The organism is Flavobacterium sp., assembly GCF_043780635.1.
In the GTDB taxonomy this organism is placed as follows: domain Bacteria; phylum Bacteroidota; class Bacteroidia; order Flavobacteriales; family Flavobacteriaceae; genus Flavobacterium.
Map to the genome: position 1 here is coordinate 1 of NZ_JAYWCK010000121.1, position 93225 is coordinate 93225.

Annotated in this window: 62 protein-coding genes; 40 read left to right on the forward strand and 22 right to left on the reverse strand. The window is 34.0% G+C overall.

Annotated elements, in window-relative coordinates; translation table 11 throughout:
• Nucleotides 1–85: 85 nt before the first annotated feature.
• Complete coding sequence (locus ACH2BV_RS10590) at nucleotides 86–1435, forward strand: DEAD/DEAH box helicase (protein WP_395050756.1); 1350 nt, start codon at nucleotides 86–88, stop codon at nucleotides 1433–1435.
• 58 nt (nucleotides 1436–1493) lie between these two features.
• Here ACH2BV_RS10590 and ACH2BV_RS10595 read toward each other — a convergent pair whose 3' ends face one another.
• Nucleotides 1494–2603 (reverse strand): lactonase family protein, encoded by a 1110-nt coding sequence (locus ACH2BV_RS10595; protein WP_395050696.1) that lies wholly within the window; start codon nucleotides 2601–2603, stop codon nucleotides 1494–1496.
• 145 nt (nucleotides 2604–2748) lie between these two features.
• Between ACH2BV_RS10595 and ACH2BV_RS10600 the strand changes: the two genes are divergently transcribed.
• Genes ACH2BV_RS10600 through ACH2BV_RS10615 form a run of 4 tightly spaced genes read left to right on the forward strand, consistent with a single transcriptional unit; the run spans nucleotide 2749 to nucleotide 6978 of the window.
• Nucleotides 2749–4677, forward strand: a complete 1929-nt coding sequence (locus ACH2BV_RS10600; RefSeq protein ID WP_395050697.1) for a BatA domain-containing protein — start codon at nucleotides 2749–2751, stop codon at nucleotides 4675–4677.
• A gap of 29 nt (nucleotides 4678–4706) precedes the next feature.
• Nucleotides 4707–5960 carry a dihydroorotase family protein gene (locus tag ACH2BV_RS10605; RefSeq protein ID WP_395050698.1) on the forward strand — a complete coding sequence of 418 codons (1254 nt, stop codon included), beginning with the start codon at nucleotides 4707–4709 and terminating at the stop codon, nucleotides 5958–5960.
• 45 nt (nucleotides 5961–6005) lie between these two features.
• The gene (locus ACH2BV_RS10610; protein ID WP_194311289.1) at nucleotides 6006–6332 is read left to right on the forward strand and encodes a hypothetical protein; all 327 of its coding nucleotides are present in this window, start codon (nucleotides 6006–6008) and stop codon (nucleotides 6330–6332) included.
• Nucleotides 6333–6336: 4 nt separating this feature from the next.
• Nucleotides 6337–6978 carry an alpha/beta hydrolase gene (locus tag ACH2BV_RS10615; RefSeq protein WP_395050699.1) on the forward strand — a complete coding sequence of 214 codons (642 nt, stop codon included), beginning with the start codon at nucleotides 6337–6339 and terminating at the stop codon, nucleotides 6976–6978.
• A gap of 102 nt (nucleotides 6979–7080) precedes the next feature.
• On the opposite strand, the gene ACH2BV_RS10620 is transcribed toward ACH2BV_RS10615, so the two are convergent.
• Together ACH2BV_RS10620 and ACH2BV_RS10625 are read right to left on the reverse strand one after the other, a co-directional pair.
• Nucleotides 7081–7581, reverse strand: a complete 501-nt coding sequence (locus ACH2BV_RS10620; RefSeq protein ID WP_395050700.1) for a hypothetical protein — start codon at nucleotides 7579–7581, stop codon at nucleotides 7081–7083.
• Between the two features lie 12 nt (nucleotides 7582–7593).
• Nucleotides 7594–8358, reverse strand: a complete 765-nt coding sequence (locus tag ACH2BV_RS10625) for an MBL fold metallo-hydrolase (RefSeq protein ID WP_395050701.1) — start codon at nucleotides 8356–8358, stop codon at nucleotides 7594–7596.
• A gap of 98 nt (nucleotides 8359–8456) precedes the next feature.
• Between ACH2BV_RS10625 and ACH2BV_RS10630 the strand changes: the two genes are divergently transcribed.
• Complete coding sequence (locus ACH2BV_RS10630; RefSeq protein ID WP_395050702.1) at nucleotides 8457–9923, forward strand: TonB-dependent receptor; 1467 nt, start codon at nucleotides 8457–8459, stop codon at nucleotides 9921–9923.
• 106 nt (nucleotides 9924–10029) lie between these two features.
• On the opposite strand, the gene ACH2BV_RS10635 is transcribed toward ACH2BV_RS10630, so the two are convergent.
• The 3 genes from ACH2BV_RS10635 to ACH2BV_RS10645 form a co-directional block, all read right to left on the reverse strand.
• Nucleotides 10030–11148: a GTP cyclohydrolase gene (locus ACH2BV_RS10635; RefSeq protein ID WP_395050703.1), complete on the reverse strand. Its 1119-nt coding sequence runs from the start codon at nucleotides 11146–11148 to the stop codon at nucleotides 10030–10032.
• A 210-nt stretch (nucleotides 11149–11358) separates the two neighbouring features.
• Entirely contained in the window at nucleotides 11359–11808 is a 450-nt protein-coding gene (locus tag ACH2BV_RS10640; protein WP_395050704.1) for a hypothetical protein, read from the reverse strand.
• A 128-nt stretch (nucleotides 11809–11936) separates the two neighbouring features.
• A complete protein-coding gene (locus ACH2BV_RS10645; RefSeq protein ID WP_395050705.1) occupies nucleotides 11937–12872 on the reverse strand; it encodes a transporter in 936 nt (311 codons plus the stop codon).
• Nucleotides 12873–12995: 123 nt separating this feature from the next.
• On the opposite strand from ACH2BV_RS10645, the gene ACH2BV_RS10650 reads away from it, so the two are divergent.
• From ACH2BV_RS10650 to ACH2BV_RS10670, 5 genes are all read left to right on the forward strand, one after another.
• A complete protein-coding gene (locus ACH2BV_RS10650; protein WP_395050706.1) occupies nucleotides 12996–13277 on the forward strand; it encodes a DUF4834 family protein in 282 nt (93 codons plus the stop codon).
• 32 nt (nucleotides 13278–13309) lie between these two features.
• Nucleotides 13310–15742 carry a YfhO family protein gene (locus tag ACH2BV_RS10655; RefSeq protein ID WP_395050707.1) on the forward strand — a complete coding sequence of 811 codons (2433 nt, stop codon included), beginning with the start codon at nucleotides 13310–13312 and terminating at the stop codon, nucleotides 15740–15742.
• Between the two features lie 2 nt (nucleotides 15743–15744).
• Nucleotides 15745–17037 (forward strand): glycosyltransferase family 4 protein, encoded by a 1293-nt coding sequence (locus ACH2BV_RS10660; protein WP_395050708.1) that lies wholly within the window; start codon nucleotides 15745–15747, stop codon nucleotides 17035–17037.
• Between the two features lie 175 nt (nucleotides 17038–17212).
• The gene (locus tag ACH2BV_RS10665; protein WP_395050709.1) at nucleotides 17213–17647 is read left to right on the forward strand and encodes a hypothetical protein; all 435 of its coding nucleotides are present in this window, start codon (nucleotides 17213–17215) and stop codon (nucleotides 17645–17647) included.
• Between the two features lie 51 nt (nucleotides 17648–17698).
• Nucleotides 17699–19168: a lipopolysaccharide biosynthesis protein gene (locus ACH2BV_RS10670; protein WP_395050710.1), complete on the forward strand. Its 1470-nt coding sequence runs from the start codon at nucleotides 17699–17701 to the stop codon at nucleotides 19166–19168.
• Between the two features lie 83 nt (nucleotides 19169–19251).
• Here ACH2BV_RS10670 and ACH2BV_RS10675 read toward each other — a convergent pair whose 3' ends face one another.
• The 5 genes from ACH2BV_RS10675 to uvrA (ACH2BV_RS10695) form a co-directional block, all read right to left on the reverse strand.
• Entirely contained in the window at nucleotides 19252–21660 is a 2409-nt protein-coding gene (locus ACH2BV_RS10675) for a thiamine pyrophosphate-dependent enzyme (RefSeq protein ID WP_395050711.1), read from the reverse strand.
• Between the two features lie 195 nt (nucleotides 21661–21855).
• Nucleotides 21856–24684, reverse strand: coding sequence for an aminopeptidase (locus ACH2BV_RS10680; RefSeq protein ID WP_395050712.1), 2829 nt, complete (start codon nucleotides 24682–24684; stop codon nucleotides 21856–21858).
• 43 nt (nucleotides 24685–24727) lie between these two features.
• On the reverse strand, nucleotides 24728–25456 hold the full coding sequence (locus ACH2BV_RS10685) for a TIGR00730 family Rossman fold protein (protein ID WP_395050713.1): 729 nt from the start codon (nucleotides 25454–25456) through the stop codon (nucleotides 24728–24730).
• A 14-nt stretch (nucleotides 25457–25470) separates the two neighbouring features.
• Nucleotides 25471–25932: a hypothetical protein gene (locus tag ACH2BV_RS10690; RefSeq protein WP_395050714.1), complete on the reverse strand. Its 462-nt coding sequence runs from the start codon at nucleotides 25930–25932 to the stop codon at nucleotides 25471–25473.
• Nucleotides 25933–25961: 29 nt separating this feature from the next.
• Nucleotides 25962–28793, reverse strand: coding sequence for an excinuclease ABC subunit UvrA (gene uvrA / locus ACH2BV_RS10695; RefSeq protein ID WP_395050715.1), 2832 nt, complete (start codon nucleotides 28791–28793; stop codon nucleotides 25962–25964).
• Between the two features lie 194 nt (nucleotides 28794–28987).
• On the opposite strand from uvrA (ACH2BV_RS10695), the gene ACH2BV_RS10700 reads away from it, so the two are divergent.
• From ACH2BV_RS10700 to ACH2BV_RS10715, 4 genes are all read left to right on the forward strand, one after another.
• Entirely contained in the window at nucleotides 28988–29650 is a 663-nt protein-coding gene (locus ACH2BV_RS10700) for a hypothetical protein (RefSeq protein ID WP_395050716.1), read from the forward strand.
• 115 nt (nucleotides 29651–29765) lie between these two features.
• Nucleotides 29766–30506: a tetratricopeptide repeat protein gene (locus tag ACH2BV_RS10705; protein WP_395050717.1), complete on the forward strand. Its 741-nt coding sequence runs from the start codon at nucleotides 29766–29768 to the stop codon at nucleotides 30504–30506.
• A gap of 134 nt (nucleotides 30507–30640) precedes the next feature.
• Nucleotides 30641–31654 (forward strand): virulence RhuM family protein, encoded by a 1014-nt coding sequence (locus tag ACH2BV_RS10710; RefSeq protein WP_395050718.1) that lies wholly within the window; start codon nucleotides 30641–30643, stop codon nucleotides 31652–31654.
• Between the two features lie 106 nt (nucleotides 31655–31760).
• Nucleotides 31761–32282 (forward strand): hypothetical protein, encoded by a 522-nt coding sequence (locus tag ACH2BV_RS10715; RefSeq protein WP_395050719.1) that lies wholly within the window; start codon nucleotides 31761–31763, stop codon nucleotides 32280–32282.
• A gap of 75 nt (nucleotides 32283–32357) precedes the next feature.
• Here ACH2BV_RS10715 and ACH2BV_RS10720 read toward each other — a convergent pair whose 3' ends face one another.
• The 3 genes from ACH2BV_RS10720 to ACH2BV_RS10730 all read right to left on the reverse strand — a co-directional run bounded on the left by ACH2BV_RS10720 (nucleotide 32358) and on the right by ACH2BV_RS10730 (nucleotide 40598).
• Nucleotides 32358–34652, reverse strand: a complete 2295-nt coding sequence (locus ACH2BV_RS10720; protein WP_395050720.1) for a BamA/TamA family outer membrane protein — start codon at nucleotides 34650–34652, stop codon at nucleotides 32358–32360.
• 4 nt (nucleotides 34653–34656) lie between these two features.
• Complete coding sequence (locus ACH2BV_RS10725; RefSeq protein WP_395050721.1) at nucleotides 34657–39744, reverse strand: translocation/assembly module TamB domain-containing protein; 5088 nt, start codon at nucleotides 39742–39744, stop codon at nucleotides 34657–34659.
• A gap of 311 nt (nucleotides 39745–40055) precedes the next feature.
• The gene (locus ACH2BV_RS10730) at nucleotides 40056–40598 is read right to left on the reverse strand and encodes a hypothetical protein (protein ID WP_395050722.1); all 543 of its coding nucleotides are present in this window, start codon (nucleotides 40596–40598) and stop codon (nucleotides 40056–40058) included.
• 565 nt (nucleotides 40599–41163) lie between these two features.
• On the opposite strand from ACH2BV_RS10730, the gene ACH2BV_RS10735 reads away from it, so the two are divergent.
• Entirely contained in the window at nucleotides 41164–42891 is a 1728-nt protein-coding gene (locus ACH2BV_RS10735; protein WP_395050723.1) for a tetratricopeptide repeat protein, read from the forward strand.
• A gap of 11 nt (nucleotides 42892–42902) precedes the next feature.
• On the opposite strand, the gene uvrA (ACH2BV_RS10740) is transcribed toward ACH2BV_RS10735, so the two are convergent.
• The 3 genes from uvrA (ACH2BV_RS10740) to ACH2BV_RS10750 form a co-directional block, all read right to left on the reverse strand.
• Nucleotides 42903–45710: an excinuclease ABC subunit UvrA gene (gene uvrA, locus ACH2BV_RS10740; protein WP_395050724.1), complete on the reverse strand. Its 2808-nt coding sequence runs from the start codon at nucleotides 45708–45710 to the stop codon at nucleotides 42903–42905.
• A 147-nt stretch (nucleotides 45711–45857) separates the two neighbouring features.
• Nucleotides 45858–47156, reverse strand: a complete 1299-nt coding sequence (locus tag ACH2BV_RS10745; RefSeq protein ID WP_395050725.1) for a T9SS type A sorting domain-containing protein — start codon at nucleotides 47154–47156, stop codon at nucleotides 45858–45860.
• A 180-nt stretch (nucleotides 47157–47336) separates the two neighbouring features.
• The gene (locus ACH2BV_RS10750; RefSeq protein WP_395050726.1) at nucleotides 47337–52109 is read right to left on the reverse strand and encodes a glycosyl hydrolase; all 4773 of its coding nucleotides are present in this window, start codon (nucleotides 52107–52109) and stop codon (nucleotides 47337–47339) included.
• Nucleotides 52110–52880: 771 nt separating this feature from the next.
• On the opposite strand from ACH2BV_RS10750, the gene ACH2BV_RS10755 reads away from it, so the two are divergent.
• The 16 genes from ACH2BV_RS10755 to ACH2BV_RS10830 all read left to right on the forward strand — a co-directional run bounded on the left by ACH2BV_RS10755 (nucleotide 52881) and on the right by ACH2BV_RS10830 (nucleotide 79368).
• On the forward strand, nucleotides 52881–54404 hold the full coding sequence (locus ACH2BV_RS10755; protein WP_395050727.1) for a T9SS type A sorting domain-containing protein: 1524 nt from the start codon (nucleotides 52881–52883) through the stop codon (nucleotides 54402–54404).
• Between the two features lie 130 nt (nucleotides 54405–54534).
• Complete coding sequence (locus tag ACH2BV_RS10760) at nucleotides 54535–57351, forward strand: triple tyrosine motif-containing protein (protein ID WP_395050728.1); 2817 nt, start codon at nucleotides 54535–54537, stop codon at nucleotides 57349–57351.
• A 236-nt stretch (nucleotides 57352–57587) separates the two neighbouring features.
• Nucleotides 57588–60710, forward strand: coding sequence for a SusC/RagA family TonB-linked outer membrane protein (locus tag ACH2BV_RS10765; RefSeq protein ID WP_395050729.1), 3123 nt, complete (start codon nucleotides 57588–57590; stop codon nucleotides 60708–60710).
• Nucleotides 60711–60721: 11 nt separating this feature from the next.
• Nucleotides 60722–62245, forward strand: coding sequence for a RagB/SusD family nutrient uptake outer membrane protein (locus tag ACH2BV_RS10770; RefSeq protein WP_395050730.1), 1524 nt, complete (start codon nucleotides 60722–60724; stop codon nucleotides 62243–62245).
• 13 nt (nucleotides 62246–62258) lie between these two features.
• Complete coding sequence (locus tag ACH2BV_RS10775; RefSeq protein ID WP_395050731.1) at nucleotides 62259–63353, forward strand: hypothetical protein; 1095 nt, start codon at nucleotides 62259–62261, stop codon at nucleotides 63351–63353.
• Nucleotides 63354–63363: 10 nt separating this feature from the next.
• Nucleotides 63364–63774 (forward strand): hypothetical protein, encoded by a 411-nt coding sequence (locus ACH2BV_RS10780; protein ID WP_395050732.1) that lies wholly within the window; start codon nucleotides 63364–63366, stop codon nucleotides 63772–63774.
• A 201-nt stretch (nucleotides 63775–63975) separates the two neighbouring features.
• Nucleotides 63976–65073: a glycoside hydrolase family 16 protein gene (locus tag ACH2BV_RS10785; RefSeq protein ID WP_395050733.1), complete on the forward strand. Its 1098-nt coding sequence runs from the start codon at nucleotides 63976–63978 to the stop codon at nucleotides 65071–65073.
• A gap of 268 nt (nucleotides 65074–65341) precedes the next feature.
• A complete protein-coding gene (locus ACH2BV_RS10790; protein ID WP_395050734.1) occupies nucleotides 65342–67468 on the forward strand; it encodes a family 16 glycosylhydrolase in 2127 nt (708 codons plus the stop codon).
• 102 nt (nucleotides 67469–67570) lie between these two features.
• Nucleotides 67571–69133, forward strand: coding sequence for a sugar porter family MFS transporter (locus ACH2BV_RS10795; RefSeq protein WP_395050735.1), 1563 nt, complete (start codon nucleotides 67571–67573; stop codon nucleotides 69131–69133).
• Between the two features lie 17 nt (nucleotides 69134–69150).
• A complete protein-coding gene (locus tag ACH2BV_RS10800; protein WP_395050736.1) occupies nucleotides 69151–70488 on the forward strand; it encodes a hypothetical protein in 1338 nt (445 codons plus the stop codon).
• Between the two features lie 51 nt (nucleotides 70489–70539).
• Complete coding sequence (locus tag ACH2BV_RS10805; RefSeq protein ID WP_395050737.1) at nucleotides 70540–73938, forward strand: hypothetical protein; 3399 nt, start codon at nucleotides 70540–70542, stop codon at nucleotides 73936–73938.
• 4 nt (nucleotides 73939–73942) lie between these two features.
• Entirely contained in the window at nucleotides 73943–75199 is a 1257-nt protein-coding gene (locus ACH2BV_RS10810) for a glycosyl hydrolase family 17 protein (protein WP_395050738.1), read from the forward strand.
• Nucleotides 75200–75265: 66 nt separating this feature from the next.
• On the forward strand, nucleotides 75266–76723 hold the full coding sequence (locus ACH2BV_RS10815) for a glycoside hydrolase family 30 beta sandwich domain-containing protein (protein ID WP_395050739.1): 1458 nt from the start codon (nucleotides 75266–75268) through the stop codon (nucleotides 76721–76723).
• A gap of 35 nt (nucleotides 76724–76758) precedes the next feature.
• A complete protein-coding gene (locus ACH2BV_RS10820; protein ID WP_395050740.1) occupies nucleotides 76759–78201 on the forward strand; it encodes an MFS transporter in 1443 nt (480 codons plus the stop codon).
• Nucleotides 78202–78586: 385 nt separating this feature from the next.
• Nucleotides 78587–79171 carry an RNA polymerase sigma factor gene (locus ACH2BV_RS10825; protein ID WP_395050741.1) on the forward strand — a complete coding sequence of 195 codons (585 nt, stop codon included), beginning with the start codon at nucleotides 78587–78589 and terminating at the stop codon, nucleotides 79169–79171.
• A gap of 53 nt (nucleotides 79172–79224) precedes the next feature.
• On the forward strand, nucleotides 79225–79368 hold the full coding sequence (locus ACH2BV_RS10830; RefSeq protein WP_395050742.1) for a hypothetical protein: 144 nt from the start codon (nucleotides 79225–79227) through the stop codon (nucleotides 79366–79368).
• 16 nt (nucleotides 79369–79384) lie between these two features.
• Here ACH2BV_RS10830 and nth read toward each other — a convergent pair whose 3' ends face one another.
• Nucleotides 79385–80044: an endonuclease III domain-containing protein gene (gene nth, locus ACH2BV_RS10835; RefSeq protein ID WP_395050743.1), complete on the reverse strand. Its 660-nt coding sequence runs from the start codon at nucleotides 80042–80044 to the stop codon at nucleotides 79385–79387.
• Between the two features lie 205 nt (nucleotides 80045–80249).
• On the opposite strand from nth, the gene bcp reads away from it, so the two are divergent.
• Entirely contained in the window at nucleotides 80250–80702 is a 453-nt protein-coding gene (gene bcp / locus ACH2BV_RS10840; protein WP_395050744.1) for a thioredoxin-dependent thiol peroxidase, read from the forward strand.
• An 86-nt stretch (nucleotides 80703–80788) separates the two neighbouring features.
• On the opposite strand, the gene ACH2BV_RS10845 is transcribed toward bcp, so the two are convergent.
• Nucleotides 80789–82048, reverse strand: a complete 1260-nt coding sequence (locus tag ACH2BV_RS10845; RefSeq protein ID WP_395050745.1) for an aminotransferase class I/II-fold pyridoxal phosphate-dependent enzyme — start codon at nucleotides 82046–82048, stop codon at nucleotides 80789–80791.
• Nucleotides 82049–82261: 213 nt separating this feature from the next.
• Here ACH2BV_RS10845 and ACH2BV_RS10850 point away from each other — a divergent pair, with 213 nt between their 5' ends.
• Entirely contained in the window at nucleotides 82262–83065 is an 804-nt protein-coding gene (locus ACH2BV_RS10850) for an NYN domain-containing protein (RefSeq protein WP_395050746.1), read from the forward strand.
• A 932-nt stretch (nucleotides 83066–83997) separates the two neighbouring features.
• On the opposite strand, the gene ACH2BV_RS10855 is transcribed toward ACH2BV_RS10850, so the two are convergent.
• A complete protein-coding gene (locus ACH2BV_RS10855; RefSeq protein ID WP_395050747.1) occupies nucleotides 83998–84441 on the reverse strand; it encodes a lipocalin family protein in 444 nt (147 codons plus the stop codon).
• 265 nt (nucleotides 84442–84706) lie between these two features.
• Here ACH2BV_RS10855 and ACH2BV_RS10860 point away from each other — a divergent pair, with 265 nt between their 5' ends.
• From ACH2BV_RS10860 to ACH2BV_RS10875, 4 genes are all read left to right on the forward strand, one after another.
• Nucleotides 84707–85279 (forward strand): non-canonical purine NTP diphosphatase, encoded by a 573-nt coding sequence (locus tag ACH2BV_RS10860; RefSeq protein ID WP_395050748.1) that lies wholly within the window; start codon nucleotides 84707–84709, stop codon nucleotides 85277–85279.
• Nucleotides 85280–85379: 100 nt separating this feature from the next.
• On the forward strand, nucleotides 85380–87341 hold the full coding sequence (locus ACH2BV_RS10865) for a DEAD/DEAH box helicase (RefSeq protein ID WP_395050749.1): 1962 nt from the start codon (nucleotides 85380–85382) through the stop codon (nucleotides 87339–87341).
• 86 nt (nucleotides 87342–87427) lie between these two features.
• Nucleotides 87428–88195 carry a carboxypeptidase-like regulatory domain-containing protein gene (locus ACH2BV_RS10870; protein ID WP_395050750.1) on the forward strand — a complete coding sequence of 256 codons (768 nt, stop codon included), beginning with the start codon at nucleotides 87428–87430 and terminating at the stop codon, nucleotides 88193–88195.
• A gap of 268 nt (nucleotides 88196–88463) precedes the next feature.
• Entirely contained in the window at nucleotides 88464–89651 is a 1188-nt protein-coding gene (locus ACH2BV_RS10875) for an ATP-binding protein (RefSeq protein ID WP_395050751.1), read from the forward strand.
• A 70-nt stretch (nucleotides 89652–89721) separates the two neighbouring features.
• On the opposite strand, the gene ACH2BV_RS10880 is transcribed toward ACH2BV_RS10875, so the two are convergent.
• Entirely contained in the window at nucleotides 89722–90108 is a 387-nt protein-coding gene (locus tag ACH2BV_RS10880; protein WP_395050752.1) for a hypothetical protein, read from the reverse strand.
• A gap of 144 nt (nucleotides 90109–90252) precedes the next feature.
• On the reverse strand, nucleotides 90253–90909 hold the full coding sequence (locus ACH2BV_RS10885; protein ID WP_395050753.1) for a TrmH family RNA methyltransferase: 657 nt from the start codon (nucleotides 90907–90909) through the stop codon (nucleotides 90253–90255).
• 84 nt (nucleotides 90910–90993) lie between these two features.
• Here ACH2BV_RS10885 and ACH2BV_RS10890 point away from each other — a divergent pair, with 84 nt between their 5' ends.
• Both ACH2BV_RS10890 and purB read left to right on the forward strand, forming a co-directional pair.
• A complete protein-coding gene (locus ACH2BV_RS10890; RefSeq protein WP_395050754.1) occupies nucleotides 90994–91686 on the forward strand; it encodes an NAD-dependent deacetylase in 693 nt (230 codons plus the stop codon).
• Between the two features lie 193 nt (nucleotides 91687–91879).
• A partial coding sequence (gene purB / locus ACH2BV_RS10895) for an adenylosuccinate lyase (RefSeq protein WP_395050755.1) occupies nucleotides 91880–93225 on the forward strand: 1346 nt, incomplete at its 3' end.

Sequence of the window (93225 nt, forward strand, 5' to 3'; positions counted from 1 at the left end):
AATTAAAATTCAAATAAAATATCAAAAAAACAAGAAAAGCTTACATCCTTATAAAAAACGTACCTTTGCACAAAAATTACGTTTTATGACCACTTTCGAACAATTCAATCTTCCAAAATCTGTACAAAAAGCAATCGACGATTTAGGATTTGTCACACCAACTCCCATTCAGGAAAAAACTTTTTCCGTGATTATGTCTGGTCGCGATATGATGGGAATTGCACAAACCGGAACGGGTAAAACATTCGCTTATCTTTTGCCATTGTTGAAATTATATAAGTTCACGCCTACTCATACTCCAAAAATTGTCATTCTTGTACCTACTCGAGAATTAGTCGTTCAAGTGGTAGAAGAAGTAGAGAAATTGACTAAATATATGTCGGTGAGAACTATTGGAATTTTTGGTGGTGTAAACATCAATACCCAAAAAACAGCTGTTTATCAAGGAACCGATATTTTAGTAGGAACACCAGGAAGAACTATGGATTTGGCACTTGACAACGTCGTTCGTTTTGATGAAACCCAAAAATTAGTCATTGACGAATTCGACGAAATGCTGAATTTAGGATTTCGTACCCAATTGACTGCCTTGTTAGCGATGATGAAAACCAAACGTCAAAACATCCTTTTTTCAGCAACAATGACAGACGAAGTCGATGCTGTTCTGAATGACTTTTTCGATTATCCAGAAGAAGTTACGCTTTCCGCTTCGGGAACTCCATTAGAAAATATTACACAAATCACTTATAATGTTGCCAATTTCAACACGAAAGTCAATCTATTGAAATACTTGTTACAATCAGAAGAAAGTATGAGCCGTGTTTTAGTTTTTGTGAACAACAAGAAGATTTCGGATATGCTTCATGAACGAATTGAAGAGGATTTTGATGGGCAATTTGGCGTAATCCACTCGAATAAATCACAAAATTATCGTTTGAGCACCATGGCTTCTTTTCAGGAAGGTAATCTTCGTGGATTAATCACCACTGATATTATGGCGAGAGGTTTGGATATATCCAATATAACGCACGTAATCAACTTTGAAGTTCCTGAATTACCTGAATTATATATGCACCGTATTGGCCGAACCGGTCGTGCCGATGCCACAGGAACAGCTATCAGTTTTATCACTCCACGTGAAGAAGAATTCAAAATTGCAGTGGAATTATTAATGAATATGGAATTAGAAATCCAAGATTTCCCTACAGAAGTCGAAATTTCATCCAAACTAATCGAACCCGAAAAAGACCGACAACCGATTAAGTTTTTAATGAAAAAACAAAAATTAGATGGTGATGGGGCTTTTCACGAGAAAACTAAAAAGAATAAAAAAGTCAATTTGGGTGGTCCTGGCGTAACCAAGAAAAAAACGCACGGTTCTGTCAATAGAAATATGCTTAAAAACCAAGCCAAGAAACGAAAAGATAAGAAATAGTGTTAAGTTGCAGTTTTCAGTACTCACTGAGACTGAAAACTGCAATTTATTACAAAAATTAAATCTTCGTAAAAACTAAACAAACCGGAGAACACAAGGTAATTCTTTTCCCAGTATCTGTAAGATTTCCAGTTGTTTTATCTCTTTTAAAAATCACAATTTCATTTGTATATTGATGGCCAACCAAAAGGAAATTTCCAGTTGGATCAATGGCAAAGTTTCGAGGTCCTTTTCCCAAAGTACTTGTTCTTTGCACGAATTCCAATTTTCCGTTTTTCAATATCTTAAATACTGAAATATCATTAGCCGTTCCTCTATTGGTTGCATACAGAAATTTCCCGTCAGGCGAAATGTGAATATCAGCAGCTCCAATATCTCCTTTAAAATCTGAGGCAACAACAGTCGTTTCGCTTACTTTGGCTAATATACCTTTTGCATAACTAAATGAAGATATCGTTCCATTTAATTCTTGTAAAACATAAACAAATTTTCCGTCATTACTAAAGATTAAATGTCTAGGTCCACCACCTGGATTAACAGAAACACTACTTTTTAATTTTAAAACCTCATTACCTCCATTTGGATTGTATTGATACACATAAACCTTATCTGTTCCTAAATCATTGGCCAAAACATATTTTTTATCAGGAGAAAAATACACCATATGAGCGTGAGGTGCTTCCTGCCTCTTTTCATTAATTCCCTTACCTGAATGTTGTACCACCTGAGTAACTTCTCCAATACTACCATCACTATTTTTAACAAAAACCGAAATACTACCACTAGAATAATTGGCCGTAATTACATTTTTATCATCATTAATAATGTAACAACAATTTTGTCCTTTAGATAACTCTGAATTGATTAAATCTAGTTTTCCGTCTTTCGAATCAAATTTAAAAGCACTTACGGCACTTTGTTTATCATTTTCACTCACAGAATAGACGAATTTATTATCCTTTGAAACGGTCAAATAACTGGGATTTATGATGTTTTCAGTGCTGTTTTTAAAAGTGAAATCTGATGTTTGAGAATCAAATTCATAAACATAAATTCCTTTGCTGTCGCAGCTTTTAGTATAAGTTCCAATTAATAAATTGAACTTGTTTTCTTGTGCTTGCAATGTAGTTAAAGCGAAAAAGGAAAGTAGAAATAATACGTTTTTCATATTTTTTTAAGTATCGAATTGAAAAACAAAAATAAGTGTTTTGTTTCGGATTTATTACTAAAGTCAATGATTAATAAACAAAAATATGACAATATGAACTTACAATTATCTACAAATTTGTATTTTTGACAAACCCAACGAAAGAATGCAATTCAAAAACCCAGAAATCCTCTATTTTCTTTTCTTATTGGTTATCCCAATTCTGGTTCATTTGTTTCAATTGCGACGTTTCAAAAAGGAATATTTCACGAATGTTCGTTTTCTGAAAGAGCTTTCCATTCAGACCAGAAAGAGTTCTAAAATCAAAAAATGGCTGCTTTTAGCAACGCGATTATTATTGTTAACGTGCATTATTATTGCATTTGCCCAACCTTTTTTTAAAGCTAAAGACAGCAAAAACAGTTCTAACGAAATGTATATCGTTTTGGACAATTCCTTTTCGATGCAAGCCAAAGGTCAAAAAGGAGAATTACTAAAAAGAGCTGTTCAGGAATTACTCGAAAACACGCCTGAAAACGAAAATTTTTCCCTGATTACTAATTCCGAAACGTTCTGGAATACCGATATCAAATCCATTCGTACAGAATTACAAAACCTAAAATACAGTGCCTTGCCATTCCAACTGGAAAGTGCGATGGCAAAAATAAAATCTCGAAAATCGGCTTTCAACAAAGATGTTGTCGTGATTACTGATGCTGTAGGTTTGGAACCAAAGCAATTGAAAAGTATCGACAAAGATTTCAACACCTATTTCATTATTCCCAAATCGGAACGTGAAAACAATGTTTCGATTGACAGTGTTTTTATTCATCAAACGTTGGACGATTTTTATGAAATTGGATTAAAATTATCCGCCTTTGGAGAAAACGATAAGGAGATTCCGGTCGCTTTGTACAACCAAAACAAACTTATTGCAAAGACTTTGACTAAATTGGAAGCCAAGGAAAAAACAATCTTTTTCACCATTCCAAAAAATGATTTTCACGGCTATGCCTCCATCATTGACAACGGATTGGAATACGACAATACTTTGTTTTTCAGTATTTCAAAACCCGAAAAAAATAATGTAATCAGTATTGGCCAACCTGAAAAAGCAAACTTTCTATCCAGAATTTACACTAATGACGAATTCAATTTCAATAATTTTGCGATTGGTTCTTTAGATTATAATTCCATCGACAAACAAGATGCCATCGTCCTAAACGAAGTCGATGAAATCCCACAAGCCTTGCAAACTACCTTGAAATCTTTTGTTGAAAAAGGTGGAAACCTCGTTCTTATCCCATCGGCTAAAGCTTCAATAGGAAATTTGAATATGTTTCTTAGAAATTTTGCTAACATCCAATTCAAATCTTTGGACAACAAAGAAAAATTAGTCACTAAAATAAACTTCAGCCATCCTTTATTTAGTGGCGTTTTCGAAAATAAGATCGATAATTTTCAGTATCCAAAAACAAAAAGTTCCTTTGGAATAGTTGGCTCTAATCCGGCAGCTTTGTATTATGAAGATCAAACTTCATTTTTGACTTCCATCAACAACCCTATTTCTTCGGTTTATATTTTTGCTGCTCCAATTAATCTGGAGAATTCAAATTTTCAACAATCACCGTTGATTGTGCCTACCTTTTACAAGATGGCATTAAACAATCAAAACACTGGTGTGAATGCAATTACAATTGGCAACAACAATTCATTTTTGGTTGATGTTAATTTATCAAAAGACGCTATTTTGGATGTCAAAAACGAGACCGAGACATTTATTCCCATTCAACAAATTTTGAACGATAAAGTAAAATTAACTTTCAACGATTTTCCAGACCAAGCTGGGAATTATGGAATTTACAACCAAAAAGAACTTTTACAAAACATCAGTTTCAACTATAACAGAACCGAAAGTGATTTGGCTCAAGCCAATGAAAATGTACTTTCAGAATATAAAATAATCGATTCCATCTCGACAGTTTTCGACACCTTACAAACAGACAGAACTGACAATCAAATTTGGAAATGGTTTATTATCTTTGCATTGCTTTTGCTGGTGACAGAAATGGCAATTATACGATTCGTAAAGTAAAACGAAAGTCAAATAATTAAATAAATACTATGAAAATAATCATCAGGGAGGCAAAAATTATCGACTCCGAAAGTCCTTTTCACAATAAGACTGCAGATATTTTAATTGTTGATGGTATTATCAAAAAAATAGGCACATCGCTTCCCAATTCAGAAAATGCTGATGAAATAAAACTAGATAATTTACACCTTTCACAAGGATGGTTTGACAGCAGCGTTTCTCTTGGCGAACCTGGTTTTGAAGACAGGGAAACCATTGCAAACGGCCTGATTGTCGCCGCAAAAAGCGGATTCACAGCAATTGCTTTACAACCCAACTCCTACCCGATTATCGACAACCAATCCCAAATTAATTTTGTAAAAAGTAAAGCCAATGGTTTTGTCACGCAACTTTTCCCTATTGGCGCTTTGACCAAAGGAAGTGAAGGCAAGGATATGACCGAATTATTCGATATGAAAAATGCCGGTGCAGTCGCGTTTGGAGATTATAACAAGAGTTTGGATAATGCCAATTTGCTAAAAATAGCCTTGCAATATGTACAGGATTTTGATGGATTAGTGATTGCTTTCGCCCAAGATTCAAATATCAAAGGAAACGGAGTTGCCAATGAAGGCATAACTTCCACTCGATTAGGTTTGAAAGGAATTCCGAATCTTGCCGAAGAATTGCAAATCGCCAGAAACTTATTTCTTCTCGAATATTCCGGTGGAAAACTGCACATTCCGACGATTTCAACAGCAAAATCGGTGCAATTAATCAAGGAAGCCAAATCCAAAGGGCTGAAAGTAACTTGCAGTGTTGCCGTACATCATTTGGTTTTAACCGATTCAACATTGGAAGGTTTTGACACCAGATATAAAATTTTACCTCCACTAAGAACGGAAATCGACAGAAAAGCATTGATTGCGGGAATTCTCGACAATACAATTGATATGATTACGTCTGACCATAATCCGATTGACATTGAGCATAAAAAAATGGAATTTGATTTGGCCAAGGACGGAACAATTGGTTTAGAAAGTGCTTTTGGCGCCTTGTTAACCGCATTGCCTTTGGAAAAAGTAATCGAGAAATTAACTGTCGGAAAAACTACTTTCGGAATTGAAAAACAAAGTATTGACGAAGGTCAAAAAGCCAATATTACTTTATACAATCCTGAAGGGAAAAGCATTTTTACCAAAGAAAACATCTTGTCAAAATCAAAAAACTCAGCTTTTCTGGGAGTAGAAATGAAGGGAAAAGTATATGGAGTTTATAATCAAGGAAAACTAATTTTAAACTAAAATAAACCTGATAGGTTATAAAAAACAGTGAGGAAAAATCAATTTATGAACAACAGCATCGAAAAAGGAAAAACAGCCGCAATTACAAGCTATATTTTAATTATTGGAGTTTTCATCGCTATGTCTATGAATTCTGAAAACAAGAATTCGTTTGCTTCTTTTCACATTCGACAAGCATTGGGTTTATCAATTACTTTTATATCCTTGGGACTAATCATCAGCAATTTTGACAGTCCTATGATTTCCATTTCTATGTGGGTTTTTCTGTCTGTTTTATGGACTTATGGAATCTTTAGCGCCATTAATGGAGAAACAAAACCAATTCCATTGCTAGGGAATTATTTCCAAAAATGGTTTTCAAATATATCTTAGAAAAATGAAATTATCCTTAGAATATCTAGTTAGAGAACCCAAAATAAAACTTGACAAAAATCCGCTTTTACTATTACTTCACGGTTATGGCAGCAACGAAGAGGATTTGTTCTCGTTTGCAGCAGAACTTACTGATGAATATTATATTGTTTCGGCTCGTGCGCCCTACAATTTACAATATGGAAGTTATGCTTGGTACGCTATCAACTTTGATGCAGACCAAAACAAATTTTCCGACAATGATCAGGCAAGAATTTCGAGAGATTTAATAGCTCAGTTTATAGACGAATTAACTGTAAATTATCCAATTGATACCACTAATGTGACTTTAATTGGCTTTAGCCAAGGCACAATTTTGAGTTATGCTGTGGCACTTTCACATCCTGAAAAAGTGCAAAGAGTGGTCGCCATGAGCGGTTATATCAATACCGAAATTCTGGAAGAAAATTATTTAAAAAATTCGTTTAGTAATCTCAAAATATTTGCTTCTCACGGCACCGTTGACCAAGTAATTCCTGTGGAATGGGGACGAAAAGCAAAACCTTTATTAGAGAATTTAGGAATACCTATAACTTACAAGGAATACCCTATTGGACACGGAGTTTCTCCACAAAATTTTTATGATTTCAAGAATTGGCTACTTTAAGGAAGTAGGCAGTATTAAGAGTTCAGTCATCAGTGCGCAACTTTATTGAAAAGTGTTCATTGATTATTAAAAATCTGAACACTGAATATTGAAAACTGGACACTATTTTTGGTATAACAAAGATTGAAATGTCTCGAAAGAAACTGTTTCATCATCATTTATAAAATACTTTATTAAGACTTCACCCCAATATTCTCCATCGCTAAAATCAGCGATAATCCAACGATGATTTAGTATTCTTACTTTATTAATGATAAATTTATTGGCTCCAATCTGATCTTGGCCCACATAAGGATTTCCCTTAGGATTAGCATTCAAATCCATTAATTTTTCGGTTACAAAAGGGATTAGCTTTTCGATTTGAATTGTTTTTGTGGCTGTATCAGGATTGAAATAATTCTGAGCATTTTCATTATTTTCCAAAGAAAAATAATTGGCATCCGTCAGTTTATTAGTGATGGAATTAAAATTAGCCATCATTTTTTTCTCTTTATTTGTAAACTGATTTTGTTCAAAAGCCAGCTCCTTTTTGAAATACATATAGGTAAAGACATTTAAAAGCAGCACAAGAATAAAAAGATAAAGCAGTAAGGATTTTTTCATTTGTAAGAAATTTTAAATGGTAATTTCCAAGTTATCATAAGCCAAATAAACGTTTTTTGGAAGTTTTTGTTGTACCTCTTCATGGAAACCCATAATATGACTAATGTGAGTTAGATATGCCTTTTCAGGTTTAATTAAAGCTATAAAATCTAATGCTTCCTGCAAACTAAAATGGGTATTATGTTGTTCTTCACGCAAGGCATTTACAACTAAAACTTTCAGATTTTTCAATTTGTCCATTTCACTTTTTTCTATTGTTTTCATATCAGTCAAATAGGCAAAATCATCAATTCTGTAACCAAAAACCTGAAGATTTCCGTGCATCAAATTAATGGGAATTGCCATTTTATTTCCAATTGAGAAAGGATGATTATTGACCACTTCAATCGTTTTTACCGAAGGTGCCCCTGGATATTTATTTTCGGTTTCAAAAATATATTCAAATCGTTTTTTTAGATTGTCAATAACTCGCTGATGAGCATAAATAGGTATGATGCCTTGCTTGAAATTAAACGGACGAATATCATCCAAGCCAGCTGTATGATCTGAATGTTCGTGGGTAAATAAAATTCCTTCCACTTTTTGACAATTTGAAACTAACATTTGTTGCCTGAAGTCAGGGCCACAATCAATTACAAAAGAATGGTCTTCCCACGAAATCCAAGCCGAAACCCGAAGCCTTTTATCTTTAAAATCAGAGCTTTTACAAACAGAATGAACACTTCCAATTACAGGAATTCCTTGTGATGTGCCAGTTCCTAAAAAATATACATTCATCTAGCACGGTTTTTGCTAATTATTTTACAAAAATAGCAATAAATCTCTTTAATTAGAAAGCTATTTTACTAACTTTGCACCAAATCAGCACTATTTCAATGAAAAAGGATACAGAAATTAAATTGAAAGGTGACAAAGTCATCGAACAAATTCCTTCTATAAAAGACAAAGCACTTCGTATCAATTTGAACGATAACATTTATGGAATTTTTGCCGAAATTGGTGCTGGACAAGAAACCGTAAGACATTTTTTCAGAGCTGGAGGCTCTTCGGGGACAATTGCAAAAGCAATGTCTGCCTATGATAAAGATTTTAGTGATGCCATTTATGGTGTTGAAGAAGATGGGCGTTACGTAACAGAAAGCCGTCTCAAAAAAATGCTTTCGCATGAAGCCGGTCTAATCGAAAACCGGTTAAGCAGGAAGACACATCCCAATAAAATATTTTTTACTTATGCCAATACAGTTGCTACCATTGACTTTGCCAAACAATTCAAAGGACATGGATGGGTAGGTATCAGATATCAAATCGAACCTGACGAGGATTATAATGAAATCGTAATACACATTCGTTTTAAGGAAACAGATGTTCGTTTGCAACAAGAAACACTTGGTGTTCTTGGAGTAAATCTTATTTATGGTGCTTACTATAAATACAATGACCCTAAACGATTGTTGCGCTATTTATACGATCATCTTGACAAAGATCAACTTGAAATAGACACGATCAATTTCTCTGGACCCCGTTTTGCCAATGTTGACAATCGTCTAATGAGTCTGCAATTAGTTAAAAACGGAATGACTGATGCCGTAATTTTTGATCCAGAAGGCAGAAACATACTTCCGGCAGCCATATTATATAAAAAAAATATTCTTGCTTTAAGAGGAAGTTTTCGTCCTGTTACAAAGGTAAATATGGATATGTATGAGGAATCGTTAAAAATGTTTCTGGATGAGCACAAAGTTAATGCCGAAAACACCTTGGTTATTTTTGAAATCACATTATCAAACTTACGTTCTGATGGTGAAATTGACGAAAGAGACTTTATGGATCGAGCACAATTACTTTGCTCGCTTGGGCAAACCGTAATGATTTCTAATTTTCAGGAATATTATAAAGTTGTTGAATATTTTTCAAAATATACAAAAGCCAGAATGGGCTTAGCAATGGGTGTAAATAATTTAGTTGACATTTTTGACGAAAAATACTATCGTCATTTAAGTGGTGGAATTCTGGAAGCTTTTGGAAAATTATTCTATCGAGATATGAAAGTATATCTGTATCCAATGATTGACGAAAATGGTGAAATTATGAATTCTGAAACTTTGAAAGTTCATCCTCGAATGAAGGAATTGTATAAGTTTTTCAAATTCAACGGAAAAGTGGTTGACATTGACAACTACAATCCAGAAAATCTTGAAGTTTTCTCTCGTGAAGTGCTAAAAATGATTAGCGAAAATAAACCGGGATGGGAATCGATGTTACCGTCTGGAGTTGCCGAAATAATCAAAAAACAAGAACTTTTTGGATATAAAGCGAATCAACTACTTGAGAAAAGTAATTAGATGACAGACGGCAGATCCCAGATCGCAAATAGTAGTTATCTTTAATGAATATTGTAATTGAAAAATCCAAGAATTGAAAGGATTTTTTTATTTCTGGAATCTGTAATTACAAATTTTTTATAAATGTTTTTCTTCGGCAATGAATTATTGGATCAAAATTTTTCCATAAATTATGAATGGCATGGTTCTCTTCCAGTTCCGGAGTTCGGATACAATTTATTATTCCTTTTTCGGAAAAAGTTTTATAATATTCATCAAAAATAATAGCCGTTACGCCTTTGTTTTGGTATTCAGGAGCTACACCTATCAAATAAAAAACAACGTCTTTGCTGTCTTTTCTTGCCTTGAGCAGATGATAAAATCCAAAAGGAAATAGTTTGCCTTTTGCTTTCTGTAATGCTTCAGAAAAACTAGGCATCACAATGCTGAAAGCTACAATATTATTATTCTTGTCCATCACAAATTTGATATATTCCGGATTGATGAAACTGATGTATTTTTTCTTGAAATATTCTTTTTGAATGTCAGAAATGGCAACAAAAGAGGATAAACTCGCATAAGAACTATTAAACAAATCAAACATCTTATCCACTAATGGCATAATGTCTTTCGTTTTGGTAAAGTTTAAACTCGTTAGTTCATATCGCTTTTTGATTAGTGCTTGAGCTTTCAAGAAGAATTCTGGTTTTACATTCGAAAAGGGAAATATACTTTCTATAAATTCTTTTTCTTTGACAAAACCCAATTGTTCTAAATGAACTGAGAAATAAGAATGATTGTACCAGGTGATCATCGTTCCTATTTGGTCAAAACCTTCGGTTAGAACACCTACTTTGTCCAGATTGGAGAAGCCCATTGGTCCTTCTATGTGTTCCAAATTGTTTTTTCGACCTAATTCATAGGCTTTTTCCAATAACGCTTTGGTCACTTCAATGTCGTCAATCACATCGAACCATCCAAAACGCACCTTTTTCTTTTGCTGGTCATTGACTTCTCCCCAATTAATAATGGCAGAAATTCTTCCCACAATTTCATTGTCTTTATAAGCCAAATAAAAATAGGCTTCCGCATTTTCGAAAACTGGATTCTTGGTTTTGTCAAAGGATTCCAATTCATCAGCAATTATTGGCGGAACCCAATATTTGTTATCTTTATATAAAGAGAAAGGGAATTTTACAAAATCAGTCATTTCCTTTTTTGTGATGGCTTCTTTTATGGTAATCATTTTCAGGGGAATTTATTTATTGTGATACGAATATAATAAATTTATTGCATAAAAAAAGTCCAAATGAGTGGACTTCTTTTGTAATGTGTATATGGTTTTCTATGTATGAAGGTTAAAAAATCTGAAACATTCTATTTTAAGTAATGATTAAAAGATTCAAAGGATCTCAAATTAGTGAAAGAAAGTAAAATTGATTTTTTGAATGTTATTTTATTTTGATTGAACAACTTTTATTCCATCAAAATAATCACCACCTTGTAAGCTAACATATAGAATTCTTTCAGAGCCTGTTGTATTTGGATTCATTGTTATTATAATGGATTTACCATCCTTTCTTTCTACTTGAAAATCAGAAGTAGTTACAATGAAATTTTCTGAAAGTCTATTAATGCCAGTTAAATCAATAGCTTTATTATCCAAGCCAATTCCTGCTAACCACCAACCACTATATTTGGTTGTTATTGTTACTGAATTCGTATTGGAACTTAAAGTGGCGGATTTTTGAGAAAGAACAATATTGTCATCCCATTTTCCAATAATTGGGTCTGGGGCATCATTATTATTACTACAAGACACTAAAAAAACTATTCCTAAAATGAATAGCCAGATGTTTTTGAAACTCCATTTCATTACATTAGAAATTTTAAATTTTGTTTTCATAAATTTAATAATTAAATTACTGTTTGAGACTTTTTGCATAAGTCGCTCGAAGTTAGTTAATTATTGTCGTTAAACAAAGATTTTTTTAATTATTTTAAAAATATTTTTCTTATTAAAAAAAGACAAATCTATCCCTTTTTAGTTTTCTTGGCTCTTCTTTTGGCTTTTTTATCCGAATCACCTGTGTCAACTTTCATTCGTACTTCCTTATAATTCGCATCATAACGCCAGGAAAACCCAATGCCTCCATACAATATGGATGGAGTGGTTTTTAAACTGCTGCTTATTGAAGCATCAATTTGCATATCATCGTGAATTAAAAAAGCCGCACCGCCACGAACAATGGCATCGCTGTAAAAATCACTTTTATAGCCTTGATTTTCTATGAAACCAGACCATTTCCTATTGAATCCTTTGGTCAGGGTAATCCCATAACCATAACTTGGATAATCAGTTCCAATATAATCTGCGATGATATTTGTCACAAAAACCCAGCTGCCATCACCCAAATGGTTTTGGGCAATCAGCATAATTTTTGGTGAAATGGCCGCATCAGGAGAGAAATAATACGGATTATCAGAGAAAGTAAGATTGGCACCTGCAAAAACGGAAACTGCAGGAATCAATTGGTGCCAATTAAAGGAATGATTCGCTTTCCAGCTGTAAACATTGACTTGTTTTTCGTAATTTTTGAAAGGATCATAAATTAAATATTTTGCTCCCAAAACAGTTTGCTTCATCGCAGATTTCTCTGGATAAATTAAGGCGGGATTTAACATTTCGTATTGGTATTGAAAGTCGGCAATCAGTTCCAGTTTTTCCATAAACAATCCCCATCTCAAAGTCATATCAATTCCAAAACCATTGGCGTCATAATCTAATATACTATGATGTTCCTGAATGCCATAAATGCCTGATTCTACCTGAATAACTGATTTTCCCACAGCAAAAGCGGACATTGTTTCGCCGGGTCTATTCGAGTTAATTTGGTCGGTGTGCTGGCCATAATGAATAAATGGAATCATAAAAAAGGCTGCAACAACTATGTTTTTGATTTTGTGCATACTATTATTTTAGATTAAAAAGATATAACGCTTTTCAAATGTACTATATTTTATTATTTATTTAAGAATGATATTTTAATTTTGAACCATGGAATTGTTAATTTTACCAAAAATTATTTGATTATGCAAGAAGCTTCTTTTTCAGGTTTTATAAGAACATTATTTTACATAATGGCTTTTTACTATATTTTTAAATTTTTGGCTAAATTATTTTTGCCTTTAATAGTTAAAAAAGTAGTGCAGAAAGCAGGAGAAAATTTTCAACAACAGCAACAAAATGCGCAGGGAAATTCTTGGCAAAAAACGCCAAATAACGATGAAGTCATCTATAATGCAACTGATACTAAAAATCCTCGTGAAACCAAAAAAGTTGGGGATTATGTTGATTATGAAGAAATAGATTAAATTTACCCAAACCAAAACCAAAAACCAAATTAATGAAGCAACTTCAAAAGTTATATCCGCACGCCTTATTCCTACTTGGATTCATATTTATTTCCCTCATTTATTTTTATCCCGTTTTGCAGGGAAAACAAATTTTACAATCTGATATTGCGCAATATACCGGAATGGCAAAAGAGCAAAACGACTTCAGAGCTTCGGATCATCAAGAACCTTATTGGACAAATTCAGCCTTTGGCGGAATGCCAACATATCAGTTAGGAGCAAAATATCCTTATGATTACATAGGTATGATTGATGATGCTATTCGATTTTTGCCTCGTCCTGCTGATTATTTGTTTTTGTATTTTCTTGGTTTTTATGGTTTATTATTGGTTTTAAAAGTAGATCCGCTCAAAGCCTTTTTCGGGGCTTTGGCTTTTGGATTTTCTACCTATTTGATCATTATTTTGGGTGTTGGTCATAATGCTAAAGCCCACGCAATAGGGTATATGCCTTTGGTAATTGCCGGTTTTATATTGGTTTTCCAAAAGAAATATATTTGGGGAGGGTTGTTGACGATGTTCGCTGTAGCATTGGAGATCAATGCCAATCACTTTCAAATGACCTATTATTTATTGATTTTCTTGCTGCTATTATCTGGTTATTTTATTTATCAGGCAGTAAAAGAGAAGGAATATAAAGTGCTTTTAATTTCATTTGGAGTTTTGGCAATAGCCGGGATTTTTGCCATTGGTGCGAATGCTACAAACTTATTGGCCACAGCCGAATATGCCAATTTCAGCACAAGAGGAAAAAGTGAATTGACTTTTAATGCCGATGGTACAAAAAATGTTAGCAACAGTGCCTTGTCTCGTGATTATATTACGGAATATAGTTATGGAATTGCAGAAAGTTTCAATTTGATTGCACCACGCCTTTTTGGAGGTTCAAATAGTGAAGCATTAGGTAAAGATAGTAATATGTATTCGTTTATGATGGAGCAGGGAGTTCCGGAAGCGCAAGCCAATGATTTTGTTTCGGGAATGCCAACCTATTGGGGCGATCAGCCTATTGTGGCTGCACCAGCTTACATCGGGATTGTCGTTTTCTTTTTTGGGATTTTGGCATTATTTACAAACAAACGAAAAATCAGATACGTTTTCCTTTCTGGAGCCATAGTTGCTTTAGTGCTTTCTTGGGGGAAAAATTTTCCAATTTTGACTGATTTTTTCATTGATAATGTGCCAATGTTCAACAAGTTCAGAGCCGTTTCTTCGATTCAGATTATCTTGGAATTGTGTTTTCCAGTTTTGGCTATTATGGGCTTGCAATCTTTTTTTAAATTGGAAAAGGAGGCTCAGTTTAAAGCATTGTGGCAAACTGCTGCAGTAGGTTTTGGAATTATTATTGGATTGTTTTTACTCAAAGGCAGTTTCAGTTTTGCAGGAGCAAACGACAGTTATTTCAGAGAAAGCTATGGACCAGGCTTTGTAGATGCGCTCAAAGCAGATAGAATGACACTTTACTCTGCCGATTTATTGCGTTCGGGTTTCTTTATGTTGCTTGCGGCAGGAGTTTTTTGGTTGTTTATCAAAAATAAATTCACTCAAAATACAGCAATCATTTTAGTGGGAATATTGATGATTTTTGATTTGTATTTTGTGGATAAAAAATATGTTTCAGCCAAAGATTTTGTAAGCAAAAGAGAAGTTGAGGTTCCTTTCCAGGAAACACCTGCTGATGCTCAGATATTGCAAGATACTACTCATTATAGAGTATTTGAAGTTTCGGGCAACTTATCGAGTGCCAGAGCCTCTTATTTTCATAAATCGATTGGAGGTTATAGTGCTGTAAAACCTCGAAGAATGCAGCAATTATTTGATTATCAAATTGCCAAAAACAATATTGAGATTCTCAATATGTTGAATGTGAAATATATTATCCAGACGGATTCTACCGGCAATTCGTTCCCAGTTCAAAATCCGAATGTTAATGGGAATGCCTGGTTTGTAGAGGATTTAAAATTAGTAAATAAGCCAGACGATGTAATGAAAGCATTGGATCATTTGGATACCAAAAAAGTTGCAGTTTTCAACGTTCATCACTTTGGTTCAAAATTAGAGAATGCCCGTTTAAAAAAAGATTGGGACACAAGCGGATCCATAAAATTAGACATTTACAAACCTAATTATCTTAAATATACTTCTGAAAATTCAGGAATAGGTTTGGCGGTTTTCTCCGAAATCTATTATGAAAAAGGATGGAATGCCTATATTGATGGCAAAAAAACGGATCATTTTCTTGTAGATTATGTTTTACGAGCAATGGAAGTTCCGGAAGGAAAACATACTATAGAATTCAAGTTTGAGCCTCAAGTAATACAAACCGGAGGCATAATTACGCTTATAAGTTCCGCAGGAATGTTATTTTTATTGATAGGTGGAATTTATTTTGAAAGAAAGAAAAGTTTAAACCTTAAACCTTAAACTTGAAACCAAAAAAACTACTCATCATAACATATTATTGGCCGCCAGCCGGAGGACCAGGTGTTCAACGTTGGCTAAAATTCGTAAAATATTTACCGGATTTTGATGTTCAGCCAATAGTTTATATTCCAGAGAATCCAACATATCCAATCGTTGATGAAAACTTAGTAAATGAAGTTTCGGATAAGGCAATTATTATCAACCATAAAATCTTTGAACCCTATCAAGTAGCTTCTTTTCTTTCGAAGAATAAAACCAAAAAAATGAATTCGGGAATTATTCCAAATCAAAAAAAGCAATCTTTTCTCGACAAAGTATTTCTTTGGATTCGGGGCAATTTATTTATTCCCGATGCTAGATTTTTTTGGATAAAACCTTCGGTTGCGTTTTTAGAAAGATACATCGTGGAAAATGAAATTGACACAATTGTCACTTCAGGTCCACCACACAGTTTACATCTTATTGGACTGGAATTAAAACAGAAATTAAATATTAAGTGGTTTGCCGATTTTCGCGATCCTTGGACAACAATAGGCTATCATAAATCCTTGCGATTGTCGAATTATGCAGCTAAGAAGCACAAAGATTTAGAATATAAAGTGCTGAATACTGCAGATACAATTATCGTGACAAGCAATACCACAAAAACCGAGTTTCAAGCCATTACAACTAAACCAATTGCGGTAATAACCAATGGTTACGATACGGAAAATGTGGAGAAACAAGCTTTGGATACCAAATTTACTTTAGCGCATATTGGTTCTTTTCTTTCCGAAAGAAACCCAAAGATGCTATGGGAATGTTTAGTGGAATTAATTAGTGAAATTCCTGATTTTAAAACACATTTGGAAATAAAATTAATTGGAGCGGTAAGTCAAGAAGTTTTAGAAACCATTACTCAATTTGGATTGAAACCGTATTTGAATAATTTGGGTTATGTTTCCCATTCCGAAGCGATTGCGCATCAAAGAAAGTCTCAGGTGTTGTTGCTTATCGAAATCAATTCAGAAGACACCAAAAGCATTATTCCTGGGAAATTATTCGAATATATGGTTTCCGGAAGACCTATTATTGCTATTGGTCCACACGGTTCTGACTTTGCTGAAATCATTACCAATACCAATACGGGCGTATTTTTTGACTATTCCGAGAAAATGAAACTAAAAAGTGTACTTTTGGGCTATTACAATCAATTTTTGGAAGGAAAACTGCACTCAAACGCTGTTGGTTTACAGCAATATTCCAGAAAGAGTTTGACGGGGAAATTGGTTGAATTGATTAATAATTATGATTAAGAAGTTCATAAAATTTGTTTTTATATTAATTGCAAATTTCGCATTTAGCCAAGATCATTAAGCTACAATTCTTTTTAATGATGGTAGTGCCATTGAAGGTTTTGGAAGTATAAATAAAAATAAAATATATTTCAGTGCCTCTTTAGATGATAAACCAGATAGTTGGTCTTATGATATGGTAAAAGGAATTACTTTTTTGGGATTTGAATCAATGATAAAATATGAGTATGTTTTACTTGATGAATTTTCACACCCAGAACCTCAATTAATAGAAGTTGTTGAGGAAGGTAATGTTACTTTGTATGCAAGAATTAGAGAGAAATTCCAGACATCTGGTTTTCATTCAAATGGTTTTAACGTTAATATCACTCGAATTGTAACAAATAATGTTGTTTCTTATCGTCGTGGTAGAGAAAATGTTACTACAGATATATTTGTTAAAAGGGCAAACGAAAAATATCCTACAAGTTTAAATAGTAGTTTCTATAAAAAGGCAGCTAAGTATTTTTCGGATTGCGAAGTCATTAACAAAAAAATGGACAAAGGAGAATTTTCAAAAAATAAAATTTTAGAGTTAGTTCAATATTATAATGATATTTGTGCTGAATAACATATCATAAAATAAAAGAGATTGCTTCGTGCCTCACAATGATAAAAAATAATGGGAATAGTATTAAATCAGTCGTTTAAAAATACCATAATAACATACATCGGTTTTGCGATTGGAGGTATTAATACCATTTATTTGTACCCGGTTTTTCTTGGGGCAACTTATTATGCATTAACTAATTATATTCTGTCTTCTGCTAATGTAATTATGCCGTTGTTTGCTATAGGAATGCAAAACACATTAGTGAAATTTTATTCGCAATATGAAACAAATGAAGAAAGGTCTCGATTTTTATCATTTACGGTACTATTTCCATTTCTCATAATAATTCCAATGTTTTTGATAGGTTTTCTTTTTTTTGATGAAATTATTTTCTTCCTTTCAAAAAAGAATATCATCGTTAAAAATTATATTTGGCTTATTCCATTCATTGGATTGTGTATGGCTTATTTCGAGATATTTTATGCTTGGCTGCGAGTGCATATGCATTCTGTTTTTGGAAATTTCATCAAAGAAGTAGGCTTGCGATCTGCTTCATTACTTTTATTAGTTGGTGTTTATTATAATTGGATCACGGTTGAAGGCTTTGTATATGCTACAGCAGTCGTTTATTTATTGGCTTTATTAGTGACGATGTTTTACGCTTTCAGTATTCAAAAACCAGTTTTTCAATTTAAAATACCAGTAAACACAAAAAGTGTCTTGGAATATACTTTTTATATTATTTTATCTGGAAGTGTTGCCAATTTACTATTGGATGGTGATAAAATGATTTTAAATCAATATATGAATATTGAAAATATTGCTTATTATTCTGTTGCTACTTATATCGCTTTGGTTATTTCGGTTCCAAGTCGTTCTATGCACCAAATTGTGTATCCAATTACTGCAAAACTGATGCACGAAAACAAACACGAAGAATTAAATACGCTGTACAAGAAAAGCTCCATTAACCTCCAAATGGTAGGTGGCTATGTGATGTTGGGCATTTTTGTGAATATCAATAAACTTTATGAAATGGTTCCCCCAGAATATGCCGGAGGAATTTTGGTTGTTTTTATGATAGGTCTTTCTAAATATTTTGATTTGATATTGGGGAATAATAACGCTATTATTTTCAATACAAAATATTACCGAACGGTATTGTTTTTGGGAGTGGTTTTGGTTATTTTAACAGTAGTGTTAAATATGATTTTCATTCCAATTTTTGGTATTATAGGTTCAGCATTTGCTACTTTATTATCAATAACTTTATATAGTTTAGCCAAACTACTTTTTGTGGTAAAAAAATTAAATCTATACCCTTTTACCAATCAAACCTTATATTCAATGGCACTTACTTTAGTTTTGTTTCTATTATTTTACTTTTGGGAGTTTCCATTTAATCCTATTATTTCGATTATTTTAAAATCGATATTAATGACCATTGCGTATGTTTATCTCAATTATAGATTTGTAATTTCTATAGAAATAAACGAGGTCATTGACAATGTCTTGAGAAAGTTTAAAATCATGAAGTAATTACTTATCAAAAATTATAATTAATCTCTAATATAATAATCAGGTCCTAAATCCAAACCTTTGTTGTAGTAGAAAGATATTTTCTAATATAAAACCGGATATTTTGTTGGATTAACCTCGTTCATCATAGCATATACTTTTTCGAAAATGTCTTCAATGGAAGGTTTTGAAAAATAGTCACCATCAGTTCCATAAGCAGGTCTGTGTGCTTTTGATGTTAAGGTTTGCGGTTTACTGTCCAGCTGATTGTAGCCATCCTGATTTTCTATAATTTGTTGTAAAATGTAAGCCGAAGCTCCGCCAGGAACATCTTCGTCGATTACTAACAGTCGATTCGTTTTGGCAATACTTTTTACAATATCGTGATTTACATCAAAAGGAAGCAAGGATTGAATATCGATTATTTCGCAATCTATTCCAAAATCCAAGAGTTCTTTTGCCGCTTCTTCCACTAATCTCAGTGTAGAACCATAAGAAACTAAAGTTATATCTGCACCTTCTTTTATAGTTTCTACAACACCAATTGGTGTTTTGAATTCGCCATAATTCAGTGGTGTTTTTTCTTTTAGACGGTAACCATTCAGACATTCGACAACTAGAGCAGGTTCATCACATTCTAACAAAGTGTTATAGAAACCAGCCGCTTTGGTCATATTTCTTGGAACCAAAATGTGAATTCCTCTTAAAGCATTTACTAACATTCCCATTGGTGAGCCAGAATGCCAAATTCCTTCCAATCGATGACCACGAGTCCTGATTATAAGTGGTGCTTTTTGTTTTCCTGAAGTTCGATATTGCAAAGTAGCCAAATCATCACTCAGAATCTGAACACCATATAATAAATAATCTAAATACTGTATTTCCGCAATTGGACGAAGTCCACGAAGCGCCATTCCTATTCCCTGCCCAATAATAGAGGCTTCTCTAATTCCGACATCGGCAACACGAGTTTCTCCAAATTTAATTTGTAATCCAACTAATCCTTGATTGACATCACCAATGCTTCCAGCATCTTCGCCAAAGATTAATACTTCTGGGTGATTTGTAAAAAGAACATCAAAATTATCACGCAAGATCATTCGGCCATCAGTCTCTTCTTTAGCATCATCTGCGTATTCAGGTAAAACTTCCTTCACAGAAAACACATTCGAACGTGATTCTGAATATAAATGACTGCTGAATTCTGGCTGGCTTTTCTTGATGTATGAAGTAATCCAAGTTGATAATTCAGGTTTGCTGTTTTCATCGATTACCATTCTCAAAACTTTGCGAGCTATTACAAGAATTTCCTTTTTAAGAGGAATTTTTATTTTGCTTAAATTAGCGGTAAGTTTTAGAATGCTATCTTTATTTTGGCTTGCTGAAGCTATTTTTTCCAACAATACAACCAATTCTCTTTGGTCTTCAATAATAGGGCCTATGAAGGCATTCCAAGCTGCTTTTTTTCCTTCGAGGACTTCTTTTTTTATATTTGAATCAATTTCTTCGATTTCTTCTGGAGAAGCAATGTTGATAGCTATCATCCACAATTTCATTTGTCTGATGCAATCAAAATCTTTTTCCCAATCCAATCTTGTGGAGTCTTTATATCTTTCGTGCGAACCAGAACTGGAATGTCCTTGTGGTTGTGTCAATTGATTTACGTGAATTAGAACAGGAATGTGTTTTTCACGAGCTAAATCGGCCGCTTTTTCATAAGTTTCTATTAAACTTGGATAATCCCAGCCTTTTACTTTTAAAATCTCGAAACCATTACTGTTTTCATCGCGTTGGTATCCTTTTAAAATTTCGGAGATACTTTCTTTCGTGGTTTGGTATTTTGCGTGAACTGAGATTCCGTATTCGTCGTCCCAGACACTCAAAATAATTGGAACTTGCAGAACACCGGCTGCATTTATAGTTTCAAAAAATAAACCTTCAGATGTACTTGCATTTCCAATGGTTCCCCAGGAAATTTCATTTCCATTTATAGAAAAATTAGATTTCTTAGCAAGCTCTGGGATGCTTCTGTATATGTTAGATGCTTGCGCCAATCCCAACATTCTTGGCATTTGAGAAGCTGTAGGAGAAATGTCGGCGCTTGAATTTTTTTGTTTTGTTAAATCTTTCCAACTACCATCGTCATTTAAGCTGTGCGTCATAAAATGTCCACCCATTTGCCTTCCAGCTGACATTGGTTCTTGAGAAATATCGGTATGACCATATAATCCTGCGAAAAATTCTTGAATTGTTAATTCACCAATAGCCATCATAAAAGTCTGATCACGATAATATCCTGAACGGAAGTCACCGTTTTTGAAGAACTTTGCCATCGCTAACTGTGGAACTTCTTTTCCGTCGCCAAAAATTCCAAATTTTGCCTTTCCGGTTAATACTTCCTTACGTCCCAACAGGCTACATTCTCTACTTGTGATTGCTATTTTGTAATCCTTCAAGACTTCGGTTTTGAAGTCTTCAAATGTCAATGTAATATTGGTTTCTTCTTTTATCATAATTGGAAAATATAACTTTAGATGGCAAATTTACTTAAAAACTAGCTATTTTCATAATTCATTGAAAAAAATAGAATTTAATTTTCAATAATTATTTTTTAATAAACGGCGTTTTTATTATATAATATATGTATAAAATTCAATAATATTGATAATAATATAAAATAAGTTATGATTTTGCAGGATAGGATTCAATTAAAACCATTTTCGAGTAAAAAGTGATATTAATTTTTCTGGATTTAAGGTGACTACAAATCGTATGGTCTCACTATAATGGGGTTGTGCTATTTCCCATCCATTATTGGAATATAGAGGAAAATATAACTCAAAATAATCGGTTAGTAAATTGAGTCGAATACCGCTATCATATAGAAATTTAGTTTTTTGTGGTTTATTTTTAACAAAACCTAAATCACCATACACTTCTATCCAGTTCCAAAGAGAATAACTGCCATTTAAGGTTGTTATCCATCGGTTTGCATAAGGCGAACTTAGTTTTGATTTAAATCCACCTTCAGCCATAATAAATTCCTGACTTACAATTCCTGTGCTGGACGATCTTCCAAGATAAGGATAGTCAAAAAGATAATCCGTAGGTCTGTCTAGGGCAAAACTAAAAAAATCAGAATTTGTATTATTGTATAAAAAACTACCTGCAAACATTCGAAGACTTAGTTGATGATTGTTTTCAAAGAGTTTTCTATATTGAATTTCAGTCGAAACTTTACCAAATTCACCCGAAAATTGAATGTCTCCTACAAAGCTAATATGATTAGTAAGTTCGGTCCTTGAGTTGATATATTTTGCATCAAAAACGGAATAATCCTGGAGTGAGCTGTCAATTACGATTTCGCTCTTTTCCCGATTAATAATTACTTGTCGAAAAAGTACCATTTGTTTTCGATTATCTCTGAAGTCATCTTTGCGAAATTGCATTAAAACCATAGGATTTATTTTTAAATAAGTTGCGTCAGGTGCATAATGAAAATAGGAAGTGCTGACAGAATATTTTAAGTTATACAAATTACTATTTCTGAAATCCTGATTAAAGATAAAAGCAGCTGCACCAGTTATGGTCTTTGATTTTATGGAATAAGTAGGATTTATGTCATAAACAAATGGCCTGTTTAAAATAGCTCTGTTATGAAATCTCATACCAGGCGAAAGACCATCATATGCGTTGAATGTTAATAATGGAGCATAAATAATCTGATTGTAAAAAGGGTCCTCTAAATCCTTCACGAAGGCAAATCTTATGGGACGATTATTCGGGAAAAAACCTTCTAATTTCTTCCAGTTATTTCTTAAATTGAATTCAGGAACTTCATTTTTAAAGTTAATAACAATTTTCTTGGCCTCTTTTCTCTCAAAGGTATAAACGCTGTCTTCTTTTATGGGTTCTATCCATTTCTTAAAGACAATGGTGTCATTATTTATTCCATAAATTGGAATTGGAACTAAGACTCTGGCATTGTTTTTTAAAGAAAAGGAGACGCTGTCCTTGGTTTTTGATACTTTTGAAAACGAGTAATCAATAATTTCACGAGAATTGATAATGATATTAAAAAACCAATCAATATTTTTATTCGTATTCGACTCTAGCAGGGTTTCAAAATCATTTGCATTAGTTTGCTTTTTATAGTTTTGAGTATGAAATTGTTTGATACTATTGGACATAAAAGGTTTTCCAATAAAATCATCCAGATAAATTAAACTCAAACCTGCTCGATATTTACTTGCAATTTGTTCGTTGAATTTTATCAATGTATTTTTTGGGTCTGAAAGAGGCTGATCCAAATTTTTTCGAGCCATTAGCAAATAAAAGTAACTGTATTGCTCGTTAAAATCTAAATTCAATAAGTGAAACCCTTTGAACAATTTACGATTCGAAACACTACCCGTCATCTTACAATTGGGATAATTTTCTTGAACGTATCTTACCATAGTATATATTTGAATTCCGTCATAAATCCAATTGTCTTTTCTTGGATCCAGCTTCAAACTGTTTTTTAGATAATTGTTTAAATAGGTTTTTAAAAATTTAATCTCAAAAAGAAAGTTATCAGGAAACGGAACCAAAAAAGTGGGCATTTGGTTCAATCCATAGAAAGGATTTCGATCATAATCAGCTTGCGAAACGGTGATTTTCTCATAAGGTGATTTTCCAATTAATTTGTTCGTAAAATTTACGATTCGGTCTATTACAATTGCTTTTTGAATTTCGTCAGCCTTGTACCCTCTTAGATTCGTCAGGACTTCAACGGAACTGTTTTTGTAGCTTCTAAAACTTGATTTTGGCTCTACAAAAACACTGAAATCGGTTCTGTTGCTTCCTTTGAGTTTGTAAATTGAATAATTTTCAGCCTGAGCTGTTTTCTCACTGTACAAATCTGTTGTCAGTTCTGTGTTTTTTGGAATTCTGAATATAATATCAAAATCAGAAATTGCATTTGCAATATCGTCAAGGTTGTAATTGTTGTATTTAATAAAATCTTGGTTTTCATAGCGAGCGGGAGTGAGAAACCAATTTCTCAGGTAAATCCCACCTTTTTCAGTATAGCCGTAATTGGTAAATTTGTCACTTGGAACCTTTACAATATAGTTGAGATGCAAAGTGATTTTTTGATTTGGAGCCAATTTTTTTCCTAATTTGACGATTATAAAATCGGGATTTTTTCCCGTTCTTTCCCAGGAAAGCGTTGTTTTATCTGTTGTAGAAACAGTAAAATTATTGGTACTTCCTCTTTCTTTATCGGATGCTAAATGAAAGCCTCTGTAAAATTCGTCTGAAAATCGTTCGGCTAAAGGTGATGTTTTAGAGGAATAAGCATTATTCCAATCATTCAAAACAATGTTCGTCAAACTGTCTTCAGATTGATTGAAAAAAATAATTTCCTGCTGTATAGTCAAAGTTTTTTTTGCCAAATTTACTTCAACATCCATTTGGGAATGATGCTGTGCGTATTGTTTCAACGAAGTAAACAATATTGGAATGCAAATGATAATTTTGTAAAGTGATTTCAATTATTTTTTTTTAAAAATTTAATAAGAAATGGAATTTTGTTAGTTAAAAATTGGGTGTTAAATCGTATTTTTTGTAAAATTTATCCAAGACATCAACCACTTCGTCTTCGGTATCCACAATTTTGAATAAATTCAAATCGGCAGCATTTACAGTTTGTTCCTTTTCTACCAAAACAGCTTTTATCCACTCCATCAATCCAGCCCAAAAAGAGGTTCCAACCAATATGATTGGGAATTTTCCAATTTTTTTTGTCTGTATTAAAGTAATGGCTTCAAATAATTCGTCCATAGTTCCAAAACCTCCTGGCATAACTACAAACCCTTGAGAATATTTTACGAACATCACTTTTCTTACAAAGAAATAATCGAAATTCAGATTCTTGTCTCGGTCAATATACGGATTAAAATGCTGTTCAAAAGGCAATTCGATATTCAATCCCACCGAAGTTCCACCACCCAGATGTGCGCCTTTATTACCCGCTTCCATAATTCCTGGGCCTCCGCCAGTGATTACGCCATAACCTGCTTTGCTTATTTTGTACGCAATCTTTTCGGCCAATAAATAATATTTATCTTCCGGTTTTTTCCTAGCAGATCCAAAAATGGTAACACAAGGACCTATTCTTGCCATATTTTCATAACCGCTTACAAACTCGGCCATAATTTTAAAAATAGCCCAACTGTCATTTGACCGAATCTCGTTCCAGGTTTTTTGTTTCAGTTTATCCTGGATTACTTTGTCCTCGTCATTGTCAAAATCTTCTAATCTCATTTTTGTGTTTTATGCTAGTTTATCTTTTGAATTATCTTTTGTATTTGTAATCGATGTCTCAATATATGAACTATCGAGTGCTCAATGAGAGCTTCCAGGTCGTAGGTTGTCCAAGACGTTTTTATAATGGTATTCATCATTTCATCATCACTCAAAAGCCATTTATTTTCAAAAGTATTTACTTTGTACTGGAACATTTTGTTTAGTTCTGAAACAGCTTCCCCCACTGAATTAATTTCGAATTCATTCAATTCAATTTCATCTTTAAACCTTTTTCTGATATAATTGGAATAGGAGTAACCGGCACGAACAATATGCAGGGTAATATTTCTAATGGATTTAAAATTTTCTACTTTAGAATCATCTGTTAATAAAAAGAGATCTTCAGGGATAGTTCTTAAAACTAGTATAAATTCACTAAGTGCTTTTTCATATTCATCTGTTAATGCACCAATTGCGCCTGGTCTATATTCCATTCGTTTTAATATTATGAATTATGTAAACACTAATGTAACTCTTTTTTTAAAAATTTTGCTGTATAACTTTTCTTATTTTTAGCAACTTCTTCCGGAGTTCCTTTGGCAACGACTTCTCCGCCAGCTTTTCCGCCTTCTGGACCAATATCAATAATATAATCGGCTAGTTTTATCACGTCCATATTATGTTCGATAATCAATATGGTGTTGCCTTTATCGACTAATTTATTAATGACTTCCATCAACACCCGAATATCTTCGAAATGCAGTCCCGTTGTGGGTTCATCCAAAATATAAAACGTATTCCCAGTATCTTTTTTCGATAATTCTCCAGCTAATTTAATCCGTTGCGCTTCACCACCAGAAAGCGTCGTGCTTTGCTGACCAAGCGTGATATAACCCAAGCCAACATCCTGAATGGTTTTTACTTTTCGATAAATCTTTGGAATCATTTCGAAGAAAGGAACGGCTTCATCGACCGTCATATTCAATACATCGGAAATAGATTTTCCTTTGAATCGAATCTCCAAAGTTTCCCTGTTAAAACGCTTTCCTTGACAGGTTTCACATTCCACATAAACATCGGGTAAGAAGTTCATTTCAATAGTTCTTACGCCCGAACCTTCGCAGGTTTCGCATCTTCCGCCTTTCACGTTAAAACTAAAACGTCCCGCTTTGTAACCGCGAATCATACTTTCTGAAGTCATCGTAAACAGGTTTCTAATTTCAGTAAAAACTTCGGTATAGGTCGCTGGATTCGAACGTGGCGTTCTTCCAATCGGGCTTTGGTCAATATCAATTACTTTGTCGATGAATTCCAAACCTTCAATTTTTTTGTACGGTTTTGGTTTTTTAACACCATTAAAATAATAGGCGTTCAAAATAGGGTAGAGGGTTTCATTTATCAATGTCGATTTTCCGCTTCCCGAAACACCGGTCACACAAATCATTTTGCCTAAAGGCAATTCTATCGAAACATTTTTTAAGTTGTTTCCAGTAGCTCCAGTCAATTTCAGGAAATTCCCGTTGCCTTCTCGACGTTTTTTGGGAACCTCAATTTCCATTTCACCGTTCAAATAGGAAGCCGTCAAAGTATGGTCTTTCAAAATTTCGGCCGGAGTTCCTTTGCTGATGATTTCGCCACCGTGTTTCCCTGCTTTTGGACCTATATCAATCACATAATCGGCGCGAAGAATCATATCTTTATCATGTTCAACGACAATAACTGAGTTGCCAATATCACGCAATTGTTCCAAGGAATGAATCAATTTGTCATTGTCCCTTTGGTGTAAACCAATACTTGGTTCGTCCAGAATATATAAAACGCCAACCAACTGCGAGCCAATTTGTGTTGCTAATCGAATGCGTTGTGCTTCGCCACCAGAAAGTGATTTGGAACTTCGGCTTAAAGCCAAATAATCCAATCCCACGTTCATCAAAAATGCCAATCGATCCTTGATTTCCTTGATAACTTCCGTAGCAATGGTTTTTTGTTTTTCGGATAAATGATTGTTCAAGTCAAGAAACCAATCCGTTACATCCGAAATATCCATATCACATAATTCTGCGATATTCTTCTCGTTGATTTTAAAGAACAGTGCTTCTTTTTTCAATCGTGTGCCTTCACAGACCGGACATTTTACTTCATCCATAAACTCCTTTGCCCAACGTTTTATTGTGGTTGAACCACTTTCGTCGTGCTGGTTTTTGATGAAATGTGAAATTCCTTCAAACTCGATTTTATATTCTTTGGTGATACCCAAAACTTTCGATTCGACCGAGAATTTTTCTTTGCCACCGTTCAAAATCATTTCCATTGCTTCCTCGGAAATCGTCGAAATGGGATCAGTCAATTTGAATCCATATTTCTCGCCAATGATTTCCAATTGCTTGAACATCCAACTGCTTTTATATTCGCCCAATGGTGCAAAGCCACCTTTGTTTATTGAAATTTTTGGATTTGGAATTATCTTTTTGAGGTTGATTTCATTCACCGTTCCCAAACCTTTGCAATGTTCGCAAGCCCCTTTAGGCGAGTTGAAGGAAAACAAATTGGGTTCCGGATTTTGATAGGAAATTCCGGTTGCTGGACACATTAAATTCCGGCTGAAAAACCGAATTTCATTGGAGTCTTGGTCCAAAATCATCAACACATTTTCGCCGTGATACATCGCCGTTTTGATGCTTTCAGTCAGGCGTTTTTCATTCTCTGGAGTGTCTTCGATAACCATTCTGTCAATCACGATTTCGATGTCGTGGGTTTTGTAGCGGTCCAGTTTCATTCCTGCAGTAATGTCTTTGATATCACCATTGATGCGGACTTTCAAAAAGCCTTGTTTGGCGATTTGCTGGAATAATTCGGCATAATGTCCTTTTCTGGCGCGAATAATTGGAGCCAAAATGTTAATACGTTTGCGTGCGAAATCTTGGGTAATTAATTCCTTGATTTGCTCATCGTCATAAGAAACCATTTTTTCACCTGTGTTGTAACTGTAAGCATCAGCGGCACGAGCATACAACAAACGCAGGAAATCATAAATTTCGGTAATAGTTCCAACGGTTGAACGAGGACTTTTACTGGTCGTTTTCTGTTCGATGGCAATAACGGGGGAAAGACCGTCAATTTTATCCACATCGGGACGTTCCAGACCGCCCAGGAATTGTCGGGCATAAGCCGAAAAAGTTTCGACATAACGGCGTTGTCCTTCGGCATAAATCGTATCAAAAGCCAAGGATGATTTTCCCGAACCCGAAAGCCCGGTAATCACTACCAGTTTCTCCCGTGGAATTTTTACGTCTATATTTTTTAGATTGTGTACTCGCGCACCCAATACTTCAATGTTGTTATCGTTTTCTAACATAAATTTTGGCAAAATGCAAAGTTACGGTTTTGGTTTGTTCTTTACTATTGAAAGGTATTCTTTTGAGGATTTGTAATAATTTTTGTATATATTTGGAGAGCGATAAAACTGTGCAAAGTTTAAATAATCTATTTGTATTTTGGTGTATTTGAGATATACTTAATATTAAATATTTATTAGTTTGCTGTAATTATATGGAAAACGAAAGTGAAAATCTATTAATCGAAACTATTGAACATTTTCACAAACAGATTAATGATCTTTTTGTTGTAAAAAATTTTATAGAAGAACAGATTTTAATTACCGAACAACAAGATATTGTAGATGATTTTAAAACAGCTATAGACTTAATAAAATACAATTGCTTTTTAATTGCATCATATATTGATTTACTAACTTCATTTAAAGGAATAATAAATTTTGAAACTAAATGGGATATAGTTTTTAATTCAAAAAATGGTTTTTTATCAATTTATGAAACTATTAAAACTTATAATAGTCATCAAAGAAAAATTAAAAAATTAATTAATGAATATCATCCAAATTTATTAGAGGGATATAATGAATTAAATAAAAATCTTAAATCTTTTAAAAAGAAATATAGTTACGAAACAAAAATATCACTATTTAGAAATAAAGCCGGTGGACATTACCACGAAAATTATGATGAGTATTATGAACAGATTCAAAGTTTAGAAACTGAAATGTCAAAAAAAGCTATTGCAGATTTTGCAAATCTGATATTGACAATTATGAATTTTGTTTCAATTATAATTGATGAGTTAGAAGCAAAAACCAGAAGAAAAGCTGAAAAGTCAAAATCAAAATGGGAGCTTTTAAACAAGAGAAATAAATAACTATTGCCAATATATTCTCATCTGTCAGATGAAATGCTGGATTGTTCAAGAACAAAGAGGTGTTTTAAATTAGTTCGACTTCTTTTTGAAATACTTGTTGCTAATTAAAAAAAAATTGAAAGAACATATGGGAGATTTTCTAAATATTATCGGAAATATTATTTGGGGTTTGTGTATTGTTATTACTTTAGGTTGGTGCTTAAAAGTTAGAGAAAAAGCTAAAAATGAACAAGCAACAGAAAAGTCTTTTGAGCTATTAGGACTTTTATTTTCTGTTTCAGTAATTTTAATATTTCTACTTTCTTTATCACCATTCCATCTAATTTGGATGATGCCTACATCTTACATTTTATCGTTATTAAGTATGATTTCCCCGTTAAGATTACTATGGCCATTCTCGTCTTTATATTTTTTGTTTTGGTATATTGGTATAAGAAATATAGGTCGTGAATATTACTTATCAGGAGATTATGATAAAGCTATTGATGCATATAAAGAAGAAATTAGTAAAAAACCTAAATCGTCGCAAGCTCATTTTAATCTTGGACTTGCTTATGGAAAAATAGGGCAAAACGATAAAGAAATTGAATCTTATAAGAAAGCTATAAGTTTAAAACCGAATGTTCCTGAGATGCATTATAACCTTGGTATTGCATACACTGATTCAGGAAATATACAAAAGGCAATAGAAGCATTAAATGAAGCTATTCGTTTGAGACCTAATTATAGCAAAGCACACTTTGCTATTTGTAAAAGATATGTTGAAATTGGTGATAAAGAAAATGCCTTGAAAGAGTATGAATTAGTCAAAAATAGGGATGTCATTCTTGCGGAAGAATTGTCTTTGATAATTTAAGTATTTAACTTGTGGATTCTAGAGTTCCCCGCTTGTGTGAGCGTCACGCTCGTACAAACAAAATAATGGTACAATCAAAATCCTCACTCTAACCCAAAAATATCATATTTTTGTCTACAATAAAATAAACGATTATGTCCAAAGAACTCACGCCACAATCAAACGAACTCATTTTTTACTCCTCAGCTGATGGAGATGTGAGAGTGGAAGTGTTTTTTCAAGAAGAGACTTTTTGGCTCAGCCAAAAGAAAATAGGAGAACTTTTTGGTAAATCGAAAGCTACCATCAGCGAACATCTGAAAAATGTTTTTGAAACAGGAGAATTAGATGAAAAATCAGTTGTTCGGAAATTCCGAACAACTGCCGAAGATGGTAAATTATATGATACCAATTTCTATAATCTAGACGCTATTATTGCCGTTGGCTACCGTGTAAACAGTTTTCAGGCTACACAATTCCGTATTTGGGCAACCAAAACCTTGAGGGAATTTATAATCAAAGGCTTTGTTTTAGACGACGACCGCTTGAAGCAAGGCAAACGTTTTGGCAAAGATTATTTTGACGAATTATTGGAACGAATCAGAGAAATTCGTGCGAGTGAAAGACGTTTTTATCTAAAAATCACAGACATTTACGAACAATGCAGTATTGATTATCATAAAGATGCAGCAGTAACACAAACTTTTTTTAAGACCGTTCAAAATAAATTACATTGGGCAACGACTGGCAAGACTGCCGCAGAACTGATTTCGGAACGAGCAAGCGCTATAAAACCGAATATGGGTTTGCAAACTTGGAAAAACGCCCCGAAAGGAAAAATTTTAAAACCCGATGTTGCCATTGCCAAGAATTATTTGATTGAAAAGGAAATTAAGGAACTGGAACGAGTGGTGACAATGTATTTAGACTACGCTGAAAATCAGGCGGCGAGGCAAATACCAATGAAAATGACGGAATGGATTTCGAAACTGGATGCTTTTTTGCAATTCAATGAGTACGAAATTTTGAAAGATGCAGGAAAAGTAAAACACGAAGTGGCGAAACAATTGGCTGAAGAGGAATTTGAAAAATTCAGGATAAACCAAGACGAAAATTTCGTGAGTGATTTCGAAAGTGAAATAAAGAAAATTTCGGACGATAAAAAATAGTTAACTAAAAGGATTTTCTCGCAACCGAAAGCCTGGTAATTTTTTTATGAGAAATGTTAGCGTCATTGAAAAGATTTAATTTTTATATTTGAAAAAAATTAAAAAGATGAACATATTAGGAATTGGCTCCCGCATAAAACATACAGAATTGGGACTTGGAGTAGTAACCAATGTAACTTCAAAACACTATTGGGTTACTTTTATTGAAAGCGGTGTGGAAACTATGGATATTGACAGTGAATTTGAAATTATTGAAGCTGTTGAAGGCGAAGTGGATTCGGTTAGTTTTTATGATGTGGAAAAATCCTTGAAGAATTTGTTGCAAAAATGGAGCGATGTTTCCCAAATTGTTCCCATTGCCGATAAGTGGAAAGGCGGGAAAATCATTCTTGAACCCGGAACAGCTACGCAAAATAAAGAAGTACCAATAGATACTTTTTTTCATAAAATAACAATGGTTCGCGATAGAATTAGAGTGATGGAACAAAAGATAAATGCGAGTAATCTTGACGAAGCCGAGAAAATTGATTTGCAACAATACATCACCCGAATTTATGGAAGTTTGACCACTTTTAATGTTTTGTTCAAAAACTCGAACGATTATTTTGTTGGAGATAAATCCAAATAAAAAGCATTCAGTGTTCAGTAAAACTGATTATTGAGCACTATACAAATTAGCTTTTGGTGAGAGGGTTATACTATTCTAAAAAGGATACCCAATCGCAATATTCAATATTAAATTTTCCTTTCTCCAAGAGCCACTTCCAAAGTCAATAGCATCCAGCACCCATCTTTGTCCTTCGGGCAAATAGGGTTTTCTGAGCGGGAAGGCCAAATCGGTTCTAAGAATTAAAAAGGAAAAATCGAAACGCAGTCCTGCACCAACTCCTACTGCAATTTGTTTCATAAAATCTTTCGAGATTTCGGCTCCAGGTTTGTTTGGATCGGCATTTAAAAGCCAAATATTTCCGGCATCTACAAATAAGGCACCCTTCATTAGATCATAAATTTTCGCTCGGTATTCGGTATTGAATTCTAGCTTTAAATCAGCAGATTGATCCGGCAAATAGGAGTTGGAAGTAAGAGGTGCTTGGTAACTTCCAGGTCCAAGGGATCTTGCTCTGAAGGCGCGAATGCTATTGGTTCCTCCCACGACAAATTGCTTGGTTGTAGGCAATGTACTTGAGTTTCCATAGGCAAATCCGGCACCAACAATAATTCTACTGGCCAATTCGCTTTCTTTTCCTAGTTTTAAATAATGCCTGAAATCTGCTTTTACTTTTATGTATTGGCTGAACGGAACATCAAATATTTTTATCGTGTCGCCCTTTTTAATATTCGCTCCCGTTATCAAACCCGTAACGTTTCCCGCCAAATCCACTTCTCCATTAAAATAGAAAGTGTTTTTTCTGCGTTTTAACATTGTATTCGTGAAAGTATATGAATATGTCGATCCAAAAATCAATTGTTTTTCGATTACTTTCCCCAAGGAAGGATCTGCCAAAACATCTTCCCGATATTCTGCTGAAACATTATTTGGGCTGACGTAGGTGACATCAACAATGTTCAATTGATGTTCTTTTCGGATATCGTCTTTCCAGATATAGCCAAAAGAGGTTTTAAAGGAATTTAAAGCATAAAGCAGGGTTCTGTTTTGATATTCATATCGAACTGTTGCTTTGGTTTTAGGAACGAATTCGCTTGAACCTTCAATCTTGAACGGCGTAATAAACCGAGGCCAGGTTAAACTGGCTTCTGTTCCCAGTTTGAATATGTTATGTCCCTTGTTTTCTCCTGAAAGTTGAAAATCGGCTCCGCCAAATACGGAAATCGTCAGCAATTCTGCACCTCGAAACACGTTTCGGTTATTCCAGTTGACTTTGATTTCTGTACCGGTATAACTGGCTGAATTGGTTTTGCCCAAAACTTCTACACGAATAAATTTTTTAGGCAAAAGCGTTAGATAATAATAGGCATCCAAAGTATTTTTTATGCTATCAGAAACCTTGAATTCATTTTTTACAAAGCTAAATGTTCCCAGATTTACAAAACGGTTTAAGGAGAGATTGTGATTTTTTCGATTATAGAGATCTCCTTTTTTAAAATATAAGGTTCTGTCAAATATTCTTGGTTTAAAAGTATGCGCTGAATCAATAATCGTAAAATCTTTATATTGCACAATATCCTCGTTTTTATAAGTAATACTGTCTTTCAAAATCGAAAAATTGGGATACACTATAATCTTGTTTATTTTATAGGCAATTGTGGCTTTATCTGGTGTTTCGTCTTTGATTTTTAATTTGATATTGACCTCGTGATCTCCTTTTGTACTATCCACCTGGGCCAAAATATAATCCGGATTAAAATAATAATATCCTTTTTCCTTGAGTCTGGCATCAATGCGTTCTCTCTCGAGTTTTATAATATCCAAATCATATGGATTGCCTGCTTTGAGTAATGTTCTGCGACTCGTTCTGGCAATTGATTTTCCTAAAGCAGAAGAATCTACCGGGAATTGGACCTCTTTTATTTTGTATTGTCTTTTGGGCCAAATGGTATATTCTGCTGTTGCTCTTTTGTGTTTGGCTGTCGAATCGGCACTAACCCTTGTCTTAAAATAGCCTCTGTTTTCCGTGAAATTTCTCAAGACAGCCACATTATAATTTAAATCGACTTTGCTGAAAAGTACCGGTGCTTCACCAACTTTATTTCTCAACCAATATCTGATGCCTTTGGCTTTTTTTGGTTGTCCTGCCATATTATAAATCCATAGTTTAGCGCGCAATCCCAGTATTTTTTTGTTTGGTTTAGGAACAAGCAAATTTTTGGATTCTTGCTCCAATGCTTTTCTGTCTTTCTTTTTTAGGATTGAATCTTTCACGCTTACAGAACTTCCGGTATACAATAAATCTCCTTCGGGCAAATATTTAGTATTGCTGCATCCAAAAGTAAAAAACAAGGATAACACTATAAAATATTTGATATATCTGGTCTCCATATTTCTAATTATTTTGCTTATTTTCCTCAATTATTTCTTTTTCCAGGTTTTTTTGCCTTTCCTTTTCCGCTTTGAGTTTCATTTTTTCCTTGCGAATTTTTTCTTTCTCAATCATTGCTTTTTCTTCTTGAGTGCGATGAAAAAGCTCGCTGAATTTATTATAACTCATCGTAACAATAAAGGCAAGACCCGTTTCTACAATTTGTCCGGCGATGGCAACCTGATATTCGTTTTTTCGATAAGCGCGAACCATATAGCGCCCGTCTTTTGTAATTTGGTAATCTAGTGCAACATCACCTGCAATATTGGTAAGATCTTCATTGGCACGTTCTTGTCCTTCCACGCCAAAACTACTTCCTACCGTTACTTTTATTCGGTCATCAAATAGTTTTTTTGAAATCCCAACATTTAAATCCGTTCTGTTTTCCATAGCTCCCGAAGTATAATTATCGGTCGATTGTAAATCAAATTCCAATTGTACTCCAGAAATTAAATCTGCAGCGAGATCATTCAATTGTTGCGAAAGAATTTTGCTTACACTTTGCCTCGCCAAGGATTCTGCATTGGTTCCGCCGCTTTCACTCGCAAAAGGATTTTCGCCAATAAAACGATTCAACAATAAAAGGGCAAAAACTTGTTTGTTTAATTCAGCCGGTTCTTGTCGCAACTGTTCCAGTTTGGTCTGGGAAGCCGTAACAATATCTGATGAAACTCCATAATTTCCATCTGGGAGAAGGATGTCAAACGTGATTTCTGGTTTCATTAATTCGCCATTCATCATCAATATAGTTTGAAAAGGAATCTTCTGTTTGTAGGTGTTTTTAACGGTGGGACTTACTGTTCCCAACTGATTTCCAAGTAAATCGATTGGCGCAGCATTCACTTTATAAATTGCTTTAATGTTTAAAGTTGCCATTGTGGGTTCACCATTCCATACAATATAACTCCCTTTTTGAATTTCAAATTTTCTTCGAATCATATTAAAATTCATTTCGTAAGCACCACCCGAGAATTCATATTTACCGGTTAAAGTCGTTTTTCCCGAAGGATCAATGCCTCCTGTAAGTTCGGCCACGCCTTTAAGATTCAGGTAATCTCCATTTCCTTTGTCAATTACCAAAGTAAGTTCAGCTTCTTTGTCAATCGAAATATCAACACTGACGTCCATCCCGATTAATTTGGATTGATTGAGTTTTTTCTCCAGTAAAGCAGTTTGTTTCAGATACAAATCATCTTCATTTACAAACTCAACGATTCCTTCCCTATCAGCTATGGAGGGGTCAGATTGAGGTATAACAATTGAAAATTTGGTATCCTTTTTTATCTTGATATTTCCACCAACAACCGGATTGTCGATAGTTCCATTGATGTTTAATTTCGTGTCTAAAATTAAATCCCCATAAAACAAATCATTGTCGGCCTCTTTAGAATGAATCGCTCTAAAATCATTGGCAACAACGGTTAAACCAAAGTCAAAATTCCTGAAATCAGCGGAATGAACGGTGCCGTTTACGGTTAATTCATTTTCATTTTCGTCATATAACGTAAAATTGTCAAATGCAATTACTTCGTTTTGAAACCTGATTTTTTCCTCCGTGACCTTAAAATACGAGTTGAGTTTTGTGGTTCTGAATCCTGTATCATTAAATTTTAGTTCACCATCTAATTTTGGTGCAGCGGTATTTCCCGTGATGTTAAAATTTCCGGACAAATAGCCTGTTCCTTCCGTAATATGTCCCAAGCTAAAGCTTTGTATGCTTTTGACATTTAACTTATTCATATTTAAAACAAGGTCGAAACTGCTGTCATTAATTTTATAAGTTCCAAGGAGAGTAACATCATTGCCTTCTCCGCTGAGCGTAACATTTGCTGCAAGCAAATTATTGGTTTTATTGTCTATTTTTATTGCAATTTCACCAACGGGTTCCCCTTTAAAAGCAAATTTGTCAATTTTCAAATCAGAGGTAAAAGTTGGTTTTGTCATCACGTTTTCCACCAAAGCGGAACCATTGATTGAACCTTGCATCAGCAATTTATCTTTTTTGATTATACTCAGAATGGTCTCCATCTTGAAATTCACAAAATCAACCTGAAGTGGCGCATTATTCTGATTGCCTTGCGACTGGATTTTAAGTTCGTTTCCGGAATTCTCCAAATAAAATTTATTGACGTAAAGTCTTTTATCACCAAATTCAATTTTATTTTCGGCATTGATATTCCACTTGTCATAATTGAGAACAAAATTAGCGGCATCAATTTTAAGTATATTTTTAGCCTTGTCACGACGCCATTCACCAGCAATATGATAGAGTTGCTTCTTGCTCGCATCTTTTACTTCCAACGCATAGGTCAAAATATTGTTTTCGATTTTTCCGGATAAACTGGTAAACGGAATTTTAATTTCTCCGCTTTCAATTGTTGCAACCGAAACCTGATATTCCAAAGCTTTTCCTTTGGCTTCAATATTTATTTTTCCATCGACAATGGTTTTATTATTATACACAATTCTCGGAATCGTTCCTTTTACTTCCAACGAATCGGCGACATTATTGTATTTTCCGGTAATGTTGATAGGCTCCAAACCCGTTAATTTGGGAAAAATTTTAAAAAGGATGGGATCATTATCAACAGACAACTTAAAAGTCAATCGTTGTTCCTCTTGTGCTAGATTCGATTTTGCATTGCCCAAATCAATGTATTTCGACAGTGATTTTTTGAAGGCTGCAGCCAAAGTGGTTAGTTTGTATTTCCCGTCCATTTCGGCTTTCAGGAATTGGGAACTTATCTTGATGTTGTTTTTTTTATTGTCTGCAAAAGCCACGATTTTGATCGAATCTAGTACAATAACTTCGGCTTCCTGCAAAATATGTACGTTCGAAAAGGAAATTTCACCGTTTAAATAATCAGGATTGGTATTGGCAATGTCCGCATCGACATTTCCACGCAGTTTCATCGGACCAGCGTGAAGATTTAGTTTTTGGAGATCGGCAATATCCAAGTTTAATTTTAATTGCACCGATGGATATTTGTCTTTTGCATTTCCTTTGGCAACCAAATCAAAATGCAAATTTGGGTCTTTCATTGCTGATTTCACTGCAAATAATCCGTTTTTGATATTTCCTTTTAGAGTTAAATCTCGGTAGGTATATTTATTAAAAACTGCTTTCTGAACAATTCCGTCTAATTCTGCCTGAGCTGTTTTTGGGTCTAATCCTTTGCCTTTTACTTTCGCATTAAGCGTGACTTTTCCCAAAGAATCATTTTTTATGAAGCGGCCTAAATCAAAATCGAGCAAGGCAATGGTCGCATCGTATTTCTCTTGATTTTTAATGCGCTGGTCGTACAAACCATCCACTTTGGCATTCCCGAAACTACTGTTTAAAGCTAAATTGGTCTTGAAATTCTGAACCGAACCTTTAAATTTTCCTTGAACATTAAACTGTGCAGGCAATTGAATAGTGTTATGAATTGTTCCTAGTGGCACAAACAAAAGAACATCTTTGGACGTGCTGGAAAATTTCTTGATATACAAATCATAATAGGCTTTCTGGGCATCAGGCAAGCCTATAATTCTGCCGGAAGCCGAAATTCTGGTATTTCCAATGCCGCTCATTTCAAATAGCGGAATATTCAGGTCTTTTATTTTTCCGTTCAAACGCGCATTCAAATACGCAATCGCATTTGGATTATTTTTAAACGGATTGTCTTTTGGTAAATACTGGCTAAACAGTAAAATGTCCTTGAATCCTATTTTTGATTGTATTAAATTGACGTTCAAACTGAGGTTTTCAGAATTCTTTTTTAAGGAAGCAATCGATGGATAACTAATTTTAATGCTGTTTTGCAGCAGCGTTTGTGGTGTTTTCAAATAGAGATGATTCAAATGCGCCTTTTTTGGGCCATAAAAGAAATCCGTTTTTAAGGCTTGAATTTGCAAACCACTTTTTTCAATTCCCACAAGTGATTTTATATTTCCAGTAGTAGTGTCATTTCTATAATACAGTTTTTCTGCTTTAAGATTTAATTTATCCAAATCAAGATGATTGAAATCAATTCCTTTTGGGATAGATTTGGATTGCATATCGTCGTACTTGAAAGCTATATTTTGCAAATCGACAGCATTCAATTTTACTTTCCATCCAGTTTGGGCTATGGCAGTCGTGTCTAAATTGGGAGTGATTAGTTGTTTGTCTTTTGTGCCCAATCGCAAATTTCCTTTCAGGTTTTTTAATTCAAAAGTGTCAAAATCTAGCAATTGTGTGTTCAAATCTATTTCGTTGACGGATAATTCCAAATTGCCCAAAAAGATACCGGAATCTAATTTGGAATCTTTGTTGTCGTAAGAAATATCAATTTTAGACAAACTGATTTTATCTAGTTTTAGACTGAAATCTTTTCTTTTCGAAATAGTATCCAAGGTATTTATGGACACTTCAGCTATTTTTTCGACAACATCCTGATTCAGAACTAATTTCAAACCATTTAAATTGATATTTGGAATGTCAAAATCCATTTTGTCTATATCGAACTTCTTGAATTTGGTATCAAAGTTGGCTACTTTTAAACGAATATCATTTCTGGAATAATCATCTTTAAAATTAAAATTGACATTTTGGAGATTTACATTTTCGACCGATATTTTAAAGGGTTTGCTATTTGGATCAGGTACTTTTGGTTCAAATGCCTTGATGATGTAATCGAAATTATAAACGCCATCCTTGTTTCTGTAGATATTGGAGGAGGCATTTTGCAGGGAAACTGAATTGACCTGCAATTCGTTGCTCAGAAGTTTAAACAAATCAACATCAGCTTCTAATCTTTTGCCTATTAACAAGGTGTCTTTTTTTTGGTCTTCAAAATAAAACCCTTCCAGAACAATTTCTTTTGGAAAATTAACGTCGATTCGGTCTAGAGAAACCTTGGTCTTTATTTTCTTTTGCAAATAGGAAATAGCCTTGTCTTTTGCATAATTTTGAACGGAAGGAACCTGAATTAAAATAATAATAAGCAGTAAAAGTGCAACGATAGAAACAACACACCAAACCAGCACTTGCAGTGTTTTTTTTAGAAAATGAAGTGTTTTTATATTCATACACGAAAAAACGCTTTTAGACCCCATCAGTTTTAACAGAATGCAAGATTTTATAACGTACAAAATTGTGAAAAAAGGAACTTAATATATTACAGAATTATACTTATTTATTGTAAAATTTTTGTTTTTACTGCCATGGTTTTTTACTGTTTTATGTTCATTAAATAGGTCTTAAATTAAAATAGGACTTGGAATAATCGTAACTTCTCTTTAAAATACTTCCCAGGAATCGAATTTATTAACAATGACAGCATGAAAACTAGCATTGTTAATAATGTTTTTTACTTGCAAAATCCAAGAAAATAAGTATTCTATAGATTGTCTAGTTTAATAGGGTGTTTTTTATTATATTCATTTTCGATTTTGTTTATTTCCTCCACAAGTCCTTTGTTAATTAATTGTTTCACACCACCTAAAGGATAATATTCATAAGGAGCAGCATGTAACTCATAATATAGTGTAGATTGATTTTGATCGTGAAATAGAATAACAGTATAACCAATATATTCATTTGATTTATCCGTTTTTATAAATCGATAGGCGATAACTTTATCATCATTCAAATAGTTACCAGCATTTAGTCTTTTAAGAAACTTATTACTTACTTTATCAATTGTTATTATTCTGTGCAATTGATTTAGTTCGGGTGCATTTTTCCAAGCCTCTTTAGAAGAATTCACAGATTGTTCTAAATCTGTAATAACATTATAATAATTAGATTCTTGTAAAACATCAACGTGTTTTATTGTAAGATTATCTTTTGTTATCTTGCTAATTACCTCTTTATTATCAATATTAGTGGCGCACGATAGTGTAATGATAGTGAGTAGGCTATATAGTGTTTTTTTAATCATAGTTTAATCTCATTAAGTTTAATTCCTTGAAAATCTGTTTCTTTTTTTGCTAAAAATTTACTTCTCCTTTTCAATAACACAAGATAGCCAGATTTTTAAATATTTTTTCTTCGTGTAAATCTATGGAATTTATGTTTAACTAATACCTTTGAGTTTCTGACATAACTATTCGAAGTATTTTTTCCCTTCGGCGCTGAGTTTTTTTGTTGAAAAACTATATTTTTAAGAGCTTCTCATACAAGCAATCACATTAATCGAGTTTTTCATTTCAATATTTCTTCGGAAGTTCAAAAGATGAGTAAATATCAAAAAAGACAAGGTGTTTTTATTACTAACAAACTATAGGTATTCACTTGATTGCCATAAATTTAGGTTTTTTTTGCTTGATTTAATTTTTTTTGTATATTTGATTTTAATTCAATACTAAAAGTTTATTCCCCCCCCATAATCTGCAACAACTTTAAAACCAAATAATGGTTAGGCAATGTTTGGGATGCATTTCAAACAGCTTATTTCAAATTTTAAAGTGTTTTATTATAGTAAAGAATAATTTAAATCTGTTAATATGCGAAATCTTCTCAGCTTATTATGCCTTATTCTTTTGTTATTTTCTTGCAAGCATAATGAAGAAATCAAAAAAGAATCAACTAAAGCATATTCCATTTCCAGTAAATATAGTTGTTGTACTCCTGAAGTTATGGATAAGTCGTGGTATTCCTCTGGAAAGAAAGCGCCACTTCTAAAAGGACTGGAGGGGATTCATTTTCCTGTTTCAACGAAAAATACAGAAGCACAAAAATATTTTGACCAAGGATTGATGTTGTCATTTGGGTTTAATCATGCCGAAGCCGCTCGATCCTTTTACGAAGCGACTCGACAAGACTCAACGAGTGCAATGTGTTGGTGGGGATTTGCCTATGTTTTAGGACCAAATTACAACGCAGGAATGGAAAAAGACAATTTCCAGCGTGCTTATGATGCTGTGCAAAAAGCAAAATTCTATTCTAAATCATCCACTCAGAAAGAAAAAGATTTGATAGAAGCATTAACTCATCGTTATGCTAAAGATACCACTATTACTCGCCCCGTACTTGATTCATCTTATGCAGTTGCGATGCGGAAAGTTTATAAAAAGTATTCTAATGATGTAACTATAGCTTCTATTTTTGCTGAATCATTAATGGATTTACATCCCTGGAATTTATATAAAAAAGACGGAACGATTCAACCCTGGACGCCCGAAATTCTTTCAGTTCTTGAAAAATGTTTGAAGTTAGAACCACGTCATGCTGGCGCAAACCATTTTTACATTCATGCAACAGAAATGTCAAAAAATGCCGAAAAAGCTTTGGCAAGTGCAGATTTGCTTCGTGATTTAGTTCCTGGCGCAGGACATCTTGTCCATATGCCTTCGCATACTTACATTCGAATAGGGCGCTATCACGATGGAGTTGTTGCCAATCAAAAAGCAGTCTTGGTTGATAGTTTGTATATTGAATCTTGCCATGCACAAGGCGTATATCCTCTTGCTTATTATCCTCACAATTATCATTTTATTTCAGCATGTGCCACACTTTGCGGTGAAAGTAAAATTGCAATGAAAGGGGCAAATGCAACAGCCGACCATTGTTATAAAAAATTATTAATTGATCCTGCTTGGTCATCTCTTCAGCATTATTATACCATTCCATGGTACGTGGAAGTAAAACTTGGTTTGTGGAATGACATTATTTCTTCTCCCGCTCCAGAAAAAAAATTAAAATATCCTCTGGTAATTTGGCATTATGCACAAGGTATGGCAATGCTTTCCCAAAATAAAATTGTGGAAGCCAAAAAACATCTTGCCGAAATGAATAGAATAAAGATGGATCCAAATCTGAAAAAATTAACCATCTGGAGCATTAATAATGTTTTAGATTTATGTGAGATTGCTTCTTATACTTTGGATGGAGAAATAAATGCTAAGGAAAAAAACTATTCAAAAGCGATTTCCCTTTTGAAGGAGGCAATTGTAAGGGAAGATGCTTTAAATTATGATGAACCACCAGATTGGTTTTTTTCTGTTCGCCATCATTTAGGAGCCGTGTTAATAGAAGCAGGTAAATACAAGGAAGCACAGAATGCGTATGAGGAAGATTTAAAAACTTACCGTGAAAATGGTTGGGCCTTGATGGGGTTGATGAATGTTTATGAAAAACTAGGAGACAAAAAGAAATACAACGAGACGAAAATTCGTTTTGAAGCTGCATGGAAATATGCCGATATTAAAATTGCCTCTTCAAGGATATTGTAAGAATTGAATTTTCACAATTTCTCTTTCAAATATTTACCGGTAATTGATTTTTTGCTTTTTATAATATCTTCTGGAGTTCCTTCGGCAAGTAATTGTCCGCCATTTTCGCCGCCTTCGGGACCTAAATCAATAATCCAATCGGCACATTTTATAAGATCTAAATTGTGTTCCACTACCAATATTGAATGGCCTTTATCGATCAAGGCATCAAACGAGGCCAAGAGTTTCTTAATGTCATGAAAATGCAATCCTGTTGTAGGTTCGTCAAACACAAAAAGTGCTTTTTCTTTGGTAGCACCTTTGACCAGGAACGAAGCCAGTTTGATACGTTGCGCCTCGCCACCGGAAAGGGTGGAAGAGGATTGTCCTAATTGTACATAACCTAAACCAACATCTTGCAAGGGTTGCAGTTTTTGGGTGATTTTATTTTGTTTGTTGACAGCAAAAAAAGCAATCGCATCATCGATCGTCATTGTTAGAATATCGTGAATGTTCTTGCCATCGAAAGTGACTTCCAAAACTTCTTTCTTAAATCGTTTGCCGTTACAGGTTTCGCAATGCAACTGAACATCTGCCATAAAAACCATTTCGACATTGATGGTTCCTTCGCCTTTGCAGGTTTCGCATCTTCCGCCATCCACATTAAACGAAAAATATTTGGCTTGATACCCGCGAATTTTTGATAGTTTTTCTTTAGCAAACAATTCCCTGATGTCGTCATAAGCCTTGATATACGTCACGGGATTCGATCGGGAACTTCTTCCAATAGGATTTTGATCCACGTATTCGATATGTTGGATCTTATGATAATAGCCACGCATTTCTGTAAATTGTCCCGCTTTTTCGCCTACGCCATCCAACTTTTTCTGCATTGCAGGAAACAGGATTTTCTTGACCAAGGTACTTTTTCCACTTCCGGATACGCCGGTAATCACGGTCAGGCATTCCAAAGGAAATTTGACGTCTATATTTTGTAAATTGTTTTCCCGAGCACCCAGAATTTCAATGTAATTGTTCCATTTTCTGCGTATTCGGGGTGTTTTAATTTCTAGTTCACCATTTAAATATTTCGCCGTCAAGGAAGTCGATTTTAAGATTTCCTCGAAAGTGCCTTGAGCAACCAATTCACCGCCAAAAGTTCCTGCTTCGGGACCAATATCAATGATCATATCAGCAGCTTTCATAATGTCTTCATCGTGTTCCACCACGATAACGGTATTGCCCAAATCACGTAAAGATTGCAATACTTTGATTAAAAGTTCCGTGTCTTTTGGGTGTAGACCTATGCTTGGTTCATCTAGAATGTACATCGAACCCACCAAACTGCTCCCCAGTGAAGTAGCCAAGTTGATGCGCTGTGATTCTCCCCCTGAAAGTGTAGCAGAGTTTCTGTTTAAAGTCAGATAATCCAATCCAACTTCGGTCAAAAATGCCAAGCGGTTGTTGATTTCCAATAATAAGCGTTTTGCAATTTGTTTTTCGTAGACATCCAAATCGATATTTTCGAAAAAAGTAACCAAATGTTTGATTGGCAAATCGACCAAATCTGAAACTGTTTTCGAATTTATTTTCACGTAAGAAGCTTCAATTCGCAAGCGTTTTCCTTTGCAGGAATGGCATTTGGTTTTTCCGCGATAACGAGAAAGCATCACCCGATTTTGAATTTTATAATTTTTTTCTTCCAATTCCTTGAAGAAACGATTCAAACCCTGAAAATAAGTGTTTCCAGTCCAAATCAAATCTTTCTGCGCTTCAGAAAGTTCGAAAAACGGTTTGTGAATAGGGAAGTCAAACTTGTAGGCATTGTTTACCAATTCGTCCCGAAACCAGCCCATACTTTCGCCACGCCATGGGAAAATAGCGTTTTCATACACGGATAAAGAAGTATTGGGAATCACCAATTCTTCGTCGATTCCAATGATGTTTCCGTAGCCTTCACAAATAGGACAAGCACCATAAGGATTGTTGAAACTAAACAAATGGACATTGGGTTCCAAGAAAGTAATGCCATCCAATTCGAAATTATTGCTATACGAATAGCGTTCGTTGGTGTTTAATTCCTGTAAATGGCAAATCCCTTTTCCTTCATAAAAGGCAGTTTGAACTGCATCTGAAAGACGATTGTAAAATTCCTCTTCGTCTTTGACCACGATTCGGTCAATAATCAGAAGAATATCTTTATTGTCTAATGTATGTCCATCCGTCACTTCGAGCGGAGACGAGAAGTCATCGAGACGAACGGTTTCATTATTAACTAATATTCTGGAAAACCCCTGATTGAGTAAAGCTTTCAATTTATCTTCCAAAGCTCGGCCGTGTTCCAAATGAATGGGGGCGAGGAGCAACCATTTGCTGTCAATTCCAAATTTTTTCACATCCGTGATAACATCCGAAACCGTATTTTTTTTCACTTCCTGACCTGAAATTGGCGAAAAAGTTCGTCCAACTCGGGCGAATAATAATTTGATATAATCGTAAATTTCGGTAGAAGTTCCTACCGTAGAACGTGCATTGGTTGTATTTACTTTTTGCTCAATGGCGATTGCTGGCGCAATTCCCTTGATATATTCTACTTTTGGTTTGTCTAATCTACCCAAAAATTGACGCGCATACGATGATAGACTTTCCACATATCTGCGTTGTCCTTCGGCGTATAAAGTGTCGAACGCCAAGCTTGATTTTCCGGAACCCGAAAGCCCGGTAATCACCACTAATTTATTTCTAGGAATCGCAACATCCACATTTTTTAGATTGTGAACTTGCGCTCCTTTGATGATGATATTCTTCTTTGGATCTAATGTAGAAAGGTCAATTTGCATGAGAAAACCGAATTTTCACAAAAGTAATCAATTTTAAAATGAGAATTGGTATTGAGGGAATGGCAAATTTCTATTTTGGATTATTGTTTTAAAAAAAAAGTGCACCATTCGAAAATGATGCACTTTTAGTTTTACTAGTTAAGAATCTTATTTCTTGATGATTTTTTCTTGTTGCACACCATTCGTGTTTTCAACTCTTAAAAAATAGATTCCGGTTATAAAAGAACTCATGTCTAAATTATACGTGGATGGTACATTTGCATCAATCAATTTACGACCTAATACATCGGTTAGGGAAATTCGGTTTTGGGAGTCTGTCAATTGAAGAAACAGGGTCTTTTGCACTGGATTGGGATAGAAAACATTTTTTGCTTTTGAAGCAGTTTCTACACCTAATGAACACGTATTTCCTACCACATACGAAAAATACTTTGTAACCGCTTGTCCACCGGCAAATGCAAATTTAACTGCATAACTTATAGTTGCACCTATAGTTTGCCCCGTGATAGTTTTAGTAAAAATCTTTCCTGAAACATTCGTCATTGGCTGTTCTCCAAATGGAGTTTCTTTCCATAAAAAAGCTACGACACCTGACTTATCTGTATCCAATAATTCGAATGTGATTTTAACATCCGTTCCAATAGTTTGAAAAGCGTATTTATAACCTACCGAGAAAGAACCTTGTTGGGCATCAGATGCAGTTCCGGCACATTCTGTATTAGTGCTTATTAGTGTTTTAGCGGAACGCAAAATTGGGCTATTGGACGCCGTGTTTCCTACTAAATCTTTAGCCGAAACACTAAAATTATAAACTGTATCAGGTGCCAAAGCAGTCATTACAAAAGATTTCTGAACACCTGAATCACTTGTTGTTGATTTAGTAACAGCACCATAAGATACAGTATACATTACTGTTCCAGATACATCAACACCATTCAAAACTATTTCGACAGAAGAAGCAGTAATAGCTCCAATGGTAGCGGTAAAATTTGTAGGGGCCACAATATCATTTGTAAGTGCACAATCCGTTCCCACCTCGTAACTAACAAAATCTGTTACTGCTAAACCACCGGCAAAGGCAAATTTAACCCCATAATTAATAATAGTACCAAGGGTTTGTCCCGTGATTGTTCTTGTAAAAATATTTGTCCCTGGAACATTAATCATTTGCACTTCTAAAGCCGCAACATCACCTTGTTTTCTTAAAAAAGCAACAACCCCTACTTTGTCTGTATCCAATAACTCGAATGTGATTTTAACATCAGTTCCAATGGTTTCAAAAGTAGATTTATACCCAATGGTAAAAGACGTTCCTTCAAGAGCAGCTTTAGAAGCTCCCACACAACCAGGCCCTGCTACAACAGATATTTCACTCGCATTAGCATTAATAGTAAACAATAAATTAACAACTACAGTTGTTAATAGAATCAAAAATTTATTTTTCATAATTATTTATTTATTTGTCAAAAATAAGAAATTAATCTTTTGCCAAATCATTAATACACACATAAAACCGCATCATACTTTATTTTTTTTTTAACAGTAAAACATATAAACCCAAAAAAAATTAACTAAAAAAAAGAGCATCACTTTCGTAATGCCCTTTAAAAAAAACTTATATTTTTTTTATTCCTTAATTATTTTAATGTTTTGTGTACCATAAGTATTTTTAACATTAAGCAAGTAAACTCCCGATTTAAAAGCACTCATATCTAAAGTATGTGTTGACTTAACTACCTCTTCAAGGATTTTTCGCCCCAACATGTCAGTTAAAATAATTCTGTTTTCTTCGTCCAGCAATTGAAGGTAAAATACATTTTTCACTGGATTTGGGTAGAACAATTGTTTCACTTCAGAAGGATTTTCCACTCCCAATGAACAAGTATTTCCTACCACATAAGAATAATATTTTGTTACTGCCAATCCACCTGCAAAGGCAAATTTAACTGCGTAACTAATGGTTGAACCTAGGGTTTGTCCGGTGATGGTTTTCGTAAAAATCTTTCCTGAAACATTTGTCATTGCTATTTCTGAAAATGGAGTTTGTTTCCACAAATAAGCAATTACGCCCGTTTTATCATCAAGTAGTTCGAAAGTCATTTTTACATCTGTGCCAATGGTTTGAAAAGCATATTTGTAACCCACTGCGAAAGAACCTTGTTGAGCTTCTGATGCAGTTCCAGCACATTCCGTGTTCGTGTTTGCTGCCGTTGTTGCATTAAGTACTATTGGATTATTACCAGCAACATTGCCAGCTAAATCACTTGCCGAAATACTAAAAGTATAATTTGTATTTGGAGTTAAGGCAGTAATCAGTAAGGATTTTTGAACTCCAGAAGCGTTCGATGTTGAACTGATATTCGCTCCATAAGCAACATTGTAAACTACAGATCCAGAGTTGTCTGTAGCATTCAACAACAATTCGATAGAAGAACCTGTAATGGCTCCAATACTGGCTGTAAAATTAGTTGGGGCTTGAGTATCATTGGTACTTCCGCAATTAGTTCCTACTACATAGCTTATGTATTTTGTAACGGATAATCCGCCTGAGTAAGCAAATTTACAAGCATAACTAATAGTTGTTCCATAAGATTGTCCACTCACGGTTCCTGTAAAAATATTTCCTGAAACATTGGTCATAGCTGTTTCTCCAAAAGGAGTTTGTTTCCACAAATAGGCAATTACACCGGCTTTGTCTTTATCTAACAATTCAAAAGTTACATATACGTTGGGACCTACCGTTTCAAATGTTGCTTTATATCCAATGCTAAACGTTCCTTGTTGAGCAACATTGGATGTTTCGATACAGACCATAGCTGTTGCAATAGTCACATTCACTATTTGTGATGTAGTTATGGCTCCGTCATTATCAGTAGCTTTTGCTGTGAGGGTATAATTACCGGCAGCAGGATTCCAAGTTGCAGCATAAGGAGCCGAAGTATCAGTACTTATTAAGGTGGCTCCTTGATAGAAACTTACTTGTTGAATTGTTCCGTCAAAATCGCTGGCATTGGCAGTAATGCTAACTGGTTTTCCTTCTGTAAATGTTGCATTATCAGCTGGAGTAACTATTGAAACTGTTGGTAAAGCATTTAGTGTACTGGTGACCAAAATCAATAATTCGTCACTGTCTGTAACCATGTCAGTATTAGTGACCGTCAATTTCAAACTATAAGTACCTTCAGCCAATCCACTAATGGTAGGCATTGCAGAAGTGGAATCTGAAAATAGGACAACTGTAGGTCCGTAGTTTTGAGTCCAAGAAAAGGTTAATGCTTTTGCTGCAGATTCAGTGCTTGCGGAACCGTCAATTGTTGTAGAGGTTAATGGCAAAATCACTTTTAAATTTGGTCCTGCATTTGCTGTTGGATAACTCGCAACTAAATTCCCTGTTCTGGTAAAGGTCATTTTAGCCAAATTAAATTCTCCTGCTGAAAAAGCAACACGCAAAACGTGGTCTCCTGGTGTAAGCGGAATATTGGTAACCGTTTTAGTTGCCCAAATATCCCAAGATGTTGTGGATGTAGAAGGAACTGTAATAGCAGCAGAAATGGACTGTCCATCTAATTCCAAATGGAATGGTCCTCCACCAGCCGCATTGCCTGAAGCATAACGGAAGGCAAACGAGTACAAACCAGATTGTGCAACATTCACGGTATATTCCGTCCATTCATTTGTGGCAATAGAACCAACTGTAGCACCTTCGGCAAGACTAGTTTTTGAATCTACATTTTCATCTAATCGATAATCACCAGAATTAGCTGTTGTTATATCAAAATAGGCAATGTTTTGTCCTTTTCCACCTTCAAAAACATCAAATTTTCCAGCCTCAATAATTCCTGGAATAGCCCAAGGGGTTCCACCAAAAGGCAATTGATTTCCAACTTGAACATCTACACTATTGGTAACATTAAATTTAACGGCATCTTCATATACTTTCGCGTAAAAACTATGAACACCTAAAGTCAGATTTAAAGCGTCCCAAGTATAAGGTGCAGAAGTAACTATACCGAGCGAAGTAGTTCCATCCATAAATTCAACCTTGATTAGAGTTCCATTCGATGCAACAACATCTAATTTCACGCTGCCATTTAAATAGGCTAGTTGAAAAGAAGAGGTTATTACCCCAGTAATTTGTGAATCTAAACTGGACACCATTTTTCGAGCAGGAACATTCAATTGAAATCCTGTAGAAAAAGTAACTGTTATAGGTGCAGCTGAATAGTTTTGTGCCACATAATTGGTTTGACCATTTTGGGTAAACGCAGTCGCTGTTGAACAATTAGCAGTAATAGTTGGACTTACTCGTCCTAATGCATTCATTGCGTGAAGCCAGTGATATGTTTGCGCGTCTGAAACTCCAAATTTTATTTCTCTATTAGGGTAAGAATTATACAATCCTATGGCCTTTGGAGGATCAATAAAAGCAAGGTACTCCCACATAATGTCGTGCCATAAATTTGGATTAACTTCATTACTTAGTATTCCTGTATTGGCTTCAATTTCGTTCCAAAGCTTGGTAACATAAGCAGTATCTTGTCCTAAATAAAGTGACCCGCCTTGAATTGGATACAATTCAATTCCATAAGAGGCAGCTATATCGGCTGTCCAAAAAGTACCATTATCGATACTATTTGACCAAACGCGCGATACTAAACTCTTTGTTTGGGAAGGTGGAAAATTACGATCGTGCGTATCCATATAATATTCTTCAATTCCGGTTTGCTCCGTCGTATAAAGGTAAATTCCTAAATCACGAATGGTTTTATTTCCAGAAGCTTCCCCCCATTGTATCAGTGCAGCGTTAAATACCATACTTTCAGAACTTGATTCCATATTATTCCCTTGCGGATTATTGGCAAAACCATCAACCCAACTATGACCTCCATAAGGATTGAAAGTTCTTAAATAAGGAAACATCGTATCGGCACGATCATAAGCTGCAGCATCACGAACGATTAAATTCACCATTCCTCCCCATTGGGCAGCCCAACCTGGACTGAATTGCTCCACAAAAGCTGCTGCTTGAATAAAATATCCCCAATGAAATTGTTTGTCATTTAAACCACTGTCCTGTCCATATCCTGCAGGGTAACCAATGGCTGAACCCCAGGTAGAATTATAATAAAACAAGAAAGCTACTTCACCATTTTCAGCTTTAAACCAGTTTTCAAGTCGGGTTTTAATTGTTGCCAACATCTTGTCGCGAGCCACAATATTCCCCATTTCATTGGCAACCCTGGCCGTTTGCATCAATTGGTTAAAAATCTGGCCTTCGTTATAAGAATCCGTCCAGGTTGCCATTGTACTGTTTTCCAATGAAGCAATCTTTTCGGTTAAAGCAGTTGGTGTAAAACCGCTGCTGTAATTATCAACATAAGGTAAAGTAGGAAGTATGCCGTGAAAAGTATTTTCGACACTGAAACTATTTCCTGCCATTGTTTTCATTTCTCCTCTTATAATAGCGTAGCTGTATTTGTCAGGAGCTGGAGAACCTGAAGCCAAATGCGCCCATTGATGCGGAAGCAAACCGAGCAACATATTCGTTTCAGCTCCTTCTTTTACGACAGTTTCTACATTAAAATCAGTATGCATCACGGAGGTTGCTTCATTATAAGTATATGTAGCAGTTGCTTTCACTGGAAAAACGTATGCATATTTTTTATATTCATTAGCTACTGTATCAACATTGGCTGCAGTAAGCGGAATAAAAGCCATCGACCAATAATTTTGCCCATTCAAAGTTGAAGTATATACAGCTCCATTTTGAGTCCAAGTGCTTCCCACAGGTGCATAAACTGCAAAATCAGCACCGTTTTTCACATTGGTACAAACAAGCATTTCATTTGAGATAACTACAGTGCCTGTGTTAATAGTAACTTGGGCTACATCAGTTGATTTTTTTGTGAAATAAAGAAAAGGCATTCCAACGCCTGAAGTGGCTTGGAAATTGTGAGTAGCATCATTCCAATCCATAGTTACTGTCCAATCCGAATAATCAGAAACTTTAGTATTGGTAGCATTCAAACTAGTTACACCAACTATAATTGGCAACATATCATCGATTACACCTGAAGGAATATAGCTCACTACCAATCCGTTGTTAGTAGTTTTCATAGTGTATGGATAATTAAAAAGGTTTGATGCCGAACCGTTTTTAACCAAGGCAGACCACCAATCGCTGGTAGGCACCGGTTTTCCTATTGCATTTCCGCTCAAATAAGGAGTTCCAGATGGATAGGCATTTCTGCCAGCTGAATCAGTTCCGGGAAAAGTGGTTCTGTAACTTCCACTGCCAACAGTTACAAACTGTGCACTTGCGATAGTTGTAAATAAAAGGGTTATTAAAAAAATAAAGATCTTTGAATTAGTTTGTCTTTTTATTTCTATTCTCATCATAAAAAATTGGTTAATTAATATTTTGCCAAAATTATATATTAAATCTGCGACTATTTCGATTGAAAACGATATTAAAACTATACACAGTCAGTATTATCTGAGCTATTTAGTTCAAATTGATATTTTAATTGTGATATTAAATGATAGAATCCCCAGGATTATATTGAATGGTATATATCAAATTCAAGAAGATAATGATTTTCAAAAGGTTATTTCACAAAAGAATTTTACATAAATGGAGAACAAGTATAAAATTTCAAAAAAAGATTACCTTATAATGTAATAAAATAGTATTAGTGGCCTTTTCTGGATTTTGAAATTGAATACTTTGAATATTATAATTTTCTATAAATGTATTTAAGGGAATTCAATTTGTATGGAGAAAATTACTTTTATCAAACGGAAATAATATTACTAGGTGAATTGACATTAAAGATAAACTAGTTAAACATTCTTTTATTTCGATAAACTTTAAAAAATACAATATTTTTTATGCATATCATTTTAAATTGTACTTTTAGTTATTAATATTTAATCTAAATAAGTAATTAATCTTAATATTTAACTCAACATTACCACAACATATTATGATTTATGTCCTGAGATTTGACATAAAAAACACATAACATACAAGTGTTTCCCCTTGTTATTGTTAATGAATTCAAACGTTTGCGTAATATATTCATTTGTATAGTTTTTATACAGTTTGTTAAAAGCCTAAAAGTAATAATCTTATTTAAATTTGGAAAAATAACTTTAACTTAAAATATTATGAAAAAAATTACATTATTAATTGCTCTAATGATATATTCATTAGGATTTTCTCAAACACCTGATGGGACATGGAAATTTACTTCAGGAGCAGGCGCATTCCAGGTTGGTCCATCACAAGGAAGTAATGCTTGGTATCAAAACAGTCTTGGTGATGTTAACACCAGAGCTTGTCAATTTGACGATGAGTTTGTATTAAATCTTGATGGTTCATTTCAAAATGTTTTGCAAGGATCCACTTGGTTAGAGGCCACTTGGCAAACTGCTACTGAAGGCTGTGGAACACCTGTCGCTCCGCATGATGGTGTAAATCCTGCTACTTGGGTTTATTCTGCTGGTAATAACACCATTACACTTAGTGGTATAGGCGCTTTTTTAGGACTTCCTAAAGCTGTTAATACTGGAGAACTTTCTAACCCTGCAACTGTAATGCCAGCTTCTAGAACTTATATAGTTAGCACTCTTACTGCATCTAATATGACATTAGATATTGAATGTGGTACTGGTGTATGGTGGCGTTTTAATTTCACCAAAAAACAAGTAGGTCAACCTGTAATTGGAGCCTTAACGGTTCCTACCGCAACCGTAGGCGATGCTCCTTTTGATATAGTAGATCCAGTTAGCGATAGCCCAGGTACTTTTTCATATACTAGCAGCAACACAGCAGTTGCTACAATAACTGGTAATACAGTATTTGTAGTTGGGCCAGGAACAACAACTATTACAGCTACTCAAGCAGCATCTGCTCCTTATGTATCAGGAATAGTTAGCGCTGATTTATTAGTTCATGACACACCTCCAGGAGTAGCCGCTCCAACTCCGCCTGTTAGAAACCCTGCTGATGTAATATCAATTTATAGTGGTGCATACACTGATCTTGTTGGAACAGCTATATGTCAATGTTGGGGACAGTCAACAATTGTTGATGAAGTTGACCCAGGAAATGGTGATGTATTTAAAAGAATGGAAAAATTTACTTATCAAGGTGTTGTAATGGCTGGTAGTTCAGATGTTAGTGGTGGTATGTGGAAATTGCATATTGATATGTTGAATAAGGATTTGGTACCTATGAAAATTTCTCTAATTTCTCCTGGAGCTGAAAACCCTGTAACAGTTACTCCAACAGTTGTTGGTTGGAATAGTTTTGATATTGATGTAAATACTACAAATTATCCTACTCCTGTATTAAGTAATATTGGTCAAATCAAGTTAGAATCAGCTACTGGCTCAACTACAACTTATTTTGATAATTTATATTTCTGGAAAACTACTTTAGGAGTTGCTAAATTTGATGCTTCAGGTATAAAAATGTATCCTAACCCTGTTAAAAACACATTAACAATTGATGCTAATAGTGCTATTCAAAGAGTATCTGTTTACAATGTTTTGGGACAAGAAGTTATGAATGCAAGCCCAAAAAGTAACACTGTGACTTTGCAAACTAATGAGCTTCAAAAAGGGGTTTATATGGTAACAACAGAAATTGATGGTAAAACCAGTACTTCAAAAGTTGTAAAAGAATAGATTTTTAGATTAAATAGTTTTTTATAATTAAAGGCACGTTTTTAAAAAACGTGCCTTTTTTTTATTTTATTAATTATATATCTATATATTTATATTTTAAATCAGATTTTTATTCTATCCTCATCTTACTATGCTATTAAATAAACTTTCAAGGTATTTTTCTTTTGCACTGATGCTAAATTTTTTATGGAGTTTCTCTCAGGAGTTACCTCCCATAATAAAGTATACGACATCTAATTATGAAGGAGGGAATCAGAATTGGATGATATCGCAGGATAAAAATCAATATATTTACTTCGCAAATCATGAAGGCCTATTAGCATTCAATGGCTCAAATTGGTCGCTTAACAAATCACCTAATGAGACTATTATTCGTTCCGTAAAAGTGGTCAACGATAAAATTTATACTGGTTGTTATATGGAATTTGGGTTTTGGAAAAGACAAGATGATGGTAAATTAAAATATACTTCGCTCAGTAAGACTATAAAGAGTAAAATTCTCAATGATGAAATTTTTTGGAATATTATAAATTACGATCAATGGGTTGTTTTTCAGTCCTTAAATAGAATTTATATCTATGATTCTCAAACAGGTTTTTTTAAAATAATAGCTTCAAAACGAGGTATAACAAAATCCTATCAAACAAATAATTCTATTTATTTTCAGTCTTTAAATGAAGGACTTTATGAAATTGAAAGCGGAATGAGCAAGTTAGTTTCAGATTCTGAAATTCTTAAAAAGAATAGAATCGTTAATGTTTTCTCGATTGATGAAGGACTTTTGGTTGAGACAGAATTTAGCGGGTTTTATACTTTAATTAATAATGTTCTGTCTAAATTTTCAACAGATGCAGATTCAGAATTGGAATCAACCAGTATATATAGCTGCATAAGGATTTCAGACGGAAGTTTTGCAATAGGAACAGTATCAAACGGAGTTTTTATTTTAACAAGGGGAGGGAAGGTAAAATACCATATTACACAAATTAAGGGGCTGTCTAATAATACTGCCTTGTCATTGTTTGAAGATGTAGATAAGAATCTTTGGGTTGGATCAGATAACGGAATCAACTGTATCAATCTTCAATCACAGATTCATAGTTGTACTGATGATACGGGTAATTTGGGGACAGTTTATGCGTCAAAATTGTATCGTGGAAAGCTTTATATAGGAACCAATCAAGGGTTGTTTTATAAAAACTATAAAAGCGACGAAGTTTTTAAATTAATAAATGGAACAAAAGGTCAGGTTTGGTCACTATTTGAATATGATGGAACATTGTTTTGTGGACATGATTCCGGAACATTTATTATAGAGGATAATTCGGCTAAAAATATCTTTCCAACGTCCGGAACATGGAAATTTGAGCCCGTTCCGAATCAGAAATCACTTTTACTTCAAGGAAATTACTATGGGATTTCCGTTTTGACAAAAATAAATAATCAATGGGTTTTTAGAAATAAAATTAAAGGATTCGATTACTCATCAAGATTTTTTGAAATCAACTCTGCACTTGAAGTGTATGTGAGTCATGAAAATCAGGGTCTTTTCAGATTAAAATTAGATAATAAATTATTTAAAACGAACCCTTTTATTTCGTATTCATTCCCAGAAAAAGGAAGGAATTCGGGTTTAGTTAAGTTTAATAACTCCATCTATTATGCTTATAAAGATGGTATTTTTAAATTAAACACAAAAACAAAACAATTTGAAAAAGACAAGTTAATGAGTTCTGTTTTTGAAAAAGATGAATATACTTCAGGGAAAATGATTGTAGATAATTCTAATAAAATCTGGTTGTTTTCAAAAAATCATATTCATTATTTTTCGTTAAGTAAATTGAGCAATCAACTTAAGCAAAACGTTATTCCTATTTCAGCTTCCTTGTCCAATGCTATGCCAGGCTATGAGAATATCGACCAAATATCAGATTTTGATTATTTAATTGGTACTACTGATGGCTATTACATTTTGAATATTAATGATTTAAGTTTTAAAAATTATAAAGTTTCTATTGCCGAAATTGCAACAAACAAATTAAACGAAAGTTTTGTAAATAATTCTATTCAAAAAGATGGCAATTTTAAATATAGTGAAAATAATATTACATTTAGTTATACTGTGCCAGAATACAATAAATATATTAAAGCAGAATATCAATATTTATTAGAAGGATTTCAGGACGAATGGAGCCAATGGAGCACTAAGCCAACAGTAAATTTTAAAAATCTTTCTCCAGGAGATTATGTGTTTAAAGTAAGAGCTAAATTTGCTAATTCGTATCTTGATAATACTGCAGTTTATTCATTTACTGTTCTTAAACCTTTTTATGCAACAAACTTTGCAATTTTTATTTATATAATTCTATTGCTGATTATATCCAATTATATACATATAGCATACAAAAAATATTATCATAATCAGAGGGAAAAATTAATTGAAGAAAATAACCTATTGTTAGAAATTAAAGAACTAGAAATGGAACAACAGCTAATGAAGTTAGAAAACGAGCAACTTTCTCAAGATGTAGATATGAAAAATCGTGAGTTGGCAGTTACTTCTATGACTTTAAATAGTAAGAATGAGTTATTGACTTTCATAAAAGAAGACTTGAAGAAAACTTCTGAAAATGGAGATTCAAGCGTTAAATCTGTTATAAGGACAATAAATAAAAATATCACTGAAGAAGATTCTTGGAAGGTTTTTAAGGAAGCTTTTGATAATGCGGATAAAGACTTTTTGAAAAAAATTAAACAAGCACATCAATTATTGACACCTAATGATTTAAGATTATGTGCTTATCTTAGATTGAACCTTTCCTCTAAAGAAATTGCGCCTTTGCTTAATATTTCTGTGCGAAGTGTAGAAATTAAAAGATATCGTTTGCGTAAAAAAATGGACTTACCCCACGAACAAGGTCTAGTTGAGTATATTTTGTCTGTATAGTATGACTACTTTGATGTTAAATTAGCTATACATTACCACAACATTATCGTTATTTATTACTTTTCCTATGCTCATGAGATTTAGGTATTATTCGCAATTTCTCACTAAACACCTTATTTTTTTAAGTATCATAAATTAAATGCATCTTTTTTTGCTTTGTATGTTTTTTGTTGTGGTTCTTTTTGAAGTTTTATTAGTTAGTTCAGATAAATTTACCATTCACAAAAACATTAATTATGAAGACAAACTATCTATTGATTATTTTTCTGCTTCTATCTACTTTTGGTTTTGCCCAGAGTTATGATATTAGCGGTGTTGTTAAAGAAATGGGTTCCGGGTTACCTATACCTGGTGCTAACATTCAAATTAAAAATACCACAAAGGGGTCGGCAACTGATTTTGATGGAAAATTTACCTTAAAGGCAGTTCCATCTGGTTCTATTGTTGTTTTTTCTTATGTAGGATTTGAAAATTTTGAATATAAAGTAACTTCGAATGATTCGAAAATTTCTATTTCACTTAAAGAAGAGTCAAAAGTTTTACAAGAAGTTGTTGTTGTAGGATATGGTACTCAAAAGAAAAGTGTAAATACTGGTGCTATTTCCAGTGTTAAAGCAAAAGATCTCGAAAAAATTCCTAACGGACGTATAGAGCAAACCTTGCAAGGAAGAGTTTCTGGGGTTATTGTTTCAGCACAATCAGGCCAGCCAGGTGCTGCCTCTACGGTTAGGGTTAGAGGATTAACTACTTTTGATACTTACGGTGGAAACAATCCGCTTTGGGTTGTTGATGGGGTAATTGTAGACTCAGGTGGAATAGGTTATGTAAATCAATCTGATATTGAATCAATTGAGGTACTTAAAGATGCTGCTTCATTAGCCATTTATGGTGCTCGTGCTGCGTCTGGGGTTATCTTAGTAACAACTAAAAAAGGAAAGGAAGGAAAGTTTAGTGTTAGTTATACTGGCTATTCAGGGATTTCTTCTCCTGAAAAAACTTTGCATTTGCTTAATTCAGCTCAATATGGGGCATTAATGAATGAAAAAGCAGGAGCTGCCGGACAAACTCTTCCTTATCCAAACTTAAGTGCTTTAGGAGTTGGTACAGATTGGCAAAAAGAAATTTTTAGCTATGATGCCTTGAAAACCAATCACGAATTTAGTTTAAGTGGTGGTAATGATGTCTCTACGTTTTTTGCTTCTTTTGGAATTCAAGATCAAGAAGGAATAGTTTCTAAAGAAATTTCAAATTTTGGTAAAAAGAATATTCGTTTGAATTCAACTCATAAATTATCTAAATATATCACTATTGGCCAAACATTTGGATATACACATCAAAAAGGTGTTGGTCTAGGAAATACTAATAGTGAATATGGTGGGCCTTTAAGTTCAGCGATAAATTTGGATCCTATTACTCCAGTTGTTGAAATGGACCCTATTAAGGCTAATAATGGTATATATGCTAACCCTAATAATCTAGTTTTCAGAGATGCAAATGGTAATCCTTACGGGATTTCACCAGTGGTAATTCAAGAAATGACTAATCCGGTTGCTTATTTAAACACGAGATTAGGCAACTATAATTGGTCTGATGATTTTATTGGTAACGCTTTTCTTGAAATTACGCCAATTAAAGATTTAAAATTCAGATCAACTGTTGGTTTAAAGAGGGCTTTTTGGGGTGACGAATCATTCACACCTAAATTCTTTTTGAGTAATAATGTTAATACTTCCCAAAATTCTTTGAATAGAAGTACCAACGAAACTTTTGGCTGGAATAATGAAAATACTCTTTCCTACACAAAAAACATTGGAGACCATAACTTTACTTTATTGTTGGGACAAGGGTATTATGTAGATAATAATTCTAGTGGTACTTTTGTGTCTTACCAAAATTTACCCGTTAATAATTATCAAGATGCCTCTTTCAACTTTTTTATTCCTAAAGACAAAATAACAGGAGGGGCGTACACATCACAAGGACATAGACTTTCATCTTTATTCACTCGTTTAAATTATAATTACAAAGAAAAATATTTGTTTACTGGTATTTACCGTAAGGACGGTTCTTCTAGATTTGGATCAAATAACAAATTTGGTGTTTTCCCTTCCTTTTCTTTAGGATGGGTAGTTACAAAAGAAGGTTTTTGGAAAGAAAATGATGTAGTAAACACCTTAAAAATTAGAGGGGGTTATGGAATAACAGGTAATGATGCAATTGGAGATAATGGATTCTTGGCGCTTATAGGTGGAGGAAGAAACTATACTTTCGGGACGAGTGGTTTAACAATCTCTTCAGGAAATAGCCCGGATGCCCCTGCGAATAAAGATTTAAAATGGGAACAAACATCGCAATTGAACATAGGTTTTGATGCAAGATTATTTAATGATTTTACATTAACTATGGAATATTACGATAAAAAAACTACTGGAATTTTGCAACGCGTAGAATTGCCAGGATATGTTGGATCAACAGGAAGTCCTTTAGGAAACGTTGCCGATATGAGTAATACTGGTGTTGAAGTTGAACTTGGATACCGTAAAAAATTCGGTGAATTTAATCTTTCAGCCAATGGAAATGTATCGTATTTAAAAAATGAAGTGACTTATTTAGGTCAAGGTAAAAGTTTTATAGGTGGTAATGCAGCATTTCAATCAATGGGAGATGTAACAAGGACAGAAGTAGGTCAGGCTTATAATTCATTTTATGGATTTAAAACTGCCGGAATCTTTCAAACTGTCGACGAGGTTAAAGCCTATGCAAATGCTGATGGTAGTTTAATTCAACCAATTGCAAGGCCAGGTGATTTCCGTTGGACTGACACAAATGGAGATGGAGCAATCACGGATGCAGATAAACAACACTTAGGTAGCCCACTTCCAAAATATACTTTTGGTTTAACCATAAACATTGATTATAAAGGGTTTGACTTTATGGCTTTTGCTCAAGGAGCAACTGGCAATAAAATATTTCAGGGCTTACGTCGTTTAGATATCCCAACTGCAAATTATCAGACAGAAGCTTTAGGTCGTTGGACTGGTCCAGGAACTTCAAATGATTATCCTAGACTTACAAATAATGATACCAATGGAAACTTTGGGAATATGTCTGATTTCTACTTAGAAGATGGTGATTATTTGCGTCTTAAAGTGGTTTCATTTGGATATTCTTTACCAAACGATATGGTTGTAAAGAGTAAACTTAGTAAAGTGAGATTTTTTGTAACTGGTGAAAATTTATTGACTCTTACAAAATACACAGGTTATGATCCAGAAATTGGAGGAAATGTTTTAGGAATAGATAAAGGTTACTATCCGCAAGCCAAAACTTTTATGTTTGGAGTTAATGTTCAATTTTAATATTTAGAATTATGAAAACAATAAAAATTAAGTTTTTATTTATTGCTCTGGCAATAATAATCACAATGGTTTCCTGCGAAAAAGATTTTTTAGAGGTAGCGCCAAAAGGAACTAATCTAGAATCAGGTTATTATAAAAATGAAACCGAAGCTTTTGCAGGACTAGTCGCTGTTTATGATATGATGCGATTAAATTCTGGAGGATTTGACAATATGATTACTATGATGAATGCGGGTTCCGATGACCATTTAGCCGGTGGGGGATCAGAAACTGATGGTGCAGGAATTCAAGGTTTTTCAAATTACACCTTAAGCCCGACTACTATTTCGCCAGATTTTTGGAATATGCATTATCAAGGTATTTTTAGAGCTAATTATTTGCTCACTAAATTACCGGGTATTCCTATGGATGCTAAATTAATTGTAAGATACACTGCTGAAACTAAAGCATTGAGAGCTAATTATTATTTCAATTTAGTTAGAATGTTTAAAAACATTCCTTTAATTACTGTGCCTCTTACTACTCCTGAATTTTATTCAGTTAAACAAGCAGCTCCCGCAGATGTTTATGCTCAAATAGAAAAAGATCTTACTGATGCGATACCTTTTTTACCCGTTACGGTTCCATCAGCTGATGCAGGTCGCCTTACTCAAGGAGCAGCAAGAGCATTACTTGGGAAAGTGTATTTATATGACAAGAAGAATACATTAGCAGCAACAGAATTAGCAGCAGTAAATGGGACTCCAGGAGGGATAAGTCAATATGGTTATAAGTTGTTGGCTAAGTTTAGTGATCTTTGGGTAGTTGATAATAAATTCAATACTGAATCTATTATTGAAGTAGCTCATACTTCCGTATCTAGTGCGAGCTGGGCAAACCATCCTATTACTTCTTATGGTGATGCCGCAGAAGGAAATGTAGCCAATGTAATGTGTGGCCCTAGATCTTACACTAAAATTGCTGCTTCTGCTCCTGATATTCCATCTGGATGGAGTTTTAATGTAATTACACAAGTATTCTATGATGTAATTAAAGCAGATCCTAGATTTGCTTCAACGGTTTTAGATTTGAAAGCTATGAGTGCTGCTAATCAAGCAAGTTATATTGCGGGTTATCAAGATACAGGTTATTTTCTTAATAAATTTATTCCAAGAAAAGCCGATGTAACAACAGGTACTGGAGATGCGGTTTTAAATTACCACCAAAACTCTTACGTTATTCGTTTAGCGGATACTTATTTGATGGAAGCAGAAGCATTAGGAGGAACTGGAGAAAGGGCACAAGCTTTACTTGACGCAGTTAGAGCCAGAGTTGGATTAGCAAGCACACCTGTTTCACTTGCTGCTATTAAAGCAGAACGCAGATTAGAATTAGCTGGTGAAGGACACCGTTTCTTTGATTTAGTGAGATGGGGGGATGCAGCAACTGTATTAGCAAGTAGAGGTTTTAAACCAAATAAAAATGAAGTTTTTCCAATTCCTTACAAAGAATTGCAAAACACGTTGTTAGTACAAAATCCTGGATATAGTAATTAATAATAACAATAATATGAAAAATATAAAATTAATATTCAGCTTTGTATTGCTACTGGCTGTTACAATAAGTTGCAGTATTCCTGATGGAATTGATCAAGACACTTCTTTTTTAAGTTCTGCAGCTTCTGCAAACGTTTCCAAAGTTTTTAATATCTGTACTGATAATTCAGGAATAGTTAGAATTTCGCCAACAGGAGAAGGAGTAACGTCTTCTAAGGTTATTTTTGGTCACGGAATTGGTAAAGACGCATCTGCTATAGTTAACCCTGGTTCAAGTGCCTCACACACTTACCCCGAAGGTTCTTATACTGTAACTATCATTTACACTGATATTGCAGGAAACCAAACAACTTCAACTTATCCGTTGGTTGTAACTTTCAGAGCTCCAGAAAATGTCGTTATTAAAACTTCTGGGGAAATGAAAGTAAGTGTAAGTGCATTATATGCTAAATCATTTATAGTGTATTATGGAGATGTAGCTAACGAAGTAGGTACTCCATTGGATCTTGGTAAAACATTGCCGGCTCATACTTATCCTGCTCCTGGAAGCAGTCCTTTTGTTTTGAAAGTAGTAGCATTAAGTGGTGGAGCTGCAACAACTACTGTAAATAAAACATTATATGATTTGCCTATTGACTTTGAAACTCCAGATGTGGATATATTTGCCCCTTTTGGTAGTCCAATTTCACTATTTGCAACCGTTAACAATCCTAATGCAACAGGTCTTAATACTAGTGCAAAAGTAGGCATGTTTACTAAAGGAGGAACAACCAGCGGAACGCTTAGCGCATTTAATATTCCAATAAATTTTGCTTATGGAAAAAAAATAAAAGTTATGGTTTACAATCCTACTCCAGCAAATATTGGTAAAAATATAACCTTGTTATTACAAGCCCCTGTTGTTGCTGGACAACCGGCAGCGGGTGTTGCAATAAAAAAGGTGCCAATTACTACTTCTGGAGCTTGGGAAGAAATTGTTTTCGATTATGGAACTATTTCTGCTATTCCGGCTGGAGCTAAATTCGGACAACTAGTAATGCGTTTTAATGATACCCAAGCTGGAGCACAAGAGGTTTTTTACGTAGATAATTTCGTACAAAATAATTAAAATAATATATATGAAAACAAATATAAAATACAATTTTGGCATATTCTTCTTGCTACTTTTTGTTGTTGCAGGTTGTTCTGAAGACAACTATTCTTTCGGGGATTTAATAGCTCCTAATAATATTGTTATCAATGCGGTTATCGTCGGTAAAGATGCCACGCATCCTGATGGTGATGGTTCCGGTAAAGTGAATTTTTCAATCACGGGGAATAATATTCTTGAAGCTTCAATTGATTATGATGACACAAATAATTTTGATCCTGTTATTCTGTCTAATGTTAATTCAGCTTCAACCACTTACATTAACAATACTGATCCCAAAATTTCAGGTGTATTTAAGTATAAAGTTACAGTAGTTGCTTCAGGAGTAGGAGGTACTTCGACTAGTGTCACTAAAGATATATCAGTATATATAAATTAATACTCAAAACACAACAGCTATTGTTGTTATGAATTTGACAATCAATTTCTTCAAAAGCTATGTTTAAGAGTAATAGTATTCAAACAAGAAAGGCTAGTTATTAAAACTATAACCAGCAACTTAATTTTTTAAAACAAGACCCAGAACTTAATTTTGGTTCTGGGTCTATTAATTTTTTTATAAATTTAAAATAACATTCAAATGATACAAAATACTTTGGTTTCTAAATTAAATAACTGGCGAGTATATACATTTATTAGCAGTATAATACTATGCGCTTTAGTTATGGTCTCTTGTACCTCTGATAGTAGTGGAGGCGGAACATACGGAACGACCCCATCTAATGTTGTGGTTACAGCGCAAATTGTTGGCACAAGTACACAATTCCCAAACGGTGACGGCAATGGAACTGTGATTTTTAATATAAGCGCAGCAGATGCGACTTCATATAAAATATCTCTTGGGGAAGGTGAGGTTCAGGATGTGACTAGTGGGCTTTATACTTATAAATATAAGACATCGGGGACAAATACCTTTAAAATTTATGTTTCAGCATATAACGGACCTAATTTTGCTAGTACATCTGTAACACTAACATTATATGTCGCTCCTGCTGGAATTTGGGCAGATGAATTTAATACAGATGGTGCGCCCGATGGAGCAAAATGGGGTTATGATATAGGTGCTGGCGGTTGGGGAAATAATGAAGCCCAATTTTATACTAGTAGACCTGAAAATGTAATTGTACAAGGCGGTTATTTAAAAATTATTTCCAAAAAAGAAAACTATCTAGGAAGTAGTTACACCTCTGCTAGACTTTTAACTAAAGGTAAATTTTCTTTCAAATACGGTAGAGTAGAAATGCGTGCAAAATTGCCATCTGGTGGAGGAACTTGGCCAGCATTGTGGATGTTGGGAAATAATATTGATACTTCTGTTTGGCCAGCATGCGGAGAAATCGACATGATGGAACATAAAGGTAATGACTTAAATAAAATATATGCCACGCTTCATTATCCAGGCCGTTCAGGTGGAGGTGGTGATTCGTCTAATACAACTCCAAATACTACAGCAACTACTTCATTTCATATTTATTCCATAGACTGGAGAGCAGATGCTATCAAATTTTATGTCGACGGTCAGTTGTTTAAAACTTTTGTAAATTCGGCAAGTTTACCATTTAACCAGAATTTCTTCCTTATTTTCAATTCTGCTATGGGCGGAAACTTTGGAGGAGCTATTGATCCTAATTTTGTTTCTTCAACTTTTGAAATAGACTACGTTAGAGTTTATAATTAATGTTTGTTGTTTTTTTATTATTGCTTCTGTTTTTTATTAAGCAGAAGCAATAATGAAAATTAAAAAATTATTTTTTCAATATTTAATAATCGATTGCGAAATTGATTTTAATATTGAAGTAAACTACACTCAAGCTTTTCATACTATTCGCCGATTTGCATAATCACTTCATTAGAAAGCGGATTATGATGAGCTTATTTTTGGTAAATATCCTAGATCAAAAAAAAAAATAACTAATTACTAATCAAATTAAAACATCCAAATTATTATGAAAAAAAACCACGTACTAAAATGTTTATTTACAACATTAATCTTGCTTTGCTTTAATATTAACGCTCAAGCTCAATGTCCAACACTGGTTTGGTCTGATGAATTCAATGGTACCCAAGTTGATCTTACAAAATGGACTTTCGAAACAGGTACAGGTTGTGACATAAGTTTATGCGGTTGGGGAAATAATGAGTTGCAATATTATCAGTCAAATAATGCAACTATAAGTAATGGTATTTTAAGTATCACTGCAAAAAAGGAGAGGGTTTCAGGAAGTTCTTATACCTCCGCTAGAATGAAATCTTTATTAAAAGGCGATTGGACTTACGGTAGATTTGAAGCTAGGGTAAAATTACCTTCAGGTGCAGGATTATGGCCTGCTTTCTGGATGTTGCCCACTGATAATTTTTATGGTACTTGGCCAGCAAGTGGTGAAATAGATATTATGGAAAGCATTAGTAAAACACCCAACACTGTTCTTGGAACACTACACTATGGAAGTTCAAATACTAATCATCAATATACAAGTACAAATTTCTCGCTAAATTCGGGCACCTTTGCAGACGCATTTCATACTTTCGCAATTGAATGGGAAGCTGGGAAAATCCGTTGGTTTGTCGACGATATTCTATATAAAACGGTTACAACTAGTGATATTTCTCCTAATAGTTGGCCGTTTGACAAAAGATTCTTTTTCATCATGAATTTGGCCGTTGGAGGAAATCTTGGAGGAACAGTGGATACCAGTATATTTCCGCAGTCAATGCAAATAGATTATGTTAGGGTTTATGCATCAAATACGGCTACAATAGGAGGGCCAAGAGAGGTTGTAAATCAGGCAACAAATGTATCATATTCAGTTGCAGATGCACCAAGTGGCAGCACTTTTTCTTGGACCGTGCCTACTGGGGCCACAATTGCTTCTGGTCAAGGAACAAGCACGGTTAAAATCAATTTTGGCAGCACAAGTGGTAATGTAACGGCAAACGTTACTTCAGGTTGCGGAACAACAGTTCTAAATGAATATGTTTATGTTCAACCACCTTATTTTTATGAATTCTCTTTTGCCAATTTTGATGTTAGTGGATACGCTGATTTAACTAGCAGTACAGGGACTCATAGCGTTGTACCTAATCCTTTAGTGTCAGGAGTGAATACATCAGCATTATCGGCTAAATACATTAGAAATTCTCTTGAACAGTATGATATTATTGTTTATAAAACTTCCGGCATAAAAGACGCTTCTAACTACACTTCAAAGACAAAGAAATTTTATATTGATATATATACGGCAGCACCAATTGGAACACAATTAATACTTCAACTTGAAAACAGTGCGGTAGCTACAGCTTCAAATTATCCATCGGGAAGACACAGTCGTTACATAGGAACAACAACCGTTCAAAATCAGTGGCAACGCATTGCCTTTGAATTACTGGATGTTCCAGACGCAACTACTTCTAACACAAGTGTGGATAAAATCATACTGTTATTTGCTTCTAATTCCTTTACTGGGGACACTTATTATTATGATAATTTGAACAGTTATGATGTGAATGCAGGAATTGCACAAGGAAGTGATACACAATCACCAACTGTCCCAGGAAATTTGGCGAGCAATTCTATAGCAGCTACCTATTTTAATTTATCGTGGACTGCATCAATAGATAATGTGGGCGTAACGGGATATAAAGTTTATGTAAATGGTGTTCTAAAAGGAACGACGACACAACTGAATTTTACTGTGACAGGTTTAGCCAAAGGCTCAACAAACACCGTAAATTTATCTGCCATAGATGCCGCCGGAAATGAATCTGTCAAAGCTGTTCTCACTGTTAAAACAAACAGGACAGGGTTAAAAATAGCTTCTACTACCATTGAAAAAGAAGATATTTCAGAAGGCATAGTCGCTTATCCAAATCCAGTAAAAGACATATTGAATTTGAAGTATTTGCCAACGGATTCAGTTGTTGAGGTATATGATATAAATGGAAAATTGATGACACAATGTTTTTTATTGAAAAATGATGGCTCCATTAATTTGTCAGGTTTGTCAACTGGAATTTATACTTTGAAAATTAATTCCAATGGTGCTATTAGTTCATTAAAAGTTTTAAAGAAGTAAATAATATAGCAATTCAAAAAAATTAATAATTAAATTAGAATTTCACAGCTATTCAAAATACCCTTTAAACCATATTAAATATAAACGAAATAGATAAATTATATGCAAACTAAAAAAAGTTCAGTAACGTTAATTGCACTAGTGGTTGCTATGGGTGGATTTCTAATGGGTTTTGATGCGTCTGTTATTTCCGGAGTTATCAAATTTATAGAACCTGAATTTCAGCTTTCGAAAATCGAATTGGGATGGGCGGTAGCTTCTTTATCCTTATCGGCCACTGTGGCGATGATGTTTGCTGGTCCGATAAGTGATAAATATGGTAGAATAGTTGTTTTAAAATATTCAGCATTATTGTATGCGTTTTCTGCTGTTTTATCCGCTTTGGCACCTACCTTTTTTATCTTGGTATTAGCTAGAATGTTAGCTGGAATTGGTGTTGGAATTTCTTTAATAATAGCACCAATGTACATTGCCGAAATAGCACCGGCAGACAAACGGGGGAAAATGGTTTCATTCAATCAGTTGAATATCGTGATTGGACTTTCAGTAGCTTTTTTTACTAATTATCTTATTGTTCATTTAGCAAGTTCTGATGCTGCTTGGGTTGAAAATTTAAGAATAAGAGAATACAACTGGAGATGGATGTTGGGAATTGAATTCATTCCCGCTTTTTTCTATTTTATCTTTTTGTTCTTTGTTCCTCAAAGCCCGAGATGGCTTATAATGAAAGGAAGATTCAGCGAAGCTTTAGACATAATGAAAACCGTTGGCGATGAAAAAGTAGCCGAGAAAGTCGTTGCCGAGATCCAGGAAAGTATTTTATTGGATTCTGCTCCAAAAGAAAAAATTTCCATCAAGGAATTGTTTGTTCCTTCAATGAAATTAGTAATGACTATTGGTATTGGAATCGCAATATTGCAGCAAATTGTTGGTATCAACTGCGTATTTTTCTATGCTCCAATGATTTTTGAACAATCAGGAATTGGTACCGATGCTTCTTTTATCCAAGCTATTTTAGTAGGTCTTATCAATGTGGTGTTTACCATTGTAGCAATGGCTTTAATTGATAAATTAGGAAGAAAACCTTTGTTAGTTGTTGGTGTAAGCGGAATTGCACTGAGTATGTTTGTGTTGGCTTATAGTTTTAATGCTGCAACTTATACTCTAACCGATGCTTCAGTTGACAAGTTACCAGTCGAAATAAATGATGGTCAACTGAATTCTTTAAAAAATAAAACCTTTGAAACGGATACCGAATTTAAAAATGCTGTAGCATCAACCATTGGTACTGCAGTTGCAAATAAATATGAATCAGAACTTATAACAGCTTCTATAAAGATGAATTCAACACTAATCCTATTTTGTATTTTAGGTTTCGTGGCTTCATTTGCTATTTCTTTAGGACCAGTAATGTGGGTGTTGTTTTCGGAACTTTTTCCAAATAGAATACGAGGAATTGCCATTTCTTTTGTCGGATTCATTAATTCGGCGGTAAGCTTTTTAGTTCAACTTGTTTTTCCTTGGGAATTGTCAAGATTAGGAACTACTTTGACTTTTCTGATTTTCGGACTTTTCGCTTTTTTAGGACTCCTATTAATCATAAAATTATTACCCGAAACAAAAGGTAAATCGTTGGAACAATTAGAAGCAATTCTTGTAAAATAAAGGATTGAAAGGTGGATATGATAAATCAATATAGAAGATTCATAAAGCAAAGTGCTTTTCCGTTAATGATGATTTTGTTTTTGTCTAATTGTGCCAATACAAAAGGAAAAAAAATAGCTGACAAGAATAAAAGTAATGTTACAACAGTAATTGCGCAGGGTGACAAAGTAGAAATCGATAAAAATGCAGATGGCTTAAAGCTTAAAGTAAATGGTAAAGATCTAGTTATAAATGGGATGAACTGGGATTATTTTCCCATTGGAAAAAACTACACATATGTTTTGTGGGAGCAACCGGAAAGTATGATTCAAAAAGCATTGGACAATGAGATGCCACTATTAAAAAATATGGGTGTGAATGCGATACGAGTATATTCAGGTATTCCAAAAAAATGGATTGAATACATCTATACAAATTACGGGATCTATACAATGATAAATCACACATTTGGTCGCTACGGTTTAACTTTAAATGGTAAATGGGTATCAAATACCGATTATTCTGATGCATTTGCGAGAGAATTGCTATTAAAAGAACTAAAACAATTAGCTAGAGACTATAAAGACTCCAAGGGGTTATTGTTGTTTTTATTGGGTAATGAAAATAATTATGGTTTGTTTTGGGAGGGTGCAGAAACAGAGGATGTCCCTATAAATGACAGAAAATCTGCTGTTCGTGCGCAGGCGATGTATACGTTATTCAATGAAGCGGCAGTGGCTATGAAAATTATTGACAATTCACATCCAATTGCAATTTGCAATGGAGATGTACTTTTTTTGGATTTAATAGCAAAAGAATGTCCGGATATCGATATATACGGAACTAATGTTTATCGTGGAATTTCATTTGGAGATTTATTTGAAAAAGTGAAAAAAGAGTATGGTAAACCTGTTTTATTAACTGAATTTGGTTCAGATGCTTTTAATGTGCTCACAAATAAAGAAGATCAAAACGCGCAGGCGTCTATTCTTAAAGGGAATTGGAAAGAAATATATGAAAACGCAGCGGGTTTAGGTAAAAGTGAAAATTGTATCGGTGGTTTTACCTTCCAGTTTAGCGATGGTTGGTGGAAATATGGGCAAACAAAAAATTTGGACCTACACGATTCAAATGCATCTTGGGCTAATGGTGGGTATACTTTTGATTTTGAAAAGGGGAAAAATAACATGAATGAAGAATGGTTTGGGATTTGTGAAAAAGGCTCGGCTAATGATAATGGAATGTATCAATTACATCCACGATCAGCATACTACGTTTTAAAAGAAGTCCATCAGATTAATCCTTTTACCAATAGTAAGTCATTGAAAAAACTAAAAAAGAAATTTGATAAAATTAAAATAAAGGATGCTTCTTAAAAGTGAAAAGCATCTTATGATTAAGGAAATAATACATTAATATAGAATAACATGGATATAGTCGAAATACAGGGAGAGAAATATTATAAAATTGCTAATCATGATACCATGCGTCCATTTTTCATGAGCATTGTGAGTGATTCTAATCATTGGATGTTTATTTCGAGTAACGGCGGACTTACCGCTGGCAGAAAAAATGCGGAATTTGCACTTTTTCCATATTACACAGATGATAAAATAACCGAATTTGCTGATATTACAGGTAGTAAATCTATTTTTCAAATTCATTTTGATGAGAACGTATTGCTATGGGAACCTTTTACAGAACGTTTTAATGAAAACTATAATCTTACAAGAAATTTATATAAAAACTTTTACGGTAACAAAATTATATTCGAAGAGATTCATAACGATTTACAACTGACTTTTAGATACCAATGGAGTTCCAGTAATATTTTTGGATTTGTGAAAAAATCTGAAATCATAAATAATTCAAATAAAAATTACAACATTACGGTATTAGATGGCATTCAAAATATTATGCCACATGGTGTAAGTAGTGATTTGCAAATGAGCACCAGTAATCTGGTAGATGCATACAAAAGAAACGAATTGCAAGCAGCAAGTGGTTTAGGTATTTTTGCCCTTAGTGCCATAATAGTTGACAAAGCAGAACCTAGTGAAGCGCTTAAGGCTAATATTGTGTGGTCAATGGGAATGCAAAATTCAACTCATTTGTTATCTTCTAAACAACTTCCAGCTTTTAGAAAACTTCAAAAACTAACAGCCGAAACCGATATTAAAGGGGAAAAAGGAGCGTATTTTATCTCTAATGATTTGTATTTACCTCAAAACACTTCAAAAGATTGGAAAATTATTGCCAATGTAAATCAGACTCAATCGCAAGTTATTCAACTTTGTGAGTCAATAATTCATGATAAAACCATTGAAAACAAACTTATCGAAGATGTTGAATTAGGGAAACAAAATCTTATTTCACTGAATGCTTCTGCTGATGGATTGCAATATACTGCCGACAAATTGATTGATACTCGCCACTTTGCCAATGTTCTTTTTAATATTATGCGAGGAGGAATTTTTGATGAGAATTATCAAATAGGGAAAAAGGATTTTACACAATATTTAGTAAAAGCAAATAGTGAAGTGTTTGAAAAAAATCAAGCATTTGTTAAAGGTTTAAAAGATGAATTCTCTTATATCGATTTACTTCAATTAATCGAAAGTCAAAAAGATGTCGATTTAGTAAGGTTATGTACAGAATATTTACCTCTGAAATTTAGCCGCAGACATGGCGATCCTAGCCGTCCTTGGAATAAATTCTCGATAAATACTCGAAGTGAAGTAGATGATTCTAAAATTCTGGATTACGAAGGAAATTGGAGAGATATATTTCAAAACTGGGAAGCTTTGGCTTTCGCTTATCCCAATTTTATCGAAGGAATGATTTTTAAATTCCTAAATGCTTCTACATTCGACGGATATAATCCCTACAGAGTAACTAAAAGTGGATTTGATTGGGAAGCCATTGAGCCGGATAATCCTTGGTCTTATATTGGATATTGGGGGGATCACCAAATTATTTATTTGTTGAAATTTTTAGAATTTATTGAAAAGTTTTCTCCGGGTAAACTAAACTCTTATTTTGATAAAGAATGTTTTGTATATGCTGCAGTACCCTATACTATTAAATCCTATCAGGATATCTTGAAAAACCCAAAAGATACTATAGAATACAGTCATAGTTGGGAGAAAAAAGTGAATGAAAATCGAGCAAAAATAGGTGCTGACGGTACTTTGATAGAGGATAATAACAATGAAATTTATCATGTAAATTTCATTGAAAAAATATTAGCAACCGTTTTGGCTAAGATGTCAAATTTCATCCCCGAGGGAGGAATATGGATGAACACTCAACGTCCGGAATGGAATGATGCGAATAATGCCTTGGTAGGAAATGGAGTGTCTATGGTTACACTTTGTTATTTGCGTAGATTTTTAAAAACTTTCCAAAGTATATTAGAATCATCCGAATTAGCAACTATCAAAATTTCTGATGAAATGGTAGAATTTTATCATCAAGTTAGAGAATGTTTAGTAGAAAATGAACATTTACTTTCCGGAAAAATTGATAATCAATCCCGTAGAAACATATTAGACCGATTAGGAAAAGCGGCTTCTGATTATCGTTTTCAAGTTTATAATACTGGATTTTCTGGCAAAAAAAGAACTCATTCTATTGCTGGTTTAAAAACATTCACAAAGGCAGGTTTAGCTTTCATTGAACATTCTATTAAAGCCAACCAAAGACCGGATAAATTGTATCAGGCTTATAATTTGATGTCTGTTAAAAATGATGGTGTGGTTATTTCGAATCTAAGCGAAATGCTCGAGGGTCAAGTAGCAGTTTTAAGTTCAGGTTACTTGAATGCCAATGAATCATTAGAAATACTGAATGCATTAAGAAATAGTGCTTTGTATCGTCCCGATCAAAATAGTTATATCTTGTATCCGAATAAAGAATTGCCTAAGTTTTTAGAAAAAAATAATGTTCCAAAAGGAAGTATTGAAAAGTCAACTTTATTAGCAAAATTAATTGCTAATGCTAATTATTCCATTGTAGACAGAGATGTTAAAGGAGGATATCATTTTAATGGAAACTTCCATAATGCCAATGACTTAAAAGGAGCTTTGCGACAACTCAAAAATCAAGAAGAATATCAAGTTTTGGTTGAAAAAGAATCTGAAGAAATACTCCAAATTTTTGAAGATGTTTTTAATCATAAAGCATTTACGGGCAGATCTGGAACATTCTATGGCTATGAAGGATTGGGCTCTATTTATTGGCATATGGTATCAAAGCTGCATTTGGCTGTTCAAGAAGTAATTGAAAAAGCCTATAAAGATAAAGAAGATATTGCGGTTATTCAGGCTTTGTCATTGCATTATGATGAAATAGGTAAAGGTATAGGCGTTCATAAAACGCCAGAAGTTTACGGAGCATTTCCAACTGATCCATACTCACATACCCCTTTGCACAGAGGAGCTCAACAACCTGGAATGACCGGGCAAGTAAAAGAAGATGTCCTTACAAGAAAAGGAGAATTGGGCGTAAAAGTAGAAAGTGGTCAACTGATGTTTCAACCTACTTTGCTAAACAAAAATCAATTTTTACAGCAAGAGGAAACTGTAAGTTTTATAGATTTTGAAAATAAGCCCTATTCAGTAACATTAGAAAAAGGGAGTCTGGCATTTACTATATGTCAAGTACCGATGATTTATAAAATTGCAGATAAGAATCAAATAGAAGTAAAATATAAAAATAATGAGATAGAAACTATTTCAACTTTGATTTTGAGTCGTGAGGTGAGTCAAAAAATATTTGACAGAACAGGAGAGATTATTCAAGTAATGGTGGCTATTACTATTTAGTTTGATGAAAAAAAACGCAATCTTCTTTCTTCTGATGCTTATGTCGGTGCTGTTTTTCAATTGCAAAAGCACTAATTTAAAATTGTCAAATGAAATTACGGCTGAAAAAATATTGGGAAATCCAAATTATCAGGCCATGTGTTTTGGTGGGTATAGAGATAAAACAAGGGATATTGAACCTACTATTTCTCAAATAACGGAAGATTTGAAAATTCTGTCAGCGATGAACATTAAAGTCCTTAGAACCTATAATGTGCATCATACAGATACTTCTAATTTATTAAAAGCAATAAGAGCATTAAAGAAAGAGGATCCCCATTTTGAAATGTATTTGATGCTCGGGGCTTGGATAGATTGTAAAAACTCTTGGACAGCAAACCCTCTCATCCGTAATGAAGATAGTGATCGCAATCCTATAGAAATAGCCGAAGCGGTAAAACTAGCAAATGAATATCCTGAGATTGTTAAAATCATTTCAGTAGGGAATGAAGCGATGGTAAAATGGGCCTGGAGTTATTATGTTGATCCAAGTATCATATTAAAATGGGTAAATCATTTACAGAATTTAAAAAAGGAAGGAAAATTACCCAAAAATCTATGGATAACAGCTTCTGATAATTTTGCTTCTTGGGGAGGCGGTAGTAATGACTATCATGTTGAAGATTTAAATCAACTCATAAAAGCAGTCGATTATATTTCGATGCATACTTATCCAATGCATGATACGCATTACAATCCTCAATTTTGGGGAATCTTGGAGAATGAAAAGCAGTTAACTGAACGGGAGAAAATCGATGCTGCAATGGTTCGGGCAAGAGATTATGCAATTACGCAATACAATAGTGTATCAAATCACATGAAATCTCTAGGAGTAGATAAACAAATTCACATTGGGGAAACAGGTTGGGCAACTTTATCTAATGATCAATATGGAAACACGGGTTCAAAAGCAATAGATGAATACAAATCAGCTCTGTATTATAAACTAATGAGAGAATGGACAAATAAAGAAGGAATTACTCTTTTTTATTTTGAAGCTTTTGATGAACAATGGAAAGATAATGCTAATCCATTAGGATCAGAAAATCATTTTGGATTAATCAATTTACAAGGTCAAGCAAAATATGGACTTTGGGACTTAGTAGATAAAGGTGTTTTTAAAGGGTTGACTCGTGATGGAAAATCCATTACAAAAACATATAATGGGAATTTAAATGACTTATTGTTGGATGTTAAAACACCTTCTTTATTAAACAAATAATAGATAATAATGGAAAAATTTAATTTGAGTTTCAGTTTTTTTAAATTTTCGATAATATTTTTTATTATGGCATTCACCTTGAATAGTTGTAAAGTAGCAAAAGAATTGAAAACTGATGTTTATGAAACTTCTGCCAAAGGAAATTCTTTAAAAAAAATATCTGAATTTTCAGAAAATAAAAACCCACTTATAATTGTATTAAATCCAGAAGAAAAATTTCAAACCATTACAGGTTTTGGAGGAGCATTTACAGAGTCATCTGCCTATTTATTAAATAAATTAAGCAAGGAAAACCATAAAAAAATAATTGATGCTTATTTTAGTGAAAGCGGGGCAAACTATTCATTAACTAGAACCCATATAAATTCTTGTGATTTTTCTTTGAAGCATTACGCCTATGCAATGGTAGATGGCGATAAAGATTTAGATCATTTTTCTATTGAAGAAGATAAAAATAACAACCTCATTTCAATGATTTTGGAAGCAAAATCCATTTCAAAAGAGGGTTTCAAAATAATTGCATCGCCTTGGACAGCTCCGCCTTGGATGAAAGACAATAAAAACTGGGTTGGAGGTAAATTGCTGCCAGAATACAATTATACTTGGGCATTATACTTTTCAAAATACATCGATGCTTACAAGCAAGAAGGCATTGATATTTGGGGAATTACAGTTGAAAATGAACCTAATGGTAACGGAAATAACTGGGAAAGTATGCTTTATTCTCCCGAAGAAATGACCAGTTTTGTTCAAAATTATTTAGGACCAACTCTAGAAGCCAAAGGCAAAGGCAATGTGAAAATATTGGGTTATGACCAAAACAGAGGAGGATTAAAAGAATGGGTAGATTCGATGTATAAAGATGAAAATACATCTAAATATTATGCAGGAACAGCTATTCATTGGTATGAAAGCACTTATGAAGTTTTCCCTGATATATTGCAATATGCCCACAAAAAAGCACCCAATAAATATTTAATTCAAACCGAAGCTTGTGTGGATTCTGAAGTGCCACATTGGAAAGATGATGCTTGGTATTGGAGTAAAGAGGCTACAGATTGGGGTTGGGATTGGGCAAGTGAAAACGATAAATATTTGCACCCAAAATATGCACCAGTAAATAGATACGTTACTGATATTATTGGCTGTTTGAATAATTGGGTTGATGGTTGGGTCGATTGGAATATGGTTTTAGACACTCAAGGAGGACCTAATTGGTTTAAAAACTGGTGTATTGCTCCCGTCATAGTAGATGTCGATAAAGATGAGGTTTATTTTACACCTTTATATTACACAATGGCACATTTTAGCAAATTTATGAGACCAGGAGCTGTTAAAATAGGCTGCTCGATTAACGATAAAGATTTTATGGTTACTGCGGTAAAAAATCCTGACAAGACTATTGCAGTGGTTGTTTTTAATCCTACAGAACATCAACAATCTCTAGAAATTAATCTTAATAATAAGAAAAAAAAGATTTCAATCAATGCAAAAGCATTGCAAACTATAGTAATTAAACCCTGATAATAATAGAAAAAATAATTTAAAACACTTTAAATATGTCAAATAATACTTCAAACCCAATAGGTATGGTTCCTATGGGTCAAAAAATCGCATTTGGATTAGGTATGTTAGCTAACCAAATGTTTCCTGCTGCACTTGGAATTTTCATGGTAGTATTGGTACAAAATTTAGGTTTCCCAGCTTGGATGTGGGGCATTTTGTTTTTTCTGCCTAGAATATTTGATGCTTTCATAGATCCTATTATGGGTTTTATTTCAGATAATACTCGATCTGTTTGGGGAAGACGAAGACATTATGTTTTTATTGGAGCAATCATTATGGGGATTTCCTTTGTTATAATGTGGCAATTGTATAGAGAAAATGGACTAAATTATAATTTTGTATTCTTCCTTTTAATGTCTTTTGTGTTTTATTTAGGATTATCTATTTTTAGTGTTCCTTATGTGGCTATGGGTTATGAAATGAGTGATGATTTTCACGAACGAACAAATATTATGGCAATATCACAATGGATTGGGCAGTGGGCCTGGGTAATTGCGCCTTGGTTTTGGGTGGTTATGTATGACCCAAAATGGTTCCCTAATGCTGATACAGCCACAAGAAGTTTGGCCATATGGGTAGGTATTTCGTGTATGATATTGGCGATGATTCCTGCCATCTTCATTAAAAGCAAGTCTACAAAAAATGAGGAAAGTTTTGCTCCATTAACGTTTAAAACAATAAGAGGTAGTTTAAAGGAAATTTTTAAGAGTTTCAAAGAAGCTTTTAGTAGTGCACCTTTCAGAAAACTTTGTATTGCTACTTTCTTAATTTTTAATGCCTTCAATACCGTAGCTGCATTTTCTTTCTTTATTGTGGTTTACTATCTTTTTAATGGTAATGTTGTTGCGGCAGGCATTTGGCCTACCCTTTTTGGTTGTGTGGGAGCTTTATCAACTACTTTTTTAGTAATACCAATAGTAGCCTGGATATCTAGAAAAATGGGTAAAAAGGATGCCTTTTTACTCTGTCAGGGAATATCTATTTTAGGATATATTTTGCTTTGGTTTCTCTTTATTCCAGGTAAGCCCTTTATGTTTTTGTTCGCCTTACCTTTTTTCTCTTTTGGTATCGGAAGTTTATTTACTTTGATGATGTCTATGACAGCTGATGTTTGCGATTTGGATGAATTGACTTCGGGTAAAAGAAGGGAAGGAATCTTTGGAGCTATTTATTGGTGGATGGTTAAATTTGGTTTTGCAATAGCAGGATTATTAACGGGTGTTATCATGACGATAGTGGGGTTTAATGCTGATGCAGCGACCCAACCTGAGGGAGCAGTAACTGGTTTGAGAATTTTTTACTCAGGTATCCCAATTTTAGGCACATTGATAGCTATGTGGATAATGAGAAATTATGACTTGACAGAAGACAAAGCAAAGGAAATAAAAAAAGAATTAGTTGCCAGAAAAGCTGAATCTATAGAAGTTAAAAATTAGTTATGGAAAACAAAATAAGTTTATAAAGTCAATTTAGCACCAATTTTTTTTTAATTTTATCAGCCCAAAAAATTATTATTGAGTAAAATCAATAGTAATTTTTTTATGTAAAAAAAATTACATAAAACTCAAAATATTAAAATTATTGTTAATTATAGGTCTTAGTGACAATACGTATCAAAATCTATAGTAATGAATTAAGTACTATTAAGTTTTGAAGGAATTTTATATATAAAAATTAATTATTTTTCTTTTTACTTGCTTCTTAAGATAAATTTTTGTTAAATTTGACAAATAATAAACCACAAAAACACATTAGCCTATTATATAGAACTACTTTTTAGATAAAATTGCACCAATTTCATTAAAACTAAAACGTATAACTATGGCTAATATTCAACTACCAGACTCTTTATTGGTAAAAAATTATGTTGAAGGGGATGAAAATGCTTTAACACTATTAATCAATAGACATCAATCGAAAATATTTGGTTTTATATATTCGAAAATTTCGGATAGAGACATTTCGAATGATATATTTCAAGACACTTTTATTAAAGTTATCAAAACTTTAAAATCAAAAGCCTATAATGAGGAAGGTAAATTCTTGCCTTGGGTAATGCGAATTGCCCACAATCTTATTATTGACCATTATCGAAAAAACAAAAAAATGCCAATGTTCAGAGAAACAGAGGAATTTTCCATTTTTTCAATTATGTCTGATGATTCGCTCACGATAGAAAATAAAATCATACGGGAACAGGTCGAAATTGACTTAAAAAAACTAATAGAGGAACTTCCTGCAGATCAAAAAGAAGTATTGATTATGCGAATGTACCAAGATATGAGTTTCAAGGAAATCTCAGAAATAACAGGAGTTAGCATTAATACCGCCTTGGGACGAATGCGTTATGCTCTAATGAATATGAGAAAAGTTATTGACAAACATCAAATTATTTTAACGAATTAATACTATACTGAAAATTATTGCGTTGTAATAAAAAACAAAAACTTTATTACTTTATGGCAAAAATTTACTTTAAAAAAACATTAGAAATACCTACAATGAAACCCAAAAAAGAGACCATTTCTTTTTTATTAAATTATTCAAAAGCGTTGAGTATAATAAATGGGAAAACTATGAGTTTCGAAGTTATGGCTAATTAGAAAAACATCCCGAAAATCATCGGGATGTTTTTGTATAATATTCTTCCAAAACAGATTTTCTGCCTATCATTTTGGTAATGATATCTTTCTCTAAATCCCAACCTCTTGCCTGAGAATATTCGCGACCATACCAAATCATTTGAAGATGCAAATCATTCCAAGTGTCTATTGGAAAAATGCGTTTGGCATCTTTTTCGGTTTCAACTACATTTTTTCCACTTGATAAATTCCACCGATACATTAATCTGTGAATGTGTGTGTCAACCGGAAAAGCGGGGAAACCAAAAGCTTGAGACATAACAACACTCGCTGTTTTATGGCCCACGGCTGGTAATTCTTCCAAACTTTCAAAACTCTGAGGAACATTTCCCCCGTGTTTATCAATCAATATATGAGACAAACCGTGAATTCCTTTCGACTTCATTGGCGATAAACCACAAGGTCTAATAATATCTTTTATTTCCTCGACCGTCATTTTTATCATATCATAAGGATTATCTGCTTTGGCAAAAAGCAAAGGCGTGATTTGATTGACACGAACATCCGTACATTGTGCCGAAAGCAAAACCGCAATCAGCAAAGTATATGGATCTTTATGATTTAAAGGGATTGGAACATTGGGGTACAATTCTTTTAACGTATTTATAACAAATGTTGCACGTTCTGGTTTGGTCATTTTTCATTAAATTTGAGTCGTAAAATTACTCTAATTTTTATTATGTGCCTAATCCAGCTTTTCGTTTCAACTCCTCGTCTTTGTAGTTTTTTTTCTAAACAATAGCAAGAGCTTACTTTGGTCGCTTTGCTATTTCAAGAAAAAATTAACTTCAAAAACTCCGGGGTTTTCACTCTAATCTGGGGCAAACCTAAAACACCCAATTATGACAACATTAAAAAAAGGGGATAAAGCTCCCAATTTTTCAGGAACTGACCAGGATGGAATTTCTCATAAATTAGCTGATTACAAAGGAAAAAAGCTAGTGGTTTTCTTTTATCCAAAAGCAAACACACCAGGCTGCACTGCCGAAGCTTGTGATTTAAGAGATAATTTTGAGCGTTTTCAAGCTAATAACTATGCCCTTTTAGGAGTAAGTGCCGATGGGGCAAAAGCCCAAGCCAAATTCAAGGAAAAATACGATTTCCCCTTCCCTTTATTGGCTGATGAGGATAAATCAGTAATACAGGCTTTTGGAGTTTGGGGACCCAAAAAGTTTATGGGAAAAGAATATGACGGTATTCATAGAACTACTTTTGTGATTGATGAAAATGGAATTATCGATGAAGTAATTTCGGAAGTGAAAACAAAGGCTCACGCTGCTCAGATACTTACATAAGGGTTCAGATAGCAGACAGCAGGCTTCAGTGTTAAATAAAAAATCCAAGAAATAATAGTACTTTTAGCTTATAAACTAATCACTTCTTATGAAACATCGACCGTAGTTCTGTCGGCGATTTCTTTGTACGTCCCATTTTGCAATTTCTCACGAATCGCTTCAAAAGCTGATAGTGTTTCATCAATATCAGCAATTGTGTGAGAAGCTGTTGGAATCATTCTTAACAAAATCATTCCTTTTGGAATAACAGGATACACTACAATCGACAAGAAAATTCCATAATTCTCTCTCAAATCGTTCACCATAATCATCGCTTCCGGAATACTTCCTTCTAAGTAAACTGGTGTAATACAAGTATTGGTGTCACCAATGTTGAATCCTTTTTCTCTTAAACCACTTTGCAATGCATTCACATTTACCCAAAGTTTATCTTTTATCTCAGAGGATTCACGCAACAATTCCAAACGTTTCAAGGACCCAATGGTTTGAATCATTGGCAAAGCTTTGGCAAACATTTGAGAACGTAAATTATATTTTAAATAATCAATTATATCTTTATCAGCTGCAACGAAAGCACCAATATTGGCCATTGATTTTGCAAAAGTCGAAAAGTAAACGTCTATATCGTCCTGAACGCCTTGTTCCTCGCCGGCTCCGGCTCCAGTAGCTCCAAGAGTTCCAAAACCGTGTGCATCATCAACTAACAATCGGAAATTGTATTTCTTTTTCATTTCCACAATTTCTCTCAACTTGCCTTGTTGACCGCGCATCCCGAAAACACCTTCGGTAATAAAAAGAATTCCACCTCCTAATTCCTTCGCCAATTTTGTCGCACGTTTCAGGTTTTTCTCCATACTTTCAATGTCGTTGTGCTTGTAAGTAAAACGTTTTCCGCTATGCAAACGAACACCGTCAATAATACAAGCATGGGCATCGACATCATAAACAATTACATCATTTCTGGTAACCAAGGCATCAATAATAGACACCATTCCCTGATAACCAAAATTCAATAAATAAGCTGATTCTTTCATTACAAAAGCAGCCAATTCTTTCTCTAATTGTTCGTGATATTTTGTATGACCAGACATCATTCTGGCACCCATTGGGTACGCTGCACCATAAGCAATCGCCGCTTCTGTGTCGGCTTTACGCACTTCCGGATGATTCGCAAGACCTAGATAATCATTCAGACTCCAGTTCAGGATATCTTTTCCGTGAAACTGCATTCTTGGTCCTAGTTCCCCTTCTAGTTTTGGAAAAACAAAATAACCTTCTGCCTGCGAAGCCCATTTTCCTAATGGACCTTTATTGTTTTGAATTCTTTCGAATAAATCTTTTACCATAATATAATGAAATACTAATATTAATTTTAAGAGGTTGCAAAATTAATTATTTAAAATTTATTATAGTCTTTAAAGCAAATTTATTTTTAGGAGTCGTTTCCTGCCATCCACTCTATCCAAGCCCAAAAGCTTGGGATGCCGTTTCTATCAGGGCTAAAAACTCGTTTTCACAATAAACTTTGTATATTTGAAAGAATATTAGATTTTTTAAATATGCCACAAGATACCAAAGAATTAAAACTCGCCGTCCTTATTGATGCGGACAATGTTCCTTACAGCAATGTAAAAGGAATGATGGAGGAAATTGCCAAATACGGAACGCCCACAACAAAACGAATTTATGCCGATTGGACAAAACCAAATGCTGGCGGATGGAAAAGTGTTTTATTGGAACACGCCATTACCCCTATTCAACAATACAGTTACACCGTTGGGAAAAACTCTTCGGATTCAGCGATGATTATCGATGCAATGGATTTGTTGTATTCCGATAAAGTCGATGGATTTTGCATCGTTTCCAGCGATAGCGATTTTACGCGATTGGCAATTCGTTTGCGAGAATCCGGAATGAAAGTCATTGGAATTGGCGAAAAGAAAACACCTAATTCCTTCATAGTTGCTTGCGATAGATTTATTTATATTGAAGTTCTGGATGGCGCTATCAAAAAGAAATTACCAAAACGTGCTATAACTCCTGCCACAGATTCTAAAAAATCAATAGATCCGAGCAATAGCGAACAGTTGCAGCAAAAAGAAACTCCCGCCAAAATCGACAATCAAACCATAGAACTTATAGAAGACACATTAGAAGCTATTGGTGATGATGATGGTTGGGCATTTCTTGGTGATGTGGGAAACCTCATCGTGAAGAAAAAACCCGAATTCGATCCTCGAAATTACGGATTTTCAAAACTGACTCCAATGCTAAAATCTTTAACTGATATTCTCGAAATAGACGAAAGAGAATCCGACAAAAAAGGAATCAAACATGTTTTTGTGAGATTGCGTTATAGTTAGAATACTGAATTTTAAAAACAAAAAAAGGAGGTCTTTTTATAGACCTCCCATCGTAGATTTTGATTTACCATTATCAACTTAACACCTTACGGTAGCTGACTATTGAATAACCTTTCTTTTGCAGATTGATAGACTCAAGTAATTAATCAAAACCACATTCAAATATACAATTAATTTTTATTCAATAATCAAAATTTCACGTTTTAACATCACATTAACGCTGCTGTTTTATAAATTATTAATAATGCATTTGAATTGTTGAAATTGAAATTATTTTATAAAAAAGTCTTCTCATTTCTAATAGAAAATCTAAGTCAATTATAAACAAAAAAAGGAGGTCTTTTTACAGACCTCCAATCGTAAATTCTGATTTACCATTATTGACTCATACCGTTACTGATATGGCCGATTATGAGTTGACATATTCCCTTATGAAATAGACATTCTCAAGTAATTAATCAAAACTACATTCAAATATACAAATAATTTATATTAAAAATTTAAAATTGAAAGCTTTAACAACACATTAACGCTGCTGATTTAAATATTTTGGAAAATGGATTTAAAATGGTTAAATTCAAAATATTTTATAAAAAATTGGTGCGTTATTTCAAATATAAAAAAAATAGCTGCTAACCGCAACTACAAATCATCAGTGTCCTAAAAACAAAAAAAGGAGGTCTTTTTACAGACCTCCTTATGTAGATTTTGATTCACCATTATCAACTTTGTTCCTTTCGGTGGTTGACTTATTGAATAATCTTCTCAGTTCAGATTGATATACTCAAGTAGTTAATCAAAACAACAATGCAAATATACATTTAATTTTTTTTATAACTCTATAAAAATCAAAACTTTAACTATTAATTAACGCAACTGTTTTCACATTTTAAAATTTATCAGTTTTTGATTACTTTCTAACATCTAAATTATCATCTTGTAAAATACAGATTAAATGTACCTGAATTTCCTTGGTAGGTTCCATCAATTTTCAATATTAATTCGGTTGCTGATAGACTTGCAACATTAAAAGTTCCATTAAAACTAGTACCAGTAACGTTAATTGTTATAGTATTTCCGCTTTGTGTCCAAGTCCCATCTTTTTCTATTAATACACAATTTAATGAATAATCAGCATATTTCACAATACCTCCTGTTTTAATATCAACATAGTCTTTAGTACACCCATCCTCATTTTTAAAATATGATGTTGGGTAAGGTATTGTAATCCCACTGGAAGTTGCAGTTGATTTATTGAAATTCCACTTTCCTTCAATTAAATTCATATCAACAGGCCCGCTATCATCTTTCGTGCAAGATGTAAACAAAACTCCAAAAATTAATACCGAAACGAATAATAAACATGCTTTTTTCATTGTCTTTCTAATTTGGTTTGAATTACAATAATAAATAAAAATAATCAAGAAACGTATTTTGCCCTCTATTTTATACCAATAATCGTTATTTTCATAGAATTCAATTTAAAAAATAAAGAATATTATTACTTTATTTGAACCCAAAATATCAGTATAATAAGGATCCACAGGTTACAAAATCCAACTACTTTAAATTAACAATTGTACTTCATAAACTATTTTCGAAACTTTGTATCTTTGTCATTCATCAATTCTATATCAAATAATGAAACTTGTTTTTGCTACCAATAATAAAAATAAAATACTAGAAGTCCAACAAATGCTTCCATCAACTATTGTCATTATCAGTTTGGAAAGTATCGGTTGTTTCGAAGAAATTCCGGAAACAGCAGCAACCATAGAAGAAAATGCCATTATGAAAGCTAATTATGTAACCGAAAAATACGGATATGATTGCTTTGCCGATGATACTGGACTGGAAGTAGAAGCATTAAACGGCGAACCCGGAGTTTTCTCAGCACGATATGCTGGCGAACAACGCAGTTCCGAAGACAATATGAATAAATTATTAGATGCATTATCCAATGAAACCAACAGAAAAGCTCAGTTTAAAACAGTAATTGCCTTACATTTAAACGGAAAACAACATCTTTTTACAGGAATTGCTTTTGGCAAAATCACTTTGGAAAAAACAGGAAATCAGGGTTTTGGCTACGATCCCATCTTCAAACCTGCGGGTTTTGAGGTTACTTTTGCACAACTTTCGATCGAAGAAAAAGGAGTTATCAGCCATCGTGGGAAGGCAACGGAACAACTTATAGCGTTCTTAAAAAACTAACTAATTGATTTTCAAATAACAATAAAATCTTAAATCTAAATTTTCCATTAGATTATCTCGTTATTTAACCGTACTTTTGCACCAAATTTTAAAAACATATATGAATAAATTTGAACAATTAGGATTGAGTGAATCGCTACAACGTGCGATTATCGATCTAGGATTTGAGAATCCGACCGAAGTACAGGAGAAAGCGATTCCCCTATTATTGGAACAAGACATTGATTTAGTTGCGTTGGCTCAGACAGGGACAGGGAAAACGGCAGCTTTCGGTTTTCCAGTCATTCAAAAAATTGATGCCAACAACAGAAATACACAGGCGTTAATTTTATCACCTACCCGCGAACTATGTTTGCAGATTACAAACGAGATTAAAAACTACTCAAAATACGAAAAAGGTATTAATGTAGTGGCTGTTTATGGTGGTGCAAGTATTACTGACCAAGCTAGGGACATCAAAAGAGGCGCGCAAATTATTGTGGCAACTCCAGGTAGAATGCAGGACATGATTAACAGAGGATTGGTAAACATTACTCAGATTAATTATTGTATCCTTGACGAAGCAGACGAAATGTTGAATATGGGTTTCTACGAAGACATCGTAAACATCCTTTCAACAACTCCAGACGAAAAAAGCACTTGGTTATTCTCGGCTACAATGCCGGCAGAAGTAGCCAGAATTGCTAAACAATTTATGCACAATCCGGTAGAAATTACTGTTGGTGCTAAAAATTCAGGTTCAGCAACGGTTTCACACGAATTTTACTTAGTAAATGCACGTGACCGTTACGAAGCTTTGAAACGTTTAGCTGATGCTAATCCAGACATTTTCTCAGTGGTTTTTTGTAGAACGAAACGTGATACACAAGCTGTTGCTGAAAAATTAATTGAAGATGGCTATAATGCCGCCGCTTTGCACGGAGATTTATCTCAGGCACAACGTGATGGTGTAATGAAATCTTTTAGAGGAAGACAAATACAAATGCTTGTTGCTACTGATGTGGCTGCGCGTGGAATTGACGTTGATAACATTACTCACGTAGTAAACTATCAATTACCTGACGAAATTGAAACCTATACACACCGATCAGGCCGAACAGGTCGTGCAGGAAAATTGGGAACTTCTATCGTTATTGTAACTAAAAGTGAAATCCGCAAGATCTCTTCTATCGAAAGAATCATCAAACAGAAATTCGAAGAAAAAACAATTCCATCTGGAATCGAAATCTGCGAAATTCAGTTGTTGCACTTAGCAAACAAGATTAAAGATACTGAAGTTGATCACGAAATTGACAACTATCTTCCAGCTATCAACAATGTATTAGAAGGTTTATCTAAAGAAGAATTGATCAAGAAAATGGTTTCTGTTGAATTTAACCGTTTCATCAATTACTACAAGAAAACAAGAGATCTTTCTTCTCAATCTTCAGGTTCAGAAAGAAGAGAACGTGATGACAGAGATGGTGCTCCAAGAGAAAATAACAATGGTGGTGCCACAAGATACTTTGTAAACATTGGTTCCAGAGATAATTTCGACTGGATGTCATTGAAAGATTACTTAAAAGAAACCTTAGACTTAGGTCGTGATGACGTTTTCAAAGTGGATGTAAAAGAAGGTTTCTCTTTCTTTAACACAGATCCAGAACATACTGATAAAGTAATGGAAATATTGAACAACGTACAATTAGAAGGACGTCGTATCAATGTGGAAATTTCTAAAAACGAAGGTGGCGGAAGAAGAGATCACAACGGAAGAAGTTCTGGTGGTTTTGGCGGAGGTCGTTCAGGTGGTGATAGAGGTTCAGCTCCAAGAAGAGAAGGGAATTTTGCTCCAAGACGTGAAGGTTCTGGCGGAGGATTTAGAAGCGACAGAAGCTCAGCTCCACGTGAAGGTGGTTTTGGACCAAGAAGCGCATCAGCTCCAAGAACTGGCGGTTTCTCTGAAAGAGCTCCAAGATCATCTGAGGCTCCAAGACGTGAAGGTGGTTCTTCAGAAAGACCAGTAAGACGTTCTGAAAGTTTTGGCGATGCACCAAGAGAAAGAAGACCAAGAAGAAGTTAACACATTTTGTTAATTTTCTTATAATTATACTGAAACTACAAAATATTTAATCCCGTTTTATTACTTTTAAAGTTTTAAACCAGTTTATGAAATATTTTGTAGTTTTCTTTTTTTTAATACTCTCCTCAACAGCTTTTTCACAAGTTATTGAACCAGCCCAAAAAGTTTCTGGTACTATTATAAACGATAACACGAAATTCCCTTTACCGAATGTAAATATCATCAACATCAATAAAGTTAGGGGTACCACTACTGACGGAAGAGGTAATTTTGAACTTTCAGTATCCGTAAATGACACTTTGCATATTAGCTGTATTGGATTTCAATCCCTAAGAATTAAAGTTACCAATGACTGGGTAAAAACTAAAACCACTACTATTCAACTTACTGAAAAGGCATACGCGCTCGAAGAAGTAATCGTTGGGCGTTATAACTTAACTGGTTATATTGAAGTGGATTCAAAATTAATTCCCGTTAAAGAAAATTATCGTTATAGTATTTCAGGTCTGACCGAAGGTTACGAAGCCGGAGAATATTCGCCAAATGCTTTCGGAAAAGTGATGGGTTCCATCTTTAATCCTGCTGATGCACTTTATAATTTCTTTGGTAAAAAACCCTACGAACTCAAAAGATTGAAAGAAATGAAGAAGGACGATACCGTTCGAAATCTTTTGGAAACTAAGTATGATCGAGAAACAATTGCAGTACTTCTGGGTGTTGATAAAAAAGAAATTGCCGAAATTCTCGAACGCTGCAATTACTCCGAATCGTTTGTAAAAACTGCCAATGATCTTCAAATCTTGGATGCGATTAGCTCTTGCTATGAAGAATATAAAATCTTGAAAAGGAAATAATAAACAAATAAAAACAAGCTTAATCCCTGATTGTGCAAACGGTCAGGGATTTTTTTTATTTGTCTCTTATACTGAAAAAAGTATTCAGTAGATTAAAAATCCTTTTGATGATTGGTGAAAAAATATGCTTACATTTGATAAAATGTAAAGCAAAACAAACCTTCGCCAATCTCATATATTTTAGGTAGATTTACAAAGTTTTTTTTCGTTTATAAACGAATGAAGATACACAAAATAACAATTCAATACTATAACTAAAATAATTCCAATGGAAGATAATCAAAAAATTCTTAAAAAAAAATACATACCAACTACAGAGTTTTATAGCCAAATAATAGACAGCTTACAAGATTATTCAATTTTTACATTAGACAAAGAATTCATAATAAATAGTTGGAGTGCTGGCTCGACAAAAATATTTGGTTACGAAACAGATGAAGTTATTGGAGAACCTTTTGACTTAATATTCACTGACGAGGATATAATAAAAGAAATTCCAAAAAAAGAAATTGAAACAGCTTTAAAAGAAGGCAGAGCAACAGATAATAGATGGCACATTGCTAAAGACAAGAGCTTGTTTTATGCTTATGGGTTAGTTTTTCCACTTATCGGTTTAGACGGCGAAATGCTGGGTTATGTTAAAATTTTGCGCGACTTAACAGATAGAAAACAATCAGAGGATGCTATAAAAAAATATGTAAAAGAACTAGAAGAGCTAAATACTCATAAAGAGAGTGTTCTGGCAATACTTTCACACGATTTAAGAAGTCCGTTGTCAGCTATTATTGGAACTGCAAAATATCTAAAAGAAAATTTTCATAAAATGAAGCCCGAAAGCGTTCAGGAAATGCTTGACTTGCTTTATAAATCATCAACGGATGAATTAGAAATGTTAGACTATCTAGTAGAATGGGCTAGAATAAAATATGCATCAGACGTGTTTTCTCCAACAAAAATAAAACTAACCGAATACATTGATAAGGTTTTTGAAACTTTAAATGAAACTGCTTCAATAAACACGATAAATCTTCATCATGAAATTGAAGCTGATACTTCTGTATTTGCAGATGGTAAAATGTTAATTTCCATCATTCAAAATATTGTTTCAAATGCCATAAAACATACAGGAAAAGGAGGAACAATAACGGTTTCAGCAAAAAGCAAAGAGGATAAAATTATTGTTCAGGTAAAGGATACTGGAATCGGAATGTCCAAAGAAATAATGGAAAAACTTTTTACACCACAAATGAAAACCCTTTCAGAAACAAGAAAAAAAAATAAAGGAGCTGGAATTGGATTGTTATTGGTAAAAGGCTTTTTAGAAAAAAACGGTGGTGAAATATGGGTAGAAAGTATCGAAGGTGAAGGTTCCTCTTTTTATTTTACATTACCCATTGAGAAACCTTTATATAAAATAGGCAGTTCAGACGAAATTATGTTTGACGAAAGTGCATAATGCTATGACTAATTAAAGAAGTTTTTATAATTAACCCCAACCAAACTTAAAAAAGACTCGGCAAATAGAGTTATTCAATTTCTATTCCAATTTCTTCCAATACATCAAAAAGATAAACACTATGGATTGGATCATATTTCTCAATACCACTTTGATACCATTTAGATATAACATTAAGCTGAAATGAAGTAAAATCATTAGTGTCTTCTAACCTCAATCCAAGTAAACCTGCCAAAAGAAATTCTTCTAGAACTTTAATAGTAACTATTCGCTTAGGGATTCCTTTTGCAATTTGACCATTCATTTCTTCATAATCCATCCTTCCAGAATTAAATCCGGATATAAAAGCCACACTACTTTTTTTACTAGTATTTTGGAGAAATGGATTCATACCATTTGAATAGCCTTGAAAATAATCTTGTCTATAGGAAGTGCTAAATGTTTTTCTGATGCCCATGAAATGATATGTTTAAAAATTTCATAACAAACGTATAAACAATATCTTATTAAAAATATTAAAATCGTTGAAAGGAGAAAATACTCTTTAAATTACAAGGGCAATGCTTTTCGTCGATAAAAAATAGTTTATATAAGGCTTCTTCTATAATTCAGAAAAATATCTTTCTTCTATTCTTTTGATATCTTTTATAGAATTTTTGGCCCAAGCTAATCTCTTGACTAGAATTTCTTCTTCGGATAAACGCCATTCAATATCAGAATTTCGAAGTCTGTTCGTCAGGTTCTGAATGATGATTGCAGCCGAAACCGAAATATTCAAACTTTCGGTAAAACCAACCATCGGAATTTTAAGAAAACCATCAGCTTTTCGCAAAATCTCTTCTGACAGTCCGTCCCTTTCAGTTCCAAAAAACAAGGCGCTAGGTTTTGAAATATCAAAATTATCCAGCAGGCAATCATTCTCGTGTGGTGTTGTGGCAATGATTTGGTAGCCTTTATTTTTTAACGTATCCACACAATTAGTAACATTGTCAAATTTATTGATATCAACCCATTTCTGGGCGCCCATCGCAATTTCCTTGTCGATGCTCTTGCCGTATCGCTGCTCGATCACGTTCAACTCCTGAATGCCAAAAATTTCGCAACTGCGCATAACAGCACTGGCATTGTGCATTTGGAAAACATCTTCCACAGCGATAGTAAAATGCTTGGTTCTGTTTTCCAATACTTTCAAAAACTTGTTTTTTCGGTTTGCGGTCAGGATGTTTTCGAGAAAATGAAGATAATCGAGATCAATCATGTTGCGGAATTATTTTTGGTAAAAATACTAAAAAAGAGTAGTTTTAAATATCTAATTTTGTCATTATAAAGATAAAGAAATACTATGAAAAAGAAACTAGTCGTCTTAACCGGAGCGGGAATCAGTGCCGAAAGCGGTATCAAAACCTTTCGCGATGCCGGAGGCCTTTGGGAAGGACACAATGTCAAGGATGTGGCCACACCCGAAGGCTGGTATAGAAATCCGAAAATGGTTCTTGATTTTTACAACCAAAGACGTCAGCAATTATACGAAGTACAACCCAATCTCGGTCATCAAATTTTGGCCGAACTTGAAAATGATTTTGATGTGCAAATCATTACCCAAAATGTGGATAATCTTCATGAAAAATCCGGAAGTTCGAATGTTCTACATCTTCACGGTGAATTGTTGAAAGTACGAAGCACCGTAAACAGAAACTATATTCTGGATTGGCAAGACAATTTAAATTTTGGCGACGTCGATGACAATGGGAATCAGTTGCGTCCTCATATTGTATGGTTTGGCGAGGAAGTTCCAGCCTTAGAAGAAGCCGTGACAATTGTCGAAAATGCCGACATTTTGGTCATCATTGGCACTTCCTTGCAGGTTTATCCAGCTGCAAGCCTGATGAATTTTGCTAACCCAACGATTCCGGTTTTTTATATTGATCCAAAACCCGCAGAAATTTACAATTTACAAAATGACATCAAAGTGATTGCAACTACTGGCTCAAAAGGAATGGAAATCGTTCAAAAAGAACTTAAAAAATTACAATAGCAAAGTAGAATAGGCCAATTTGTCATTTCGACGAAGGTCAAATCTCATCACGAGAGCAACAAATGCGATTTGCTTCGCCTGTTCGAGCATAGCTCTCGGGTCTCGTTCTTCAAAATGACAAAAAAACACCCAACACATAACTCAAAACTTATAACTTATAACTATTTTTGCACTTTCTAACAACACAACAACAATGACTACATTAAACGAATTAAACGCCGTATCGCCAATCGACGGTAGATACAGAAGCAAAACCAGTTCACTTTCAAAATTCTTCTCCGAAGAAGCATTAATAAAATACCGCGTATTGGTAGAAATTGAATATTTTATTGCTCTTTGCGAAATTCCATTACCTCAACTAAAAGACGTAAATCCGAATTTATTCGAAAGTTTACGCAACATTTATAAAAACTTCTCTACCGAAGACGCTCTTTGGATAAAAGAAACCGAAAAAGTGACCAACCACGACGTAAAAGCGGTCGAATATTTTATCAAAGACGCTTTCGAAAAACTGGGATTGTCACAATACAAAGAGTTCATCCACTTTGGACTAACTTCCCAAGACATCAATAATACCGCGATTCCGCTTTCAACAAAAGAAGCTTTCGAGAAAGTATATATGCCATCGTTAATCACTTTGACGTCAAAATTGAAAGATTTAAGTATTGAATGGAAGGATATTCCAATGCTTGCCAGAACTCATGGTCAGCCTGCTTCGCCAACACGTTTGGGCAAGGAAATTGGTGTTTTTGTGGAAAGATTAGAAGAGCAAATGCGTTTGTTGTTCAACATTCCATTTGCAGCAAAATTTGGAGGCGCTACCGGAAATTACAACGCCCATCATGTGGCCTATCCACAAATTGACTGGAGAAAATTTGGCGGGGATTTTGTAGAGGAAAATTTGGGCTTACATCACTCCTTCCCAACTACACAAATCGAACATTACGATCATTTTGCCGCTTTTTTCGATGCATTAAAAAGAATAAACACCATCATCATTGATCTGGACCGTGATATTTGGACCTATGTTTCGATGGAATATTTCAAACAAAAAATCAAGGCGGGCGAAATTGGTTCATCGGCAATGCCACACAAAGTAAACCCGATAGATTTTGAAAATTCCGAGGGAAATTTAGGAATGGCAAATGCTATTTTCGAACATCTTTCAGCTAAATTACCTTTATCCAGATTGCAACGCGATTTAACAGACAGCACCGTTTTGAGAAACATTGGTGTGCCAATCGGACATACCTTAATTGCTTTTGAATCCACTTTGAAAGGATTGAACAAATTACTATTGAACGAACCAAAATTCCACGAAGATTTAGAAAAAAATTGGGCAGTTGTTGCCGAAGCAATTCAAACGATTTTGCGTCGCGAAGCCTATCCAAATCCATACGAAGCATTGAAAGGTTTAACCAGAACCAACGAAGCTATTGACAAAAAAGCCATTCATAATTTTATTGCCACTTTGGAAGTTTCATCCGAAATAAAAGCAGAATTAATGAAAATCACACCGAGTAATTTCTTGGGGATTTA

Excerpts from the sequence above, each read along its gene's own strand:
- ACH2BV_RS10595 (WP_395050696.1), bottom strand. The coding sequence starts at position 2,603 with ATGAAAAACGTATTATTTCTACTTTCCTTTTTCGCTTTAACTACATTG.
- ACH2BV_RS10855 (WP_395050747.1), bottom strand. The coding sequence starts at position 84,441 with ATGAAAAAAGCATGTTTATTATTCGTTTCGGTATTAATTTTTGGAGTT.
- ACH2BV_RS10655 (WP_395050707.1), top strand. The coding sequence starts at position 13,310 with ATGAAGCAACTTCAAAAGTTATATCCGCACGCCTTATTCCTACTTGGA.
- ACH2BV_RS10765 (WP_395050729.1), top strand. The coding sequence starts at position 57,588 with ATGAAGACAAACTATCTATTGATTATTTTTCTGCTTCTATCTACTTTT.
- ACH2BV_RS10865 (WP_395050749.1), top strand. The coding sequence starts at position 85,380 with ATGAATAAATTTGAACAATTAGGATTGAGTGAATCGCTACAACGTGCG.
- ACH2BV_RS10795 (WP_395050735.1), top strand. The coding sequence starts at position 67,571 with ATGCAAACTAAAAAAAGTTCAGTAACGTTAATTGCACTAGTGGTTGCT.
- ACH2BV_RS10825 (WP_395050741.1), top strand. The coding sequence starts at position 78,587 with ATGGCTAATATTCAACTACCAGACTCTTTATTGGTAAAAAATTATGTT.
- ACH2BV_RS10850 (WP_395050746.1), top strand. The coding sequence starts at position 82,262 with ATGCCACAAGATACCAAAGAATTAAAACTCGCCGTCCTTATTGATGCG.
- ACH2BV_RS10635 (WP_395050703.1), bottom strand. The coding sequence starts at position 11,148 with ATGATTACCATAAAAGAAGCCATCACAAAAAAGGAAATGACTGATTTT.
- ACH2BV_RS10755 (WP_395050727.1), top strand. The coding sequence starts at position 52,881 with ATGAAAAAAATTACATTATTAATTGCTCTAATGATATATTCATTAGGA.
- ACH2BV_RS10620 (WP_395050700.1), bottom strand. The coding sequence starts at position 7,581 with ATGAAAAAATCCTTACTGCTTTATCTTTTTATTCTTGTGCTGCTTTTA.
- ACH2BV_RS10820 (WP_395050740.1), top strand. The coding sequence starts at position 76,759 with ATGTCAAATAATACTTCAAACCCAATAGGTATGGTTCCTATGGGTCAA.
- ACH2BV_RS10645 (WP_395050705.1), bottom strand. The coding sequence starts at position 12,872 with ATGCACAAAATCAAAAACATAGTTGTTGCAGCCTTTTTTATGATTCCA.
- ACH2BV_RS10650 (WP_395050706.1), top strand. The coding sequence starts at position 12,996 with ATGCAAGAAGCTTCTTTTTCAGGTTTTATAAGAACATTATTTTACATA.
- ACH2BV_RS10770 (WP_395050730.1), top strand. The coding sequence starts at position 60,722 with ATGAAAACAATAAAAATTAAGTTTTTATTTATTGCTCTGGCAATAATA.
- ACH2BV_RS10860 (WP_395050748.1), top strand. The coding sequence starts at position 84,707 with ATGAAACTTGTTTTTGCTACCAATAATAAAAATAAAATACTAGAAGTC.
- ACH2BV_RS10590 (WP_395050756.1), top strand. The coding sequence starts at position 86 with ATGACCACTTTCGAACAATTCAATCTTCCAAAATCTGTACAAAAAGCA.
- ACH2BV_RS10805 (WP_395050737.1), top strand. The coding sequence starts at position 70,540 with ATGGATATAGTCGAAATACAGGGAGAGAAATATTATAAAATTGCTAAT.
- ACH2BV_RS10710 (WP_395050718.1), top strand. The coding sequence starts at position 30,641 with ATGTCCAAAGAACTCACGCCACAATCAAACGAACTCATTTTTTACTCC.
- ACH2BV_RS10700 (WP_395050716.1), top strand. The coding sequence starts at position 28,988 with ATGGAAAACGAAAGTGAAAATCTATTAATCGAAACTATTGAACATTTT.
- uvrA (WP_395050724.1), bottom strand. The coding sequence starts at position 45,710 with ATGCAAATTGACCTTTCTACATTAGATCCAAAGAAGAATATCATCATC.
- ACH2BV_RS10880 (WP_395050752.1), bottom strand. The coding sequence starts at position 90,108 with ATGGGCATCAGAAAAACATTTAGCACTTCCTATAGACAAGATTATTTT.
- ACH2BV_RS10760 (WP_395050728.1), top strand. The coding sequence starts at position 54,535 with ATGCTATTAAATAAACTTTCAAGGTATTTTTCTTTTGCACTGATGCTA.
- ACH2BV_RS10780 (WP_395050732.1), top strand. The coding sequence starts at position 63,364 with ATGAAAACAAATATAAAATACAATTTTGGCATATTCTTCTTGCTACTT.
- ACH2BV_RS10730 (WP_395050722.1), bottom strand. The coding sequence starts at position 40,598 with ATGATTAAAAAAACACTATATAGCCTACTCACTATCATTACACTATCG.
- ACH2BV_RS10800 (WP_395050736.1), top strand. The coding sequence starts at position 69,151 with ATGATAAATCAATATAGAAGATTCATAAAGCAAAGTGCTTTTCCGTTA.
- ACH2BV_RS10665 (WP_395050709.1), top strand. The coding sequence starts at position 17,213 with ATGGTAAAAGGAATTACTTTTTTGGGATTTGAATCAATGATAAAATAT.
- ACH2BV_RS10790 (WP_395050734.1), top strand. The coding sequence starts at position 65,342 with ATGAAAAAAAACCACGTACTAAAATGTTTATTTACAACATTAATCTTG.
- bcp (WP_395050744.1), top strand. The coding sequence starts at position 80,250 with ATGACAACATTAAAAAAAGGGGATAAAGCTCCCAATTTTTCAGGAACT.
- ACH2BV_RS10775 (WP_395050731.1), top strand. The coding sequence starts at position 62,259 with ATGAAAAATATAAAATTAATATTCAGCTTTGTATTGCTACTGGCTGTT.
- ACH2BV_RS10810 (WP_395050738.1), top strand. The coding sequence starts at position 73,943 with ATGAAAAAAAACGCAATCTTCTTTCTTCTGATGCTTATGTCGGTGCTG.
- ACH2BV_RS10870 (WP_395050750.1), top strand. The coding sequence starts at position 87,428 with ATGAAATATTTTGTAGTTTTCTTTTTTTTAATACTCTCCTCAACAGCT.
- ACH2BV_RS10725 (WP_395050721.1), bottom strand. The coding sequence starts at position 39,744 with ATGAATATAAAAACACTTCATTTTCTAAAAAAAACACTGCAAGTGCTG.
- uvrA (WP_395050715.1), bottom strand. The coding sequence starts at position 28,793 with ATGTTAGAAAACGATAACAACATTGAAGTATTGGGTGCGCGAGTACAC.
- ACH2BV_RS10690 (WP_395050714.1), bottom strand. The coding sequence starts at position 25,932 with ATGGAATATAGACCAGGCGCAATTGGTGCATTAACAGATGAATATGAA.
- ACH2BV_RS10875 (WP_395050751.1), top strand. The coding sequence starts at position 88,464 with ATGGAAGATAATCAAAAAATTCTTAAAAAAAAATACATACCAACTACA.
- ACH2BV_RS10685 (WP_395050713.1), bottom strand. The coding sequence starts at position 25,456 with ATGAGATTAGAAGATTTTGACAATGACGAGGACAAAGTAATCCAGGAT.
- ACH2BV_RS10720 (WP_395050720.1), bottom strand. The coding sequence starts at position 34,652 with ATGGAGACCAGATATATCAAATATTTTATAGTGTTATCCTTGTTTTTT.
- ACH2BV_RS10785 (WP_395050733.1), top strand. The coding sequence starts at position 63,976 with ATGATACAAAATACTTTGGTTTCTAAATTAAATAACTGGCGAGTATAT.
- ACH2BV_RS10600 (WP_395050697.1), top strand. The coding sequence starts at position 2,749 with ATGCAATTCAAAAACCCAGAAATCCTCTATTTTCTTTTCTTATTGGTT.
- ACH2BV_RS10640 (WP_395050704.1), bottom strand. The coding sequence starts at position 11,808 with ATGAAAACAAAATTTAAAATTTCTAATGTAATGAAATGGAGTTTCAAA.
- ACH2BV_RS10750 (WP_395050726.1), bottom strand. The coding sequence starts at position 52,109 with ATGATGAGAATAGAAATAAAAAGACAAACTAATTCAAAGATCTTTATT.
- ACH2BV_RS10735 (WP_395050723.1), top strand. The coding sequence starts at position 41,164 with ATGCGAAATCTTCTCAGCTTATTATGCCTTATTCTTTTGTTATTTTCT.
- ACH2BV_RS10630 (WP_395050702.1), top strand. The coding sequence starts at position 8,457 with ATGAAAAAGGATACAGAAATTAAATTGAAAGGTGACAAAGTCATCGAA.
- ACH2BV_RS10625 (WP_395050701.1), bottom strand. The coding sequence starts at position 8,358 with ATGAATGTATATTTTTTAGGAACTGGCACATCACAAGGAATTCCTGTA.
- ACH2BV_RS10670 (WP_395050710.1), top strand. The coding sequence starts at position 17,699 with ATGGGAATAGTATTAAATCAGTCGTTTAAAAATACCATAATAACATAC.
- nth (WP_395050743.1), bottom strand. The coding sequence starts at position 80,044 with ATGACCAAACCAGAACGTGCAACATTTGTTATAAATACGTTAAAAGAA.
- ACH2BV_RS10830 (WP_395050742.1), top strand. The coding sequence starts at position 79,225 with ATGGCAAAAATTTACTTTAAAAAAACATTAGAAATACCTACAATGAAA.
- ACH2BV_RS10745 (WP_395050725.1), bottom strand. The coding sequence starts at position 47,156 with ATGAAAAATAAATTTTTGATTCTATTAACAACTGTAGTTGTTAATTTA.
- ACH2BV_RS10675 (WP_395050711.1), bottom strand. The coding sequence starts at position 21,660 with ATGATAAAAGAAGAAACCAATATTACATTGACATTTGAAGACTTCAAA.
- ACH2BV_RS10890 (WP_395050754.1), top strand. The coding sequence starts at position 90,994 with ATGAAAAAGAAACTAGTCGTCTTAACCGGAGCGGGAATCAGTGCCGAA.
- ACH2BV_RS10845 (WP_395050745.1), bottom strand. The coding sequence starts at position 82,048 with ATGGTAAAAGATTTATTCGAAAGAATTCAAAACAATAAAGGTCCATTA.
- ACH2BV_RS10610 (WP_194311289.1), top strand. The coding sequence starts at position 6,006 with ATGAACAACAGCATCGAAAAAGGAAAAACAGCCGCAATTACAAGCTAT.
- ACH2BV_RS10885 (WP_395050753.1), bottom strand. The coding sequence starts at position 90,909 with ATGATTGATCTCGATTATCTTCATTTTCTCGAAAACATCCTGACCGCA.
- ACH2BV_RS10815 (WP_395050739.1), top strand. The coding sequence starts at position 75,266 with ATGGCATTCACCTTGAATAGTTGTAAAGTAGCAAAAGAATTGAAAACT.
- ACH2BV_RS10605 (WP_395050698.1), top strand. The coding sequence starts at position 4,707 with ATGAAAATAATCATCAGGGAGGCAAAAATTATCGACTCCGAAAGTCCT.
- ACH2BV_RS10615 (WP_395050699.1), top strand. The coding sequence starts at position 6,337 with ATGAAATTATCCTTAGAATATCTAGTTAGAGAACCCAAAATAAAACTT.
- ACH2BV_RS10715 (WP_395050719.1), top strand. The coding sequence starts at position 31,761 with ATGAACATATTAGGAATTGGCTCCCGCATAAAACATACAGAATTGGGA.